General features: G+C 70.6%; 104 protein-coding genes, 1 pseudogene and 1 riboswitch (1 of these 106 cut by a window edge). Of the genes and pseudogenes, 65 read left to right on the plus strand and 40 right to left on the minus strand.

Features of this window, described 5'->3' with window-relative positions:
• Window positions 1-122: 122 nt before the first annotated feature.
• The 5 genes from ACH4S8_RS39185 to ACH4S8_RS39205 form a co-directional block, all read right to left on the minus strand.
• Window positions 123-1676 carry an ATP-binding protein gene (locus ACH4S8_RS39185; RefSeq protein WP_398403030.1) on the minus strand — a complete coding sequence of 518 codons (1554 nt, stop codon included), beginning with the start codon at window positions 1674-1676 and terminating at the stop codon, window positions 123-125.
• On the minus strand, window positions 1677-2402 hold the full coding sequence (locus ACH4S8_RS39190) for a response regulator transcription factor (RefSeq protein WP_398403032.1): 726 nt from the start codon (window positions 2400-2402) through the stop codon (window positions 1677-1679).
• 134 nt (window positions 2403-2536) lie between these two features.
• On the minus strand, window positions 2537-4495 hold the full coding sequence (locus ACH4S8_RS39195; RefSeq protein ID WP_398403034.1) for an amino acid transporter: 1959 nt from the start codon (window positions 4493-4495) through the stop codon (window positions 2537-2539).
• Window positions 4496-4752: 257 nt separating this feature from the next.
• Complete coding sequence (locus ACH4S8_RS39200; RefSeq protein WP_398403036.1) at window positions 4753-5451, minus strand: class F sortase; 699 nt, start codon at window positions 5449-5451, stop codon at window positions 4753-4755.
• Between the two features lie 311 nt (window positions 5452-5762).
• Window positions 5763-6527: a hypothetical protein gene (locus ACH4S8_RS39205; protein ID WP_398403038.1), complete on the minus strand. Its 765-nt coding sequence runs from the start codon at window positions 6525-6527 to the stop codon at window positions 5763-5765.
• A gap of 541 nt (window positions 6528-7068) precedes the next feature.
• Between ACH4S8_RS39205 and ACH4S8_RS39210 the strand changes: the two genes are divergently transcribed.
• Window positions 7069-7806 carry an SDR family NAD(P)-dependent oxidoreductase gene (locus ACH4S8_RS39210; RefSeq protein WP_398403040.1) on the plus strand — a complete coding sequence of 246 codons (738 nt, stop codon included), beginning with the start codon at window positions 7069-7071 and terminating at the stop codon, window positions 7804-7806.
• Between the two features lie 115 nt (window positions 7807-7921).
• On the opposite strand, the gene ACH4S8_RS39215 is transcribed toward ACH4S8_RS39210, so the two are convergent.
• On the minus strand, window positions 7922-8359 hold the full coding sequence (locus ACH4S8_RS39215; RefSeq protein ID WP_385401794.1) for a hypothetical protein: 438 nt from the start codon (window positions 8357-8359) through the stop codon (window positions 7922-7924).
• Window positions 8360-8940: 581 nt separating this feature from the next.
• Here ACH4S8_RS39215 and hemL point away from each other — a divergent pair.
• The 7 genes from hemL (at window position 8941) to ccsB (ending at window position 16789) form a co-directional block, all read left to right on the plus strand.
• Complete coding sequence (gene hemL, locus ACH4S8_RS39220; protein ID WP_398403043.1) at window positions 8941-10257, plus strand: glutamate-1-semialdehyde 2,1-aminomutase; 1317 nt, start codon at window positions 8941-8943, stop codon at window positions 10255-10257.
• Complete coding sequence (locus ACH4S8_RS39225) at window positions 10254-10955, plus strand: histidine phosphatase family protein (RefSeq protein WP_398403045.1); 702 nt, start codon at window positions 10254-10256, stop codon at window positions 10953-10955. The genes hemL and ACH4S8_RS39225 overlap by 4 nt, the downstream gene beginning before the upstream one ends.
• Window positions 10956-11106: 151 nt before the next feature.
• Window positions 11107-12369, plus strand: coding sequence for a hypothetical protein (locus tag ACH4S8_RS39230; protein WP_398403047.1), 1263 nt, complete (start codon window positions 11107-11109; stop codon window positions 12367-12369).
• Window positions 12370-12435: 66 nt separating this feature from the next.
• Window positions 12436-13053 carry a TlpA family protein disulfide reductase gene (locus tag ACH4S8_RS39235; protein WP_398403049.1) on the plus strand — a complete coding sequence of 206 codons (618 nt, stop codon included), beginning with the start codon at window positions 12436-12438 and terminating at the stop codon, window positions 13051-13053.
• 50 nt (window positions 13054-13103) lie between these two features.
• Window positions 13104-13841, plus strand: a complete 738-nt coding sequence (locus ACH4S8_RS39240) for a cytochrome c biogenesis CcdA family protein (RefSeq protein ID WP_398403218.1) — start codon at window positions 13104-13106, stop codon at window positions 13839-13841.
• A 3-nt stretch (window positions 13842-13844) separates the two neighbouring features.
• Window positions 13845-15671 carry a cytochrome c biogenesis protein ResB gene (locus ACH4S8_RS39245; protein WP_398403051.1) on the plus strand — a complete coding sequence of 609 codons (1827 nt, stop codon included), beginning with the start codon at window positions 13845-13847 and terminating at the stop codon, window positions 15669-15671.
• Window positions 15668-16789 carry a c-type cytochrome biogenesis protein CcsB gene (gene ccsB / locus ACH4S8_RS39250; RefSeq protein WP_398403053.1) on the plus strand — a complete coding sequence of 374 codons (1122 nt, stop codon included), beginning with the start codon at window positions 15668-15670 and terminating at the stop codon, window positions 16787-16789. The genes ACH4S8_RS39245 and ccsB overlap by 4 nt, the downstream gene beginning before the upstream one ends.
• Before the next feature lie 113 nt (window positions 16790-16902).
• Here ccsB and ACH4S8_RS39255 read toward each other — a convergent pair whose 3' ends face one another.
• From ACH4S8_RS39255 to ACH4S8_RS39270, 4 genes are all read right to left on the minus strand, one after another.
• Complete coding sequence (locus tag ACH4S8_RS39255; protein ID WP_398403220.1) at window positions 16903-17853, minus strand: isopenicillin N synthase family dioxygenase; 951 nt, start codon at window positions 17851-17853, stop codon at window positions 16903-16905.
• 160 nt (window positions 17854-18013) lie between these two features.
• The gene (locus ACH4S8_RS39260) at window positions 18014-18472 is read right to left on the minus strand and encodes a nucleoside deaminase (protein WP_398403055.1); all 459 of its coding nucleotides are present in this window, start codon (window positions 18470-18472) and stop codon (window positions 18014-18016) included.
• A 66-nt stretch (window positions 18473-18538) separates the two neighbouring features.
• Complete coding sequence (locus ACH4S8_RS39265) at window positions 18539-19207, minus strand: class I SAM-dependent DNA methyltransferase (RefSeq protein WP_398403057.1); 669 nt, start codon at window positions 19205-19207, stop codon at window positions 18539-18541.
• Window positions 19208-19248: 41 nt separating this feature from the next.
• Complete coding sequence (locus ACH4S8_RS39270; protein WP_398403059.1) at window positions 19249-20232, minus strand: zinc-binding alcohol dehydrogenase family protein; 984 nt, start codon at window positions 20230-20232, stop codon at window positions 19249-19251.
• A gap of 109 nt (window positions 20233-20341) precedes the next feature.
• Between ACH4S8_RS39270 and ACH4S8_RS39275 the strand changes: the two genes are divergently transcribed.
• The gene (locus ACH4S8_RS39275) at window positions 20342-20677 is read left to right on the plus strand and encodes an ArsR/SmtB family transcription factor (RefSeq protein ID WP_398403061.1); all 336 of its coding nucleotides are present in this window, start codon (window positions 20342-20344) and stop codon (window positions 20675-20677) included.
• 103 nt (window positions 20678-20780) lie between these two features.
• Here the strand turns inward: ACH4S8_RS39275 and ACH4S8_RS39280 are convergent, their stop codons facing one another.
• Window positions 20781-21179 (minus strand): PLD nuclease N-terminal domain-containing protein, encoded by a 399-nt coding sequence (locus tag ACH4S8_RS39280; RefSeq protein ID WP_398403063.1) that lies wholly within the window; start codon window positions 21177-21179, stop codon window positions 20781-20783.
• A gap of 89 nt (window positions 21180-21268) precedes the next feature.
• On the opposite strand from ACH4S8_RS39280, the gene ACH4S8_RS39285 reads away from it, so the two are divergent.
• The 8 genes from ACH4S8_RS39285 to ACH4S8_RS39320 all read left to right on the plus strand — a co-directional run bounded on the left by ACH4S8_RS39285 (window position 21269) and on the right by ACH4S8_RS39320 (window position 27777).
• Window positions 21269-22720, plus strand: a complete 1452-nt coding sequence (locus tag ACH4S8_RS39285) for a menaquinone biosynthesis decarboxylase (protein WP_398403065.1) — start codon at window positions 21269-21271, stop codon at window positions 22718-22720.
• The gene (mqnP, locus tag ACH4S8_RS39290; protein WP_398403067.1) at window positions 22717-23619 is read left to right on the plus strand and encodes a menaquinone biosynthesis prenyltransferase MqnP; all 903 of its coding nucleotides are present in this window, start codon (window positions 22717-22719) and stop codon (window positions 23617-23619) included. The genes ACH4S8_RS39285 and mqnP overlap by 4 nt, the downstream gene beginning before the upstream one ends.
• A 31-nt stretch (window positions 23620-23650) precedes the next feature.
• Window positions 23651-24340, plus strand: coding sequence for a UbiX family flavin prenyltransferase (locus ACH4S8_RS39295; protein ID WP_398403069.1), 690 nt, complete (start codon window positions 23651-23653; stop codon window positions 24338-24340).
• Window positions 24341-24394: 54 nt separating this feature from the next.
• The gene (locus ACH4S8_RS39300) at window positions 24395-24850 is read left to right on the plus strand and encodes an Lrp/AsnC family transcriptional regulator (RefSeq protein WP_266761447.1); all 456 of its coding nucleotides are present in this window, start codon (window positions 24395-24397) and stop codon (window positions 24848-24850) included.
• Between the two features lie 95 nt (window positions 24851-24945).
• Entirely contained in the window at window positions 24946-26109 is a 1164-nt protein-coding gene (gene mqnE, locus ACH4S8_RS39305) for an aminofutalosine synthase MqnE (protein ID WP_398403072.1), read from the plus strand.
• A 1-nt stretch (window position 26110) separates the two neighbouring features.
• The gene (locus ACH4S8_RS39310; protein ID WP_398403074.1) at window positions 26111-26644 is read left to right on the plus strand and encodes a GNAT family N-acetyltransferase; all 534 of its coding nucleotides are present in this window, start codon (window positions 26111-26113) and stop codon (window positions 26642-26644) included.
• 105 nt (window positions 26645-26749) lie between these two features.
• Window positions 26750-27055: a DUF4229 domain-containing protein gene (locus ACH4S8_RS39315; RefSeq protein ID WP_398403076.1), complete on the plus strand. Its 306-nt coding sequence runs from the start codon at window positions 26750-26752 to the stop codon at window positions 27053-27055.
• Window positions 27056-27102: 47 nt separating this feature from the next.
• A complete protein-coding gene (locus tag ACH4S8_RS39320) occupies window positions 27103-27777 on the plus strand; it encodes a TetR/AcrR family transcriptional regulator (protein WP_398403078.1) in 675 nt (224 codons plus the stop codon).
• A 126-nt stretch (window positions 27778-27903) separates the two neighbouring features.
• Here ACH4S8_RS39320 and ACH4S8_RS39325 read toward each other — a convergent pair whose 3' ends face one another.
• Together ACH4S8_RS39325 and ACH4S8_RS39330 are read right to left on the minus strand one after the other, a co-directional pair.
• Window positions 27904-29196, minus strand: a complete 1293-nt coding sequence (locus ACH4S8_RS39325; RefSeq protein ID WP_398403080.1) for a DUF6716 putative glycosyltransferase — start codon at window positions 29194-29196, stop codon at window positions 27904-27906.
• A 207-nt stretch (window positions 29197-29403) separates the two neighbouring features.
• Window positions 29404-30315, minus strand: a complete 912-nt coding sequence (locus tag ACH4S8_RS39330) for a MaoC family dehydratase (RefSeq protein ID WP_398403082.1) — start codon at window positions 30313-30315, stop codon at window positions 29404-29406.
• Window positions 30316-30830: 515 nt separating this feature from the next.
• On the opposite strand from ACH4S8_RS39330, the gene ACH4S8_RS39335 reads away from it, so the two are divergent.
• Window positions 30831-32738 (plus strand): AMP-dependent synthetase/ligase, encoded by a 1908-nt coding sequence (locus tag ACH4S8_RS39335; protein ID WP_398403084.1) that lies wholly within the window; start codon window positions 30831-30833, stop codon window positions 32736-32738.
• Here ACH4S8_RS39335 and ACH4S8_RS39340 read toward each other — a convergent pair.
• Window positions 32735-33058, minus strand: a complete 324-nt coding sequence (locus tag ACH4S8_RS39340) for an AzlD domain-containing protein (protein WP_398403086.1) — start codon at window positions 33056-33058, stop codon at window positions 32735-32737. The two genes, ACH4S8_RS39335 and ACH4S8_RS39340, sit on opposite strands and share 4 nt — an antisense overlap.
• Complete coding sequence (locus ACH4S8_RS39345; RefSeq protein WP_398403088.1) at window positions 33055-33819, minus strand: AzlC family ABC transporter permease; 765 nt, start codon at window positions 33817-33819, stop codon at window positions 33055-33057. Before ACH4S8_RS39345 ends, ACH4S8_RS39340 begins: the two co-directional genes overlap by 4 nt.
• A gap of 68 nt (window positions 33820-33887) precedes the next feature.
• Between ACH4S8_RS39345 and ACH4S8_RS39350 the strand changes: the two genes are divergently transcribed.
• Window positions 33888-34466, plus strand: coding sequence for a helix-turn-helix domain-containing protein (locus ACH4S8_RS39350; RefSeq protein WP_398403090.1), 579 nt, complete (start codon window positions 33888-33890; stop codon window positions 34464-34466).
• 157 nt (window positions 34467-34623) lie between these two features.
• Here ACH4S8_RS39350 and ACH4S8_RS39355 read toward each other — a convergent pair whose 3' ends face one another.
• The gene (locus ACH4S8_RS39355; protein WP_037627265.1) at window positions 34624-34827 is read right to left on the minus strand and encodes a cold-shock protein; all 204 of its coding nucleotides are present in this window, start codon (window positions 34825-34827) and stop codon (window positions 34624-34626) included.
• Between the two features lie 343 nt (window positions 34828-35170).
• On the opposite strand from ACH4S8_RS39355, the gene ACH4S8_RS39360 reads away from it, so the two are divergent.
• Entirely contained in the window at window positions 35171-36019 is an 849-nt protein-coding gene (locus tag ACH4S8_RS39360) for a menaquinone biosynthetic enzyme MqnA/MqnD family protein (protein ID WP_398403093.1), read from the plus strand.
• A 99-nt stretch (window positions 36020-36118) separates the two neighbouring features.
• Window positions 36119-38041, plus strand: coding sequence for a serine/threonine-protein kinase (locus ACH4S8_RS39365; protein WP_398403222.1), 1923 nt, complete (start codon window positions 36119-36121; stop codon window positions 38039-38041).
• A gap of 161 nt (window positions 38042-38202) precedes the next feature.
• Here the strand turns inward: ACH4S8_RS39365 and ACH4S8_RS39370 are convergent, their stop codons facing one another.
• The 4 genes from ACH4S8_RS39370 to ACH4S8_RS39385 all read right to left on the minus strand — a co-directional run bounded on the left by ACH4S8_RS39370 (window position 38203) and on the right by ACH4S8_RS39385 (window position 45374).
• Entirely contained in the window at window positions 38203-39300 is a 1098-nt protein-coding gene (locus tag ACH4S8_RS39370) for a CU044_5270 family protein (protein WP_398403095.1), read from the minus strand.
• On the minus strand, window positions 39297-40007 hold the full coding sequence (locus ACH4S8_RS39375) for an RNA polymerase sigma factor (RefSeq protein WP_398403097.1): 711 nt from the start codon (window positions 40005-40007) through the stop codon (window positions 39297-39299). The genes ACH4S8_RS39370 and ACH4S8_RS39375 overlap by 4 nt, the downstream gene beginning before the upstream one ends.
• 129 nt (window positions 40008-40136) lie before the next feature.
• Window positions 40137-40598: a hypothetical protein gene (locus ACH4S8_RS39380; protein WP_398403099.1), complete on the minus strand. Its 462-nt coding sequence runs from the start codon at window positions 40596-40598 to the stop codon at window positions 40137-40139.
• A 210-nt stretch (window positions 40599-40808) separates the two neighbouring features.
• A complete protein-coding gene (locus ACH4S8_RS39385) occupies window positions 40809-45374 on the minus strand; it encodes an FtsK/SpoIIIE domain-containing protein (RefSeq protein WP_398403101.1) in 4566 nt (1521 codons plus the stop codon).
• A gap of 277 nt (window positions 45375-45651) precedes the next feature.
• Here ACH4S8_RS39385 and ACH4S8_RS39390 point away from each other — a divergent pair, with 277 nt between their 5' ends.
• A complete protein-coding gene (locus tag ACH4S8_RS39390; RefSeq protein ID WP_398403103.1) occupies window positions 45652-45957 on the plus strand; it encodes a WXG100 family type VII secretion target in 306 nt (101 codons plus the stop codon).
• Between the two features lie 86 nt (window positions 45958-46043).
• On the opposite strand, the gene ACH4S8_RS39395 is transcribed toward ACH4S8_RS39390, so the two are convergent.
• Window positions 46044-46895 (minus strand): hypothetical protein, encoded by an 852-nt coding sequence (locus ACH4S8_RS39395; RefSeq protein WP_398403105.1) that lies wholly within the window; start codon window positions 46893-46895, stop codon window positions 46044-46046.
• Between the two features lie 229 nt (window positions 46896-47124).
• On the opposite strand from ACH4S8_RS39395, the gene ACH4S8_RS39400 reads away from it, so the two are divergent.
• From ACH4S8_RS39400 to ACH4S8_RS39420, 5 genes are all read left to right on the plus strand, one after another.
• Window positions 47125-47439: a hypothetical protein gene (locus ACH4S8_RS39400; protein ID WP_398403107.1), complete on the plus strand. Its 315-nt coding sequence runs from the start codon at window positions 47125-47127 to the stop codon at window positions 47437-47439.
• Entirely contained in the window at window positions 47436-48839 is a 1404-nt protein-coding gene (locus ACH4S8_RS39405; RefSeq protein WP_398403109.1) for a hypothetical protein, read from the plus strand. Before ACH4S8_RS39400 ends, ACH4S8_RS39405 begins: the two co-directional genes overlap by 4 nt.
• A 69-nt stretch (window positions 48840-48908) precedes the next feature.
• Complete coding sequence (locus tag ACH4S8_RS39410) at window positions 48909-49727, plus strand: hypothetical protein (protein ID WP_398403111.1); 819 nt, start codon at window positions 48909-48911, stop codon at window positions 49725-49727.
• Window positions 49724-50470: a hypothetical protein gene (locus ACH4S8_RS39415; RefSeq protein ID WP_398403113.1), complete on the plus strand. Its 747-nt coding sequence runs from the start codon at window positions 49724-49726 to the stop codon at window positions 50468-50470. Before ACH4S8_RS39410 ends, ACH4S8_RS39415 begins: the two co-directional genes overlap by 4 nt.
• A complete protein-coding gene (locus ACH4S8_RS39420) occupies window positions 50470-51069 on the plus strand; it encodes a hypothetical protein (RefSeq protein WP_398403115.1) in 600 nt (199 codons plus the stop codon). The genes ACH4S8_RS39415 and ACH4S8_RS39420 overlap by 1 nt, the downstream gene beginning before the upstream one ends.
• A 141-nt stretch (window positions 51070-51210) precedes the next feature.
• On the opposite strand, the gene ACH4S8_RS39425 is transcribed toward ACH4S8_RS39420, so the two are convergent.
• The 3 genes from ACH4S8_RS39425 to ACH4S8_RS39435 are packed head-to-tail and all read right to left on the minus strand — an operon-like array spanning window position 51211 to window position 53788.
• Window positions 51211-52107, minus strand: coding sequence for a hypothetical protein (locus ACH4S8_RS39425; RefSeq protein WP_398403117.1), 897 nt, complete (start codon window positions 52105-52107; stop codon window positions 51211-51213).
• Window positions 52104-53147, minus strand: coding sequence for a hypothetical protein (locus ACH4S8_RS39430; protein WP_398403119.1), 1044 nt, complete (start codon window positions 53145-53147; stop codon window positions 52104-52106). The genes ACH4S8_RS39425 and ACH4S8_RS39430 overlap by 4 nt, the downstream gene beginning before the upstream one ends.
• Window positions 53135-53788, minus strand: coding sequence for a hypothetical protein (locus tag ACH4S8_RS39435; RefSeq protein WP_398403121.1), 654 nt, complete (start codon window positions 53786-53788; stop codon window positions 53135-53137). Before ACH4S8_RS39435 ends, ACH4S8_RS39430 begins: the two co-directional genes overlap by 13 nt.
• Before the next feature lie 376 nt (window positions 53789-54164).
• Between ACH4S8_RS39435 and ACH4S8_RS39440 the strand changes: the two genes are divergently transcribed.
• From ACH4S8_RS39440 to ACH4S8_RS39485, 10 genes are all read left to right on the plus strand, one after another.
• Window positions 54165-54755 carry a hypothetical protein gene (locus ACH4S8_RS39440; protein WP_398403123.1) on the plus strand — a complete coding sequence of 197 codons (591 nt, stop codon included), beginning with the start codon at window positions 54165-54167 and terminating at the stop codon, window positions 54753-54755.
• A 437-nt stretch (window positions 54756-55192) separates the two neighbouring features.
• Entirely contained in the window at window positions 55193-55921 is a 729-nt protein-coding gene (locus tag ACH4S8_RS39445; RefSeq protein WP_398403125.1) for a hypothetical protein, read from the plus strand.
• Between the two features lie 20 nt (window positions 55922-55941).
• Window positions 55942-56802, plus strand: coding sequence for a hypothetical protein (locus tag ACH4S8_RS39450; RefSeq protein ID WP_398403127.1), 861 nt, complete (start codon window positions 55942-55944; stop codon window positions 56800-56802).
• Window positions 56799-58109, plus strand: a complete 1311-nt coding sequence (locus ACH4S8_RS39455; protein ID WP_398403129.1) for a CpaF family protein — start codon at window positions 56799-56801, stop codon at window positions 58107-58109. Before ACH4S8_RS39450 ends, ACH4S8_RS39455 begins: the two co-directional genes overlap by 4 nt.
• 140 nt (window positions 58110-58249) lie before the next feature.
• Window positions 58250-59179: a type II secretion system F family protein gene (locus ACH4S8_RS39460; RefSeq protein ID WP_398403224.1), complete on the plus strand. Its 930-nt coding sequence runs from the start codon at window positions 58250-58252 to the stop codon at window positions 59177-59179.
• Window positions 59176-60099 (plus strand): type II secretion system F family protein, encoded by a 924-nt coding sequence (locus ACH4S8_RS39465; RefSeq protein ID WP_398403131.1) that lies wholly within the window; start codon window positions 59176-59178, stop codon window positions 60097-60099. Before ACH4S8_RS39460 ends, ACH4S8_RS39465 begins: the two co-directional genes overlap by 4 nt.
• Window positions 60100-60162: 63 nt before the next feature.
• Window positions 60163-60414, plus strand: a complete 252-nt coding sequence (locus ACH4S8_RS39470; protein WP_266761505.1) for a hypothetical protein — start codon at window positions 60163-60165, stop codon at window positions 60412-60414.
• A 12-nt stretch (window positions 60415-60426) separates the two neighbouring features.
• Complete coding sequence (locus ACH4S8_RS39475; RefSeq protein ID WP_398403133.1) at window positions 60427-60888, plus strand: TadE family protein; 462 nt, start codon at window positions 60427-60429, stop codon at window positions 60886-60888.
• A complete protein-coding gene (locus tag ACH4S8_RS39480; RefSeq protein WP_398403135.1) occupies window positions 60885-61331 on the plus strand; it encodes a TadE/TadG family type IV pilus assembly protein in 447 nt (148 codons plus the stop codon). The genes ACH4S8_RS39475 and ACH4S8_RS39480 overlap by 4 nt, the downstream gene beginning before the upstream one ends.
• A complete protein-coding gene (locus tag ACH4S8_RS39485; protein ID WP_398403137.1) occupies window positions 61328-61855 on the plus strand; it encodes a pilus assembly protein TadG-related protein in 528 nt (175 codons plus the stop codon). The genes ACH4S8_RS39480 and ACH4S8_RS39485 overlap by 4 nt, the downstream gene beginning before the upstream one ends.
• Window positions 61856-61884: 29 nt before the next feature.
• Here the strand turns inward: ACH4S8_RS39485 and ACH4S8_RS39490 are convergent, their stop codons facing one another.
• From ACH4S8_RS39490 to ACH4S8_RS39525, 8 genes are all read right to left on the minus strand, one after another.
• The gene (locus ACH4S8_RS39490; RefSeq protein ID WP_398403139.1) at window positions 61885-62268 is read right to left on the minus strand and encodes a hypothetical protein; all 384 of its coding nucleotides are present in this window, start codon (window positions 62266-62268) and stop codon (window positions 61885-61887) included.
• Window positions 62269-62321: 53 nt separating this feature from the next.
• Window positions 62322-62681, minus strand: coding sequence for a toxin-antitoxin system YwqK family antitoxin (locus ACH4S8_RS39495; RefSeq protein ID WP_398403141.1), 360 nt, complete (start codon window positions 62679-62681; stop codon window positions 62322-62324).
• A 112-nt stretch (window positions 62682-62793) separates the two neighbouring features.
• Window positions 62794-63123 (minus strand): hypothetical protein, encoded by a 330-nt coding sequence (locus ACH4S8_RS39500; RefSeq protein ID WP_398403143.1) that lies wholly within the window; start codon window positions 63121-63123, stop codon window positions 62794-62796.
• A 34-nt stretch (window positions 63124-63157) separates the two neighbouring features.
• Complete coding sequence (locus tag ACH4S8_RS39505; RefSeq protein WP_398403145.1) at window positions 63158-63802, minus strand: hypothetical protein; 645 nt, start codon at window positions 63800-63802, stop codon at window positions 63158-63160.
• Between the two features lie 112 nt (window positions 63803-63914).
• Complete coding sequence (locus tag ACH4S8_RS39510; protein ID WP_398403147.1) at window positions 63915-64619, minus strand: hypothetical protein; 705 nt, start codon at window positions 64617-64619, stop codon at window positions 63915-63917.
• A 50-nt stretch (window positions 64620-64669) separates the two neighbouring features.
• A complete protein-coding gene (locus tag ACH4S8_RS39515) occupies window positions 64670-66256 on the minus strand; it encodes a WXG100 family type VII secretion target (protein ID WP_398403149.1) in 1587 nt (528 codons plus the stop codon).
• A gap of 105 nt (window positions 66257-66361) precedes the next feature.
• Window positions 66362-66565, minus strand: a complete 204-nt coding sequence (locus ACH4S8_RS39520) for a DUF397 domain-containing protein (protein ID WP_398403151.1) — start codon at window positions 66563-66565, stop codon at window positions 66362-66364.
• A gap of 9 nt (window positions 66566-66574) precedes the next feature.
• The gene (locus ACH4S8_RS39525; RefSeq protein WP_398403153.1) at window positions 66575-67426 is read right to left on the minus strand and encodes a helix-turn-helix domain-containing protein; all 852 of its coding nucleotides are present in this window, start codon (window positions 67424-67426) and stop codon (window positions 66575-66577) included.
• 367 nt (window positions 67427-67793) lie between these two features.
• Here ACH4S8_RS39525 and ACH4S8_RS39530 point away from each other — a divergent pair, with 367 nt between their 5' ends.
• The 4 genes from ACH4S8_RS39530 (at window position 67794) to ACH4S8_RS39545 (ending at window position 73660) form a co-directional block, all read left to right on the plus strand.
• Window positions 67794-70862 (plus strand): BTAD domain-containing putative transcriptional regulator, encoded by a 3069-nt coding sequence (locus ACH4S8_RS39530; RefSeq protein ID WP_398403155.1) that lies wholly within the window; start codon window positions 67794-67796, stop codon window positions 70860-70862.
• A gap of 113 nt (window positions 70863-70975) precedes the next feature.
• Entirely contained in the window at window positions 70976-71713 is a 738-nt protein-coding gene (locus ACH4S8_RS39535; protein WP_398403157.1) for a prepilin peptidase, read from the plus strand.
• 140 nt (window positions 71714-71853) lie between these two features.
• Window positions 71854-73053 carry a cyclic dehypoxanthinyl futalosine synthase gene (gene mqnC / locus ACH4S8_RS39540; RefSeq protein WP_398403159.1) on the plus strand — a complete coding sequence of 400 codons (1200 nt, stop codon included), beginning with the start codon at window positions 71854-71856 and terminating at the stop codon, window positions 73051-73053.
• Window positions 73054-73060: 7 nt separating this feature from the next.
• Complete coding sequence (locus ACH4S8_RS39545) at window positions 73061-73660, plus strand: hypothetical protein (protein WP_398403161.1); 600 nt, start codon at window positions 73061-73063, stop codon at window positions 73658-73660.
• Window positions 73661-73888: 228 nt separating this feature from the next.
• Here ACH4S8_RS39545 and ACH4S8_RS39550 read toward each other — a convergent pair whose 3' ends face one another.
• Window positions 73889-74929: a chitinase gene (locus ACH4S8_RS39550; RefSeq protein WP_398403163.1), complete on the minus strand. Its 1041-nt coding sequence runs from the start codon at window positions 74927-74929 to the stop codon at window positions 73889-73891.
• Window positions 74930-75305: 376 nt separating this feature from the next.
• Between ACH4S8_RS39550 and ACH4S8_RS39555 the strand changes: the two are divergent.
• The 3 genes and pseudogenes from ACH4S8_RS39555 to ACH4S8_RS39565 form a co-directional block, all read left to right on the plus strand.
• Window positions 75306-76040, plus strand: a pseudogene (locus tag ACH4S8_RS39555) (glycosyltransferase); the annotation flags it as partial.
• A gap of 533 nt (window positions 76041-76573) precedes the next feature.
• Window positions 76574-78145 carry a reprolysin-like metallopeptidase gene (locus ACH4S8_RS39560; protein WP_398403165.1) on the plus strand — a complete coding sequence of 524 codons (1572 nt, stop codon included), beginning with the start codon at window positions 76574-76576 and terminating at the stop codon, window positions 78143-78145.
• 151 nt (window positions 78146-78296) lie between these two features.
• Window positions 78297-78992 carry a demethylmenaquinone methyltransferase gene (locus ACH4S8_RS39565; protein ID WP_387193759.1) on the plus strand — a complete coding sequence of 232 codons (696 nt, stop codon included), beginning with the start codon at window positions 78297-78299 and terminating at the stop codon, window positions 78990-78992.
• A gap of 183 nt (window positions 78993-79175) precedes the next feature.
• On the opposite strand, the gene ACH4S8_RS39570 is transcribed toward ACH4S8_RS39565, so the two are convergent.
• Together ACH4S8_RS39570 and ACH4S8_RS39575 are read right to left on the minus strand one after the other, a co-directional pair.
• Window positions 79176-79508: a PASTA domain-containing protein gene (locus ACH4S8_RS39570; protein WP_398403167.1), complete on the minus strand. Its 333-nt coding sequence runs from the start codon at window positions 79506-79508 to the stop codon at window positions 79176-79178.
• Window positions 79509-79635: 127 nt separating this feature from the next.
• On the minus strand, window positions 79636-80142 hold the full coding sequence (locus tag ACH4S8_RS39575) for a GNAT family N-acetyltransferase (protein ID WP_398403169.1): 507 nt from the start codon (window positions 80140-80142) through the stop codon (window positions 79636-79638).
• Between the two features lie 98 nt (window positions 80143-80240).
• Here ACH4S8_RS39575 and ACH4S8_RS39580 point away from each other — a divergent pair, with 98 nt between their 5' ends.
• The gene (locus tag ACH4S8_RS39580; RefSeq protein ID WP_398403171.1) at window positions 80241-81542 is read left to right on the plus strand and encodes a geranylgeranyl reductase family protein; all 1302 of its coding nucleotides are present in this window, start codon (window positions 80241-80243) and stop codon (window positions 81540-81542) included.
• Window positions 81543-81646: 104 nt separating this feature from the next.
• Here ACH4S8_RS39580 and ACH4S8_RS39585 read toward each other — a convergent pair whose 3' ends face one another.
• Window positions 81647-82486, minus strand: coding sequence for a C40 family peptidase (locus tag ACH4S8_RS39585; RefSeq protein WP_398403173.1), 840 nt, complete (start codon window positions 82484-82486; stop codon window positions 81647-81649).
• A gap of 724 nt (window positions 82487-83210) precedes the next feature.
• Between ACH4S8_RS39585 and ACH4S8_RS39590 the strand changes: the two genes are divergently transcribed.
• Genes ACH4S8_RS39590 through nuoN form a run of 14 tightly spaced genes read left to right on the plus strand, consistent with a single transcriptional unit; the run spans window position 83211 to window position 99164 of the window.
• A complete protein-coding gene (locus ACH4S8_RS39590) occupies window positions 83211-83570 on the plus strand; it encodes an NADH-quinone oxidoreductase subunit A (protein WP_129307483.1) in 360 nt (119 codons plus the stop codon).
• Between the two features lie 13 nt (window positions 83571-83583).
• Window positions 83584-84138 carry an NADH-quinone oxidoreductase subunit B family protein gene (locus ACH4S8_RS39595; RefSeq protein WP_328554063.1) on the plus strand — a complete coding sequence of 185 codons (555 nt, stop codon included), beginning with the start codon at window positions 83584-83586 and terminating at the stop codon, window positions 84136-84138.
• Window positions 84135-84875 (plus strand): NADH-quinone oxidoreductase subunit C, encoded by a 741-nt coding sequence (locus ACH4S8_RS39600; RefSeq protein WP_398403176.1) that lies wholly within the window; start codon window positions 84135-84137, stop codon window positions 84873-84875. The genes ACH4S8_RS39595 and ACH4S8_RS39600 overlap by 4 nt, the downstream gene beginning before the upstream one ends.
• A complete protein-coding gene (locus tag ACH4S8_RS39605; protein ID WP_398403178.1) occupies window positions 84872-86212 on the plus strand; it encodes an NADH-quinone oxidoreductase subunit D in 1341 nt (446 codons plus the stop codon). The genes ACH4S8_RS39600 and ACH4S8_RS39605 overlap by 4 nt, the downstream gene beginning before the upstream one ends.
• Window positions 86209-87051, plus strand: coding sequence for an NADH-quinone oxidoreductase subunit NuoE (gene nuoE, locus ACH4S8_RS39610; protein WP_398403180.1), 843 nt, complete (start codon window positions 86209-86211; stop codon window positions 87049-87051). The genes ACH4S8_RS39605 and nuoE overlap by 4 nt, the downstream gene beginning before the upstream one ends.
• Window positions 87048-88400 (plus strand): NADH-quinone oxidoreductase subunit NuoF, encoded by a 1353-nt coding sequence (gene nuoF / locus ACH4S8_RS39615; RefSeq protein ID WP_326786160.1) that lies wholly within the window; start codon window positions 87048-87050, stop codon window positions 88398-88400. The genes nuoE and nuoF overlap by 4 nt, the downstream gene beginning before the upstream one ends.
• A complete protein-coding gene (locus ACH4S8_RS39620; RefSeq protein ID WP_398403183.1) occupies window positions 88397-90901 on the plus strand; it encodes an NADH-quinone oxidoreductase subunit G in 2505 nt (834 codons plus the stop codon). The genes nuoF and ACH4S8_RS39620 overlap by 4 nt, the downstream gene beginning before the upstream one ends.
• On the plus strand, window positions 90898-92271 hold the full coding sequence (gene nuoH / locus ACH4S8_RS39625) for an NADH-quinone oxidoreductase subunit NuoH (protein ID WP_398403185.1): 1374 nt from the start codon (window positions 90898-90900) through the stop codon (window positions 92269-92271). The genes ACH4S8_RS39620 and nuoH overlap by 4 nt, the downstream gene beginning before the upstream one ends.
• Window positions 92264-92893: an NADH-quinone oxidoreductase subunit NuoI gene (gene nuoI, locus ACH4S8_RS39630; RefSeq protein ID WP_398403187.1), complete on the plus strand. Its 630-nt coding sequence runs from the start codon at window positions 92264-92266 to the stop codon at window positions 92891-92893. Before nuoH ends, nuoI begins: the two co-directional genes overlap by 8 nt.
• Window positions 92890-93708, plus strand: coding sequence for an NADH-quinone oxidoreductase subunit J (locus ACH4S8_RS39635; protein ID WP_398403189.1), 819 nt, complete (start codon window positions 92890-92892; stop codon window positions 93706-93708). Before nuoI ends, ACH4S8_RS39635 begins: the two co-directional genes overlap by 4 nt.
• Window positions 93705-94004: an NADH-quinone oxidoreductase subunit NuoK gene (gene nuoK, locus ACH4S8_RS39640; RefSeq protein ID WP_009190046.1), complete on the plus strand. Its 300-nt coding sequence runs from the start codon at window positions 93705-93707 to the stop codon at window positions 94002-94004. The genes ACH4S8_RS39635 and nuoK overlap by 4 nt, the downstream gene beginning before the upstream one ends.
• Window positions 94005-94018: 14 nt before the next feature.
• Window positions 94019-95932 (plus strand): NADH-quinone oxidoreductase subunit L, encoded by a 1914-nt coding sequence (nuoL, locus tag ACH4S8_RS39645; RefSeq protein ID WP_398403192.1) that lies wholly within the window; start codon window positions 94019-94021, stop codon window positions 95930-95932.
• A gap of 5 nt (window positions 95933-95937) precedes the next feature.
• A complete protein-coding gene (locus ACH4S8_RS39650) occupies window positions 95938-97509 on the plus strand; it encodes an NADH-quinone oxidoreductase subunit M (protein WP_398403194.1) in 1572 nt (523 codons plus the stop codon).
• A complete protein-coding gene (nuoN, locus tag ACH4S8_RS39655; protein ID WP_398403196.1) occupies window positions 97506-99164 on the plus strand; it encodes an NADH-quinone oxidoreductase subunit NuoN in 1659 nt (552 codons plus the stop codon). Before ACH4S8_RS39650 ends, nuoN begins: the two co-directional genes overlap by 4 nt.
• Window positions 99165-99223: 59 nt before the next feature.
• Here nuoN and ACH4S8_RS39660 read toward each other — a convergent pair whose 3' ends face one another.
• Window positions 99224-99934, minus strand: a complete 711-nt coding sequence (locus ACH4S8_RS39660) for a hypothetical protein (protein WP_398403198.1) — start codon at window positions 99932-99934, stop codon at window positions 99224-99226.
• A gap of 290 nt (window positions 99935-100224) precedes the next feature.
• Here ACH4S8_RS39660 and recQ point away from each other — a divergent pair, with 290 nt between their 5' ends.
• Window positions 100225-102234 (plus strand): DNA helicase RecQ, encoded by a 2010-nt coding sequence (gene recQ, locus ACH4S8_RS39665; protein ID WP_398403226.1) that lies wholly within the window; start codon window positions 100225-100227, stop codon window positions 102232-102234.
• Window positions 102235-102453: 219 nt separating this feature from the next.
• Here recQ and fahA read toward each other — a convergent pair whose 3' ends face one another.
• A complete protein-coding gene (fahA, locus tag ACH4S8_RS39670; protein ID WP_398403200.1) occupies window positions 102454-103683 on the minus strand; it encodes a fumarylacetoacetase in 1230 nt (409 codons plus the stop codon).
• 812 nt (window positions 103684-104495) lie between these two features.
• Here fahA and ACH4S8_RS39675 point away from each other — a divergent pair.
• Window positions 104496-105305, plus strand: coding sequence for an HAD family hydrolase (locus ACH4S8_RS39675; RefSeq protein WP_398403202.1), 810 nt, complete (start codon window positions 104496-104498; stop codon window positions 105303-105305).
• A gap of 156 nt (window positions 105306-105461) precedes the next feature.
• On the opposite strand, the gene ACH4S8_RS39680 is transcribed toward ACH4S8_RS39675, so the two are convergent.
• Window positions 105462-106223 carry a transglycosylase SLT domain-containing protein gene (locus ACH4S8_RS39680; protein WP_398403204.1) on the minus strand — a complete coding sequence of 254 codons (762 nt, stop codon included), beginning with the start codon at window positions 106221-106223 and terminating at the stop codon, window positions 105462-105464.
• 3 nt (window positions 106224-106226) lie between these two features.
• Window positions 106227-106419, minus strand: a riboswitch (cyclic di-AMP (ydaO/yuaA leader).
• Window positions 106420-108017: 1598 nt separating this feature from the next.
• Between ACH4S8_RS39680 and ACH4S8_RS39685 the strand changes: the two genes are divergently transcribed.
• A complete protein-coding gene (locus ACH4S8_RS39685; protein WP_386592985.1) occupies window positions 108018-109028 on the plus strand; it encodes a polyprenyl synthetase family protein in 1011 nt (336 codons plus the stop codon).
• 330 nt (window positions 109029-109358) lie between these two features.
• Here the strand turns inward: ACH4S8_RS39685 and ACH4S8_RS39690 are convergent, their stop codons facing one another.
• The gene (locus ACH4S8_RS39690) at window positions 109359-109955 is read right to left on the minus strand and encodes a hypothetical protein (protein WP_398403207.1); all 597 of its coding nucleotides are present in this window, start codon (window positions 109953-109955) and stop codon (window positions 109359-109361) included.
• A 241-nt stretch (window positions 109956-110196) separates the two neighbouring features.
• On the opposite strand from ACH4S8_RS39690, the gene ACH4S8_RS39695 reads away from it, so the two are divergent.
• From ACH4S8_RS39695 to ACH4S8_RS39705, 3 genes are all read left to right on the plus strand, one after another.
• A complete protein-coding gene (locus tag ACH4S8_RS39695) occupies window positions 110197-111300 on the plus strand; it encodes a CHRD domain-containing protein (protein WP_398403208.1) in 1104 nt (367 codons plus the stop codon).
• 306 nt (window positions 111301-111606) lie between these two features.
• The gene (locus ACH4S8_RS39700; protein ID WP_398403210.1) at window positions 111607-112884 is read left to right on the plus strand and encodes an outer membrane lipoprotein carrier protein LolA; all 1278 of its coding nucleotides are present in this window, start codon (window positions 111607-111609) and stop codon (window positions 112882-112884) included.
• A gap of 32 nt (window positions 112885-112916) precedes the next feature.
• Window positions 112917-113518, plus strand: partial view of an ABC transporter ATP-binding protein gene (locus ACH4S8_RS39705; RefSeq protein WP_398403212.1) — the 5' portion only. 493 nt of this gene lie beyond the right edge of the window; only the first 602 of its 1095 coding nucleotides appear in the window; it begins with the start codon at window positions 112917-112919; its stop codon lies off the right edge, out of view.

Here is a 113518-nt window from a genome sequence, read left to right on the forward strand (position 1 = left end):
AGGGGCCGTGCCGGTACATCACATGCCCGTCGCCACCGACGGTCACCTCTCGTCCGACGGCGACGGGCGGATGTACCGGCACGGCCCCGACCCACCCACCGGACCCGAACCGCACCGGTACCTCAGTCCACGGGATGCGCGCCTTCCACCGTGAAGCCGATCACCGTGCCGCCGCCCTTTCGGGGGTGGGCGAACGGGGTGCCGCCGTGGGCCGTGGAGACCTCGCGGACGATCGACAGGCCGAGGCCCGAGCCGGGGAGACTGCGGGCGTCGGCGGCCCGGTAGAAGCGGTCGAAGACGCGTACGAGGTCTTCGTCGCCGATGCCGGGACCGCGGTCGAGCACCTCGACCCGGACCGATCCGGGTCCGTGACGCCCCGCGGAGCCACCGGAGCCGCCGAGGCCGCTGCCGAGGCCGGTGGAGCTGCCGGGAACGGTGGAGCCGGTGGGGAGGGCGGGGCCTGCGGGGGCGTCGGCGGGATGGTGGGTCGCGCCCGGGCGCGGCGGCGGGCCCGTCACCACGATCTCGATCGGCTCCGTTCCGCCCCGGTCGAACTTGGCCGCGTTCTCCACGAGGTTGGAGACCGCGCGCTGCAGGGCGCTCGGGCGGCCGTCGACCGCGGTGTCGCCGGTGGTCCGGACGGTGATGTCCCGTCCGGTGCGGCGGCGGGTGACGATCGCGACGTCCTCGGCGAGGTCGGCGAGGTCGAGCTGCCGTACGGGCTCGGTGTCCGACTGGCCAGCCGCGAGGGCGACGAGTTCGTTGACCAGGTCGGTCAGCTCCCGGGACTCCAGGGCCAGGTCGGCGACGAGTTCCTCACGGGCGTCCGGTGGCAGTTCGTCGATCCGGCGGAGCATGGAGATGTTCGTCCGCAGGGAGGTCAGCGGCGTACGCAGTTCGTGTCCCGCGTCCTGGACCAGGCGCCGCTGGTCCTCCTCGGACTGGGCGAGGCGGCCGAGCATCCGGTCGAAGGACCGGCCGAGCCGGGCCACCTCGTCGTGCCCGGTGACCGGCACCTGGATGCCGAGACGACCGGTGCGCGCCACGTCCTCCGCGGCCCCGGCGAGCCGCACCAGGCGCCGGGTGATGCGCCGGGCCAGCCACCAGCCGAACAGTCCCGCGGCGATCACGACGGCGCCGACGAGGACCACGGTCCGCCGCTGGAGCGTCCGGAGCAGGTCCTCCGTGTCGCTGAACTGCTGGGCGACCTGCACGGCACCTCGCCCGCCGCCCAGCGAGACGGTCGCCACCCGGTAGCGGTCGCCGGCGACGTCGACGTCCTTGTGCTGTTCCAGTCTGCCCGCCTTGCCGTCGTCGGCGACCGCCCGGTCGTGGCCGTCCACGGGCAGCGGCGGGACACCGTGGTCGACGATCGCGCCCTTGGGCCCGAGCACCTGCACGTCGGTGCGGCTGGGCCGGATGATGTCGTCGAGGGGCCCGTCGTGGTCGGGGTCGGAGGAGGCGAAGTCGCTCGGCTCCAGCGGGTGCTCGCGCACCTGGTCGCGCAGGTCCTGCACCACCTCGGCGAAGACGGTCTGCTGGTCGACCCGCACCAGTCGCGCGGCGGCGTCGTAGCTCAGGAATCCGACCAGGACCGTGACGACGGCGGCGACGGCCGCGAAGGACACGGTGAAGGTGGCCCGCAGGGAGGACACCTGCCGCAGCCGTCGTCGCACTCAGTCCTCCCTCAGGACGTATCCCACGCCCCGTACGGTGTGGATCAGTGCCGGAGCCCCCGGCTCGTCGAGCTTGCGCCGCAGATAGCCCACGTAGACGGCGAGGTTCTTGGAGCCGGGGCCGAAGTCGTAGCCCCAGATCCGGTCGTAGATGGTGGAGTGGTCCAGGACGATGCCCGCGTTGCGGACGAGCAGTTCGAGGAGCTCGAACTCGGTCCGGGTCAGTTCCAGCTCGCGCTGTCCGCGCCATGCCCGGCGGGCCTGGATGTCCATGCGCAGTCCGGCCGCGGAGATCTGGGAGCCGGACGTCTGGGGTTCGCGGGGCGCGGGCGGCGGCGCGTCCTCGTCGAAGGCGCCGTTGCCGGTGCGGCGCAGCAGGGCGCGCAGCCGGGCGAAGACCTCCTCGACGTCGAACGGCTTGACGACGTAGTCGTCGGCGCCGGCGTCGAGGCCGGCGATGCGGTCGGCGGTCTCGACGAGCGCGGTGAGCATCAGGATCGGGGTGCGGTCGCCCTCGGCGCGCAGGACGCGGCACACCTGGAGGCCGTCGATGCCGGGCATCATGACGTCGAGGACGAGGACGTCCGGCGGGGTGCGGTGGGCCTGGGCCAGCGCCTCCACCCCGTCGGCCACGGCCGTCACCTGGTAGCCCTCCAGTGTCAGTGCCCTTTCCAGGGCATGGCGGATGGCGCGGTCGTCCTCGGCGAGCAGTACGTTCTGGGGCACGCCACCAGTCTGCCAAGCCGCGGACGGCGTGCGACCTGGTGAGCGGGTCCGGGACGGGCCTTCTTACCGGCCTCTCACCCCTTCCCGGTGTGTCGGACGTGCCCGGATCGGTCCCGGTTCTCACCGGGCCGGGGTCAGCCGACGTGTACCCGGGGCCGTCGTGCGCGGTCGGGTTCGGCCTCGCGCAGGACTTCCCTGGTGACGGGGGCGACCTCGCCCTGGCCGAAGAGGAAGAAGCGCAGGAAGTTGGCGAACGGGCTGCCCTCGGTCCACTCGAAGTAGATGTGCGGGATGCCGCCGGTGGTGTCGCGGGCGTAGAGCAGCAGGGCGGCGAGGGCGTTGGGGATGGAGGCGGACTCCAGGGTGAGCACGCGGTAGCGGCCGTGCAGCACTTCGCCGCGTACGTTCATGACGGACTCGAACTCCGAGGGGTCGCCCACGGTGACCTCCAGGAAGACGAAGTCCTCCTGGGCGGGGAGGTCGTGGTCGGCGCGGATCTGCTCGATCTTCTCGCGGTACTCGGCGATGTCGCGCTTGTCGGGCTCGTTGGCGACGAAGCGCATCCGGCGGCTGGCGATGTCCCGTACGAACCGTTCGGCCATGTCGTCCATGGTCATGCTGGTCACCCGCAGTTCGAAGGCGCGGGCGAGCCGGGAGAGCAGGGAGACGAGCATGATGCCGGCGATGAAGCAGGCGCCGATCTTCACACCGTCGGGGCGTTCGATGATGTTGACGACGGTCGTGTAGAGGAAGACGGCCGAGATGGCGGCGAAGCCGATGGTCCAGTGCTTCTGGCGGGCCTTGCGGGCGGCGATGGTGACGGCGATGGCGGCGGAGCTGATCAGGACGAGGACACCGGTGGCGTACGCGCCGCCCTGCTTGTCCACGTTGGCGTCGAAGATCCAGGTGACCAGGAACGCGATCAGGGTGAAGACGATCACCATGGGGCGGACGGCGCGGGCCCAGTGGGGGGCCATGCCGTAGCGCGGGAGGTAGCGCGGCATGAGGTTGAGCAGTCCGGCCATGGCGGAGGCGCCGGCGAACCACAGGATGCAGATGGTGGAGATGTCGTAGACCGTGCCGAAGGCGTTGCCGAGGTACTCGTGGGCGAGGTAGGCGAGGGCGCGGCCGTTGGCCTGGCCGCCCGGCTGGAACTCCTTCTCCGGGATCAGCACCGTGGTGATGAAGCTGGTGACGATGAGGAAGACGCTCATGATCACGGCGGCGGTGGTGAGCAGCTTCTTGGCGCCGCGGATCCGGCCGGTGGGCTTTTCCTCGGTGTCGCCGGAATCGCCTTCGACGTGCGGCATGACCGCGACTCCGGTCTCGAAGCCGGACAGGCCGAGCGCGAGTTTCGGGAAGACGAGCAGGGACACGCCGATCATGGCGAAGACGTTGCCGTGTTCGGCGGTCAGCGCGGTGGTCCAGTCCGTGACGAGGTGCTCGTGGGTGATCACCTCCCAGACTCCCGAGATCGCGACCACGACGTTGAGCCCGAGGTAGATGCCCACGAGCACGACCGCGACGCCGATCGCCTCCAGGAAGCCCTTGAGGAAGACCGCGCCCAGCAGGGCCACCAGGAACAGGGTGATCACCATCTGCTTGTCGTGCAGGGCGCTGTTCAGATGGGGGTTCTCCACCAGGTGGGTGGAGGCGTCGGCCGCCGAGAGGGTGATGGTGATCAGGAAGTCGGTGGCGGCGAAGCCGAGGAGGGTGAGGACGAACAGCTTGCCCTTCCAGAAGGAGAGCAGGCGTTCCAGCATCGCGATGGAGCCCTCGCCGTGCGGGCTCTCCTCGGCGACGCGGCGGTAGACGGGCAGTGCGCCCGCGAGGGTGACGATGACGAGCACGACGGTCGCCACGGGGGACAGCAGTCCGGCGGCGAGGGCGGCGATGCCGGGCTGGTAGCCGAGGGTGGAGAAGTAGTCGACGCCGGTCAGGCACATGACGCGCCACCAGCGCTGGCCCTTGTGCACGGGCACGGGCTCGGCCGGCTTCGGCAGCTGGCGGCCCTTGCTCTTGCTGATGTCGGAGAGGCCTTCCAGCATCCACGCCCGCAAGCGGCTCGGTGGGGCGGGCTCGGTGCTGGCCATCGGTGACTCTCCTGACGTACGTCTCTTCGAACGATTCCGGCCATCGAAAAGACGGCGCCCATCAGCGTATGCAGAGAGTGATCCATGGGCCCGAGCGTCCAGGGGCCTCTGGCGTCAAGCTTGCGTTAAGACCTGCTGGTCGCGCATCACGAGAGCGCCGAGCGGCCCCCGCGAGGTCGGCCGGCCCCCGCCCGCCGGCGGGGGCACCTCGACCGGCTCCACGGGTCGCCGCGGAGCCGGTGGACGGTTCTTTCCCGTCAGACGAGATGGGCGAAGACCACCAGGTTGTCGGTGTAGTCCTTGACGGTGCGGTCGTAGGCGCCGGCGCAGGTGATGAGGCGGACCTCGGCGTCGGAGGTGTCGGCGTACACCTGGTCGTCGGGGAAGGCGTTCTTCGCGAAGGTCTCGGCGTTGTCGACGACGAAGGACGCCGTCCGGCCGTCGGACCGCTCGACGCTGAACGTGTCGCCCTTCTTCAGGTTGTCGAGCCTCGCGAACACGGCGGCGGAGGTCTTCGTGTCGACGTGCCCGGCGATGATCGCCGTCCCCACCTCGCCGGGGGAGACGCCCTTGGCGTACCAGCCGACCAGGTTCGTGTCGTTCGCGGGCGGGGGCTGGAGCTTGCCCGTGCCGTCGATGGACAGTTCGGTGAAGGGCGCGTCCACCGAGATCTTCGGGATGAGGAGCCGGGTCGGTTCGGCCCGGGGGAGATGTCTCCCGGCCGGGCGGTCGTTCGAGGGCGAGGCCGAGGACAGGGGCACGTGCGAGTGCGTGGGGGCCGCCGCGGCGGGGGAAGCGGGGGAGGGTCCGGACGGTTCGTCCTGGCGGTGGAGCACGTTCGTGGCCAGAAGGACCGCGACACCGGCACACCACACGACCCAGGTCACACGACGCCGGAAGGCCCGCTCGGGCGGCACGTGCGGGGTCTCGGCAGGAGAGGACAACCGGGCTGCCATCGGGTACCACCTCATCGGGTCGGGGCAGCGGAGCGGATCGGGCGGGGACAGCGGGGACGGCAGGGAACAACGCGAACAGCGCGAACAGAAGGAACAGAGGGAACAGAGGGAACAGCAAGAGCGGCACAGGGGCAGGGGCGGCAACAGCAGCGTCAGCAACAGCAGCGTCAGCAGGGACAGAACAAGGACCGACGGTGAGCGCGGAGCCGGCAGAACCGGCGGGACGAGCCGGGGAGCAGAGGGGGAGAGACCGGCCGGGCCGCCACGGGGTGAGAGGGCGGCGGCCCGGACCGCTATGTCGTCAGGCATGGTCAGGCCACACCACCCTCGGAGCGCCTACGGCGCAGCATGTACACGCCCGCGGCGGCGAGGCCCAGGACCCCGACTCCGCCTGCCGTGACGCCCGACGACGTGGCGAGACCGCCGCCACCGGTGTGCATGCCGCCGTGCGGCCTCTCCTCGGACCCCTTGCTGCTCGAGTCCCACGAGCCCTTGTCCGTCCCGGAGCCCCACGAGCCCTTGTCCGTCCCGGAGCTCTTGTCGCTCCCGGAGTCCCAGGAGCCGCTGCTCTGGCCGGAGCTGGAGGAGTCCTTGTCCTTGTAGGTCTCCGGGTCGTACTTCTTGTCGCCCTTCCAGGAGTCGTCCGTCTTGAGGGACGTCAGCGCACCGCCGCCGGTGTGCACGCCGCCTTCCGGCTTCTGGGGGTGCCAGCTGGGCTTGCCGTGGTCGCTGGGCTTGCCGTGGTCGCTGCCGTATCCGGAGTCGTCGTGCTCCTTGCCGTACCCGGAGTCCTCGTGCTCCTTGGTGGGCGAAGAGGAGGCCTCCTGCTCCTTGCCGTATCCGGAGTCCTCGTGCTCCTTGGTGGACGAGGAGGAAGAGGCGTCCTCGTGCTCCTTGGTGGACGAAGAGGAGGAGGAGTCCTCGTGCTCCTTGGCGGACGACGAGGAGGAGGAAGAGGAGGAAGAGGAGTCGCTGTGGTCCCAGTCGCCGGACGCGGCGGCGTACGCGCCCGGGGAGGCGATCGCGAGGGCGGCGGTGGCCGTCGCGGCGGCCAGGAGCATGCGGGCAGATCGCATTGTCGAAGTCCTTCCGTCAGAACCAGGCAGCTGACCTCTTGTCAGCAGGCGAAAACCCGGTGCGACGTGATTAACCGTCAATCCGATGAGCGAACCGCACCACCCGGGAAACTCACCCGGCTTAGGGCGAAGGCTCCGTCCGTCGGCCGCCCCGGAGATCGCCCGAGGACAGCCCAACTCTCTGACCTGGCGATTCGTCACATTTGCAGGAGGCGGGACCGTCCGGAGGGGCGTTGTGCGCATGACCCGATCGGCGGCGACACGTCTGCGTCGCCGGATGGGCCGTGCGAGGTGCTCACCGTCAGATCCCTTTGTCCCGGCGGCTCTTGTCCTGGGGAAGTCATGGACGAGTCATGGGCGAGTCATGTCCTGACGGCGACTCGGGAGCCCTGCTGCTCGGACGCCCGGCGACTCGGGACGTCCGGCCACGCGCGACGCCTCCGGGCGAGGGAGAGCGGGAGCGGCCTCCTTGTCGTCACACTGATGGTTCGCGTCGTGAAGGGGCGCGAAGAGGCGTGAAGAGACGCGAAGAGAGACAGCCATGCGCAGCGGGCGGAAGATCACGGTGGTGACCGGCGGCAGCCGCGGTATCGGTGCCGCCGTCTGCCGGCGGCTGGCCCTGGAGGGCCATGACGTCGTCATCGGCTACCGGTCCGACCGCGAGGCGGCCGAGAAGGTGGCGGACGCCGTCGCGGACGCGGGCCGGCGCGGTCTGCCGGTGGCCGTGGACACCTCCGACCCCGCGGCGGTCGACGTGCTCTTCGACAGGGCGGCCGCCGGTCTCGGCCCGGTCACCGGGCTGGTGAACAACGCGGGCGTCAGCGGTCCCAACGGACCGCTGGCCGACGCCGACCCCGACGGCATGCGGGACGCTCTCGCGGTCAACGTCCTCGGCTATCTGCTCTGCGCGCGCCGCGCCGTACGGGAGATGACCGCGGCCGGCGGGGGCGCGATCGTCAACGTCTCGTCCGCCGCGGCGACCCTCGGCAGTCCGGGGCAGTACGTCCATTACGCGGCCGCGAAGGCGGCCGTCGACGCCCTGACCGTCGGCCTGTCCAAGGAGGTGGCGGCCGACGGCATCCGCGTGAACGGTGTCGCCCCGGGTACGGTCTGGACCGACTTCCACGAGGACCCGCAGCGCCCGGCCAAGGTGGCCGCCGTCATCCCCATGGGCCGGGCGGGCCGGCCGGAGGAGATCTCCGGCGCGGTGGCCTGGCTCCTGTCGGACGACGCCTCGTACACGACGGGCGCGGTCCTGCGGGTCGCGGGCGGGCTCTGAGCGGTGTGTCCTCCCCCCGGTTCGCGTCACGGGGGCCGGGGAGCGGAGAGGAAGGGGCCCGGGAACGGAAAAAGCGGGGTCCGAGAACCCCGCCCGTTGCCGTCGAAGCCCTGGATCAGGGCCACACCAGGCAGTACGGCTGGTGTCCCGCCTCGTGCAGGCGGTGGGAGAAGTCCTGCCACTCGTGCAGCAGCTGGTACACGTTGAAGGCGTCGCGCGGGCCGCCCCGGTCCGGGACCGTGGACCAGATGAAGGCGGCGGCGCCGACGGCCTCCTCGCCTATGCCGCGGATCGGGTCGACGACGGTCATCGGGAGCTTGACCACGGCGTAGTCGGGGTGCAGGACGACGAGCTCGAGCGGCGGCACCTTGTTCAGGGGGACGCCTTCTATGCCGGTGAGGACCATCGCGGCCATCGTCTCCGGCTTGATCTTGGTGAACATGCCGTTCATGCCGAGCTCGTCGCCGCCGAGTTCTTCGGGGCGCATCGAGATCGGGACCCTGGCGGCCGTCGCGCCGTCCGGCGCGCCGAAATATTTGTACGTCACCCCCACTCGGCCACCATTCCCGCTCTCCGCCCGCAGTCGTTCGACCGCGCGATCGATCTGTTCGTCGGGGTCACCGTACGATCCCTGTACCTGGCCCGCTCTGCCGGCCGCTTCCTCCGCCTCACGTCGGTGCTTCCCCCGCCGGGCACGCCGAGGGTTGAGGTCATCGGTCCCCTCGCCCAGTCCGCCACCGCGATGCATATCTCCACCCGACTGCTTTTCTAAGTCGCGAGACCCCGGCCACGCAACCCGATCATCGTGACAGTGACCTCCCCCACGGTCGCACGCCGAAACGTACGCCGGAACACCTGCCCGCGGGATCTTCGCGGCCCCTGAACACCGTCGTTCATGTGAGCTGTCCGTTCGTGCCCCAGTTTCGCAGATGACCGGGGGAAGAGACCCGGATGTCGTACCGGGCTGCGTCACACCGGCCCGGCGATGGCCGGGATCATTCCTCTGTGCAGAGCCGTACGTCGGGCCGGGGCCGTTCGTTCACGGCGCCCCGCTCTTCCCCTCACGGCCCACCGGGCCCCCTGGCCTACCCTGAGGAGGTCACTAGCCCCCCGGAGTCGGAGACGTCGCAGGTCATGACCGAACTGCCTTATCCCTACGAAGCCCCAGCCTCGCAGTCGCTGTTCGACCGCGCGGCGGTCGTCACACCAGGTGGCGTGAATTCTCCGGTGCGCGCCTTCCGCGCCGTGGGCGGTACGCCCCGGTTCATGGTGTCCGGTACCGGTCCGTACCTGACCGACGCCGACGGCCGTGAGTACGTCGACCTCGTCTGCTCCTGGGGTCCGATGATCCTCGGACACTCCCACCCCGAGGTCATCGCCGCCGTCCAGGCGGCCGTCGCGCGCGGTACGTCCTTCGGTACGCCCGGTGAGGGAGAGGTCGTCCTCGCCGAGGAGATCGTCGCCCGCGTCGAGCCCGTCGAGCAGGTCCGGCTCGTCTCCAGCGGCACCGAGGCGACCATGTCGGCGATCCGGCTGGCCCGCGGGTTCACCCGGCGCACGAAGGTGATCAAGTTCGCCGGCTGCTACCACGGGCACGTCGACTCGCTGCTCGCCGCGGCGGGCAGCGGGGTCGCGACCTTCGCGCTGCCCGACACGCCCGGCGTGACCGGCGCCCAGGCCGCCGACACCATCGTCCTGCCGTACAACGACCTCGAGGCCGTGCAGGCCGCGTTCCACGCGCACCCCGGCGAGATCGCCTGTGTGATCACCGAGGCCTCGCCCGGCAACATGGGCGTGGTGCCGCCCGCGCCCGGTTTCAACCAGGGCCTCAAGGACGCGTGCGCGAAGAACGGCGCCCTGTACATCTCCGACGAGGTGATGACCGGCTTCCGCACCAGCAGGGCCGGCTGGTACGGGATCGACGGCGTGCGTCCCGACCTGATGACCTTCGGCAAGGTGATGGGCGGCGGCTTCCCGGCCGCCGCGTTCGGTGGCCGCGCGGACGTGATGGCGCACCTCGCACCGGCCGGGCCGGTGTACCAGGCGGGCACGCTCTCGGGCAATCCCGTCGCCACCGCCGCCGGGCTCGCTCAGCTGCGGCTGCTCGACCAGGCCGCGTACGACAAGGTCGACGCGGTGTCGGCGCGGATCCAGGCGTTGGTGACCGAGGCGCTCGCCAAGGAGGGTGTGACCCACCGGCTGCAGAGCGCCTCCAACATGTTCTCCGTCTTCTTCACGGGCCGTGAGGTGCGCGACTACGAGGGCGCGAAGGCGCAGGAGTCCTTCCGCTACACCGCGTTCTTCCACTCGATGCTGGCGCAGGGCGTCTACCTGCCGCCGTCTTCGTTCGAGTCGTGGTTCGTGTCGACGGCCCATGACGACCAGGCGGTTCAGAGGATCGCCGACGCCCTTCCGGCGGCGGCACGGGCAGCGGCGGAGGCCACGGCATGAGCGGGACCAGCGACAAGAACGGCGCGGGCGACATCACCGTCGTCCACCTGATGCGGCACGGCGAGGTCGCCAACCCGGACGGGGTGCTCTACGGGCGGCTGCCCGGGTACCACCTGTCCGAGCTGGGGCGGCGGATGGCCGACCGGGTGGCCGAGCACCTCTCCTCGCGCGATGTCACGCACGTCGTGGCCTCGCCGCTGGAGCGGGCGCAGGAGACGGCCACGCCGATCGCCAAGGCCCACGGGCTGGACCTGTCGACCGACGGGCGGCTCATCGAGGCCGACAACGTCTTCCAGGGCAAGACCTTCGGTGTCGGGGACGGCGCGCTGCGGCGGCCGGAGAACTGGAAGCACCTGGTCAACCCCTTCAAGCCGTCCTGGGGCGAGCCGTACGTGGACCAGGTCGTGCGCATGATGGGCGCCCTGGACGCGGCCAAGGATGCCGCGCGCGGCCACGAGGCGGTGCTGGTGAGTCATCAGCTGCCGATCTGGATCGTCCGCAGCTACGCGGAGAAGCGGCGGCTGTGGCACGACCCGCGCAAGCGGCAGTGCACGCTCGCCTCGCTGACCACCTTCACCTATCGCGGCGACAAGATCGTGTCCGTGGGTTACACCGAGCCCGCGCGGGATCTGGTGCCGGCTCATCTCCTCGCGGGCGCCAAGCCGGTGAAGGGCAAGGACAAGGCGTTCGGGGCCTGAGGGGCGGGACCGAAGAACCGGGCCAAATGGGCGCATCTTCGTAAAATCATATAAATCGGCGCGCGTTAAACGGAACCCGCGTCTTCATCGCGCCCTCTCATGGGATACAAGCTGAGAGTCAGCTGAGAGGGTGCGATGAAAAGAGGACCGTATGCGCGACGTCAGCCGAAGGGGAATGATCGGCCTCGGTGCGGGTGCGGCGACCGCGCTCGGACTCGCCGCGTGCGGCACCACCTCGGGCAAGGAAGCCAAGCGGCATCCTGAACCTTCCGCCACGGCCGGAACCGGCCGGCCCGGCGCCCCGAAGAAGCCGGCCGTGCGGCTCATCGGCGACGGCTCCACCGCCTACACCGGCAAGCAGCCGCGCCAGCCCCAGGCCCCCGTACCGCTCGAACCCGGCGAGACCCCGCCGCAGTTCGTGGTCTTCTCCTGGGACGGAGCCGGAGAGGTCGGCACCGGTCTCTTCGACCGCTTCCTCCGGCTCGCCGAGCAGCACGACGCGCACATGACGTTCTTCCTCTCCGGGCTGTATCTGCTGCCCGAGTCGAAGAAGCGCCTCTACGACCCGCCGAACAACCCCCGCGGCGCCTCGGACATCGGGTACCTCAGCGACGAGCACGTCCGCTCCACTCTGAAGCTGGTCCGTCAGGCCTGGCTCGAAGGCCACGAGATCGGCACCCACTTCAACGGCCACTTCTGCGGCGGCTCCGGCTCGGTCGGCAACTGGACGGCCCGCCAGTGGACCAGCGAGATCGAACAGGCCAAGTCCTTCGTCACCGAGTGGCGCACCAACACCGGCTGGACCGACCTGCCCCCGCTGCCCTTCGACTACGAGAAGGAGCTCATCGGCGCCCGCACCCCCTGCCTGCTCGGCCAGAACAACCTGCTGCCCGCCGCCAAGGAGCTCGGCTGGCGCTACGACGCCTCCTCGCCCGGCGGTGTCCAGCGCTGGCCGCAGAAGAAGCAAGGGCTGTGGGACCTGCCCCTGCAGGCGATGCCCTTCCCCGGGCACCGCTTCGAGGTCCTCTCGATGGACTACAACATCCTCGCCAACCAGTCGATCGCCACCACCCGGGCACCCTCGTACAACTACCCGGGCTGGCGCACCCAGGCGTCCGCGTCGTACGTGGCCGGATTCAAGCGGGCCTACGAGACGAACCGCGCGCCCTTCTTCATCGGCAACCACTTCGAGGAGTGGAACGGCGGCATCTACATGGACGCCGTCGAGCACGTCTTCACCCACATCGCCCAGCAGAAGGAGAAGGGCGCCGACGTGCGCATGGTCTCCTTCCGGCAGTTCGTGGACTGGCTCGACGTGCAGCGGCCCGAGGTGCTGGCGAAACTCCAGTCGATGGACGTGGCCGAGAAGCCCGACGGCGGCTGGCACCGCTACCTCCGGGGGCAGGCCGCCTGAAATGCGGGTTTCCGCCCGCAAGGGGGGTGCGGAAGATCCCCGAAACGGGCATGCGAAACTTTTCACATGAGTGCCGCCTGCCGCGCAGACCAGCGCCCGAACCGCCCCCGCGCCGCCCTTTACGCCGCGGGGGCCACCGTCGCCGCGCTCGCGCTGTCCGCCTGCACCTCCGGCGGCACCTCCGGCGGCGCGGGCAACAGCAACTACGTCTCCGGCAAGGACGGCATCTCCATCGTCGCCAAGGGGTCCAGGGACGCCGTCCCGGACCTCTCCGGCAAGACCGTCGACGGCAAGCACCTCGACATCGCGGACTACAAGGGCAAGGTCGTCGTCCTCAACATCTGGGGCTCCTGGTGCCCGCCGTGCCGCGCCGAGACGCCCAACCTCGTCAAGGTCGCCAAGGCGACCGCCGCGCAGGGCGTGCAGTTCGTCGGCATCAACACCCGTGACCCCAGCACCTCCCTGGCCACGGCCTTCGAGAAGCAGCAGGGCGTCCCGTACCCCAGCCTGTACGACCCGACGGGCAAGCTGATGCTGCGCTTCAAGAAGGGCACGCTCAACCCGCAGACGATCCCCTCCACGCTCATCATCGACCGGGACGGGAAGATCGCGGCCCGTACGCTGCAGGCGCTCAGCGAGGACACGCTGCACGAGATGCTCGACCCCGTCCTCGCGGAGAAGTGACCGCCGTGTCCCTTCTCCAGACGTCCGTGAACCTCGCCGCCCCGACCGGCATGAACACCACGGTCTACAGCGGCGCCCTGCTGCTCGCGCTGCCCGTCGCCGTGCTCGGCGGGCTCGTCTCCTTCTTCTCGCCGTGCGTCCTGCCGCTCGTACCCGGCTACCTGTCGTACGTCACCGGGGTCAGCGGCACGGACCTGGCCGAGGCCAGACGAGGGCGGATGGTCGCCGGGGCCAGTCTGTTCGTGCTCGGCTTCACCGCCGTGTTCGTCTCCGGCGGGGCGCTGTTCGGATACTTCGGCTCCACGCTGCACGAGTACAACGGCACGCTCAGCAAGGTCCTCGGCGCGCTGATGATCGCGATGGGTGTCTTCTTCATGGGGCTGATGCCCTGGCTGACCCAGCGCGAGTTCCGCTTCCACAAGCGCCCGGTGACCGGGCTCGCGGGGGCGCCGGTCCTGGGCGCGCTCTTCGGCATCGGCTGGACACCGTGCCTCGGCCCGACACTCACCTCCGTCAACATGCTCTCCATGGACCAGGCGAGCGCCGGGCGCGGGGCCATACTGACGGTCGCCTACTGTCTCGGCCTCGGCGTGCCCTTCGTCCTGGCCGCGGTGGCCTTCCGCAAGGCGCTCGGCGCGTTCGGCTGGGTGAAGCGTCACTACGCCTGGGTGATGCGGATCGGCGGCGGAATGATGATCGTGACCGGGCTGCTCCTGCTCACCGGTGCCTGGGACGGCATCGTGCAGCAGATGCAGACCTGGTCCGACGGCTTCACGGTAGGGATCTGATCCATGAGCAGCACTGACACCGGCAGGACGACCGGCCCGGCCGGTTCCGGGGAGCCGGACGGCGAGGACACGCCGGCCTCCCGGGAGACGCGGGACGCCCGCGAGATCGGCGAGGCCGGGGCACAGCTGTCCACCGCGCCCGTGGAGACGGCGATGCCCGGCTCCTTCGGTGGCGCCCGGACCCCGGGCGCCCGCGGATGGATCGCCTGGACCGCCCGCGAGATCACCGGCTGGGCCCGCTGGGTCTGGCGCCAGCTCACCTCCATGCGGGTCGCGCTGATCCTGCTCTTCCTGCTGTCGCTCGGCGCCATCCCCGGATCGCTGATCCCGCAGTCCGGCACCGACGCCCAGAAGGTGGCGGACTTCAAGGCCGCGCACAGCGTCCTCGGGCCCGTGTACGACAAGCTCGGCCTGTTCCACGTGTACAGCTCGGTGTGGTTCTCCGCGATCTACATCCTGCTGTTCGTCTCGCTCATCGGCTGCATCGTGCCCCGCACCTGGCAGTTCGTCGGACAGCTGCGCAGCCGTCCGCCGGGCGCCCCCAAGCGGCTGACCCGGCTGCCCGCGTACACGACCTGGCGCACCGCGGCGGAGCCCGAGCAGGTCCGCGAGATCGCGCTGAAGGTGCTCAAGCAGAAGCGGTTCCGGGCACACCTCGACAAGGACGCCGTCGCCGCGGAGAAGGGCTACCTGCGCGAGACCGGCAACCTGCTCTTCCACATCGCGCTGATCGTGATGCTCGTCGCCTTCGCCTGGGGCCAGCTCTTCAAGTCCGAGGGCGACAAGCTGATCGTCGAGGGCGACGGCTTCTCCAACACGCTCCTGTCCTACGACGACTTCAAGTCCGGCAACCTCTTCAGCACCGACGACCTGACACCGTTCAGCTTCGACCTGAAGAACTTCACCGGCACCTACGAGCGGACCGGCCCCAACAAGGGCACGCCCCGCACCTACCAGGCGGCTCTCACCTACAGCGAGGGTGCCTACGGCAAGAAGCGCAAGACGCTCGTCAAGGTCAACGAGCCGCTGGAGATCGGCGACACGAAGGTCTATCTGACCGCCCACGGCTACGCGCCCACCGTGACCGTCCGGGACGGCAGGGGCAAGGTCGTCTTCCACGACGCGGTGCCGCTGCTGCCGCTCGACTCCAACGTCACCTCGCAGGGCGCCATCAAGGTCATGGACGGCTACAAGAACGCGCAGGGGAAGACCGAACAGCTCGGCTTCTCCGCCTTCTTCGTGCCGACCTTCGCCGGGGCGGGCAAGGGCGACATGTTCTCCCAGTTCCCCGCGCTCGACTACCCGGTGCTCGCGCTGAGCGGTTTCCACGGCAGTCTCGGTGTCGACGCGGGCCTCCCGCAGAACGTGTACCAGCTCGAGACGTCCCACATGAAGCAGTTCAAGGACGCCAAGGGCCAGATCGTCAAGGCGCGGCTGCGGCCCGGCGAGACGATGACGCTGCCGGACGGCGCCGGTTCGATCACCTTCGACAAGGACATCAAGGAGTGGGCGAACTTCCAGGTCACCCAGCAGCCCGGCAGTGACTGGGCGCTGGCCGGGGCGGTCGCCGCGATCTTCGGACTCGCCGGTTCCCTGTTCATCCGCCGCCGCCGTGTCTGGGTGCGGGCGACCACCGGCGACGACGGCGTCACCGTCGTCGAGATGGCCGGGCTCGGCCGCAGCGAGTCCGCGAAGCTTCCCGAGGAGCTCGGCGACCTGGCCGCGCTCGTGCACGAACAGGCACCCACCAAGCCCGACGAAGACGCGGCACCCACCGACGCCGACGCCGAACCCCCCGTACCCGCCGCTGAAGGGTCCAAGAAGCAGTGACGCTCGCCGACGCACACGACCTGGGCGCCGTGACCGATCTGGCCACCGCGACCAACGAACACCTCGCCAACATCAGCAACACGCTGATCTACTCCGCGATGGCCGTCTACACCCTGGCCTTCTTCGCCTTCATCGCCGAGTGGCTCTTCGGCAGCCGCAGCAAGGTCGCCCGCACGGCCAACGCGCTCACAGCGAACGGCGCGGAGACGGCCGCGGCGGCCCCCGCCGTCACCGTGCGCGAGGCCGGCGGCACCACCGTGCTGGAGCGGCCGAAGGTCGTCACCCGCTCCGCGGCGGGCGCGCGGGACGTGCCCGACGGGCCCGGCGCCCACGGCGACGACGAGCAGGGCGACCTCTACGGCCGGATCGCCGTGTCCCTGAGCGTGCTGGCGTGGGGCGTCGAGGCGGCCGGTGTGCTCGCCCGCGCCATGTCGGTGCGGCGGGCCCCCTGGGGCAACATGTACGAGTTCAACATCACCTTCTCCACCGTCGCCGTCGGGGTCTTCCTCGTCCTGCTCGCGCTGAAGAAGAACGTCCGCTGGCTCGGCCTGCCCCTGATCACCACGGTCCTGCTCGACCTCGGTCTCGCCGTCACCGTCCTGTACACCGCGAGCGACCAGCTGGTCCCCGCGCTGCACTCGTACTGGCTGTACATCCACGTCTCGACCGCGATCCTGTGCGGCGCCGTCTTCTACGTGGGCGCCGTCGGCACGATCCTGTACCTCTTCAAGGACTCGTACGAGAACAAGCTCGTCAACGGCGGGACGCCCGGCAGCTTCGCCACCTCCGTCATGGAGCGGCTGCCCTCCGCGGCCTCGCTCGACAAGTTCTCCTACCGGGTGAACGCCGCCGTCTTCCCGCTGTGGACCTTCACGATCATCGCGGGCGCGATCTGGGCGGGCGACGCCTGGGGCCGCTACTGGGGCTGGGACCCCAAGGAGACCTGGGCGTTCATCACCTGGGTCGCCTACGCCTGCCACCTGCACGCGCGGGCCACGGCCGGCTGGAAGGGCCGCAAGGCCGCCTACATCGCCCTGGTCGCCTTCGGCTGCTGGCTGTTCAACTACTACGGCGTCAACATCTTCGTCGGCGGCAAGCACTCCTACGCGGGAGTCTGACCCTCCCCCACGAGCGAAGGCCGGCCCCCGTGACCCCTGTCGCGGAGGCCGGCCTTTTCCATGGGCGCGCGGTGCGTGGTGCGCGGTGCGTGGTGCGCGGTGCGTTCAGCCGGTCAGTCGAGCGTGATCGAGTCGAGCTTCTGGCGCAGATAGACGTGGGAGTCCACGGGTGCGTGGGCGACGCGGCCGACGGGGGCGGGTGCCGACTCGACCAGCGTTCCCGGTGTGCACTCGCCGAAGTACACGAGCGAGATCAGTTCCTCGGCGGGCGCGTCGGCCGGCGGCGGGAGCACCCGGTGCCGGCCCGAGCGCCAGCGGTCGCCGGTCCAGCGGGCCATGAGATCACCGATGTTGATGGTCAGCGCCGCAGGGTCGAACGGCGCGTCCTGCCAGCCGTCCGCGTCCGTGTACACCTGGAGCCCGCCCTTGCCCGCCTGCCGGTCGAGGATGGTGACGGTGCCGAAGTCGGTGTGCGGCCCGATGCGGAACTGGCCCGGCCGTGCCTCGCCGACGACCTCGGTGCCCGGATACCAGTTGATGTTGAAGCCGTACGTCGGGTGGTCCATGTGGCGGGTGAAGAAGTCCGGTGCGAGGCCCAGCGCCCGGCCGAGCAGTTCGAGCAGCAGGTTCTCCAGCCGAGCCATCTGCGCCAGATACTCCTCGCAGAGCGCCCGCAGCCGGGGGGCCTCGGCCGGCCAGACGTTCGGCGCGTACCACTGCGCGTTGGTCTCCGGGTCCTCGAACGGCTCGTGCGTCGCGAACGTCAGCGACTCCTTGAGGTCCGGCGGGGTCGCGGTGCCCTCCGCGTAGCCGTTGGCCTCGGCGCCGGGCCCGAGCCAGCCGCGCCCGCCGACCCGGGCGGCGTACGGCTGCTTGGCCGCGGCGGGCAGCACGAAGAAGGCGCGGGCCGCCTCCCGCAGGCCGCGGCGCAGCTCCGGGTCCACGCCGTGGCCGGTGACGAGCAGGAAGCCGGCCGTCCGCAGGGCTTCGTCGACGGTGCGGGCGAGCGCGGTACGGGCGTCACGGTCCCCGGAGAGCCAGGGGCCCAGGTCGACGGTGGGGATGCCGGAGGCCGCAGGGGCGGCGGAGGCCGCCGGTACAACGGGGGTCGCCGGTTCATCGGGGGTCACCGGTTCGCCGGGGGTCGCCGGTTCATCGGAGGTCGCCGGTTCGCTGGGGTTCGCCCGGGCGGTACCGGCCGCCGTCCTCGGGTCGTTCGCCGCGTCATGCACCGATGTCCTCGTTCCACAGGGCCGGGTTCTTCTCGATGAAGTCGCGCATCAGCGCGGTGCACTCGGGGTCGTCGAGCAGCACGATCTGCACGCCGTGCTCGGCGAGCCAGTCGTGGCCGCCGTGGAAGGTGGCCGCCTCGCCGACCACCACCCGGGAGATCCCGAACTGCCGGACCAGCCCGCTGCAGTACCAGCACGGCGACAGCGTGGTCACCATGGTCGTGCCGCGATACGTCCGCTGCCGTCCCGCGGCGCGGAAGGCGGCCGTCTCGCCGTGCGCCGAGGGGTCGCCGTCCTGGACGCGGCGGTTGTGGCCGCGGCCGAGCAGGGTGCCGTCCGCGCCGTACAGCGCCGCCCCGACGGGGACACCGCCCTCGGCGAGCCCCGCGCGTGCCTCCGCCAGGGCGGTCGCGAGCCACGCGCGGGCCCGTGCCTGATTGATGCGCTCCATGCCTCCACTGTCCCCCGGACTCCCCTCGCGCGCGGCCGGAACACGAGCGGTGGTGCGAGGAAGCGCTCACGGGGCCTGCGGCGGCGTCACGGGGTCGTCGGACCTGCGGGCCAGGACGAAGGCCTGCGGGGTCTTCTCCCGGCCGTCGGCCTCGCGGACGAGGCGGGCGACCTCGTCCAGGCCGGCCGCCCGCAGGAGTCCGGCGACCCGCTCGGGCGGGAAGCGGTGGACGTCGAGGTCCACGTCATGACCGTACGCGTGCTCCAGCCGGACCTGTTCGTCACCGACCTTGAAGGCGATGAGCAGATGGCCGCCGGGGGCGAGGACGCGGTGGAACTCGGCGAACATCACGGGCAGTTCACCGATCGGCGTGTGCACGGTGGAGTACCAGACGAGGGCTCCGGCGAGACTCTCGTCCGGGAGGTCGAGGTCGGTCATCGTGCCCGTCTCGAACCGCAGACGAGGATGCGCCCGGCGGGCCACCGCCACCATCCCGGGCGACAGGTCGATCCCGAACGCGTCGAGCCCCAGCTCCTCCAGATGGACCGTCACCCGCCCCGGCCCGCACCCGAGGTCCGCCACGGCCCCGCCCCCGCCGGCCCGCACCCGCTCGGCGAACGCCGCCAGCATCGCCAGGTCCAGCGGTTTCCCCGCCAGTTCGTCCTTGAGCAGTTCGGCGTAGTCGGCGGCGACGGTGTCGTAGGAGGTGCGGGTGGCGTGGAGGCGAGTGGTCATGGCGGTGCAGGCTAGGGCAGGGGTCCGACGGTCAGGGGCCCCTACCGTTCGGAACCGGCCACCCGCAGCAGCAGCTTGCCCGTGCTCGTCCGGGACCCCATCAGTGTGTGTGCCCCGGCAGCGTCCTCCAGGGCGAACTCCGCCGTCACCGGCAGGGTCACCGTGCCGTCGGCCACCGTCTCGAAGGCGCGCGAGGCGATGTCGCGGAGGGCGGCCGGGGCCGTCCGGGCCAGGCCGAGGATCGAGAACCCGGAGACCGACAGGCCGTTCGGGTAGAGCTCCGGCTGGCCCACCGTCCACGGCTCCGCCGAGCTCGCGTTGCCGAAGGAGACCAGCCGGCCGAAGGGAGCGAGGGAGGCGAGGCCGCCGCGGAGGGTCTCGCCGCCCACCGGGTCCAGGACCAGATCCACCCCGCGGCCGGCGGTCGCCGTACGCACCTCGTCCCGGAAGGCCCCCACGAACACCTCGTCGTAGCCGTTGCCGAGGGCGTACTCGGCCTTCGGCGCGCTGGACACCACGCCGTACACCGCACCGGCACCGGCCGCCTTCGCGAGCTGGCCGAGGACCGTGCCCACCCCGCCCGCCGCGCCCTGCACGAGCACCGTCTCACCGGGCTGGAGCCGGCCCACCGTGTGCAGCAGCGCGTACGCCGTGGGCAGGACGGTGGGGAGGGTGGCGCCGGTGCGCAGTCCGATGCCGTCGGGCAGCGGGAAGACCGTCACGGCGTCGGCCACGGTCACCTCCGCGTACGCCCCGCCCTCCGTGAGGGCCGCGACCTCCTGGCCGACGCGCAGTCCCGTGACGTCCGGGCCGACCGCCCGGATCCGGCCCGCGACCTCCAGTCCGGGCACGAAGGGGAGGCCGGGGACGCGGTAGCCCTCCGACCTGGCCTTGAGGTCGGCGAAGTTCACGCCCGCGTAGACCACGTCGATGCTCACCTGCCCCGGGCCCGGGTCGGGGACCTTCGCCTCGGCGACCCGCAGGACCTCGGGACCGCCGTACTCCTGGAATTCGACCGTACGCATGGCACACCCCTGATCGGCGCTCGACTGTTCAATGAAAAGCGAACACTCGGGAGTGTATGGTTTTCATCGAACACTCGGCAAGCGGATCAGGAGAGTCGGGGAGGCCGGCGTGGCGGAGCGCAGCAGTCACCGGGCGACGCCCGAGCACACCCACCCCGACGAGGTCCCGGTACCGGCCGCCCTCGCGGCGCTCGCCGATCCCGTGCGCGTCCAGCTCGTCAGAGAGCTGGCCGGGTCCCCGGAGTGGAGCCGCAGCTGCGGCAGTTTCGACGTGCCCGTCGGCAAGGCGGCGCTCAGCCACCACTTCGCCGTGCTGCGCGGCGCCGGTCTCGTGGAGCAGCGCGACGAGGGCCCGAGGCGGGTCAACCGGCTGCGCCGACGGGAGTTCGAGGCCCGCTTCCCGGGCCTCCTGGAACTCGTCCTGCGCGAGGAGCCGGCCCGCTAGCGGTCCCCGTGTCGGCGCCCGTCGCCCGGGCCGGTCCGGCCCGCGCCGCCCCGCGGGCGGGGCCGAACTCCCGCCCGTACACCTCGGGCAGGGGCGGTCGGCGTCAGGACTCCTCGTCGGTCCTGCTCTGCTCCTCGCGGCGGCGCAGTTCCTCCTCGCGGCGGCGCAGGTCGGCCTCCCAGTCCTTCAACAGGGCCTCGTCCTTGCGGTTCTCGGCCTTGAGGGACTGCAGGAACTCGGGGTTGTCGTCGGGCGCGACGAACGTCGTCCGGTGGCTGCGGTGCCACTCGGAGGGGGTGGAGCCGCCCGCGGGACCCCGGCGGCTCCGGCCCGCGACCAGCCAGGCGACGGGACCGACCAGCACCTCGCCGAAGAGCAGGATGATGATGACCCAGACCACCTTCGGCAGGCCTTTGACCTCCTCCTCCGGCGTGTTCAGACAGTCGATGAAGGCGTAGATCCACAGCGCCAGGACCAGCAGGAAGGGCAGATACCTGAGCATGGCCGAACGATCCCCCAGTGAGCGACGGCGGGGCGGCACAGGCCCCCCGGTGACGGGCACAGATTAGCGGGTGGCCGATACTTGGACACATGGCTTACGACGATCTTCGCTCCCTGCTCAGGGCGCTGGAGCGCGAGGGAGACCTCAAGCGCATCAAGGCCGAGGTGGATCCGTACCTGGAGGTCGGGGAGATCGTCGACCGGGTACAGAAGGCCGGCGGGCCCGCGCTCCTCTTCGAGAACGTGAAGGGCTCCGCCATGCCCCTCGCGATGAACGTCTTCGGCACCGACCGGCGCCTGCTGAAGGCCCTCGGGCTGAAGTCGTACGGCGAGATCTCCGAGAAGATCGGCGGGTTGCTGAAGCCCGAGCTGCCGCACGGCTTCGTCGGCGTGCGCGAGGCCTTCGGCAAGCTCGGCGCGATGACGCACGTACCGCCGAAGAAGGTCAAGGACGCGCCGGTGCAGGAGGTGGTGCTGCGGGGCGACGACGTCGACCTCGACGCCCTGCCCGCCCTGTTCACCTGGCCCGACGACGGCGGCTCCTTCTTCAACCTCGGGCTCACCCACACCAAGGACCCCGAGTCCGGCATCCGCAACCTCGGTCTCTACCGGCTGCAGCGCCACGACAAGCGCACGATCGGCATGCACTGGCAGATCCACAAGGACAGCCGCAACCACTACCAGGTCGCGGCCCGCAGGGGCGAGCGGCTGCCCGTGGCGATCGCCTTCGGCTGCCCGCCCGCCGTCACCTACGCCTCCACCGCCCCGCTGCCCGGTGACATCGACGAGTACCTCTTCGCGGGGTTCCTCCAGGGCAAGCGGATCGAGATGGTCGACTGCAAGACCGTCCCGCTCCAGGTGCCCGCCAACGCCGAGGTCGTCCTGGAGGGCTGGCTGGAGCCGGGCGAGATGCTGCCCGAGGGGCCGTTCGGCGACCACACCGGGTTCTACACCCCGCAGGAGCCGTTCCCGGCGCTGACCATCGACTGCGTGACGATGCGCAGGCGGCCGCTGCTCCAGTCCATCGTGGTGGGGCGGCCCCCGACGGAGGACGGCCCCCTCGGCCGGGCGACGGAGCGGTTCTTCCTCCCGCTGCTGAAGATCATCGTGCCGGACATCGTGGACTACCACCTGCCGGAGGCGGGCGGTTTCCACAACTGCGCGATCGTCGCGATCGACAAGAAGTACCCCAAGCACGCCCAGAAGGTGATGCACGCCGTCTGGGGCGCCCACATGATGTCCCTGACGAAGCTCATCGTGGTCGTCGACGCGGACTGCGACGTCCACGATCTGCACGAGGTCGCCTGGCGCGCCCTCGGCAACACGGACTACGCCCGTGACCTCACCGTCGTCGAAGGCCCGGTCGACCACCTCGACCACGCCTCCTACCAGCAGTTCTGGGGCGGCAAGGCGGGCATCGACGCGACGAGGAAGTGGCCCGAGGAGGGCTACACCCGGGACGGCGGCTGGCCCGAGATGGTGCTGTCCGACCCGCAGACGGCGGCGACGGTCGACCGCCGTTGGAAGGAGTACGGGCTGTGAGTTCAGCTTCCGCGGCGCTTCCGCAGCCGGGCCGCACCAAGGCGTTCCTGCGCCTCGTCATGATCGAGCACTCGGTGTTCGCGCTGCCCTTCGCCTACATCGCGGCGCTCACCGCGATGTACGAGGCCGACAAGAACATCCACTGGGGAAAGCTGCTCCTCGTGACCGTCGCGATGGTGGGCCTGCGCACCTTCGCCATGGCGGCGAACCGGATCATCGACCGCGAGATCGACGCCCGCAACCCCCGTACGGCCCAGCGTGAACTGGTCACCGGCGCGATGAGCGTGAAGCACGCCTGGACCGGCGCGCTGGTCGCCCTGGTGGTCTTCCTCGCCGCCGCGGCCCTGCTCAACCCGCTGTGCCTGGCGCTGGCGCCCATCGCGGTCATCCCGATGGTCGTCTACCCGTACGGCAAGCGGTTCACGAACTTCCCGCAGGCCATCCTGGGGCTCGCCCAGGCGATGGGCCCGGTCGGCGCCTGGATCGCCGTCACCGGCACCTGGTCCTGGGACGCGGTCGTCCTCGGTCTCGCGGTGGGCGTCTGGATCGGCGGCTTCGACCTGATCTACGCCTGCCAGGACGTCGAGACGGACCGCGAGATCGGTGTGATGTCCGTGCCGGCCCGCTTCGGCATCCCGGCCGCGGTCCGGGGTGCCCGGGTCTGCCACGCGGTGACGACGGCGCTCTTCGTCTGGTACGGGGTGGCCACCGGCGCCGGCGCCTTCTTCTGGCTGGGTCTGGTGATCGTGGCGGGTGCCTTCCTCTACGAGCACTCCATCGTGAAGCCGAACGACCTGAGCCGGCTGAACCGGGCGTTCTTCCAGGTCAACGGCTTCATCGGCATCGCCCTGTTCGTGTGTGCCCTGCTCGACCTGCTGGTGCGCGGGCTGACGGTCTGACCATGGCCGGTGGCCGGATAGGCTCGACATCATGAAGCCAGGACAGACGCAGCGCCGGCCTTGGATCGTGGGGGTGTCCGGCGCGTCCGGTACGCCGTACGCGGCCGCGGTGCTGCGTTCACTGCTGGATGCGGGGGAGAGCGTCGACCTGGTCGTCAGCAGGGCCTCACGGCTCACGCTGCTCGACGAGACCGGCCTCCCGTTCCGCGACGCCCACTGGCGGGGCGACCTGCGCGCGTGGCTGGAGCGGGGCGCCGACGGCAAGCCCGGCACCTTCGACGTCCCCGAGGAGCACCTCGACGGCGTACGGCACTGGAGCGCGGGCGACCTGGCGGCCGGTCCCTCGTCGGGCTCGTACCCGGCCGAGGGCATGCTGATCGTGCCCGCGTCCACCGCCTGCGTGGCCGGAGTCGCCCTCGGCCTCTCCAAGGATCTGCTGCAGCGGGCCGCGAGTGTCACCCTCAAGGAAGGACGGCGGCTGGTCGTCGCCGTACGGGAGACCCCGCTGAACGGGCAGACGCTGCGTCACCTGGTCTCCCTGGACGACGCGGGCGCGATCGTGGTGCCCGCCTCGCCGGCGTTCTACGCGGGTGCCACGCACATCCAGGACCTGGTGGACTTCGTCGCAGGGCGGGTCCTCGACGCGGCGGGCGTCGAACACGGCCTCTACCGCCGGTGGAAGGGCGAACTCGGGAGCGGTTCCCGGGACGTCACCCCCTAGACTCGCAAGATTCTCAAGACTTCTCAGACCTTTTCAGCGGAAGGCTTCGATCGCATGGACGCGGTGGACAGGCAGCTCATCCAGGCCCTGAGGGAGAACGGCCGGGCCTCCTACGCGGAGCTGGGGCGCCTCGTCGGTCTGTCGGGACCCAGTGTCACCGACCGCATCAACCGGCTGGAGGCGGCCGGTGTCATCACCGGGTACCGCGCGACGGTCGACTCGGCCTCGCTCGGTCTCGGTGTCACCGCCCTGATCGGCATCTCGCTGTCCGACGCGGCCGACCACGAGGACGTGGCCCGGCGGCTGCGCGACCTCAGCGAGATCGAGGACTGCTGGTTCATCGCGGGCGACGACTCGTTCATGCTCAAGGTGCGCTCCAGCGACGTCGACGGACTGGAGAAGACCATCCGGCGCCTGTCCGGGACCAAGGGAGTCTCCCGTACCCGTACGACGATCGTCCTCTCCACCAAGTGGGAGAACCGGGTCGGAGAGCTGCCCGAAGAGGAGTAGGCACACCCCGGGGGGCGAAAGGCCCAGGTGGGGGCCTTTCGTCGGCAGGGCGGGGAGTACGGTTGGCAGCGTTCGTCACAGGGAGAGGTAATCGCATGGATGTCGGGCTCAAGCGCGAGCTGGAGGACAAGGTCCGGGCCGGTGAGCGGCTGTCCCGCGAGGACGGCATCGCGCTGTACGAGTCGGACGACCTGGCCTGGCTCGGCGGGCTCGCGCACGAGGTGCGCACGCGGAAGAACGGCGACGTCGTCCACTTCAACGTCAACCGTCACCTCAACATGACGAACGTGTGCACCGCGTCCTGCGCGTACTGCTCGTTCCAGCGCAAGCCGGGCGAGAAGGACGCGTACACGATGCGCATCGAGGAGGCGGTCAAGCTCGCCAAGGCGATGGAGGGCGAGAACCTCACCGAGCTGCACATCGTCAACGGCCTGCACCCGAGCCTGCCCTGGCGGTACTACCCGCGCTCGCTGAGCGAGCTGAAGAAGGCCCTGCCGGACGTCTCGCTGAAGGCGTTCACCGCGACGGAGATCCACCACTTCGAGACCATCTCGGGGCTGTCGGCCTCGGAGATCCTCGACGAGCTGATCGAGGCCGGTCTGGAGTCGCTGACCGGCGGCGGCGCGGAGATCTTCGACTGGGAGGTCCGGCAGCACATCGTCGACCACCGCACCCACTGGGAGGACTGGTCGCGCATCCACCGCCTCGCGCACGAGAAGGGTCTCAAGACCCCGTGCACGATGCTGTACGGGCACATCGAGGAGCCCCGGCACCGGGTCGACCACGTGCTCAGGCTGCGTGAGCTCCAGGACGAGACCGGCGGCTTCCAGGTCTTCATCCCGCTGCGCTACCAGCACGACTTCGTGGACATGAAGGACGGCAAGGTCAGGAACCGCCTCCAGGCGCGCACCCAGATGGCGACGGGTGCCGAGGCGCTGAAGACCTTCGCGGTCTCCCGGCTGCTCTTCGACAACGTCCCGCACGTCAAGGTCTTCTGGGTCATGCACGGCGTCCAGACCGCCCAGCTCGCGCTCCAGCACGGCGCCGACGACATGGACGGCTCGGTCGTCGAGTACAAGATCACGCACGACGCCGACAACTACGGCACCCCGAACAAGCTGACCCGCGAGGACCTGCTGGACCTCATCCGGGACGCGGGCTTCCGCCCGGTGGAGCGCAACACGCGGTACGAGATCATCCGCGAGTACGACGGACCGGACCCGGAGCGCCGCGAGACCCCGCAGGCCATGCGGGTCTGACGTGGCGCTGGTCTTCGAGCTGGACCCGGCGGTCACCCCCGAACTGAGGGACGGTGTCGTCGACCTCTGGGTGGACGTCTCCAACGCGGGCGGTTCCGTCGGCTTCGTGCCGCCGGTGGCCGCCGGTGACGTACGCCCCGAGCTGGTGAAGCACTTCGCCGCCATGGCGGAGGGCCGCACCAGACTCCTGGTCGGCCGGGACGAGGAGGGCGCCGTCGCCGCGACCGCCTTCCTCACGCTCAACACCCACCGGCTGATGAGGCACTGGCTCTGGCTGTACACCGTGATGGTGCACCCCCGGCACCAGGGCAAGGGGTACGGCCGGGACCTGCTCGCCGCCGCCGAGGAGGCGGCGGGCCGCCTCGACGGCATCGACGCGATCCGGCTGACCTGCCGGGGCGGCGAGGGGCTCGAGCGCTTCTACGGCTCCTGCGGTTACAAGGAGGTCGGGCGGGTGCCCGGCGCGATCCGTGTCGCGCCCGGCGACGACCGGGACGACATCACCATGCTGCTGCCCCTCGCCCGTCGCGGCTGAGGGGCCCCGCGCTCCCCGACCGAGGACCCCCTGCAAGATCGACGTCCCGGCGTGCTTCACTGGACGGAGTCTTTGGGACCGTTCGAAACGGAAGAGTGGATTGAGATGCTCCGCTACACACTGATGCGCCTTGGGATCTTCGTGGGCTGCCTCGTGGTCGTCTGGGGCCTCGTCTACTCGGGCATCGCCCCGCGCGGCCTCGGCGACTCCAACTACATGTGGGTCGTCCTGCTGGCCATGGTGATCTCCGCGCCGATCAGCTTCGTCGTCCTGCGCGGCGCGCGCGACCGCGCCTCGGAGGAGGTCGTCGCCCGCGTGGACCGCGCCCGGGCGAACCTGGACCGCAACCGCAGCCAGGAGGACGCCGCCGTGGACGAGGCCGCACAGGGCGCCGCGAACCAGACTTCCTGATTCCGCTCCGCGCCCGGCCGCGCCGTGGCCCCTCGTAGGCTTGGCGCATGGGTGCTGTGAAGAACAAGCGGATGCCGCGTGCGGTGCGCGAACAGCAGATGCTGGACGCCGCCGTACGGACCTTCGGACAGCGTGGGTACCGGGCCGCGTCGATGGACGAGATCGCCGAACTGGCGGGCGTGTCCAAGCCGTTGGTGTATCTGTACCTGAACTCGAAGGAAGACCTGTTCACCGCGTGCATCCGGCGTGAGGCCGAGGCGCTCACCGCGGCGGTCCGCGCCGGGGTCCGCCCCGAACTGCCCGCGGACCGCCGACTCTGGGAAGGGCTGCGGGCGTTCTTCACCCACACCGCCGAGAACCCGGACGGCTGGTCGGTCCTGCACCTCCAGGCCCGTACACACGGTGAACCCTTCGCCGCCGAGGTCTTCGCGATGCGCGAGGAACTGGTCCGGTTCGTCACACAGTTGATCGTCGTCGCCGCGCGCGAGGCGCACCGCGACCCGTCCCTGCCCGCCCGGGAGGTCGCCGGGCTCGCGGAGGCGCTGGTCGGTGCCGCCGAGTCGATGGCCGCGTGGGCCAATGCCACCCCGGGCGTCTCGGCCCGGCAGGCCGCCGCCACCCTGATGAACTTCGCCTGGGCGGGCCTCGGCACCCTCATGCAGGGCCGCCCCTGGTCCCCGCCGCCCCCGGGCATCCCGTCCCAGACCACCGCGGAGCTCTGACACCTCCGACCGGCGGCGCCGACCCGTGCCGGCCGGGGTCACGTGGGCCTGCCCGTGCCGGCCGGGGCCGACCCGGACCTACCGGGTCGGCCGGGGCTCACTGGGGTCGGCCGGGATCGGCCGGGGTCAGTTCCGGCTCCAGCGGCGCAGCGTCGGGGCGACCCGCTCGCGGCCCACGCGGTAGAGGGACTTGGCGCCGCTGCGCGCCACCCGGCGGACCACCGTCCGCAGCGGGCCCGTGCCGCCCGCGCCCGGCGCGAGCGCCAGTGGCCTGCCCTTCTCGTCGAGGCCGTTGCGCTCCAGGATGCCGCCGAGGTACGCCCCCGCCCGCCGCGGGGAGTAGTACGGCCGCAGCGCCGGAAGCGGGCCCGCCGCCGACAGTGCGGTGAGCCGGGCGCGGGCGGCGGCGTACGGATCGCTCTTGCCGACGCCCTGCCGCGCCGCCCAGACCGGGTCGACGCGGGGCGCCGCGCCGGCGTCCAGGTCGTCCCAGGACGCGAGGCAGCCCGAGTGCACGAAGTAGTGGTTGCCGTGCGCCTCGCGGACCCCGAAGTCGGTGAGGATCGCGGTCGGGATGCCGCGGTGCATCGACTCCAGGGCGGCCGTCGAGCTGACGGTCACCAACAGGTCGGTGCGGTCCAGTACTTCGCCCATGTTGCCGTAGACGAGCCGCAGGTTGGGCGGGGCCGGCTCGGCCAGTTGCCCGACCAGCAGCTGGTACGGATCGGCCTCGACGTGTGTGGTGTGCTCCCCAGGGAGACTGCGCAGTTTCATCAGCACCAGCCGCTCGGGGTGCGCCCGCGCGTGGGCCGCCGCCCGCTCCAGCAGCCCGAGCCGGGACTCCCGGCCCCTGGGCACCGACGGCTGCACGGCGAAGGTGAGGGTGAACGGCCGCTGCGTGGACGGCGCGTACGGCTCCCCGCCGAGGAAGGGCAGCGCGCACTCCACCACCGAGTCCGGGTCGACGCCGACACTCGTGAACGCGGCACGGAAACGGTCCGCGTCGTACGCGCTGTTGGCGAGGACGAGGTCGGTGCCGGCCCGGGTCATCAGCCCGTCGACCATCTTCTCGTACACGACCCCGACATAGCCGGTGACCGTGACCGGCCGCCGCTCCCGGCCCTCCCACGCGATTCCCAGGCCGTGGGCGAGCGCGAGGGTCGTGCCGCCGACCGTGGCCAGGACCACCACGTCCGCGGCGGCGAGCTCCTCGTCGTCGACCAGTTCCGCCACCGTGACCTCGCGCCGGGTGTCCGGCACGATCCCGATCTCCGTCAGCTGGCGCTCCGTCGGGGTGGCCCGGGTGCGCAGGAAGAGCGCGTCGAGGGCGTGCCCGGGAGCGATCTGCCGGGCGACGGACGCGCCCCACTTCCAGCGGGTGTCGGAGTCGGCGATGACGGCGATACGTCTGGGCGGCATGGTTCGGGAGCCTTTCCTGGCCGGCCGGGGGGAGTGGACCGAGGCTAGGAACGGTGTCTGAGCGTGGGATGAGCGGCTGCTTGAAAGCACCTTGGTGCGCTGGGTGCGCACTATGAGAGCTTTCTCGACACAGCCTTACCAGCTGGGAGTTGACGGAGGCGGCGATGCGCGGCGAGGGGCTTTCGCCATGCGCTGTTCGCCCGGAATTCACGCGTCTCGCGCGAGCGGCCGTACGTCGCCCCTCAGATGGACCCGGTCGCCCGAGCGGAGCTCGAACGACGGCCCCCGCTCGGCGTAGGTGACCGTCCCCGGCAGCAGCACCGGCGCCCTGAACTCGGCCCGGACCCGGACCGCTTGCCGCGGCCCGTACTCGGCGAGGCAGCGGGCGACCGTCCACATGCCGTGCGCGACGGCACGCGGGAAGCCGAAGGGGCGGGCGGTGAGCGGGTGCAGATGGATGGGATTGCGGTCTCCCGAGACGGTGGCGTAGCGGCGCCCGACGTCCGGGGCGAGGTGCCACTCGGTGAGCGCGGGCAGCGGTTCGGGTCCTCCGGCGGAGGGCCGCGGGACGCTCGGCGGGGTCCCGGGGTCCGCGTCCTGGTTCCGGGGCCTGTGCCGGGCGAGGTAGGTGCTGCGCGACTCCCATACGAGCCCGTCGTCGACCCGTGCCCCGGTCAGCACCGTCGCCTCCGTGCCCCTTCGGTGCGGCGCCACCTTCTCGACCAGCACGTCGAGTTCGTACTCCGCCGTCGCGGTGGACTCCTGATGCCGGGTGATCTCGATCGAGGTGTGCACCAGTCCGAGCAGCGGGAGCGGGAACGCGCGCCCCGCCATGATCCGCATCGCCTGCGGGAAGGCGAGCACGTGCGGATACGTGACCGGGAGGGCGTCCGCGCCGGTCGGGAACCCGCACGCCCGCTCGTAGGCGGCGAGGTGCGCGAGGTCGATCCGCACCCCGGGGAGGACGAGCCGGGTGGCGGGGACGGGGGCGTCGGGGCGGGGCCGCTTGAAGGGGGAGAGCAGGGCGCCGCGGGCCAGCAGCGGGAGGAGGGAGGGAGGAGAGGCGAGGGTGCGGGTCCGTGACCCGGGCTCGGGGCGGACGGGCGGCTGAGTGCGCATCGGAGTCTCCAGGCGGACGGGAAGGTGCGGCTCTCGGCGGGCGGGACCTGTCGTACCGGGGGTGTGGCGCGGTCTTCCGGGAAGGGGATTGTCCGGACGTCCGGGCGGGCATTAATTTACTCTGGAGTAAGTTACCGAGGGTAAGGCTACGTCAGGGGGAGGGCGGGGTCGAGATGGAGTGCGGAGGTCTTCCGGGAGCGAGGTGTCCGGCGCCGGCTCGCGGGGGCCCGGGTACCGGTGTGCCGGGCATCCCCGTGCCGGGGTCGCCGGAGTCGCCGGTGTCGGGTCCGCCGGGGTGGAAAAGGGCACAGCTACCCCGGGTAACTCGCACCTAGCCTGCGGCAAAGCGTCACAAACCCCACACTTCGGCGCCGTAGGATCCCCGTCTCACCGGGTTGCGAAGACCCCTGAACCCCCCACTCCCCAGGGCCGTATGAGGAAGCGCACCGTGCGCCCCGCCGAGCCCGAACACGCCTTGCACCCGCCCCGGCCTCCGGCCGACAAGGAGCCGCCCCGTGTCCAGCCCGTACTCGTACGACTCCGCCCCCGTCCTCCCGGAGCCCGAGATCAAGCGGCTGGACGGTGTCGTGCGCGAGGTCGCGGTGCCGCCGATCGCGGGCCGGGTGACACACGGCTCCCTCGCGGACATCCCCTTCGACAACGCGGACGCCGCCCCGCTGGAGCCGGTCCTCAGCCGGAAGACGCCGGACGGCGAGGACTGGCGGGACGTGAGCGCCGCCGAGTTCGCGGACGAGGTCCTGGCGGTGGCCAAGGGGCTGATCGCGGAGGGGCTCGTGCCGGGCGACCGGATCGCCATCATGGCCCGGACGACGTACGAATGGACGCTCCTCGACTTCGCCGCCTGGGCCGCGGGCCTGGTCACCGTGCCCGTCTACCCGACCTCCTCGGTCTTCCAGACCCGCTGGATCCTCCAGGACTCGGGGGCCGTCGCGCTCGCCGTGGAGTCCGTGGGGCAGGCGGCGGCGCTCGGCCCCGAGCGGGACCACATCCCCGATCTGCGGCACGTGTGGGTCTTCGAGAAGGGGCACGTGGAGCGGCTCGCGGAACTCGGCCGCGACATCCCGGACCAGGAAGTGGCCGTACGGCGCGGGATGCTGGGCCCGGACACGCTCGCCACCCTCATCTACACCTCGGGCACCACCGGCCGCCCCAAAGGCTGCGTCCTGACCCACGGCAACTTCTTCGCCGAGGTCGACAACGCCGTCGAACTGCTCTATCCGATCTTCAAGTCCCGTGACCGGGAACCCGCTTCCACCCTGCTCTTCCTCCCCCTCTCGCACGTCTTCGGCCGCATGGTGGCCGTGGCCTGTCTGCGCGCGCGGGTGAAGCTCGGCCACGCGCCGAGCCTTCGGACCGAGGAACTCCTCGCAGATCTGGCCTCGTTCAGGCCGACCTTCCTGCTCGCCATCCCGTACGTCCTGGAGAAGGTCTTCAACACCGGCCGCGCCACGGCCGAACGGATGGGCCGCGGTTCGTCCTTCGACCGGGCGGCCCGGATCGCCCAGAAGTACGGCGAGGCCGTCGAGGCCAGGCAGCACGGCACCGGTCCCGGTCCGAGCCGCTCCCTGCGCATGGCCCGCGCCCTGTACGACCCCCTGGTCTACCGCCGCATCCGGGGTGCCCTCGGCGGCAGGGTCCGGCACGCCATCTGCGGCGGGTCCCCGCTCGGCCGCAGGCTCGCCGCCTTCTACGCGGGGGCCGGGATCGAGATCTTCGAGGGGTACGGGCTGACGGAGACCACGGCCGCCGCGACCGTCACGCCTCCGCAGAAGCCGCGCCTCGGCACGGTCGGCCGGCCCCTGCCGGGCACCCGGGTGCGGATCGCCGCCGACGGGGAGGTGCTGCTGTGCGGCGCGCAGGTCTTCCGCGGCTACTGGGACCCGCACGCGGGCGGGGTCGTCGACGCCGCCCCGGACGGCTGGTTCGCCACCGGCGACATCGGGGAACTGGACGACGGCGGCTATCTCGCCATCACCGGCCGCAAGAAGGAGATCCTGATCACCGCGGGCGGCAAGAACGTCGCCCCGGCGCCGCTGCAGGACTTTCTCCGCTCCCATCCACTGATCGCCCAGTGCATGGTCCTGGGCGACCGCCGCCCGTTCGTCTCCGCCCTCATCACCCTCGACCCCGAGGGCATCGCCCACTGGCGCCGGATGAACGGCAAGCACCCGGTACCGCCCGAACTCGTCATGGACGACCCCGAGTTGCTGGCCATCCTGCAGCGCGCGGTCGACGAGGCCAACCGGCTGGTCTCGCGCCCCGAATCCATCCGCCGCTTCACCGTCCTGCCCGTCGACTTCACCGAGGAGGCCGGTCACCTCACCCCCTCCATGAAGCTGCGGCGCGCGGCGATCGAGAAGGACTTCAGCAGGGAGATAGAGGGCCTGTACGACGTCGGTTAGCCGACTCCGGCCATCCGCAGTCCCGCCGTCGCGGCCGCGGCTCCCAGCACCACGACCGCGAACGGGGCTCTCCGCCAGGCCAGTACGCCTCCTGCCAGCACTCCGGCGGGCCGGGCCCATCCCGCGAAGGCGTGGGCCTCGGTGAGCGTGCCCGTCGCGAGCAGCGAGACGAGCAGGACCACCGCTCCCGCGGACAGCAACGTCCGTACCCGGGCGGAGAGTTCGACCCGCCCGTGCAGCAGCGGCCCGACCAGCCGGAACGCGTACGTCCCGGCGGCGAGGGCGAGCACGGCGGCGAGCGTCGCCGTCGTGCCGCTCATGCCGCCCTCCCGCGCAGGAGCAGCAGCCCGGTCAGGGCCGTCAGTACGGGCACCCCCACCGGGACGAACGGCGTCAGCGCGAGTGCCACCACGGCTCCGGCGAGCGCGGCCCGCCGCAGGGCCGCGTCCTCGCGCAGGGCCGGCAGGACCAGGGCCACGAGCACCGCGGGGAACGCGGCGTCCAGTCCGTAGCGCCCGGTGTCGCCCAGCGCGCCTCCGGCGAGGGCGCCGAGGAGGACGCACAGGTTCCAGGAGGCGTAGAGCCCGAGCCCCGAGATCCAGAAGGCGGTCCGGCGGCGGGCGGGATCCGGCTGGGCGAGGGTGAAGGCGACGGTCTCGTCGGTCACCAGATGGGCGCCGATCCAGCGGGTGACGCGGCCCGGCCCGATGACGTCGGCGACCGCGAGACCGAAGGCCACCGTACGGGTGTTGAGCAGGAGCCCGGTGGCCGCCGCGGCGAACGGTCCGCCTCCGGCGAGGAGTATTCCGACGGCGCTGAACTGGGCGGAGCCCGCGTACACCAGCAGCGACATCACCACCGGCACCCACACCGGCAGCCCGCCCGCGACGGCGATCGCCCCGAAGGAGACGCCGACGATCCCGCCGGCGAGGCAGACGAGCCCCACGTCCCGCAGCAGACGCGGGTCGCGGGAGGGGGAGGGGGAGGGAGTGCGAGGGCGCGAACCGTGCCGTGTGCCGAGCCGGGTGCCGTGTCGTGTGCCGAGCCGGAGGGTGCGTGGTGATCGGAGCAGCGAACGCATGTTCTCTACAATGAACAGGAAGCGTATCGTTCGTCAAGGAGAACGATCGGACCGATGGAGCGAACGACATGACCGATGACGGTTCCGGTGCCCCTCCGGCCCGCCTCCCGCTCGACTGGATCGCCGCGTCCCTGCGCCGCGAACGCGTCCGGGCCGGCCTCTCGCTGTCCGAGCTGGCCAAGCGTGCCGGGATCGCGAAGTCCACGCTGTCCCAGCTGGAGTCGGCGAGCGGCAATCCGAGCGTGGAGACGCTGTGGGCGCTGAGTGTCGCCCTCGGCGTACCGTTCAGCGCGCTGGTCGAGCCGCCGGCCCCGGCCGTCCAGGTGATCCGTGCCGGGCAGGGGCCGACCGTCCGCTCGGAGCGGGCCACGTACGCCGCGACCCTGCTCTCCGCGAGCCCGCCGGGGGCCCGGCGCGACATCTACCACCTGCGGGTGGAGCCGGGCGCGGCACGGGAGTCGGACCCGCACATCCCGGGAACCGTGGAGCATCTGATCGTGGCCACGGGGTGCCTGAAAGCGGGGCCGCGCGGCGAGGAGGCCGAACTCGGTCCCGGTGACTACATGGCCTACCGGGGCGATGTGCCGCACACGTACGAGGCGCTGGAACCCGGGACGACGTTCGTGCTCGTGATGCAGCACGTGTGAGCGGGGCGGCGGAACGCGACGGCGGGCGCGGGGGAGAAAACACGGGGGAGGAAACGCGGGGGAGGAAAGGCAGGAGCCCCGCTGCCGGCTGGCGCGGGGCTCCTTGGGTACTGCTATCCGTTCCGGATCAAAGCTTTGGGCTCATGGAGCCGCAGGCTTAGAGCGGAGTGACGTTCTCCGCCTGCGGGCCCTTCGGACCCTGCGTGACGTCGAAGGAAACCGACTGGTTCTCTTCGAGCGAACGGAAACCGTTCGCGTTGATCGCGGAGTAGTGGACGAAGACGTCCGGGCCGCCGCCTTCCTGGGCAATGAAACCAAAGCCCTTTTCGGCGTTGAACCACTTCACGGTTCCGGTAGCCATAAGCCCTCCTTGGGCCCAAAGGGTTGCCCTGCTCCAGAACCTGCGATTGTGTAAACAACTGCATACGTCTGAAAACGACGAGAGCCCGCGGTCACATGCTCCGCAGGCTCTGTACTGCAAGGGAAACCAAACTGCAACTTGCGGCGAGCCTAGCACGCAGGCAGCCGAAAGCAATAGAGGCGAAGATCACGTCATCCGGACGGGTGGTCCGCGCCGCTCAGCGGCCTGACGTGCGTTGACTGCAAGGTGTCACGACGGTTGACACGAGAGGTCGGGATGGTTTCCACCCGCACACGCCGACCCTGAAGCCTGCACGGTATCGCATGGGGTCTAGCCTCGCGATGTGGACAATTCTCGCACCCGGCCGCGCGTCGGCCACATCCAGTTCCTGAACTGCCTGCCCCTGTACTGGGGGCTCGCGAGAACGGGCACGCTCCTCGACTTCGAGCTCACCAAGGACACCCCCGAGAAGCTCAGCGAGCAGCTGGTGCGAGGGGATCTCGACATCGGGCCCATCACGCTCGTCGAGTTCCTCAAGCACGCCGACGACCTCGTCGCCTTTCCCGACATCGCGGTGGGCTGCGACGGTCCCGTGATGTCCTGCGTGATCGTCTCGCAGGTCCCCCTCGACCAGCTGGACGGCGCCCGCGTCGCCCTCGGTTCGACCTCGCGCACCTCCGTGCGGCTCGCCCAGCTGCTGCTGGCCGAGAAGGTCGGCGTGACGCCCTCGTACTACACGTGCCCGCCCGATCTGAGCCTGATGATGCAGGAGGCCGACGCCGCCGTCCTCATCGGCGACGCGGCGCTGCGTGCCAACCTGCTCGACGGGCCGAAGTACGGGCTCCAGGTGCACGACCTCGGCGCGCTGTGGAAGGAGTGGACGGGCCTGCCGTTCGTCTTCGCCGTGTGGGCCGCCCGGCGCGACTACCTGGAGCGCGAGCCGCTCGTCACCCGCAAGGTGCACCAGGCCTTCCTCGCCTCCCGGGACCTGTCCCTGGACGAGGTCTCCAAGGTCGCCGAGCAGGCGGCCCGGTGGGAGGAGTTCGACGAGACGGTCCTGGAGCAGTACTTCACGACGCTCGACTTCCGCTTCGGCGGCCCGCAGCTGGAGGCCGTACGGGAGTTCGCGCGCCGGGTCGGCTCCACGACCGGCTTCCCGGCGGACGTGAACGTACGGCTCCTGCAGCCCTGAGGCACCGGCCGGCCCGGTCCCGGTAGTTTCGGGGCCGGGGGCGCGCACGGCACTACGCTGCTGGGCAGTGTGTACGGGGGAGGGGGAACCGTGAGTGCCATGCAGCCGCTCGGAGCCGACGAACCCACGGCCGTGGGGCCCTACCGGCTGCTCGGCCGGCTGGGGTCCGGCGGCATGGGGCGCGTGTATCTGGGGCGCAGCGCCGGCGGACGTACGGTCGCGGTCAAGATCGTGCATCCGCACTTCGCGCTCGACGAGGAGTTCCGCGCCCGCTTCCGCCGCGAGGTGGAGGCCGCGCGGCGGGTGGGCGGCGCATGGACGGCGCCCGTCCTGGACGCGGACCCGGAGGCGCCGGTCCCCTGGGTCGCCACCGGCTACGCGGCCGGACCCTCCCTCACGTCGGCGATCGCCGACGGCGGACCGCTGCCGGTCCATTCCGCGCGCGTCCTCGGCGCGGGTCTGGCCGAGGCGCTCACGGCGGTCCACGCGCTCGGTCTCGTCCACCGGGACGTCAAACCCTCCAACGTGCTGCTCACCCTCGACGGCCCGCTCCTGATCGACTTCGGCATCGCGCGGGCCACGGACGGCACCGCCTCACTGACCTCGACGGGGGTCTCCGTCGGTTCTCCGGGCTACATGTCCCCGGAGCAGATCCTCGGCAAGGGCGTCACGGGAGCCGCGGACGTCTTCTCGCTCGGCGCGGTCCTCGCGTACGCGGCCACCGGCGAGCCGCCCTTCCCCGGCGACTCCTCCGCCTCCCTCCTCTACAAAGTGGTGCACGAGGAACCGCGACTCGGCTCTCTGGAAGGCGAGTTGCGCGAGCTGGTGGCGGCCTGCCTGGCCAAGGAGCCCGCGGCGCGGCCCACTCCGGGCGAGGTGGCCGTCCGGCTCGCTCCGCAGGGCGCCGCCCGGCTGGTGTCGGCGGGCTGGCTGCCGGGCTCCCTGGTCGAGCGGGTGAGCCGAAGTGCCGTACAGCTGCTGAACCTCGAGGCCACGGGAGCCGCGCAGGCGCCGCTCTCCGGGCCGTTGGGTTTCAGCAGTCCCTCGGTGGAGGCGGGCCGAGGGGGCCAGGGCGGTCAACCCGCCGGGACCGGCTCCGGCTCCGGCTTCGGGACCGGCTCCGGTTCCGGATTCGGCTCCGGCTCCGGCGCGTCGGCATCCGGGGCGGCGGTGTCCGGGGGGACGGCCGGGACGCCGGGACCGGGGGGAGGCTTCGGGCCGCCTCCGCCGGGCTTCGGGCCACCGCCCACGATGCCTGCGTACGTACCGGGGCAGGGCGACGGACGGGCGGCCGGGCCCCGGGACGCCGTGCACCACGAGGGGACGGCGGCCCCGCGGACGCCGGACCGGCCGGGCAAGGTCTCCGTCAGCGTGGCGGCGACCTCCGCGCCCGGGGCCGGCGGGCAGGGCCGCAGGATGAGCTGTACGGTCGCGCTGGCCGTCGCGGGAGCGCTGGCGGCGGTGACCGTGGGATCCGCGTTCCTCTTCGACCTGCTGCCGGGCGGTGACAAGGACGAGGGGAACGTGGCGGGCGGGCGTCCGTCGGCCACGGCGAGCCGGAGCGTCTCCGCCACGGGACCGGGCGCGGTCACGAAGGAACCGGGCTCCACGGGGAGCGCCCCGGCACCGGCTCCGACGAAGAGCGCCTCCGATCCGGGCGGGCAGCTGTCGACGGTCCCGGCCTCCTACCTCGGCACCTGGGAGGGCGACGGCCTCGGCCTCAACGGCACCCTTCCCATGGGCACGTTCCGCGTCACCGTCCACCGGGCGGCCGTGGGACAGGAGTTGGGCACCTTCCGGCAGACCGACCAGATCGGCGGCATCTGCGACGACGTCCTCGTGCTGAAGAAGGTCACGAAGAAGCAGATCGTCGCCACGAGCGTGGCCTCGGAGTCCAACCGCGACGTCTGCACCAAGGGCCGGCACGAGGTCCGGCTGACGCCGGTCGGCAGCGACCTCACCTACGAGACGGACAACCCCGAGGCGGGGGACCCGGTGGCCCGGATGAACAAGGTGGGCTAGGTCCTGCGCCGGAAATCCCCGGTGGTTGTCGTGCCCTGCCCTGCCGATGCCGATGCCGGGCCTCGCCCGCCGAGGCCTGCACAGCACAGTGGCCGCCGTCCTCGGACGGCGGCCACGGGGCCGGTGAGCAGCGGTGCGTCTCAGCCTGTGGCGGCGTGACCTCAGTCCTTCTGCCCGGGGGTCTGCTTCATGCCGTCGACGATCGCGCGCCCGGTGATGGCGCTGGTGTCGCGGACGGTGCCGGGCTTGATGGCGACCCCGTCCTGGGAGACCGACTTGACCTGCACGGTCCGCTCGCCGAGGAAGACGTGGGTCTTCTTGTCGAAGATCCACTCCTCGCGTTCGCCGCTGGTCTCGTCCAGCCGCGCCACCGCGACGCCCGAGCGGCCGAGCGCGTCCTTGGCGTCGTTCACCACGACCACGCCCGGGATCTTCGCGGCGGCCTTGAACAGGGCCGAGTAGAGCTCCGCGGGCGGGTAGCTCTCGCCGAGCAGGTCACCGATCGTGGTGAACGCCTCCTGGTCGGGGGTGTTGCCCTGTCCTGCGGTCTCCTTGTAGATCAGCTTCAGCAGCTCGTCGGGGTCGGTGGTCAGCCGGGCCAGGGAGTCGTACGACGGGTGGTTCAGGTTGGCCTCGGGGGTGTTGCCCTGCTCGTCGGGCAGGCTCAGCGTCTCGCCCTCGGAGCTGTCGTTGGAGGCCGCGTCGATCAGCCAGCCCTTGGTGCCGTCGGCGGACCGCCAGATCTGGCGCCGGTGCAGCGCGTAGCTGGCGAGGCTGCTCTCGTCGCCGACCGTCTTCACGAAGGTGTCGGACGTCTGGGACTCGATGTAGACGTACTGACCGGGCTTGACCGTGGGGTGGGTCTCCTCGGCCGCCGCCAGTGAGACCTGGTCGAGCAGTTGCGGCAGGCCCTTGGTGGTCGTGGCGCCGACGGGGACGATCATTGCGGGTCCGGTGGCGAGACCATCGCTGTGCGCGCCGTTGTCGATCAGCAGTGTCCCGGCGACGACCGCGCCGGCCAGCGCCATCGCGGGCAGCGCGAACGCCGGGCGCAGCAGGCGGAGCCCTCGGGGCTTCGGCAGGGCGGGGGCGGCCTTCGTGGTGCTCGCGTCCCGCTGGGTGTCCTGCTGGATGTGGGCCATCAAACGCTCCTTGTGGAACTGGTGACGGCCCGCCGGGAGATCGCGCGCAGTCTGCGGGAGGAGAGGCGCGCTCTCCTCCCACTCGGCCGGACTCTGCCGGGACTGGGTCGCTTTCATCGATTTCCTTCCGATACGGGCCGGATCGAGTGGATGTGTTCTCCTCTTGTCTGTCGATCCGGCCGGCCGAGTTCCCGATTTCCCCGTACGGGTTTTCCCGCGCGTCCTTCGGCGCGGTCGTCCGTGTACGGGACCGGCGCCGCCCGGGCGGCGGGTCGGCCGCCGAGCTCGGCCTCGGTGAGTTTGCGCAGCTTGGCGCGTGCCCGGGAGAGACGTGAGCGCACCGTTCCGACGGCGATGCCGAGCGCCTCGGCGGCGGCCGTGTACTCCAGTCCCTCCCAGAGGCACAGCGTCAGGACCTCGCGCTCGGGTCTGCGCAGTGCGGCGAGCGCACGCAGGGCGGCGGCGATACGCCGTCGGTCGTCGAGCCGGCCCGCCACCTCGTCGGCGTGGTCGGGCAGCGTCGTCTCGGCCTCCGCGGCGGCGTTCGCCGCCGCCCGGTAGCGCCGGTTGCTGCGATGGTGGCCACGGGCGATGTTGATCGCCACGCCCAGCAGCCACGGCCGCAGGCTGCCGCCCTCGGCGTTGACCCGGTCGCGCAGCCGCCACGCTTCCATGAAGGTCTCGGCCATCACGTCCTCCGCCGCGGACCAGTCGGCGGTGAGGCGGAAGGCGTGGTTGTACACGGCGCGTGCGTAGCTGTCGTACAGCTCGGCGAACGCGCTCGGATCCCCGGCCCGTATCCGGGTACGCATGTCAGTGCTCACCTCCGTTGACTGTCGATCCGCGCACCCCGGGTTCCCGTGACCCGCGTCACACGGAATGGCGCGGGTGTCGGCCGGCCACCGGACGCCGGGCAAGGGACGGGCTCGGAGCGGGGACGGGAGGCGCGGGGCTCAGGCGGACGGGGTCTTCTCGCGGGCGTTCGCGATCCTGATGAGCACGGTGATCAGCGCGGCGGCGACGAGCACCGTCGAGAGCAGGCCGACGGCCCAGACGTACGGGTACTCGACGTGGACCCAGCAGGGGTTGCCCCGGGCGTGGCAGTGGCCGTCCCAGTCGCGCCGGTACCTGGGGCGGAAGACTGCGAAGACGACCACTGCCCACACGAAGGCGGCCGCGAAGCCGGTCAGGGAGGCGATCGTCCAGCCGAGCGAGCGGAGCGGGCTCGCCTTCCACTCCGTACGGGCCAGTGACACGATCGCCACGGTCAGCCCGACCGGCAGCAGGGCGCCGACGAAGGCTGCGAAGCCGTATCCGCCGCCGGGTGCGGCGGGCGCCACCCGGCCCCAGAGGTCGACACCCCAGGTCGCCACGGTGAGCGCGAACCCGACGAGCACCGCTGTGATGATCACCATGACCAGGCAGCCGAACCACGCATTCCCTCGGGAGGCATTCTCCCTCGTCTGCAGCCACGCGGACGGCCGCTGTCGCACGTGCTCGTGGCCCAGCGCCGCCCCCGCGGCCCTGCGCCGCCTCGGCTTCGCCGATCCGCCCACCGGACCCACCCCCTTCTTCTCTCGTTCCCCCTGCCGATCACCCCGCGCCGGCCCGCACGGGCCCTCGGCTCACATCGGTGTCGTCACCGTCATCGGCTCGCCGTCGCCGAGGTGCAGCAGGCCCTTGCCGGGGGCGACCGGCCCGCCGACCATGCTGCGGTTCGTGCGGATGCCGATCAGCTCGCCCGCGGAGGAGTCCTGCGGACACAGCAGGATGCCGCGGCGGCCCTTCTTCATCTCGACCTGCCAGCCGGAGAACCCGCTGCACACGTCCTCCTCGTCACCGGCGATGACCAGGGCGAGGCCGCGCTCGGCGCCGCGCTGCACGATCCGCTTGAAGACCGTCTCGGCGTCGCAGTCCTCCAGGACCTCACCGTCGTCGACCAGCACCACGATCGGCTCCTCGGGCGTCGCCGTGTCGATGGCCTCGCGCAGGTCGTCGCTCTCGATGTCGTCCTCGTCGAAGACCTTCAACACGCCGTCCCGGCCTTCCAGTTCGCGCAGCGGTGACGGGCGGGGCGCCGCGACGACCAGGCGTACGCCCTGGGCCAGGTACGACCGGGCCATGTTCATCAGCGTCGTACTGCGGCCGGACTTGGCGGGGCCCGCGACGACGAACGTCGGCACGCCCCGGGAGAGGTCCGGGCCGAAGCCCTGGACGTCGTCGCCGCCGATGCCCACCAGGCTCCACAGCGGGGAGCGGGAGGCGTCCGGGTCGCGCATCTCCCACGCGTCGGCGAAGCCGATCCGGGTGGGCAGCACGTCCACCCGGAACGGGCGCCGGGCACGCGGCAGTCCGGCGTCCCGTACCGCGGCGGCCTCGCCGATCGCGGTGAGTGCCGCGGCCTGGCCCTGGCCGGTGGAGTCCTCCGTCAGCAGGGCGAACTGCGTCTCGGTGCCGTGCTCGTTGCGGTAGCCGCGGCCGGGCGGGATCTCCTCGGGGACCTTGCGCGCGTTGACGCCGATCAGTGAGAAGTCGGAGCGGTCGGCGAGCCGCAGGGCGTACTTGTCCTCGGTGAGCGAGCCGATCCGGGTGGAGAGGATCTGCCGGTCGCCCGTCATCACCAGGTGCAGGCCGACGCTCGCGCCCTCGCGCATCATCGCGGTGAGCTGGTCGGTCAGATCGCCGTGGTCGTACTCGCCGAGCGTCGGCAGCCAGCCCTCCCACCGGTCGAGCAGCACCACGATGTGCGGCAGCCGCTCCTCCTCGCCCGACGCGGCCCGCTGCTCGCCGATGTCCGCGAAGCCCTTGTCGGCCAACAGGTCCTGCCTGCGGGTGAGTTCACCCTTGAGACGGGTGATGAGGCGGACCGCGCGCTCGGTCTGGTTGCGGCCGACGACGGCGCCGCAGTGCGGCAGCCGGGTCAGCGCGTTCAGGGCGCCGTTGCCGCAGTCGATGCCGTACAGATGGACGTCGGCCGCCGAGTGGGTACGGGCCAGCGAACCCGCGATCGTCCGCAGGATCTGCGACCGTCCGCTGCGCGGGGCGCCGCCGACGAGCAGATGCCCGAAGGAGGCGAAGTCCACCACGACCGGGCGGCGGGCCTGGTCGGCGGGCAGGTCCTCGACGCCGTACGGGGCGGGCGGCAGCTTGCCCGGACCGCCCCGGTACGCGGGCACGGTGATCTCGTCGAGCAGCAGCGTCCCGGCGAGGGCGGGCAGCCAGGGGCTGTGCTGGGGCGGGATGCCGAGGGCCCGGTTGGCCTCGCGCACGGCGTCGACCAGCACCTTCAGGTCGGTGATCTCCTCCTCCTCGCGCTGCTCCGCCTTCGGCTTGACCAGCGCGGCCCGCCCGAGGTCCGCCCAGGCCAGCGGTCCCGCCCAGGGCGCGAGCGCCGCCGGATCGGCGGCACCGGGACGGCGGCCGCCGACACGTCCCGACTGGAACGGCACGAGCGAGGCGTGCCCGAGCCGGACGTACGCGCGGCCCGGTGTGCTCTTGGAGATGTGCCCGGCCTCGGGCGAGTCGATGACGTCGCTCGACTCGCCGCCGTCGGTCACGCGCAGCGCTATGCGGAGGTTGGTGTTGGCGCGGATCTCGGGCGAGACGACACCGCTGGGCCGCTGGGTGGCCAGCAGCAGGTGGATGCCGAGCGAACGGCCCCGCTGGGCGATGTTGACCAGACCCGTCACGAAGTCGGGCAGGTCGCGCACCATGGAGGCGAACTCGTCGATGACGATGAGGAGCCGGGGCACGGGCGCGTGCGAGGGGTCACGGCGTACGAGATCCTGGTAGTCCTCGATGTCCTTGGCGTCGGCGGCGGCGAGGATGTGCTCGCGCCGCTTCAGCTCGGCGCCGAGCGATTCCAGTGCCCGCTCGACGAGATGGGCGTCGAGGTCGGTCACCATGCCCACGGTGTGGGGGAGTTGGACGCAGTCCTTGAACGCCGAGCCGCCCTTGTAGTCGACGAGGACGAACGTCATGTTCTCGGGGGTGTTGGCGACGGCCAGTGAGGCCACGATCGTCTGGAGCAGCTCCGACTTTCCGGAACCCGTCGTACCGGCGATCAGACCGTGCGGGCCGTCGCGCCGCATGTCGATGCCGAACGGACCGTCGTACGACTCGCCGATGACCGCCGTCGTCGACTGCCCGCCCAGCCGCCAGCGCGCGCTGATCGCGTCGCCGGTCGGCGGCTCCAGCTGGAGCACGTCGAGCAGTCGGCTGGCCCCCGGCAGGGCCGAGTCCTCGGTCTCGCCGCTGATGTCGCGCAGCGCGGAGAGGGAGCGCGCGAGCCGCGAGCACCAGGCGGCCGACACGAGGTCGGGCCGTACGTCCCGTACCCGGGCGATGCCCGTCTGCTGGACGCGCAGCCGCAGTTCGAGCGCCTTGTGCGACCCGGTGGCGGAGTCGTCGGTCTCGGTGGCGTGCCAGGCGTGGAAGGAGGGGAAGCCGCCGGGGGTGGCCGGCGCGACCGGGGCGGGCGCCCGCCCGCTCGCGTGCTCCTCGGGCTTCGGCTCCGCGATGACGATCGCCTGGCACTCGCCGGGCAGGAACCGCTCCTCGGCGTCCAGGCAGATCGCGTACATCGACATGGCCGGGCCCTCGCGCAGCAGCCGCACCACACCCGGCATGGACCGCAGCCGCCTGGATCCGTCCCAGACGACGACGATGTCCGGATCGCCGAACGAGGCCTTGTTGCCGTTCTGCCGGGCGGCCTTCTGGCGGGCGTCGAGGAGTTGGGTCAGCTCACCGATGCGGGCGCCGACGGTCTCGGCGTCCGTGCCGATGAGGACGTTGGCGTCCTGGGCGCCGGCGGGCCTGCTGTGCGGGAGCCAGCGCACCCAGTCCCAGCCGTCCTGGCCGCTGTTGTCCGTCAGGACGTAGAACTGGACGTTCAGCGGGCTGTGCAGCACCGCGGTCTGCGCGACGGCCCAACGGCCCATCGCCCGGGCCGAGTCGCCGGGCCCCGCGATGCCGACGACACCGCGCTCGGCCAGCGGAAGGGCGACCGGGGCGTCCTCGATGGTCCAGGTGACCTGGCGCTTGTGGTCGTCCTGCTTCGGGTCGTCGAGCACGACCTCGGACGGCAGCCGGCCCGTGCCGACGCGCAGCAGCAGATGGTCGGCGTCCGTGCGCCGCCGTTCCCACAGCCGGGTGCGCGGCCCGGTGCCCAGCGACAGCACGGTCGCCGGATCGGGGACCGCGCGGCGCCGGTCGAGCCGTTCGGCGACCAGTGCCTCCTGGGCGTCCTTCTCGATCCGCGCCTTGTGCTCGTCGTACTCCTTGACCTGCTTGGCGTGGGACTTGCGGCCCTGCTTCTTGTCCATGAGGTAGTTGCCGAGCATGATCAGCGGGCTCAGCAGCGCCATGATCATGTAGTACCAGCGTCCGAACACCAGCGCCATGACGACGGCGCTGACGAGCGGCGTCAGCGCCATCAGCCAGGGCAGCGGCCGTGCTTCGTAGTCCCGTACGGGATTCGGCAGCCGGAACTTCGTCTCGCGCTCCGGCGGACGCAGCCGCGGCGGCCGGTTGTAGTCGAGGCCGGCCCCGTCGTCCGACCAGGTGAGCGCGGCGTCGGGCGGGGAGTAACGGTCCAGCTGGAAAAGGGTGTTGCCGACCGCGACCTGACTGCCGAGGGGCCACTCGTCGTCCTCGCGCTCCTCGAGCGGAGCGCCGTCGAGGGCGACACCCTCCTTCTCGCCGTGCACGGCGAGAAGGCACGTTCCGTCCGTTGCAACTGACAACGTCAGTGCCCTTTGCGGAAGTTCGGGATCGTCGACGCGGACGTACGACGCCGCCCCGCTGCCGATGTCGTACCGGCCGATCCCGAGCCGGTGCACGGCACCGGCCGCCGGGCCGCCCGCCACCCGCAGTTCGACCAGTCCGGTCGGCTCGCCGGGCAGACATCCGGCGGGGTCGTGCAGACTCACGACGGCGCCTTCGCGCAGCGGCGAGGTGGCGATGGTCGCGGCGGGATCGACGGGACGCCCGTCGACGTACGCGACCGGCGCGCCCCCGCCGACCGCTCCCTGCTGCTGCCCGATGGGGATGATCTGCGCACCACCGCCGTAACCGACGTGCTCCGCAAGCTCCTTGGCGATGTCCCCCACCGAGGACTCGGGATCCGCCTCGAGAACCACGTCGGCGGTGACGCCGCCGAGCGGGTCGACGACGGTCAGGGTCAACCGCACGCTCGTCCTCCCCCAGACACCGAAGGCCGCTTCCGGAACGCGGGCCACAGTGCTTCCGACCTTAGCCGCTCACCACTTCCCGCAGGCAACGGCCCGGGTGAGGGAACGGCGAAGGCCCCGGCCGGGAACCGCCCTTGGTGCGCGCTCGTGACACAACCGGGGTGTGCTGCTGCAAGCGCCGTAAGTAAGCTGCTGGCTCGACGCGGACGGTCGCACCATCCGTATCAGGAGCCACGGGGGTTGGCCCTGCGGCGAGTTGAAGCATGGAGGACGCCACATGGCCGGCGGCAAAGACGCGGACATCACTTACGAGAAGATGCGGCACGCTGCGAAGCGACTCGGCCACGAGAAGGAGAAGATGGAGGACAAGCTCCACGGCCTCGACAGCTACATCGACGGCCTCGTCGCCGACGGCTACACGACGTCCAAGGGCTCCCAGGCCTTCGACGACGCCTTCAAGGAGTTCACCAAGGGCATGAAGGACACCCTCGAGGGCCTCAAGGGCATGGCCAAGTTCCTGGAGGACGCGGCGAAGGCGTACGAGGATCTGGATGATCAGCTGGCGAAGGGTGTGAAGGGCTAGTCCCCGAGGCGCCGCCGGCGTCGTGCCCGGCCCGTGTGCGGCTTGAGTGCGATGGGGCACATGCCGTGTCCCATCGCACCGTCGTTTCAGACCTCGGAGACGCCGGAGCGATCGGTCCGCGGTTGCCGCATAAGGTGCATGTGGAGTTCACTGCGCTGCTCTTCCGTGGTCAGCATCAGCCAGGAGTCGTCCGTGAATCGGATGCGCAACTTCCGGTTGCCGTGTGCGGGCAGGGGATCCTCGATGACCGCCGTATCCGTGGGGATCTCGGCGACGACACGCATGCGGTCCTCTCTGCGGATGGACACGCGCTTGGGCGGGGCGGCCAGCACGATACGGCCCTCCGTCAGCACGACGAAACGTTGGTGGTGAGAGGAATGGCCGTACCAGCGCAGCAGGAACTGGCCGGCGGCCTTGCTCCAGTCGCCGTCGAACGTCGCGTCGAGGCCCTGCTCGGCGATGGCCTTGTCCCGCCTGTCGATGTCCAGGTCCTCGGCGCGGGCACGGTCGCGCTCCTCCTTCGTCGACAGGAGGCGTTTGAGAGCTTCCTCGCCGGAGGCGAGAAGGGCGAACAGCATGGCGATGGGCATGAACGGCGCGACAAGTACCGCGCCGAGCAACCCGAGCGGCCGCGGGAACGCGGGCCGCAGGGGGCCACCACCGGCGGCCCGGTGCACGTCCTGGGGAGGTTCCGGAATCCGCCCTATCGCACACCACGCACCGGCGTCCGGTGCCACGCCGAGGCGGTTGCGTGCTGAACGGTCGCTGTTCCTGGACAACGCGTCCCACCTTCCTCGCTGCCTGCGGGGCGAAGTATCGCAGCAGTGTCCGGGAGCAACGGGATATCCGGTCCTCGGGTTCATCGTGCCTCTGACCGGCGTGATCGGTCCCATGGAGCGGCTGTGCACCTCGATCGCGGGATCGCTGCGCTGGATCATGCGACCCACGTCTCCGGTGGTCTCCAGGGACGGGGCAGGGAACTGCGGGTGTCCGAGAACCGCAGGGGAAGTTCCGATGATCCGTTACCCGATGCGGATTCCGCCTTTGCTCTCCATTGGTTGTTGGTTCGAAAACCTGTGCAAGAGGGTGGGGAACGGCCGCTGCGAGGAGAGTGTGCCGTACAGGGCGGCCGCGCGGCCGCCGGGCAGCGGGCGCACGGGGGTGGCAGTGGCGGATCACATCGCGGTTTCCACGACGGAACTGCGGGACATAGGCCGCTCCGTCGCGAAGCTGAAGACGCACTTCGAACACGCCAAGGATCTGGTCGACTCCTATGACGCCGAGATCGGCTCGGGCGAGGTGGCCGAAGCGCTCGACGCCTTCGCGGACGACTGGAAGAAGAAGCGCAAGCAGCTCTGTGACGGTCTGGAGTTCCTCGGCCGGACCGCGGAGGAGGCCGCCAAGGCCTACGACGGCCTGGACCAGCATCTCGCCGACGCGCTGCTCAAGTCCCAGTCGGGCAAGGGCGGTAACGGCAAGTGAGCGACGATTTCTCCGGCGTCGACTGGCAGATCGCCCGCTACGACGACAAGGAATTCACCCCGGGTGACCCCTACGAGGTCGCCCGGCTCGGCAAGCGCATCGCCGACACCGCCGCACTCATCCAGGAACAGGCCGCCAAACTGCACAACCTGGTCGACGGCAACGGATGGGACTCCGACGCGGGCCGTGAGTTCCAGAAGAAGACCGGGGACACGGTCGGACTCCTCACCAAGTCGCACCAGCGGTACGCGGCCGCCGCCGAAGCCCTGGGCTCCACGGTGGGCGCGGCCCCGGCCGACGAACACCAGCACACCGACTGGGCCACCGCGCTCGACCACGCCCAGAACCTCGTACGGGCCGCCCTGGCCAGGGCCAAGGTCGCCGACGCGGACCGCAGTCACTGCCAGAAGCAGCTCGATCAGCACCCGGGCCCCGACGATCACCCGGACAAGCACAAGCTGGACAAGCAGAAGGACTGCGCCGACGCGGACCTGGAGACGGCGAGGACGGACCTCCGGCGGGCGCTCGCGTACCGCGACACCCAGGCCGGGTACGCCAAGGCGGCCATCCACGACGCCGTCGAGCACGACGGGCTGAAGGATCCCCGACACCACTGGTGGGACAACTGGAAGGACTGGGTCGCGGACATCGGGCACTGGGCGGGAGTCGCGGCGGCCGTCCTCGGCGTGCTGGCCCTGGTCCTGAGCTGGGTGCCGGTGCTCGGCGAGGTGCTCGCCGCGCTGGCCCTGATCGCCTCGGTCGTGGCGCTGGTCTGCGACACCGTTTCCGCTCTCGACGGCAAGGGCACGTGGCTGGACGTCGCCATCGACGCGATCGGCGTACTGTCCTTCGGCGCCGGACGCCTGCTCGGCACCACGGCCAAGGAGGCATCCGTGGCCGCCCGCGGAGCCTCCGCCCTCAAGGACGTAGGCCTGGCGAGAGAGGCGGGGCTGAACCCCGCGGCGGCCCGCGGTCTCGCCGAAGCCCTCAACGGGGTCAAGCCGGGCCAGATCGGCAAGGCGCTGGCCGAGGGACCGGCCGAACTCCTCCCTCGCATGCGGTCGGTGGTCAAGGAGTCGCTGGACGCCAAGGCGTACGTGGACGACATCCGGGTGGCAGCCGGCCGACTGCCCCGGGAGGCGAGCCTTCTCACCGAGGGCGCTCCCGGGCTGGCGCAGATCTCGGGGTCGTCGTTCAAGACCATGGCGGGGCTCGGCAAGGCCCTCTACATCGGCAGCCAGACCCTGCCTCTCGCGCTCGGCTGGTCCAATCTCGCACCGGTCGGCGAGGGCGAGTCGAAGGCCACGGGTCCGAACCTCCTGAGCGGGCTGAAGGAGATTCCGGGGATCGGTGCCGGTGGCATCCCGTTCTACAACTGGACGTGGCACGCGAGTGGTTGAGTCGGAGGAAGGAAGCGGGCCCGGGAACGGGGCCGACGGGGGCCGCTTGGCGGAACAGAGGACCGAGTGGTGAACGAGGAAGAGGAGTCCGTCGACGAGTTGTTCGCGCGGCTGCCGGAGGACGGGCGCCGCACGCTGGAGCAGATCCGCATGGGCCTGCCGGAACTGCGCCGTATGGCCGCCGGCGACGGCGGGATGCGGAAGGTGCGCGCCGTTCTCTCCGAGTTCACCAGCGAGGTACGGCCACGGCGTCCCGGTGACGACGAGGGCCCGGCGCAGCGGACCGCCGTACGGCCGTGGGTGCTGCTGTTCGTGGCGGCCCTCGCCGGGGTGGTCCTCACCGAGGTCTCCACGCTCGTCCTGCACGAGACGGCGCTGCTGGTGGGAGCCGTCTGCGCACTGGGCGTCCTCTTCGCGGCCTTCAGGACCCGCGAGTCGCGCGGAGGGCTCGCCCTGCGGTGGATCACGGTGGCGGCGTACGCCGTCCTGGTCGTCGCCGGCTCCTTCGGCACCCAGCAGTGGTACCTGCGGCTGCGCGGGGTCGAGCAGCCGGTGACGATCGTCCGGCCGCTCCATCAGTGGACCCACGGGACCCGGGAGACGTACTGCCGGGTCCGGCTGGAGGACGGTTCGGTCCACCAGGTGCTCGGCAACAGGGAGAACTGTGCCGACCGGGTCGGCCTCGGGGAGACCGCCGTCGTCGATCCGACGGGCCACTACCGGCCCTTCCTCGGCACGACGTCCGAGATCGGCGGCACGGCGGAGGCGATCGCCGCGCTGGGCGCCGCCGTTGTTCTGATCCTGGCCCCGGCGAGCGCCGTGGCCCTGGGACGGGCACCGCGGACCGGACAGCCCAGCGGGGAACGGACAGGAGGAAGAACGGCATGACCGGACCGTCGGACAACGGAACAGCCCCTGGGCGGGGGCCGGGGGAAGCCTTCGGGACGGGGTCGGGGCCGGGTACAGGTGTCGGGCCGGAGCCGGAGTCAGGGTGGGGCGCGATCTCACCACCGGAGCCGGAGCCGGAGCCGGAGCCGGGCACGGCATCTGCGGTCGCGCCCCCTTCCGACTACCGCCTGGCCGTTCCCGAGGGCTGGGAGCGCGTCGTCCTCGACCCGGACCGCTGGCCCCACCGCATCGACAAGCTCGTCCAACGCGGTCTGCGCAGGACGCAGGCGACACCGCAGCTCAAGGCGGCACTGGCGGAACGGATCCGGGACCAGGCCGAGGCCGCGCACGCGAACGGCGGGGTGGAGATGTACCTCGTCAACCAGGTCATCGGGCAGGTCCCCGTGTCCGCCGGACTGGTCGTGACCCTCCTGCGGCCACCGCCCGGAACCGCCCCCGGCGGCCTGGCCGACACAGCCGTGTCGCTGGCCGCCCGCGGCGCCGACGTCACCACGATCGACCTGCCCGCCGGCCCGGCCGTACGGCACCTCTACCGCCGTCGGCCGGCACCCGACGACCCGGACGGCAACAAGCTCACCGTCACCCACCTGGACGTCCATCTCGCCGTACCGAACAGCGACCTGCGTCTGCTGCTCTCCTTCTCCACCCCCATGGAGCCGCTGGCGGACGCGCTGGTGACGCTCTTCGGCTCGATCGCCCGCACACTCCAGTGGATGGCCTGATGCCCGCGTACTCCGACTCCACCGTCCACCTGCAGGCGCCCGACGTCGCCGTCTCCCTCCCCGTGCGCGGTCAGGCCGACCTGGACACCTGGGCGCTGGACGCGGCCCGGCTCCGCGCGGGCAGGGGCGCCGAGGCGAGGCTGGTCGAAGCGCTCGCCGTCGAACTGGGCGAAGCGGCGGCCGACGCGCGCAGCCGTGGCCCGATCGTGGCGCTCTCGTACGTTCCCGAGCCGACGCTCGGGGAACTGGCCCGCGTCGAACTGTCCCCGCTCGTCGCCGACGAGACGTACCCGGCCGTCACCGTCGATCTGCTCCACCGCTATCTGGCCATGCCGACGGACCGCTCGTTCCGTCCGCCCGAGGCCGAGCGGCGCGTACTGCCGGCCGGTCCCGCGGTCCGCGTCCGGCACGCGTACGTCCAGGAACCGGACCGCGACGGGACGGGCACCATCATGGAGACCTGCGCCTACGGCATCTGCCCCGACGAGACATGGGGCCTGGTCCTGCTCACTTCCTGGCGCGCCCTCGCCCACACCGACGCCCTGTGCGCGCTGACGGACAGCCTGGCGAAGACGATCACGGTGACGGCCGCCCGCTGATCCCTCGGAGCGAGCCGACGACGGCATCGGTATCGGTATCGGTATCGGTATCGACTGCGGTGATCTCCGGTGGGGGTACGTCATCGAGCACCGACCGGACCGGGCCGGCGGTCGGTGTCACAGGATCCGGCTTCCTTCTCGTCAGATGTCACCGTCGTGGAAGGTGGCGTTCTCCCCGTCGTGATCCATCAGCTTGAAGGCCACGCTGTCGATTCCGTAGAGGGGATCGACGCGGTCGTCGAGCCGGTAGGTGACGTAGACGTTGCCGCTCGGGCGTCGGTGGATCAGCAGGCTTCCTCCGGGCTCCTCGCCTTCGACGAGCTTCCGCACGGCTTGCTGCTGGCCCGGTGTGAGGTCGTCCGGGTCCAGCAGGGGGAGCGGGTCCTCCAGGGCGCGGGTGGCGTCGTCGCGGCAGGTGCCGTTCCACCCGGCCAGCCGGCACCAGGATCCGTCGGTGAAGGCGATGGTGAAGTCCGTGTCGTTCCGGCTGAACTTCTTGCGGGTGGCTGCTGCGATGTTCGACCGTCCGGTCTCCCAGAGGACCTCGTCGAAGGGGTCGTCCTCGTCGTTCAGCAACCCCAGAACGAGGACGCGCCGATCGGTGACGACCAGGTGCGTACGATCCGTTTCGGGACGGCGAGCCGGGTCGAGCTGCCAGGGGAGCGTACGTGCCAGGGTGCCGGGCGCCGCCCACATGACCGGGAAGTCCTCGACCTCGTTCTCCGGTTCCTCCGGCCTGCCGAGAGTCGCGACGTTGCCCGTGCTGCCCGAGCCGGCCAGGGATTCGAGGACGCCGACCGCAGCCACGAACAGCACGCTCGCTCCGAACTTTGCCGCGCTGCGCACCCGGCGTTCGCTCTTGCCTCGGGCGGTGAAGCGGGGTCCCTCGGGCCAGCCGGGCAGGTCGTCCTGGATGTCGGTCCGATCGGAGTCCCGGAACCAGCGCATGTTCTGCACAGGCGTGGCGGCACCCGTGGCGAAACTCACCGCGGACCGCGCGATCAGGAGCTCGCCCGCTTCGGGTCGCCAGATCGTCATCGGTTGACCGCCTGGATCTCCTGCACGGTGATGTCCTGGGTCGTTCCGAAGGTCCCGTCGGGCAGGTCGCCGCCCGCTCCTCCGGTACCGGTCCAGGTGACGTTCCAGGTGATGGTGGCCCGGAGTTTGTAGGTGCCGTCGCCCGACGAGCGCAGGTACTTGATTCCGCAGGGCGGGGTCTGTGCGGCCTTCCCCTTGGCGTAGGGGGTGCCGATCGAGTGGTCGTCGTTCAGCCGGCATTCTCCGGAAGCCGGATAGGTCTCGGCGTCGCTGGTGCCGGGCTCCAGCTTGAGGGAGACGGGCTTCGCGGTGGTGGTCGCCGAGATGTCGAGCCCGGCGACATCGAGCGCCGCCGTCACGGACACGTCCTTGAACGTCGCCTCGTCGAGCCAGGCCCAGGTGGGGAGGTTGACCTTGGTGATGTCCCGGGGGGCGAGGGTGACTTTGGTTTCCGGGAGCTGAATGGCGTTGTAGGCGGCTTCGGCGAGAATCTTGGGCGTGACGGCTTGGGGGACGCCGGGATCGTCGTTGTTCGCCACCCAGAAGGGGAGTTCGCCGCACTCCATGCTCGCGGGGTCGTCGAGACGGTCGGGATTCTGGACGGCGACCCACCAGTTCCCCTCGTCGGCCTTGTCTCCGTTGTAGTCCTTGTACTTGCCGTCCTTGTAGATGTCCCGGAACTGACCGACCGCGGTCTTCGCGTAGTTGGCCTGGCCGGGTGTGTTGACCGTCTCGTCGTACATGGTCTCGACGTACTTCTTGAACTCGGCGACAGAACGCGGTTCGTACCAACACGCCGGCGGGGTCCAGTCACCCACCGGCTGGACCGTGCCGCTGTTGCTGCCCCGGGGTCGGACGGAGCCGGAATAGGTCACCTGCGAGACAAGAGTTCCGGCGTCGGAGTGGGCGCTCTGCCTGGTGTTGCCCTGGGTGCCTGCGCTGGGAGGCCAGTCGGCGAAGGCCGTCCCGGGAATCAGCGCGAGCGTCCCCGCCGCTGCTCCAACGACAAGGATCCGACCGGGAGTGGCTACGGAGTGCACGACTTGTGACCCCTCTGCGACGTGAGCTTCGTCGTCTGCCAGACGCCCTTCTTGTTCTTCTCGAGGCGGGTCGTGTAGAGCACGTAGGACTTGGCGGTCACAGCTGTCTTGATGACTTTGCTCGACTTCCGGTCCTTCGCGAAAGCCTTGGACTGGTCCTCGCAGTACACGACGCCCGCCGAGGCGGAGTCGAAGAGGTCGATCTTGGCGTTGTAGTAGCGGTTGACGCCGGTGATCGAGTAGCCGTCCTTCACGATGGACGTGACCCAGTCCCCTGCATCGGCCAGCGCAGTACCGCTGTAGTAGAAGCCGAGGGCGGGCAGTTCGGCGTCTCCCTCGGCGATGGCGTAGTTGGTCGCATCGACCCTCCGCTCCACATCCGCGAGGACCGCGTCCTTGGCGGCGTCACCGGTCTTCCAGTTCTCGAACGAGTCGCTGAGGTCCTTCGGAAGGGTGATGTCCGGCCGGTCCGTGTTGCCCGAAGCGCTCACGCTCGGCGAAGCCGAACCCGCTCCTCCCTGGTCCGCGCCCGCGATCTTGTCGTTCGCCTCCGGCGTGTCACCCCCGCCGCCACAAGCCGTCAGCAGCAGGGCTGTTGTCGCGGCGAACGCGGTAGCAACGGGCAAAGAGCGGCGCTTCACAAAGGACTCCCCGTGGGACATCGGTCGAGCGAAGTCGGGCAAGGGCAATGACGGTATCCGTGGGGTTCTTGGTTTCGCCAGGCCGAACCCGCCTTCCGGCCAGGGGCATAGGGGAGTGTTCCGGTGCGAACCGGGGCTCCGCTGTCGCCCGATCGTGTTCCTGGCCACATCGGTCCGCGCGACGGCGGGCCCGCTTCCACACCGTGCCCCCACTTTGCGTTCGGCACCTTCACGGGCTCCCGCGAGCGGGGGCGCGGCCCGGCTCGCGGGCGGTGTCGAGGCCATGCCGCATCCACCTCGTGGGCCGACTCGAACCGGTCGGCGTCACCACCGCGGTGCCGGGCACCGCCTGCCGGACGGCGTGATGATGTCCTTCATGAACTCGAGCCCCCTGGCCGTGTACCGGCTGATGCCGAGCGCCCGGAACCTGCGCACGCTCCGCCTGGACGACTCGCTCATCGGCCTCAAGCGCTGGCAGTTCCAGGGCGACCGGGCGCCGCGGCCCACCGCCTTCGCCGCGGAGTGGACGGGGGATCCGAAGGCCCGCAAGGCCGAGTTCGCGTCCGACTACCCCGGCGCCCCGATCCTCGGCGGCCGGCTCGCGGACCGGTTGCGGGGCGACCTGGAGGCGTCGGGTCCGCTGCTGCCGGTCCGTGTCGCGGAGTCGCCCGCGGACACGTACCTCCTCCACCTCGTGGACCGGATCGTCGACTGTGTGGACACCCGCGCGTCCTCCCGGCCGAAGAAGGTCACCGGCGAGATGCAGAAGACCGTCTTCCGCCCGGACGCGCTCCCGCTCGCCCTGCCCTCCTTCCGCGTGCCGCAGTTCCCCGTCGGGGTCCAGTGGAACGGCTGGGCCGTCGAGCGTCTGACCGAACTTCTCGGCGCCGACCTGGAGAGCCGCCTGGTCTGGTCCGAGGACCCGGACGCCACGCCCCATCCCGCCCCCTGGGGGCTCTTGGTCTGACCGCCGTTCCGGGAGCCTCGGCGTCATCGGCGGGGCGTGACCGCTCCCTCGTGTGGCTGAAAGCGCACACCCCCGCCGCACCCGTCCGTAAGCACCTCGTGCAGGCATCGTGCACGCCGGGTGACGGAGCGTCGGGAATGGGCACGTCAGAGATTCGCTGGCGCACAGGCGGCGAACCGGTCGATTGTCGGTCCCAACACGGAACCGGACGGCTGTCGTTGCGCGTCGATAACGTCGAGTCGGGTGCGCTTCAGGGGTCTTGAGGCGCCTTGAGGGGCCTATGTGCGGCTGATACGGTGCCATGGCTTGACACTCGCTCCAGTGCTGGCTATTCGGCCAGGTCGCACGGTACGTCCCGTAACGGGGCGCGGGGGTGAAGTGTCCTGCTTGGCGTGTGAATCGGCAGACATTTTCTTGGGTGTACGGGGAGCGGTTGCGTGAGGATCCAAGAGCGTACGGGGGCGGGCAACAGCCGTTCCGCCGCGTCGGCCCATCCGGTGACGGGTGAGCGTCTCCCCACCTCGCCTCGCGAGCGCAAACCCGCGCTGGCCGCCCTCGCGGTGCTCCTCATCCTCGTCGGCGCGCTCGGCGCCACCATGCTGGTGCTGCGCGCCGGCGACCGGGTCGAGGTCGTGAGGGTGACGAGCGACATCCAGGCCGGCGAGTCCGTGGGCGATCACGTGACCTCCGTGCTGGTCGCGGACGACGCCTCCATCCACTACGTCGAGTGGAACCAGCTCGCGGAACTCAGGAAGCTGAAGGCCAAGTCCCCGATCTACAAGGGGACCGTGGTCATCGGCGACATGTTCACCAAGGACACCGCGCTCCCGGCCGGCAAGGTTTCCGTGGGTGTCTCCCTCAAGGAGGGCCAGTACCCCGCGGGCATCAAGCCCGGTGACACGGTGGCCGTCTACCGCGTCGGCGACACCGGAGCCGACGGCAGCCGCGGCTCGTCGGGTTCGCCGAACGCCTCGGGCTCGTCCGGCGCGGACGGCAACCCCATCGTCGAGCGCGCACAGGTCAGTCACGTCCAGGACCAGAAGGACAGCACCATCAGCAGCACCAACCTGCCGGTCACGCTGATCCTGGACAGCGGTCAGGCGGCGTCCGTCGCCTCCGCGGCCTCCGCGGGCCAGGTCGCCCTCGTCATCGTTCCCGGCAACTAGAGGCGAGTGAGTAGACGGACATGGCGCTCATCGCCCTCGCCGCAGACAAGGGTTCCCCCGGAGTCACCACCGCCGCCGTGGCGCTCGCGGCGGTCTGGCCCCGCAGGGTCCTGCTCGCCGAGACCGACCCGGCCGGCGGCGACCTCGTGTACCGCAGCGCGGCGGCCCACGGCGGCCCGCTGAACCCGAACACCGGCCTGCTGTCGATCGCGGCGACCGCCCGGCGCGGACTCGTCCCCGACCAGCTCTGGGATCACGTACAGCCGTTGAGCGGCGGCCTGGAAGTCCTCGTCGGCCTCGGGATCTCCGAGCAGGCCGCCGGTCTCGCCGGACTCTGGCCCACCCTGGGCCGGGCGTTCGCGCAGCTCGCCGACTCCCCGGACGCGCCCGCCGACGTCATCGCCGACTGCGGCCGGATCAGCGGGGACACCCCGGCGGCCGAACTCCTCCCGCACGCCGCCCTGGTGCTCCTGCTCTCCCGCACCGAGCCCGAGGCCATCGCCCGCGTCCGCGACCGCGCCGCCGCCCTCTCCGCCAGGCTGCACGGCGGCCCGCGCGGTGCCGGCGGACTCGCGACACCGTTCATCGGCGTCGTCCTCGTGGCCGACCCGGGCGACTCCGCCAAGCTCGTCCACCAGGTCAACGACATGCTCGTGGCGGCCCGGACCGGAGCCAGCGTCGTGGGCACCATCGCCGACGACCCCGCGGGCGCAGCCCAGCTGGCGGGACGCCGCCGCGGCCGCCTCGACAAGTCGCTGCTCATCCGCTCGGCCCGCAAGGTCACCGCGGATCTGTACCAGCAGTACGGCGCCGCCTGGTCCGTACCCGCGGAGGGACCGCACGCCGGGCACAGTCGGCCCGCCGCCGGAGCCGGCCGATGACCGCCGTCGACCACCAGCTGGTCAAGCGGTTCCGGCAGGACGCCGGTGACCGCATCTCCGAGCAGCGCCGCGAGGACCAGGTCCGCGGTGTCACCCCGATGTCCGGCGAGGACGAGCGGCACTACGCCCGCGCCGTCATCGCCCAGATACTCGAGGACCACGCCCGCACCGAGATCAACCTCGGCCGGACCCCGCTCGACGCGGAGACCGAGGAGCAGTACGCGGCCGCCGTCCACGCCGCGCTCTTCGGCGTCGGCCGGCTCCAGCCGCTCCTCGACGACCCGGAAGTCGAGAACATCGACATCAACGGGTACGACGAGGTCTTCATCGGCTACGCCGACGGCCGGGAGACGAAGGGCGATCCCGTCGCCGAGACCGACGAGGAGCTCATCGAGCTGATCCAGGTCCTCGGCGCCTACTCGGGTCTGTCGTCCCGGCCCTTCGACTCCGCGAACCCGCAGCTCGACCTGCGGCTGCCGGACGGCTCCCGGCTCTCCGCCGTCATGGACGTGACCCGCAGGCCGGCCCTGTCGATCCGCCGCGCGCGCCTCGGCAAGGTCTTCATGTCCGACCTCGTGGGCAACGGCACCCTGACCCCGGAGGTCGCGCACTTCCTCGCCTGCGCCGTCCGGGCCCGCAAGAACATCATGATCGCGGGAGCCACCAACGCGGGCAAGACGACCCTGCTGCGCGCCCTCGCCAACGAGATCCCGCCGCACGAGCGGCTCGTCACCGTCGAGCGCGCGCTGGAACTCGGCCTCGACACCTTCGCCGAACTGCACCCGAACGTGGTGGCGTTCGAGGAGCGGCTGCCCAACTCCGAGGGCCAGGGCGCCATCACGATGGCCGATCTGGTGCGCCGCTCGCTGCGCATGAACCCCTCGCGCGTCATCGTCGGCGAGGTCCTCGGCGACGAGATCGTGACGATGCTCAACGCGATGTCGCAGGGCAACGACGGCTCGCTCTCCACGATCCACGCGAACAGCTCCAGCGAGGTCTTCAACCGCATCTCCACGTACGCGCTGCAGGCGACCGAGCGGCTGCCCATCGAGGCCAGCCAGATGCTCATCGCGGGCGCGGTGAACTTCGTGGTCTTCATCCAGCGGCGCAACGACTACGAGTCCGGCGGCCGCCTCCAGCGCATGGTGACCTCGGTGCGCGAGGTCAACGGTGTCGACGGACGGGTGCTGTCCAGCGAGGTGTTCGCCGAGGCCCCGGACGGCCGGATCGTCCCGCACGCGCCCATCGCCTGCCTCGACGAACTCGTCGCGCAGGGCTACCGGCTGCCCGGCAGCGGGAATTGGTGACGACGATGACGACGACCCAGGACATGACGGCGGCCGTGGCCGCGGCCGTGCCGCACATGACGACGGCCGTGACGCCGGGCAGGGCCTCGGGCAGGCCCCCGGGCACGACATCGCTCGCGGCGCTCGACTCGCTCGACTCCATGGGCGGGCTGTTCTCCCTGCCCGTGCTGTACGCGCTCGGGTGCGGGATCGCCGTCGGCGGCGGCCTCGCGCTGTTCGCCGTCGCCGTGCGCGGACTGCCCGCCAAGCCCGAACACGAGAAGCAGAAGGCGAGCGAGCGCGCGAGCGAGCTGATCCGCTTCGCCGGGCGGCGCGGATCGATCGCCGCGATCGCCGGTCTCGTCGTCCTCCTCCTCACCCGCTGGGCCGTCGCCGGCCTCGCGGCCGGCATCCTCGTCTTCTTCTGGGACAAGCTGTTCGGCGGCGCCTCCGAGGAGCGGGCCGCGATGCGACGGGTCGAGGCGCTGGCTTCCTGGACCGAGTCGCTGCGCGACACCATCGCCGGCGCGGTCGGTCTGGAGCAGGCCATCCCGGCGTCGGCGCGCGCCTCCGCCCCCGTACTGCGGCCGCATCTCGACGCGCTGGTCGACCGGCTGCGTTCCCGGACACCGCTGCCCGACGCCCTGCAGCAGCTGGCCGACGAGATCGACGACGCGTCCGCGGACATCATCGTGGCGGCCCTCATCCTCAACGCGCGGCTGCGCGGCCCCGGTCTGCGCCAGGTGCTGGGCGCGCTGGCCAAGTCGGCGCGCGAGGAGGTCGACATGCGGCAGCGCGTGATGGCCCAGCGCGCCTCGACCCGCCGCTCGGTGCAGATCGTCGTCGCGGTGTCGATCGCCTTCGTCCTCGGACTGTCGGTCTTCAACCGTCAGTTCGTCGAGCCGTACGGCACGGCGGTCGGCCAGCTCGTGCTCGCCTGTGTCTGCGGCCTGTTCGGCCTCGGCTTCTGGTGGCTGCGCAAGCTGTCCACGATCGACACACCGGAACGGTTCCTGGTGCGGGACGAGTCGTCCGTGCGGTTCGTGCGGCCCCGTACACCGGATTCCGGGGATGAGGCGGTACGCCGATGAACCTGACCACGCCGATCCTGATCGGCGCCGTCCTGGGCCTGGGCGTCTACGCCCTCGTCCGCGCGCTCATGCCGTCCAGGCGCGGCGCGGTCGCGCAGGTCGCCCGGATCGACGCGATGCGGGCCCGTGGGGCGGCGTACGAATCCACGCACCAGGGACAGCAGGGCAGCGGCCGTTTCGGCGGCCTGCGCGCCCAGGTCGGTGCGCGCGTCGCCGAGCTCTACCTCCAGCAGGGCTGGGAACAGCGCTCGCTGCGCGCCGATCTCGCCGTCCTGGACCGGAGCTGGGAGAGTTTCCTCGCGACGAAGGTGCTGCTGGCCGCCGCCGGTGTCTTCTTCGGCCCGTTCCTCTTCGCCGTCGTCTGGACCCTCGGCGTCGGACACAGCCCGATCGTCCCGGTCTGGCTCGCGCTGCTCTTCGCGGTCGTCTTCTTCTTCCTCCCCGATCTGGAGGTGCGGCGGGACGCGGTGGACAGGCGGCGCGATCTGCGGCGCGTGATCGGCGCCTATCTGGACCTGGTGTCGATGAGCCTGGCCGGCGGACGCGGTCTGCCCGAGGCGCTGATGGCCGCCGCCGAGATCTCCGACGGCTGGGCGACGCGGCGCATCCGCAACGCGCTCGCCGACGCCCGGATCACCGGCATCAGCCAGTGGCAGGCGCTCGGTTCGCTCGGTGAGGAACTCGGCGTCGAGGAGCTCAAGGACCTGTCCGCCTCCCTGGCGCTCGTCGCGGACGACGGCGCCAAGGTGCGCGAGTCGCTCGCCTCGCGCGCCGAGACCATGCGCCACCGCGAGCTCTCGGAGATCGAGGGCAGCGCCGGCGAGAAGTCGCAGTCGATGCTGGTCGCCCAACTGCTGCTGTGCGCGGGCTTCCTGGTCTTCCTGATCTTCCCGGCGGCGATGCGGGTGTTCCAGGTCTGACCGTCCGCCGTGCCCGAACGGCCCCCGGCCGGCCACCACTATCCTTCGAGAGGACAACTCACCATGAACGGACGGAACTTCAGCACCGGGATCCCGGGGGTGGACTTCCTGATCACCTTCCTCCAGGGGCGGGTGCAGCGTGCCCGCTCCGGCGAACTCGACCGGGGTGCTTCCGCGGTCGAGTGGGTCATCATCTCCGCCGTCGTCGTCGCCATCGTCGGCGTGGTCGCCGCGATCATCAACGCCGCGCTGAGCGACGGCGCCAACAAGGTCGGCGACTGCATCAGGGGCACCGACGCGGGCAAGACCTGCTGAGTCCGTACGGGGATGCGTGTGCGCGAGGACCGAGGGGTACGCCGCTGGGCGCGCCGCAGGGTGGAGGCAGCCTCCGCCCGCGGTGACTCCGGCATGACCGCGATCGAGTTCGTGCTGCTCACGCCGGTGCTCTTCTTCATGATCTTCGCGACGGTGCAGTTCGCGCTGTACTTCTTCGCGGACCACGTGGCCCAGGCGGCGGCCCAGGCGGGCGCCCGCAAGGCCCGCGCCACCGCGGACGCCGAGCCCGGCGGGTGGCGCGGCGAGGCGGGGGACGTCGTCGACAGCTACATCCGCCAGCTCGGCCCGCAGCTGGTGCTGTCGCCGGACGTGACGATGCTCCAGCCGGAGCCGGACACCGTGGGCGTCGAGATCACGGCGAGGGTGCCGGCGGTGTTCCCCGGCCTGGACCTGACGGTGCACGCCCGGTCGGCGGGCCCGGTGGAGCGGTTCGTGAAGGAGGAGAGGCCGTGACGCGGCCGCGGGCTCTGTTCGCCGCTCTCCTGGACCGCGGGTCCGGGCACCGGCGCGACCGGGGACTGTCCACGATCGAGGTGGTCATCCTCGCGCCGGTGATGATCCTCTTCATCCTGGTGCTGGTGGCGTTCGGGCAACTGGTCGACGGGCGCGGCGCGCTGGACGGCGCGGCCCGGGACGCCGCGCGGGCCGGCTCGATCCAGAAGGACCACGCGACCGCGATGGCCGAGGCGAGGAAGGCGGCCGAGGCCGACCTCGGGGACGTCTGTTCGGGGCCGGTGGACGTGCGGCAGACCAGCGCGGGCTTCGAGCCGGACACACTGTTCACCGTCGAGGTGAGCTGCGAGGTGCGGGGCCTCGCGATGATCGGCCTCGACGTGCCCACCACCCTGGAGTCGTCCTTCAGTTCCCCCCTCGACCCGTTCCGGAGGACGGCATGAAGCTGAGCTCCGCCGTACGGGGCCGGGCCGTGGGTGGCCGGTCCGTCCGCGACTGGGCCGTGGGCGGCCGGGCCGTCCGCGACTGGGCCGTCGCGCGCCGGGAGCGGTTCGACGATCGCGGCTCGGGTGCCGGCGCGGTCATCATCTTCGCGCTCGTCTTCCTGTCGCTCTCGGCCTTCGTCATCGACGGCGGCATGTCCATCTCCAAGCGGGAGCGGGCCGCCGACATCGCCGAGCAGGCGGCCCGGTACGCCGCCCAGGACATCGACCTCGAATCCCTCTACGAGAACCGGAACGGCCCGGCGCCCATCAACTTCGAGAACTGCGGCGCCCGGGTGAAGGCGTTCGCCCGCGAGATGGGCATGTCCGGCGCGGACATCGCCGCGACCCACTGCGTGAGCGCCGACGCCGAACAGGTCGAGGTCGAGGTCCAGTTGACCTACTCGCCGGTCTTCACGGGGATGTTCTACGGCGGAGACGTGACCGTCCACGGTCGGGCGGTGGCGGAGAACGAGGTGGGCTGAGGCCCGGGCCCTGCCTCGGCCGGGGTCGCTCAGTCCACGCCGATTCCGAGATCCCGCGTGAGGATCCCCGTCAGCCGTGCCTCGGGAACCTCAGGAACCCGGTACCGGGCCCTCCTGACGTGCGCGAGGAAGTCCCGGGGCAGCGAGACGTGGTACGTGCCGAGGTAGTACGGCAGATCCTGCCGCCACAGCCAGGTCCCGTCGGTGGAGAGCGAACCGATGCCGGACAGTACGGGGCCCTCCGGGTCCAGCACGTCGGTCCCGGCACTCGTCTCGCTCCAGATCGCGACCCCCTGTCCGAGATAGGCGACGATCTCGGCCTCGTCCGGCTCGCCCACCGGACGCGCGGCGTCCCGCAGAAGCCCGTCCCCGGGGAACGCCCAGCCGGGATCGAGCTCGTGGAAGAACCCCACGGGCCGGATCATCTCCGTACCCCGGTCGTGTTCTGGTCCCTCGGAGGCCGACATCACGCGTCGAACGTCCGGTCGTCGATCGGCTCGCCGCTCTCCGACCACGCCTTGACCGACCTCACCCGGCCGTGTGTGCCGTATTCCTTCTCGACGGCGAGCCGGCCGTTCGGGTGCCGTTCCCGCCACCTGCCGTACGGAATACCCTTTCGGCACTGGCCTTCCGCTCTTTCTGTTCCGTCCGCATACCACTCGCGCAGGGGGCCGTCCTCCAAGCCCTCGACATAGGTGGTCATGGCTACCACCTGACCCGTCCGGGCGTTCTTCTCGACCGTCTCGCCGGTGAACAGCCGGCCCTGGTAGGTCAGCGACAGGTCGAGTCCCGTGCCCAGTCCGGGGTCGTCGAGGTCGATGCGCATGGGTGGGCGACTCCGGATGTGAGTGGTCGGCCGGACGGGGCGGCCGACCCGTCGGCCTGCCCGGCGGGAAGGGGGCGCGGAGAGGCGTGGCCGAGTCACCTTTGCCGTGACCCTACTTCGCACTGTCCCGCTGTTTCGTCCGCACTCCCTCGGAGACGTTCTTGGCCAGGTCGTCGTCGAGTTTCTTGAACTCGCGGACCACGGCGTCGGACATCTTCGCGAGGGCGTCGAGGGACTGGCCGATGTCCTCGCGGCCGTCCTCCCAGCCGGACTCGAAGTCGTCCAGGGCGTCGTGGACGGTGTGGTCGCCGAGGTCGTCCTTGTACGACTCGAAGAGCTTCTTCGTCTGGTTCAGCCGGGTCTTGATGTCCCGCAGCCGGTCGCCGTAGTCCTCCAGCTCGCTCAGCGGGAGCGCGAGGTCGCTCTTGCCGCCACCACCCATGCCGGTTCCCCTCTCTGGAGTCCTGAAGTCCCGGTCAGACGAACCGGAACGTGCCGGTCACCGCGTCGAAGATGTCGTGGAACGCCTCGGCCAGGTCCAGTACCGGGCTGGCTCCGGAGACGAGAACGACCTGGTCGGCGGTTCCCGGGACCGGGATGTACGTCTGGGTCAGCACCATACGAAGGGTGCGGCTGTCGCCCTGCGCGACGGGCACGTCCTCCACGCCGAACGTCCGGGCCGCTATTCCGACTTGGGGGATGTCGACGGTCGTGACCGTGCGCCAGGCGTCGCCCTCGCGGCGGGCCGTGACGGTCCGCAGGCTCTCGGCGATCACGCGCGGATCGGTCGACAGCGCCACGCCCTGCTTGTTCCTGGCACCCAGCACCGACACGGTGAGGGTCGCGGTCAGCGGAACGCCGTCGAAGTTCTCGGCCATGCAGCCCATGTACACGGCCCCGGAGTCGTACGCGTCCTTGGCCATTCTGCGCAGCACGGCCGCCAGGTCGCCGCGGTACTCGGCGAGTTCGGGAACCTCACGGATCCGCTCGTCGACGAGGCCACGGACGGTCGCGTCCCGGCCCTCCGGACGGATGTCGAACTCCCACCAGGAGTCCGGCACGGACAGCGAGAACCCCGAGGACAGGCCGGGGGCCTCCGGTGAGGCGGAACGTGCGGTCAAGGTCGGATGCCTTCCTTCGGTGAGCCCGGCGCGTAAGGGGGAGAGGAGGGCTCACGGACGACCGGTGTCACCGCGGTCTCGGCCCAAGAGCCCTCTCCGTGGACGTACTCGATCACACGTCCTCTTCATCTTCGTCGAACGTGACGGGGGTGTACGTCTTCGCGTGGGCGGCGAGGAAGGTGCGGGCCTCCTCGGGCAGCGGCAGGGGCACCATGGCCACGTAGTCGATGAGCTGCTTCGGCGCGTAGTAGTCGCGGAAGCCGTATTCCACGCGGGCCAGTTCGGCCGCGTCGGCGTACCGGTGCGCCACTCCGAGGGATTCCAGGAGTTCGGAGAGTCCGTACGTGCCGACCTCGTCCCCGAGGTCGACGGGAAGCCGGTATCGATTCACCTCGGCATCCGAGAACGGAATCCCGCCCGAGCCGATGACCCGGAGCTGGGGAAGGCCGAAGCCGAACCACGGACCGGTCTTCCTCACGAGCAACCAGCGATCGGCCCGTTGGCTCTGGAAAATGTCGCACTCGTCTCCCGAGAAGACAGGAACCATGCTCAGGCCCATCCTCGTCAAGGGCGGATGCGACGGCTCCAGACCGGGGATCTCCTCGTGCCCGACCTGAGCGAGGTGCACGAACTCCGCGTGGAACTGCTCCCGTTCACCCGATTCCTCAAGGCAGGAGAAGTGCAGATTGCCGTCGAGGAAGGACGGGGAGTCGGACCAGGGGTCCCGAAGCAGGCGGTATCCGATGATCTCTCCGCACTGGCCTTCGATCGGGGGAGCCGCTTCGCCGCAGATCTGGCAACGGTTGATGTCGGGCATGGTTCTCCTGCTGGTCAGGTCTCGGGAGCCTGCTTCACCGAGTGCTTGGACTATAGGCCGGGCACGGGAACGAGCCCGCCCCGGTCACTGACGGGTCCGCCAGGGGGATAGGTTCCTTGAGGCAGCTCCAACACCCCGTTGTTGTCGAAGAACCTCAGATTTCCGTCCCGGCTGATCACGACTTCCATGTGGGGACTCATCTTGTTGTCCAGGTCGCGGCTCATGCTGTTCCTGGTGTTGCGTGCGGCTTCCAGCTCGTCCGGAGGTCCGGGTATCCGGTCCTCGGGATGCGTGTGGGCGATGAACTTGTAGCCGTCGTCGGTCAGTTCATCGGGAATCTTGGTGGTGTATTCCGTCCCCTGGAACAGGCGTAGTTCTCCCGCCGGATTCTGCACCACGGCGTGCTCGACAGCGTGGAATTTCTGGAGTTCCGCCATGTGCGAGACGTTCACTTCGTTCGGACGGATGCGCACGGGGCCGCGTGTCAGTGCTTTGGCGAGCTGGCGCGCCTTCGGGGACAGCGCGCGGTAGGGGATCGTTCCCCCGAAGAGGCGCGTGGACCCCTTGAAGGGCCGGTAGATGCCCCGGAGCGCCTCCCCGGACCGGAGATTCCGGGCCGTCTTCAGCAGCCCCCCGCCGATCCCCTTCATGAAGGCGCCGCCCAGGGCCCGCAGGCCGCCCAGTTTCCAGAGCTTGCCCATCTTGGCGAGGCTCGTGAAACCCTTGGTGGCGGGAATGCAGTCGAGGACCGCGAAGATCAGATCGCCCCAGCCGGCCTGGCCGTCGAGCATCTTTCTCACCGTGTCCGCGAGCACGACGAGAGCCGCCGCGAAGACCAGCCAGCCCAGGGGGCCGCCCACGATCATCACGATGACGCCGACGATCGTCACGACCCACTTGCAGACCGTGACGATCTCGTCCCAGTGGTCGGAGACCCAGTCGACGGGCTCCTCCCACCAGTGGCGGTTGTGGATGCCGGCGTCGGACGCCTCGTGCAGCTTCTTCACCGTGCGGCGGGCGGCCTCCTCGCGGAGCCCCTTCGCGTGGGCGGCCAGTTTCTTCGCCGCGTCCAGCAGCCCCTGGGCGTCGTCCACGTCCTTCCGGGCGGCGCTCTGCCGCTCCTCGGCGTGCTGGGCGTCACGCGTCGCACGCCGGACGTCGGCCTCGTCCGGCGGGGGCACGTCCTTGCCGCGGTTCTTGTCCGGATCGTAGGAGTCGGCCTTCGCGGTGGCCGTGTGCACCCAGTCGTCGGCGCCCGAGAGCGCGGTCTTCGCCGTGGACAGGTCCTGGCGGGCCTTGCGGCCGTCGCGCAGCGCCTTGTCCGCCTTCTGCTGGGCGTCGTCCAGATCCGGCCAGTACGAGGCGAGCGCGTCGCCCGCGATGTCGTAGGACTTCTTGAGCTTCTTCAGCTGGCCGGGGACGTCCTCGAACTCCGACGCGAAGGAGTCCGCCGTCTTGCCCGCCCATTTCAGGACGGCGTCGTCGTCGGCCAGTCCCTTGACGTCCCGCAGGATGCCCGCGACGTCGTCGGCGAAGTCGTGGAGCGAGCCGGCGAGTTTGCGCACCCGCTGCGGGTCGCCCGGCGTCGGGTCCTGGTCCAGGTCGAGTATGTGCCAGTCCGTCGGCCTGTTCGACACGTGTTCCCCCGTAACACCCGCAACCCCTGCATCAGAACGTACGTGTGAACGTAGCGCGTCGATCGTTGCGAGTGGAACGCCGAACAGGGCTTCGTCGAGGGGTTGTTACGTGTGGGGCGCGATGACGGTCCCGGTGCGTATCGCCCGGAGGAGGTGACCGACGGGGGCCGGGGTGGTGGTGAGGACCGTTTCGGGGGCGTCGGATTCGCGGAGGTGGAGGACGGCGGGGGTGGAGGCGAGCTCGACGCAGGAGTCGCCGTCGCCGGGCCCCGAGTAGGACGACTTCTGCCAGTTGTCAGGGGTGGTCATGGGTGCTTCTCACAGCTCCTTCGTCAACCTGTGGATGAAGTCGCGAGACCGGTCGGCGTCCAGCGACACGGCCTCGACTTTATGGAAGAGCGTGCGGTACGCGTTGAGTTGGGCCTCGGAGTCGATGAACGCCGCGCCCTGGGGCGCGTCGCGCACGACGGTGTCCAGCTTGGGCACGGGGCCTTCCGCGTAGGTCATGGCACTCGTCGCGCCACCGAACCCCTCCAGGTCGAAGGGGATGACGCGCACGGTGACGTGGTCGGCTTCGGAGAGGCCGAGCACGTGGGCGAGCTGGGCCCTCGAAGTGGCGCGGTCGCCGACCATGATGCGCAGCGCGGCCTCGTGCACGACGCCGGCGTACCGCTTGGGAGCGGGGCCTTCGAGCAGCGCCTGGCGCCGCATCCGGTGCTGTACGCGCAACTCCACCTCGTCGGAGGGAAGTTCCGGTACGCGGTAGGAGAAGACCGCGCGGGCGTACCGCTCCGTCTGGAGGAGGCCGGGGATGTGGAGGAACTGGACGTCCCGCAGGAGCGTCGCGTGGTGCTCCAGCTCGGCGAGGTCGAGGAACGGTGTCGGCAGCGAACCGCGGTACGGCTCCCACCAGCCGCGTGTCCGGTCGGCGGCCATGGCGACCAGGGCCTCCACGAACGCCTCGTCCGTGCAGACGTACTGTGCCGCGAGCCGGCGCAGCCGCTTCTCGCTCACACCCGCGAGGCCGGCTTCGATCTGGCTGATCTGCGCCGGGCTCACTCCGAGGAGCGTGGCCGCTTCTCGCGATGCGAGCCCGGCCGCTTGGCGGAGTCGGCGTAATTCCGCCGCCAGGCGCAGCTGACGCGCCGTCGCGTCACGCCTCAATGCCATCGGGTTCCCCTTTCGGAGTGCCGGTGAACATGACTCGTTCGGGGCAGATTATGCGACTGCCTCGTGGTGCCTGGGCGACCAGGTCCGACGGTCGGTGGCGCGGACATCACTCTCCGGCATCCCGGGGGCGGTTGTGCGGGGTTCGTGAGAACCGTCCGGCGGGTGTCGTGAAGAGGCGTGGTGGCTCAGGACGCCGGACGGGGCCCGGGCAGGGGGGCAACCCGGTCGTCCCGGGCGGTCGGTGACGAAGGCGACCGGACCGGCGTCAACGCCGCCCGCCCGGTCTTCGACACCCTCCCTAGACTCTCAGTAGGCTCGGTTCACCCCCGAACTCACGCCGTCCCCAAACGACCCCAGGACGTCCGCCATGGCCCGACGCACCAACTCCAGTCCGACGGGCGGCTCGCCGGATCCGAGGAATCGGATGCCGCAGCCCCTGCCCCGGCGTCGCCGGACGTTCGGGGACTTCGCGAAGGCCTTCGGGGCGTTCGTCGCCCTGCTGGTGCTGCTCGTCGGTGTGCCCGGCGCGCTGGTGGTCGCCGTGGGCTGGCCGCTGCCGCACGGGGCGCCCTCGCTGGACTGGCTCCAGAAGGAGATCACCGTCGGCACGTTCATCCGCGTGCTGACGGTCATCGTGTGGTTCGCCTGGGCGCAGTTCGCCGCGTGCGTCCTCGTCGAGATGAAGGCCGCGCTGTCGGGCGTCGGGCTGCCGAACCGTGTACCGGGCGCCGGGGCGAGCCAGTTGCTGGCCCGTCAGCTCGTCGCGGCCCTCCTGCTCGTCGGCGCGGCCGCCGCGAGCTTCACCCCGGGCCTCTCCCAGCTCGGCCAGAGCCCGGAGGCCGGCCGGCACGGCTCCGTCGCCGCCGCCCAGCAGACCCCCGGCGTGCTGTTCGCGCAGCAGGAGCGGGTCGCCGGCGGTGCCGCCGCCGCGGTCGCCGAACAGGCCGCCGACGCCGAGGCGCAGGCGGCGACCCGGGCGGACGGCGGCGCCTCCGCCCGGCACGGCGACACGAAGTACTACCGGATCCAGCCCCCCGAAGGCCGTCACCACGACTCCCTCTGGGAGATCGCGCAGCGCCACCTCGGTGACGGGCGCCGGTACAAGGAGATCTACGAGCTCAACAAGGACCGTACGCAGCCCGACGGGTCCAAGCTGTCCGAGGCCAGCCTGATCCGGCCCGGCTGGATCATGGAGATGCCCGGCGACGCCCACGGCGGCGAGCTGGTCGAGATGCCCGACGCGAAACCCGGGATCCCGGAACAGGTCCAGCAGCAGATCCACGACTACTCCAGGACCGGCGACCACCAGCAGGGCGATCAGCGGCACGGCGACCACCGGCAGACGGGCGGCGAGCAGGCCGGCGACGCCGGACGGCAGGGCGATCGGAGCGGCCGGAGCGACCAGGACACCGCGCAGTTCCGTGTGCCCCAGCAGCGCGTCGGCGGCGCCCCCGGCCAGGAGCGTGAGCACGCCTCCTCCGGCGGGGCCTCCGTCGACTCGCGCGACGGACAGGGCTCGCAGTCGGCCTCCGGGGGGAGCGGATCCTCCTTCGGGCTGCCCGAGGCACTCGTCGGCGCGCCCCTCCTCGCCGCGGGCCTCCTCGGCGCGCTGGGCCGGCGCCGCCGCCAGGCCCTGTGGCAGTCGGCGCTCGGCGCCGTCGGCGGGCGGCGCGGCACGGAGCCGCCGGTTCCGACCGGATCCGCCGCGGACGCCCAGGACGCGCTGCTCGTCGGCGCCGACCCCGAGGGCGTACGCCTCCTCGATCTGTCGCTGCGCGGACTCGCCGCCGCTCTCGCCGCCGAATCCCGCCCGCTGCCGACCGTCTACGCGGCCTGGCTCGGCGGCGACGGCGATCTGCACCTCCAGCTCGCCCAGCCGGCCGGGAAGCCGCCCGCGCCGTGGCGGCTCGGCCAGGACCAGACGTTCTGGATGCTGGCACGGGCGGACGCCGAACGGTCCGAGGAGGTCGACACCGCCGCCCCCTACCCGGGCCTCGTCAGCCTCGGCACCATGGACGACTCGCGGCTGCTGCTCAACCTGGAGGCCGTGCCCGGCATCGTCTCCCTCAGCGGAAGCGCCACCGACCGCGCGGGCGTCTTCGCCTCCGTCGCCGCCGAACTGGCCACCAACGGCTGGTCGGACCGGATGACGATCACCCTCGTCGGCTTCGGCGAGGACCTGACCCCGCTCGCCCCCAACCGGCTGCGCCACCTGGACGGCGTCGAGGCGCTCGTCGAGACCATGGAGGCCGAGACGCGGCAGCGGCGCGGCGCGCTGGGTGCCGCCGGACACGACTCCGTGCTCACCGGCCGTACCGGACCCGCCCAGCACACCCGTTGGGCCCCGCACCTCGTCCTCCTGGCCGTCGAGCCGTCCCCCGCCGACGCCCTCCGGCTCGCCGAACTGGCCGCCGACGCGGGGAGGCTGGGGATCGGCTATCTCGTCGGCACCGAGTCGGGCGAACTGCCGGGTGCCGCCTGGGAGATGGAGATCACCCGCGAGGGCAAGCTGCTCGCACCGCTCCTCGGCCTCGAACTCGACGCCCAGCTGCTGCCGGTCGCCCAGCAGCAGGCGGTGGTGGAACTCTTCGTGGAAGCGGACCCGGAGGGCGGGCCCGACGACCCGACCGACTCGCCGCCCTTCCTCGTCGACATCAGCGAACAGGGGCGGCCCGCCGTGTACGCGCGGCTCGTGGGACCGTACGAGATCATCGGCCTGGAGACGCCCGAGGGCGAACGCAGTCCGCTGCTGCACGAGGCGCTGGCGCTGCTCCTGCTGCACCGCGAAGGGGTGCACCCGCGCGTGCTGTCCTCCGCGCTGTGGCCGCGCGGGGTCACGGACGACGTGCGGGACGCGCTCGTCGAGCGGCTGCGCGGCTGGCTCGGCGACGACCCCGACGGCACCGCCCGCCTCGGCACCGACGCCACCGGACGGCTCACGCTCGCCCGGTCCGTCGTCTCCGACCTCGACGTACTGCGCTCCCTCTACCACGAGGCGACACAGGGCAAGGGCACCGACAGCCGGGTCGTCCGCGGGCGGTTGCTCACCGACGCGCTCGTCCTGGTCCGCGGTCCGTTGCTCGCCGACCGTCCCGAAGGGCGCTACGGCTGGCTCACCCACGAGATCATCGACGCCCGGCTGCCGCTGCTCGTCGCGGACATCGGGCTCGCGCTCTCCGCGTTCCATCTGGAGAAGGACCGGGCGGAGAAGGCGATCGAGGCGCTGAACGCGGCGATGAACTCGGCGCCGGCGGACGAGCGGCTGTGGAACGAGCTGCTGCGCGCGACGCACGCGACGGGGGACGGGGACGAGGTGAAGCGGCTCGCCGCGGACCTGGTGGCCCGCAGCGGGGCGCGGGGGCTGCCGCCCCGGACGGAGGCGCTGCTCGACGAACTGCTGCCGACGTGGCGCAGCGGTGCGGCGGCGGTCGGCTGACACCACCGGCTCCGGCCGCCGCGCCCCGGGGTCCGTCATCGACGGCACGGGTCCGGCGGCCGTCGTGGCCGTCGCTCACGACCGTCGTACCGGACTCTTCCTGGGGGGAACGCGTGGATCTCGACCGCTGGCTCGTCGTCGCCGCCGCGCTCTGGGGCGCGGCGGCCGGGCTCCTGGTGCCCCGGCCCGCGTACCGCTTCGCCGTCGACCCGGACGAACCGTGGCGGGACCGCTGTCCCGAAGGGCAGCCGATCACCGGGGCCGCCCGCGGGTGGCTCGGGCTCGCCCGTTCGCCGGGCGGAACCCCGTACGGCCCCGGTGTCCTGCTCGTCTCGCCGGTCACCGCCCTGCTCTGCGCCGGGCTCGCCCTCGCGACCGGCACGCGTCCGGAGCTGGGCGTCTGGCTGCTGCTGGCGCCGCTCGGCGTCCTGCTCGCCGTGGTGGACTTCCGGGTGCAGCGGCTGCCGGACGCGCTGACCCTGTCGCTCGCGGCGGCGGCGCTCGCGCTGCTCGGGGTGGCCGCCGCGCTGCCCGAGCACGCGGGGGAGTGGCCGACGGCGCTGTTCGGCGCGCTCGCGCTCGGGGGCGCGTACTTCGTGCTCTTCCTCATCAACCCGAACGGCATGGGCTTCGGCGATGTGAAACTCGCTCTCGGCCTCGGCGCGGTGCTCGGCTGGTACGGGTGGAGCGTGGTCGTCCTGGGGACCTTCGCCGGGTTCCTGTTCGGCGCCCTGTACGGGCTGGTCCTGGTGGTCGCGCGGCGCGCGGGGCGCAAGACGTCGATCCCGTTCGGCCCGTTCCTGATCGCGGGCGCGTACGTGGGGCTGCTCATCGGGGCTTTCGCGGCCTGACGCCGGCCGGTGCGGCGGGTCCGGGGCCGGCTCCGGCCACGCGGTCCGACCTCGGCCGGTGGGCCTGGCGTCGGCCGGTGCGGCGGGCTGGCGTAGGGTGGTTGAGTCTGTCCACAACCCTTACGAAAGGGACGCTCCCGGTGACCGAGAAGGCCGACCTTCAGTCCGTGCTGGACCGTGCTGCCGAGGGTGGGCGGATCACCCCGGAAGAGGCGCTCGTCCTCTACCGCGACGCCCCGCTGCACGCGCTCGGCGCCGCCGCCGACGCCGTACGCCGCCGCAGGTACGCGGGTACGGAGCACATCGCGACGTACATCATCGAGCGCAACATCAACTACACGAACGTGTGCGTCACGGCGTGCAAGTTCTGCGCCTTCTACGCGGCCCCCAAGGACACCGCCAAGGGCTGGACGCGCGACCTCGACGACATCCTGCGCCGCTGCGCGGAGACCGTCGAGCTCGGCGGCACGCAGATCATGTTCCAGGGCGGACACCACCCGGACTACGGCGTCGAGTACTACGAGAAGCACTTCGCCGCGATCAAGGGCGCGTACCCCGAGCTGGTCATCCACTCCCTCGGCGCGTCCGAGGTCGAGCACATGGCCCGGATCTCCGGGGTGAGCGTCGAGGAGGCCATCCAGCGGATCCACGCGGCCGGTCTCGACTCGTTCGCCGGGGCCGGCGCCGAGCTGCTCCCGGCCCGCCCGCGCAAGGCGATCGCCCCGCTCAAGGAGAGCGGCGAGCGGTGGCTGGAGATCATGGAGATCGCGCACGGGCTGGGCGTCGAGTCGACGTCCACGATGCTGATGGGCACCGGCGAGACCAACGCCGAGCGCATCGAGCACCTGCGGATGATCCGCGACGTACAGGACCGGACGGGTGGCTTCCGCGCCTTCATCCCGTACACCTACCAGCCCGAGAACAACCACCTGAAGGGCCGCACGCAGGCGACGCTCTTCGAGTACCTGCGGATGATCGCGATCGCCCGCCTCTTCCTCGACAACGTGGCCCACATCCAGGGCTCCTGGCTGACCACCGGCAAGGAGGTCGGCCAGCTCTCCCTGCACTACGGCGCGGACGACCTCGGCTCCATCATGCTGGAGGAGAACGTCGTCTCCTCCGCCGGCGCCAAGCACCGCTCCAACCGCCTGGAGATCATCGACCTGATCCGCAAGGCGGGCCGCGTCCCCGCCCAGCGGACCACGACGTACGAGCACATCGTCGTCCACGACGACCCGGCGAACGACCCGGTCGACGAGCGCGTCATGTCCCACATCTCCTCGACGGCGATCGAGGGCGGCACGGCACACCCCGAGCTGAAGCTCCTCGCCTCCAACTGACGCGCCCATGCTGACGATTCACGTCGCCGAGGAGTCGACCGGGACAGCGGTCCTGGTCGACGGGGCGGCCATCGCCGCCATCGGCCCGTACGAGGAGCTGGCCGCCGTCCGTCCGAATGCGAAGGTGCGGCGCTGGCCGGGCATCCTGACGCCGGGACTGCTGAACCCGTACGGCCCGGAGCTCCTGGAAGCCACGTACCACCCGGACCCGCGCGAGGCCGAGGGCTTCGGTACCGAGCCCATCGGCGGGGAACGGGCCAAGCGGATCTTCCGCGCGGACCCCACACGCCTCGGCGCGAGCGCGCGGCGCGGCATCCAGCGGATGCTGGCGCACGGCACGGTCGCGGTGGCCGGGGAACTGCGGTCGCGATCCGTGGCCGACGCGGTGCGCAGGGCCGGACTCGCGGTGGGAAGGCGGCCGGACCGGCTCCCGGGGCCGCCGGCGCTGTCCCCCGCCCCGCTGATCATGCTGCCGCAGCTGGTGCCGGGCGGTCCCGCCCGGTTCGCCGTGTTCGACGTCGCGGACCGGGCCGAACTGGTCCGGCGCGGTGCGGGGACCTGCGTGGCGACCGTGATCGGCGGGCGGCTGGTGTACCGGGGCCGCTGATCACGGCCCTCTCGGCACTGCGTCACGCCGCTGATCACGGCACGGTCGCCGCCCCGGCCCGCGAACGTCTTCGCGAACACCTCCGGGCCCCGCTCCACGGCACGGGTCGCCGCCTCGGCCCGCGAGCGCCGCGCTCGTGGGCTCTGCCTCGCAGCAGGCGGCGCCGGTTCAGCCCGTGAACGCCTTCGCGAACGCCCCGGCCTCTGTTTCCCGGCAGGCGGCGCCGGTTCAGCGCGCGAACGCCTTCGCGAACGCTCCCGCGCTCTGCTTCACGCCGCTGCAGTCGGTCGCCGCGTCGCCCGCCGTGGTGCTGCCCTTCTCGCACTGCCGGTCGCGGAACGTCGACCACATCGACACCCAGGCCACCCCTTTCTTCTCGGCGAACTCCCTCACCTGCGCCGCGTCCGCGAGCCCGAACGTCTCGTCGTCCACGTCGTTGACGCCGATCATCGAGGTGAGCGCGAGTCCCTGCCAGGCGCGGGCGTCCGACAGTCCGAACACCTTCTTCAGCTGGGTGTGGGCCGCCTCGGCGGAGGTGATCGCGTAGTCGCCCATGTCACCGGCGTACGAACTGCCGTAGTTCATGGTCATGATGTTGACCGTGGAGACGTCCACGGAGTGGTCGTTCGCGGACTCCAGGAGGGCCAGGCCGTCGGCGTCGAGTCCGGACGGCATCACGGGCAGGGTGAAGGACACCGTCAGTCCGGGGCGCCTCTTCTGGAGCAGCGCGATGGCCTCGGAGCGCAGCGCGACCGAGGCGGAGTCGCCCAACCGGGCGCCCTCGATGTCGAAGTCGGCCCGGGTGGAGCCGACGGCGTCCAGCGCCGCCCCGTAGGCCGCGGCGAGGTCGCTCGCGCTGTCGCACGTCGACGCCAACTCCTTGCCGGACGCGCCGCCGAACGACACCCGCAGTCGCGCGCCGGACTTCTCGAGCGCCGCCGTCCGGGACTTCACGGCCGTGTCGTCGATCGCGTACGTGCCGTCCCACTCGGGCGTGCAGCCGCTGCCGTCCGAGATCACGAAGGCCAGGTTGTACGCGGCCGGGGACCCCGCCGAGTCGGTGCCCGCGGCGGTCGTGGCGCTCACGTAGGGGGCGTACGAGGTGGCCGACGACGTCGACGTGCCCCGGTTCGGGGACGCCGCCGCGGCTGTCGTCCGGCCGGCCCGCGCGGACGCGGCGCCCGAGGCGTCGCCGCCCGAGGAACACCCCGAACAGGCCAGGGCCACCAGGCACAGGACCCCCGCGGCCGGCTTCAGGAAACGCCGCATCGTGCACGCACCCACTTTCGTGATTCTCGTGGTGTCTGTCTCAGGACGGAAACAAACGGTCGCTTCCCGAGGGGAAATGTGTCACATCCGGAACGGATTACCGAATGGAGATCACGCAGGGAAATCACGGGAAAGTCTGCCGACAAACAGGGCCATACGGGCTCCGAAACGGTGCATATCTCTCATAGTCATCGGACCCGGGCCGCGTGATCATTCCTTGATTCTCGCAGTGAAACTACAGGCCGGGGCGCCCCTCATGGGCCGCTCACACGGAATCCGGAGTTTCTGACACATAAACGCGCCCTACCGTCCGGGGAATGCAATCCGAGCCCGCCATCCGAAACCATGTCCAGGCGCGGGGCCGCCGCAGCAGACGCGGCAGCGCGGACGGGGCCGGGGCCGGGGCCGGGGTGGGAAGCCCGGCTGGGAACCGACGGTCACCCGGCCGGTGACCGTGGTCGTGCCCGCGTACAACGAGAAGGAACGCATCGCCAACACCCTGAGGTCGCCGGCGAGGAGCACGCATCCGATCGAGATCGTCGTGGTCGACGACGGGGCCGAGGACGGCACGGCCGAGATCGCCGAGTCGTTCGGCATGCCGAACGTCCGGGTCGTCCACCAGGAGCACGCCAAGGCCTGGACGGAGGCGCCCGGTTCGTTCAGGCAGTTCCGGTCGCAGCGCCACCGCTGGAGCTACGGCACCGTGCAGGGGCTGTGGAAGCATCGCAAGTCGCCGACGGACAAGGGGTCTTCGGGCCGCTTCGGGCGCGTGTGTATGCCGCTGGTGGTGCTCTTCCGGATCGTCACACCGGTGTTTGCGCCGCTCATCGACGTGTTCACCGTCCACTCGATGATCTTCGTGGACTTCGGGGCCGCGCTGCTCGCCCGGTCGGCCGCCCTCGCGGTCCAACTGAGCTGCGCCGCCTACGCGTTCCGGCTCGACCGGAAGAAGTACCGGTACCTCGCGATGTTGTCGCTGCAGCAACTCGCCTACCGCCGGATGATGTACCTGGTTCTGATCCACTCCTGCGTCACAGCCCTGACCGGCGGCCGCCCGCGCGGGCAGAAGCTCAAGCGCACGGGCGAGGTCGGAACCCCGGCAGGGGTGAGCCGGGTGACCTGGGGCGCGGAGCAGCATGACCAGGGGTACGACGGCGGGTACGGCCCCGGCTACGGGTACGTCGTCGGCTACGGGTACGGCCCCGCGCACGGGCTTCCGTACGGCCAGACCCTGGCGTACGGGCAGCCGATGCCGTACGCCGTCGTCCTCGCCTCGCCCGCCGCCCTCGCGTACGGCGGCTGGTACGCCCTCGCGCACCGGTCGGCGGGCTTCGTGACGCCGCTGATGTACTTCAAGGCGTACTACGGCGTCGACTTCGCCTGGCCGGCTCGCTTCGGGACGCTCGACCGCACGGTGACGGTCTTCAACGGACGCGCGGTGACGATCTACCTCTGGCACGAGATCGCGCTGATCCTGGCCGGCCCGCTGATCCGGATCGCGATCCCGCTGTTCGGCCGGGTCGAGGACACGGCCGCCCGGAAGAGACCCCGGCTGCTGCCGTGGCGGCTCGAAGGGTGAACCTCACCTCGATTGGCCGTGTACGGACGCATACGACGAGCCGGACGCGATCTTGGCTACGGAGCATGGGGGAAACCCCCACAGAGAGGCTGACGTCCCTCATGCGCCGTTCCCTGCTCGCCGCGTCCACCGCGGCGACCGCCCTCACCGCCGCCCTGTCGCTGGCACTGAACACACCCGCAGCCGCCGGAGCCGGCCCTGGGCACGAACCCGAACCCTGGGTGAAGCGCAGTGCCGTGATGCGCGCGCATCCCAAGGACTTCCGTTCGCTGTGCAGGAGACAGAAGGACGGGGTGCCCGAGACCCGCACCTTCCCGCTCTTCGGGCACAGCAGGGGCTTCACGGCGATGGAGGACTTCAAGCGGCAGGACGCGGACGGCACGGTGTTCTGGTCCGGCCACGACCCGAAGCATCCGGACAACACGATCTCCGTGTCCGTCATCGGCGCGTGCGCGGCCGGTCCGGTCACCCTGTCCGGCGAGATCGAGGCGGGCGACACCCAGTACGTGTACAAGCCGCTGGCCAAGCGGCCGGGCCGGTATCTGCTGCAGGAGATCGACGCCCTGAAACTGCCTCCGAGCGGACAGGGCACCGACACCGTGACCGTGCCTCCGACCAGGTCGGTCGGGCCGCACAGGCCGGGTCTGCGGGTCGCCACTCCCGACAACCCCGCGGCCATCGACATCGTCGTCGCCTACACCCCGGCCACCGTCACCGAACTCGGTTCGGTCTCCGCGGTCCAGAGCCGTATCCGGTACGGCGTGAACCAGCTCAACAGGGCGCTCGCGACCAGCCATGTGCCGGCCAGCGTGCATGCCGTGAGCACCTACGAGACCCAGGCGACCGGCGTCGCCCGTGAGAACGCCGGAACCCTGCTGAGCATGATCAGCAACCCCGCGAACCCGACCCTCGGCGTCACGGCCGCCGCCCAGCGGACCGCCTTCGGCGCCGACCTGGTGGCGCTCATCGCCGCCATCCCCCCGGAGGACAGTTCCGGGCAGGCCAACCTGCCCAACCCGGCGGGCACGGGGACCAGCAACAACGCGTTCTCGGTCACCAGCGCTTTCTCCATCACGGCGTGGGAGAACCTCGCGCACGAGATCGGCCACAACTTCGGTCTCATGCACGACCGCAAGACGGTGCTGGCCCAGGGCGGCACGACTCCCGCAAACACCTACAACTACGGCTGGGTCACCGCCGACCAGCGGCACCACACGATCATGGCCTACTCCAGCGCCTGCACCCAGCCGTGCACGGTCGTGAACCAGTACTCCAACACCGTCAACCTGCTGAACGGCCAGGCCCTCGGCGACGAGAACAACAACAACGCGGCCGTCGCCACGACGGCCGCCGAGTTCCTGGCCGGCTACCGGACCTCCCTGGCCACCAACCGGGTCTCCCTCACCATGGCCTCCAGCCCCGTCGCCGGAGGCATGCTCCAGCCGAGCGAGTACGGCCCGTACGACCCCGGCACGCAGGTCACCGTCACCGCCGAGGCGAACCCCGGCTTCCAGTTCAGCGGCTGGCAGGTCGACGGTGTGCTCCAGACGGACACCACGCCCAACTACACGATCACGATGAACGCCAACCACACCATCACCGCACTGTTCACCGAGATCCCGGAGCCCGCGCGGTAGGACCCGCCGGGCGGCGAGCCCGCAGGGCCGTCGGGCAGCGCCGCACCTTCCCCGGTTCACGCGGGGCGGGTGCGGCGGCTTTCCCGTAAACGGACCATGTTCACGGCCGGGCGCCGGAGAGCCGTCCGGTCCCTACTGCCACAATGGGACGGTGACCCGCGCATCCCTGGACAAGCAGCCGCACGAAGTCGCCTCGATGTTCGACGACGTGGCGGAACGGTACGACCTGACGAACGACCTGCTGTCGCTCGGCCAGGACCGGGCGTGGCGCAAGGAGGTCGCGAAGGCGGTCGACGCGCGCCCCGCGCAGAAGATCCTGGACCTCGCGGCCGGCACCGCGACCTCGTCCCTCCCCTTCGCCCGCACCGGCGCGTACGTCGTCCCCTGCGACTTCTCCCTCGGCATGCTCCGTGTCGGCAAGCGGAACCACCCCTGGCTGCCGCTGACCGCCGGCGACGCGACGAAGCTGCCCTTCAAGGACGACACGTTCGACGCCGTCACGATCTCCTTCGGGCTGCGCAACGTGCAGGACACCGACACCGCGCTCCGCGAGCTGTACCGCGTGACCAAGCCGGGCGGGCGTGTCGTGATCTGCGAGTTCTCGCACCCCACCTGGGCGCCGTTCCGCACGGTCTACACCGAGTACCTGATGCGCGCGCTGCCCCCGGTCGCCCGCGCCGCCTCCTCCAACCCCGACGCGTACGTCTATCTCGCCGAGTCCATCCGCGCCTGGCCGACCCAGCCGGAACTGGCCGAGCGGCTGATCAAGGCCGGCTGGTCGAAGGTGGCCTGGCGCAACCTGACGGGCGGCATCGTGGCCCTCCACCGGGGCTACAAGCAGGCCTGAACCACGCACGTCCGACCTGTCGGGTCCGATCCACATGGGTTCAGCCCGCATGGGTTCAGCCCACATGGGGCCGACCCACAGGGTGCGGCACACACGGGGCCGACCCACAGGGTCCGGTCTGCCGGGTCCGACGCACCCGGGCCCGGTCCTGCACCGGGTCCCGCCGGGAGGCTCCCGGACGGGCTACCTGAGGACCATGAACGGGTCGCCGGGCAGGTCGAGTTCGCGGCGCAGTCCGCCCGACGGCGGACGGGGCGGACGGGGTTCGCGCACCCCGGCACCGCCCTCCGCGTCCCCCAGGTCGAACCACACCGTGACGACGGCTCCGCGCGGAACCTCGGCCCCGGGCTGCGGAAATTGCCGTACGACGTAGTCGACGACCGTCCGATGGAAATCGGGCCGGTCGGGCGCGGCGAGCAGCACACCGCGAGCCTCAGCCGTCTCACGCGCGTCCACGGCCATCAGACCGACGAGCCGCGGCACGCGCACTTCGGGTGTCTTGGGTGTTATGCGCACAGACGTCACCCCCAGCGGTACCGGAAGGGTAAGCCTCGCCCGTGCCCTTCCGGAAGCCGTCAGGAGACCCGCCGGGCTCCGGCCCGGGACCGGCCCCGGCAGCGGCCACGGGGCCGGCCGACGGCGCTCACAGGGCCAGCCGGTAGCGGTGCCCCTCCTGCTGCGACGAGGGCAGCGTGAACCGCTCCGCGAGCTCCATGCCGAGCCGTCTCGTCACCGCGATGGAACGGGCGTTGCCCGCGTTGACCATGGCGACGACGTCCGTGACGCCCGCCGCGCGGACCCGCTCCAGGGTGGTGCGCGCCGCCGCCGTGACATACCCCTTGCCCCAGTGCTCCCGCCCCAGCCGCCAGCCGATCTCGATCTTCCCGGCCGGACCCCAGGCGTGCGGCCACGGCTGCGCGCCCGTGAAGCCGAGAACCTCGTCCCCGGGGCCGAGCATCGTCCACAGGCAGAACCCGAACTCCGCGTCGTGCCGCCGCTGGCGCGCGGTGAGTTCCTCGTAGACGGACCGCTCGGCCGCGCGGCCCCCGTGGAACTCCATGACCTCGGGGTCGTCGAAGACCCGGTGCCACGCGAGAGCGTCCTCGTCGGTGGGGACGCGCAGTCGTACATCGGGGAGAGCTCGGTTCACGGGGCAGCCCTTCAGCCGGGTGATCGGTACCGCTGCATAGACTGCCCATGTCCAGTGCCCGTCGGCACGTTGATTTCGAATCTTGGGGAGAACCCGCCGTGACCGAGCCCCAGCCCCTCTCCGAAAACACCGCCGACGTCATCGTCGTCGGGGCAGGGCCAGCCGGTTCCACCACCGCCTACTACCTGGCGAAGGCGGGGCTCGACGTCCTGCTCCTGGAGAAGACGGCCTTCCCGCGCGAGAAGGTCTGCGGTGACGGACTGACCCCGCGCGCCACCAAGCAGCTGGTGTCGATGGGCATCGACATCTCCGAGGAGGCCGGCTGGCTCCGCAACAAGGGGCTGCGCATCATCGGCGGCGGTGTGCGCCTCCAGCTCGACTGGCCGGATCTCGCCTCCTTCCCCGACTACGGACTCGTGCGCAAGCGGGACGACTTCGACGAGCAGCTGGCGCGGCAGGCGCAGAAGGCGGGCGCGCGGCTGTACGAGCGCTGCAACGTCGGCTCCCCGATCCTCGACGAGCGCACCGGCCGGATCATCGGCGTGCACGCGAAGCTGGGCGACGCCGACTCCAAGGAGAAGCGGGAGGTGACCTTCCACGCCCCGCTGGTGGTGGCGGCGGACGGCAACTCCAGCCGCCTCTCGCTCGCGATGGGCCTGCACCGCCGCGAGGACCGCCCGATGGGCGTCGCCGTCCGTACGTACTTCACCTCGCCACGCCACGACGACGACTACCTGGAGTCGTGGCTGGAGCTGTGGGACCGCCGGGGCGCGGAGGACCGTCTGCTGCCCGGATACGGGTGGATCTTCGGCATGGGCGACGGCACCTCGAACGTGGGCCTCGGCGTCCTCAACACCTCCGACTCCTTCAAGGAGCTCGACTGGCGCGAGGTCCTGAAGGCCTGGTGCGCCTCGATGCCGGAGGACTGGGGCTACACCCCTGAGAACATGACCGGCCCGATCCGCGGCGCGGCCCTGCCGATGGCCTTCAACCGTCAGCCGCACTACACCAAGGGCCTGCTGCTGGTGGGTGACGCCGGCGGCCTGGTGAACCCCTTCAACGGCGAGGGCATCGCCTACGCCATGGAGTCCGGCCAGATCGTGGCCGACGTCATCGTCCAGGCCCACGCGCGCGCCACTCCCGGCCAGCGCGAACTGGCCCTCCACCGCTACCCGCGCGTCCTGAAGGACACCTACGGCGGCTACTACACGCTCGGCCGTGCCTTCGTGAAGCTCATCGGCAACCCGAAGGTCATGAAGATCGCCACCCAGCGCGGCCTGACCCACCCGATGCTGATGAAGTTCACCCTGAAGATGCTCGCGAACCTCACCGACCCGACGGGCGGCGACGCGATGGACCGCATCATCAACGGCCTCTCGAAGGTGGCCCCGAAGGCCTGACCGTCCGGAACCCTGCCCCGGAAAGCCCGGAAAGCCCGGAAAGCCCGGAAAGCCCGGAGGACCGCTCCCCGCACAGGAAGCGGTCTTCCGGAGTCTCCCGCGGGTCAGAGCACGCGCACCGCGCCCGTGGCCGGGTAGCCCGAGAGGTCCTGGATCACGACGCCCTTGGAGGGGTTGGCCGCGTCGAGGTACTGCCCGTTACCGATGTACACACCGACGTGGTACGCCGAACCCGCCGCACCCCAGTACAGAATGTCGCCGACCTGGACATTGGACAGGGAAACCGGCGTACCGGACACCGACTGGTCCTGCGAGACACGCGGCAGGTCGACGCCGACCTGCTTGAACGCCGCCTGCACCAGACCGGAGCAGTCCCACGCGTTGGGTCCGGTGCCGCCCATGACGTACGCGTCGCCGACCTGCGCCTTGAGGAAGGCGATGACGGTCGCGACGCTGCCGCTGGCCGGGGCGGCGACGTTCGTGGACGTGGTGGAGGCGCTCGCCGACAGGACGGACCGCGCCGAGGAGCGCGAGACGGCGTCGGCGGCCGCGGCCTTGCGCGCGGCCTCGGCCTTCTTCTTCTTGGCCTCGGCCTTCGTCTTCGCGTCGGCCAGGTCGGCCTTGGCCTGCTTGGCGGCCTTGGCGGCCGCCGCGTCGCGCTCCGCCTGGAGCTGGTAGTTGGCCGCGGCCTGCTGGGTGGCGTCCGCGGACTCGGCGACCTGAGTGGCCAGGTCGGCCGTCAGGGTCGGCAGCTCCATGGTCTGCGTGACGGGCTCGGCGGCGCTCGCCGAACCCGCGGCCGCGGCCACGGCCAGGGTGCTGAGGACGCCACCGGCAACTCCGGCGCGCATCGCGAGCGACGGAGCGTTGCGACGGGGCTTCCGGTGGCTTCGTATGTGTGCGGTGTGGGACATGGGTACTAGCGGTACCAGGGGCTCCTCCATACCTTCAAGAAACGTGTGGTGCGCCACAGTTGTTCAATCGGCCGCCGAATTCATGGGCCGTCACTCTTTATTGACGCCGTAACGGGCATTGCGGACACTGTCCATCAGGCCCGTGATCATTGCCTTTCAGCATTACGTCCGAATTGCCCCTCACCTACCACCGGTTGAAACGGATGGCCAAGCCCGGCTTATCTGACCCATAGGTAGATGTGGCGCAGGTCACGGAACGGTCACCCCTGGCGGTCGCATCCCGCGCGTGAACCCCGGCCGCCCTCGCGCCGCCGCCGCTCGTGAACGCGTGCACGTGTCCACATCGGTCCCTTCGGTCCCCCCGAAGTGTGAACGCGCTCCTCTATCAAGGGGGCACGTCCAACGCCAATTTGCATGCGGCGGAAGTCTCTTGATATTGAGACGACCCCCTGGGCCTGCGGCGATGAGCGAAAATGTCACGTCTGGTGATCGACCTGACGCTTCGCGTGTGAAGATCACTGCTCATCCGACTTCATGATCGTTCGTCAGGTGGTGGAGATCACAAAGCCAAGGCAATACCCCGTGTCGCAGATCACAGACCGCCGGGCATAAGATGCGAGGCAGTTGGGCTTGTGACCTGCTTCACATGTCCGCGATCTTCGCCGGGACGGGCGGGGTTCGCGGTGCTGGCGAGGCAGGGGTGCAGGCTCGCCGAACCGCCACCAGTCAGTGCCGACTGAGAGGAGCGAGGAGCGTGAACGCGTATGCGCCGATCCTCGTACTGGGAGCCCTCGGGGCAGGCTTTGCGATCTTCTCCGTGGTCATGGCCACGCTGATCGGTCCGAAGCGGTACAACCGCGCCAAACTCGACGCGTACGAGTGCGGCATCGAGCCGACCCCCACGCCGGCCGGCGGTGGGCGTTTTCCCATCAAGTACTACCTGACGGCGATGCTCTTCATCGTCTTCGACATCGAGATCGTCTTCCTCTACCCCTGGGCCGTCACCTTCGACGCCCTGGGTGTTTTCGGGCTCGTGGAGATGCTGCTCTTCGTGCTCACCGTCTTCGTCGCCTACGCGTACGTATGGCGGCGCGGCGGCCTGGAATGGGACTGAGGGGCCTTTAAGCATGGGACTCGAAGAAAAGCTGCCGAGCGGATTCCTGCTGACGACCGTCGAGCAGGCCGCGGGCTGGGTGCGCAAGGCGTCCGTCTTCCCCGCGACATTCGGACTCGCCTGCTGCGCCATCGAGATGATGACGACCGGCGCCGGTCGCTACGACCTGGCGCGCTTCGGTATGGAGGTCTTCCGCGGGTCGCCCCGCCAGGCCGACCTGATGATCGTGGCCGGCCGGGTGAGCCAGAAGATGGCGCCGGTGCTGCGGCAGGTCTACGACCAGATGCCCAACCCCAAGTGGGTCATTTCCATGGGGGTTTGTGCATCATCAGGCGGAATGTTCAACAACTACGCCATTGTGCAGGGAGTCGACCACATCGTCCCGGTCGACATCTATTTGCCCGGATGTCCGCCGCGGCCCGAGATGCTGATGGACGCGATCCTCAAGCTCCACCAGAAGATCCAGACCTCCAAGCTCGGCGTCAACGCCGAGGAGGCGGCCCGCGAGGCGGAGGAAGCGGCGCTCAAGGCGCTTCCCATCATCGAGATGAAGGGCCTGCTGCGGTGAGCGACGCGAACGGCAACGGGGTCAACCCCGAGAAGGACCTGGGCGCCTCCAACCTTCCCGGCCAGCGAGGCGACAAGGGCGAGGAGATCCGCGTCCAGCGCGGCATGTTCGGCGCCAACAACGGCGGCGACACCTCCGGCTACGGCGGCCTGGTCCGCTCGATCCGGCTGCCCGGCGCGGCCACCCGCCCCTACGGCGGCTGGTTCGACGAGGTGGCCGACGAGCTGGAGGGCGCTCTGGAGGAACAGGGACTCGTCCCCGAGAACGTCATCGACAAGACGGTCGTCGACCGCGACGAGATCACGTTCCACATCGAACGCGAGTACCTGCTCCCCGTCGCCCAGACCCTGCGCGACGACCCGGCCCTCCGGTTCGAACTGTGCACGGGCGTCTCCGGCGTCCACCACCCGCACGACAAGGGCCGCGAGCTGCACGCCGTCTACCACCTGCGCTCGATCACCCACAACCGGCTGATCCGGCTGGAGGTCAGCGCCCCGGACGCGGACCCGCACGTCCCCTCGCTCGTCACCGTCTATCCGACGAACGACTGGCACGAGCGCGAGACGTACGACTTCTTCGGCCTGATCTTCGACGGCCACCCCGCGCTGACGCGGATCATGATGCCGGACGACTGGCAGGGCTTCCCGCAGCGCAAGGACTATCCCCTCGGCGGCATCCCCGTCGAGTACAAGGGCGCCCAGATCCCGGCTCCGGACCAGCGGAGGTCGTACTCATGAGCACGCAGACCCCTTCCGGGGCACCGGCCGCCTCGCCCCGCGAGACGACCGAGGGCACCGTATATACGGTCACCGGCGGCGACTGGGACGAGATCGCCCAGTCGGCGGCCAAGTCCGACGACGAGCGCATCATCGTCAACATGGGCCCGCAGCACCCGTCCACCCACGGCGTGCTCCGGCTCATCCTGGAGATCGACGGCGAGACGGTCACCGAGGCCCGCTGCGGCATCGGCTACCTCCACACGGGCATCGAGAAGAACCTCGAGTTCCGTACGTGGACCCAGGGCACCACGTTCGTGACGCGCATGGACTACCTGACGCCGTTCTTCAACGAGACGGCCTACTGTCTCGGCGTCGAGAAGCTCCTCGGGATCACCGACCAGATCCCCGACCGCGCCTCGATCATCCGGGTGCTCCTCATGGAGCTGAACCGACTCTCCTCCCATTTGGTGTGCATCGCCACCGGAGGCATGGAGCTGGGCGCCACCACGATCATGATCTACGGCTTCCGTGACCGTGAGCTCATCCTCGACATCTACGAGCTGATCACGGGCCTGCGCATGAACCACGCGTTCATCCGCCCCGGCGGACTCGCCCAGGACCTGCCCCCCGGCGCGGTGGACCAGATCCGCGAGTTCGTGAAGAAGATGACGAAGAACCTTCCCGAGTACGACAAGCTCGCCACCGGGAACCCCATCTTCAAGGCCCGCATGCAGGACGTCGGCTATCTCGACCTGGCCGGCTGCATGGCCCTCGGCGCCACCGGCCCGATCCTGCGCTCGGCCGGCCTGCCGCACGACCTGCGCAAGTCCCAGCCGTACTGCGGATACGAGACCTATGACTTCGAGGTCCCGACCGCCGACACCTGCGACTCCTACGGGCGCTTCCTGATCCGCCTGGAGGAGATGCGCCAGTCGCTGCGGATCATCGAGCAGTGCCTGGACCGGCTCCAGCCCGGCCCGGTCATGGTCGCCGACAAGAAGATCGCCTGGCCCGCCCAGCTCGCGCTCGGCCCCGACGGTCTCGGCAACTCCCTCGACCACATCAAGAAGATCATGGGCACCTCCATGGAGGCCCTGATCCACCACTTCAAGCTGGTGACCGAGGGCTTCCGCGTACCGCCGGGACAGGCGTACGTGGCGGTCGAGTCGCCCAAGGGCGAGCTCGGGGTGCACGTCGTCTCCGACGGAGGCACCCGCCCCTACCGGGTCCACTTCCGTGACCCGTCCTTCACCAACCTGCAGGCCATGGCGGCGATGTGCGAAGGCGGCCAGGTCGCCGACGTCATCGTCGCCGTCGCGTCCATCGACCCCGTGATGGGAGGCGTCGACCGGTGACCACCACCCCCGAGGGCGTCAGCCTGGGCATGCCCCGACTGCCCGCGCCCGACTACCCGGCCGACGTCCGGGCCCGGCTGGAGGAGGACGCGCGCGAGATCATCGCCCGCTACCCCGACTCCCGCTCGGCGCTCCTTCCGTTGCTGCATCTCGTGCAGTCGCAGGAGGGCCATGTCACCCGCACGGGACAGCGGTTCTGCGCGGAGGTACTGGGCCTGACCACGGCCGAGGTCGCCGCGGTCGCGACCTTCTACTCGATGTACCGGCGCAAGCCGAGCGGTGACTACCAGGTGGGTGTCTGCACCAACACCCTGTGTGCCGTCATGGGCGGCGACGCCATCTTCGAGGCCCTCCAGGACCACCTCGGCGTCGGCAACGGGGAGACCACCGGTGACGGCAAGGTCACCCTGGAGCACATCGAGTGCAACGCGGCCTGCGACTTCGCGCCGGTCGTGATGGTCAACTGGGAGTTCTTCGACAACCAGACCGTGGACTCGGCCAAGCGTCTCGTCGACGACCTGCGCGCGGGCGTGGACGTCGACCCGACCCGCGGCGCCCGGCTGTGCACCTTCAAGGACACCGCCCGGATCCTGGCGGGCTTCCCCGACGAGCGCGAGGGCGCGGTGGAGGCCGGCGGCAGCGCGGGCCACGCGTCCCTGGTGGGGCTGCGTCTGGCCAAGGGGGAGAGCGGTCCCGCGCGCGTGGTGCATCCGCGGGGCGGAGGAGCACCTCAGAACCAGCGGCCCGCAGAGCGCCCCGGCTCGCACGACGCGCCGCAGGACACGTCGGCCTCCGACCCGTCCCACCCGGCGGGTCCCGTGGCAGAGGAGGGGGAGTGATGACCTTGGCAGCCGAGATCAACGAGACGAGTCCCGAAAAGCTGCTCGCACCCGTGCTGTCGGCCTTCTGGGACGAGGACAGGTCCTGGTCGCTGGACGTCTACCGAAGGCACGAGGGGTACGAGGGCCTGCGCAAGGCACTCGCCATGTCACCGGACGACCTGATCGCGTACGTCAAGGACTCCGGACTGCGCGGCCGCGGCGGGGCCGGCTTCCCGACCGGAATGAAATGGCAGTTCATTCCCCAGGGAGACGGCAAACCTCACTATCTAGTTGTCAACGCCGACGAATCGGAGCCGGGAACCTGTAAAGACATCCCGCTCCTCTTCGCGAACCCGCACAGCCTCATCGAGGGCATTGTGATCGCGTGCTATGCCATCCGGTCTTCGCATGCCTTCATCTATCTCCGCGGTGAAGTGGTCCCTGTGCTGCGGCGGTTGCACGAGGCCGTACGTGAGGCCTACGCGGCGGGCTACCTCGGCGAGAACATCCTGGGCAGCGGACTCGACCTCCAGCTCACCGTGCACGCGGGCGCGGGCGCGTACATCTGCGGTGAGGAGACCGCACTGCTCGACTCGCTCGAAGGCCGCCGTGGTCAACCGCGGCTCCGTCCCCCTTTCCCCGCTGTCGCGGGCCTCTATGCGTGTCCGACTGTGGTGAATAACGTCGAGTCGATCGCGTCAGTTCCCGCAATTCTTCAAAACGGCAAGGAATGGTTCAGGTCGATGGGAAGCGAGAAGTCTCCGGGCTTCACGCTCTACTCGCTCAGCGGCCATGTCGCCAGCCCCGGCCAGTACGAGGCACCCCTCGGCATCACCCTGCGTCAACTCCTCGACATGAGCGGCGGGATGCGCCCCGGCCACCGGCTGAAGTTCTGGACGCCGGGCGGCTCCTCGACCCCGATGTTCACCGACGAGCACCTCGACGTCCCTCTTGATTACGAAGGAGTGGGCGCCGCGGGTTCCATGCTCGGCACGAAAGCACTCCAGTGCTTCGACGAGACGACCTGCGTCGTCCGCGCCGTCACCCGCTGGACCGAGTTCTACGCCCACGAGTCCTGCGGCAAGTGCACGCCCTGCCGTGAAGGAACGTACTGGCTCGTGCAGTTGCTGCGCGACATCGAGGCCGGCAAGGGCGTCATGTCCGACCTCGACAAGCTGAACGACATCGCCGACAACATCAACGGCAAGTCCTTCTGCGCCCTCGGCGACGGTGCCGCCTCGCCGATCTTCTCCTCGCTCAAGTACTTCCGCGAGGAGTACGAGCAGCACATCACGGGCCGCGGCTGCCCCTTCGACCCCGCCAGGTCCACGGCCTGGGCGGACAAGCACACGGAGGTGAACGCATGACAGTGACCACCAGCGCTCCCTCCGGAGGCGGGGAAGCGGCGGTCCCGCCGGAGGACCTCGTCTCGCTGACGATCGACGGCATCGAGATGAGCGTGCCCAAGGGCACCCTGGTCATCCGGGCCGCCGAACAACTCGGCATCGAGATCCCCCGGTTCTGCGACCACCCGCTCCTCGATCCGGCCGGCGCCTGCCGCCAGTGCATCGTCGAGGTCGAGGGCCAGCGCAAGCCCATGGCATCCTGCACGATCACCTGTACGGACGGGATGGTCGTCAGGACTCAACTCACCTCCCAGGTCGCCGAGAAGGCGCAGCACGGTGTGATGGAGCTGCTGCTCATCAACCACCCGCTGGACTGCCCGGTCTGCGACAAGGGCGGCGAGTGCCCCCTGCAGAACCAGGCGATGTCGCACGGCAACGCCGAGTCCCGCTTCGAGGGCAAGAAGCGGACGTACGAGAAGCCGGTCCCGATCTCCACCCAGGTGCTGCTCGACCGCGAGCGGTGCGTGCTGTGCGCCCGCTGCACCCGCTTCTCGAACCAGATCGCCGGCGACCCCATGATCGAGCTGGTCGAGCGGGGCGCCCTCCAGCAGGTCGGCACCGGTGACGGCGACCCGTTCGAGTCGTACTTCTCCGGCAACACGATCCAGATCTGCCCGGTGGGCGCGCTCACGTCGGCGGCATACCGCTTCCGCTCGCGCCCCTTCGACCTCATCTCCTCGCACTCCGTGTGCGAGCACTGCTCCGGCGGCTGCGCGACGCGCACCGACCACCGGCGCGGCAAGGTGATGCGGCGGCTCGCGGCTCCCGACCCCGAGGTCAACGAGGAGTGGGTCTGCGACAAGGGCCGGTTCGGGTTCCGGTACGCGCAGCAGCGCGACCGCCTCGACACCCCCCTGGTGCGCAACGCCGAGGGCGTCCTCGAACCCGCCTCCTGGCCGGAGGCCCTTCAGGCCGCCGCGCAGGGACTGACGGCGGCCCGCGGCCGCGCCGGTGTCCTCACCGGCGGCCGGCTCACCGTCGAGGACGCCTACGCGTACAGCAAGTTCGCGCGCGTGGCCCTCGACACGAACGACATCGACTTCCGCGCGCGCGTGCACAGCTCCGAGGAGGCCGACTTCCTGGCCGCCCGGATCGCCGGACGCGGCCGGGACCTCGACGGTACGGGTGTCACCTACACCTCGCTGGAGAAGGCGCCGGCCGTCCTGCTGGTGGGCCTGGAGTCGGAGGAGGAGGCACCCGGCGTCTTCCTGCGGCTGCGCAAGGCCTGGCGCGGACACGGACAGAAGACCTTCTCCCTGGCCACGCACGCCACCCGCGGCCTGGAGAAGGCGGGCGGCACGCTGCTGCCGGCCGCGCCCGGCACCGAGACCGAGTGGCTGGACGCGCTCGCGAGCGGCGTCGGCCTGGACGAGGACGGAGCCAGGGCCGCCGAGGCGCTGCGCACCGAGGGCGCCGTGATCGCCGTCGGTGAGCGGCTGGCCGCCGTGGCGGGCGCCCTGACCGCCGCCGTGCGGACCGCCACCGCCACCGGTGCCCGCCTGGTGTGGATCCCGCGCCGGGCCGGGGAACGCGGTGCGATCGAGGCCGGTGCGCTTCCGTCGCTGCTGCCGGGCGGACGCCCGGCCACCGACCCGCGCGCGCGGGACGAGGTCGCGGCCGCCTGGGGCGTCTCCGAACTCCCTCACCGCTACGGCCGTGACACCGGCCAGATCGTGGAGGCCGCCGCCGGCGGCGAACTGCGGGCCCTGGTCGTCGCGGGTGTGGAGGTCGCCGACCTCCCCGACCCCGCACGCGCGCGTGCGGCCCTGTCCGAAGTGGGCTTCCTGGTGTCGCTCGAACTGCGGCCCAGTGAGGTCACCGAGCACGCCGACGTCGTCCTGCCGGTCGCCGCGGTCGCCGAGAAGGCCGGAAGCTTCCTCAACTGGGAAGGCAGGGTCCGCTCCTTCGAAGCCGCTCTCAAGCCCGACCAGATGACCCGGCGTCTCGCGCCCGCCGACGCGCGGGTCCTGCAGATGCTGGCCGACGCCATGGACGTGCACCTCGGCCTGCCGGACCTGCGCACCACGCGCGGGGAACTCGACCGGCTCGGCGCCTGGGACGGACCGCGGGCCGGCGAACCCCGGGAGACCGGGGTGCAGATGCCCCGTCCGGCCGCCGGGGAGGCCGTACTGGCCGGGCACCGGCTGCTGCTCGACCAGGGGCGTCTCCAGGAGGGCGACGACGCGCTCGCCGGGACCCGGCACGCGGCACGCGCGCGTGTCTCGGCCGCCACCGCCGCCGAGGCCGGGGTCAAGGACGGCGACGCCATCGCCGTGACCGGTCCCGGCGGATCGGTCGAACTCCCGCTGCAGATCACCGAGATGCCCGACCGCGTGGTCTGGCTCCCGCTGAACTCGACCGGAGGGGGCGTCGCCTCCGACACCGGGGCGCTGCCCGGCGCACTCGTCCGCATCGGCCCGGCGACGATCGCCGCCGAGGCCCCCAAGGAGGTGGAGGCATGACGCCGTACCTCGCCGCTGAAGACCTGTCGATGTTCGGCCACGACCCCTGGTGGCTGGTCGTCGTCAAGGCGGTGTTCTGCTTCGCCTTCCTGATGGTGACCGTGCTCTTCTCCATCGTGTGGGAGCGCAAGGTCGTCGCCTGGATGCAGCTGCGCATCGGCCCCAACCGGCACGGCCCCTGGGGCATGCTCCAGTCGCTCGCCGACGGCGTGAAGCTGATGCTCAAGGAAGACCTCATCGTCAAGCGCGCGGACAAGGTCGTCTACGTCCTCGCGCCGATCGTCGCGGCCATCCCGGCCTTCATGGCGATCGCGGTGATCCCCTTCGGGCCCGCGGACAACGAGGTCTCGATCTTCGGCCAGCGCACCACGATGCAGCTCACCGACCTGCCGATCGCGATGCTCTACATCCTCGCGGTGGCCTCGGTGGGAATCTACGGGATCGTGCTCGCGGGCTGGAGTTCCGGATCCACCTATCCGCTGCTCGGCGGTCTGCGGTCCTGCGCCCAGATGATCTCGTACGAGATCGCCATGGGCGCCGCGTTCGCCTCGGTGTTCCTCTACTCCGGTTCGATGTCGACCTCGACGATCGTCGAGCAGCAGCAGGACCGCTGGTACATCGTCCTGCTGCCGGTCTCGTTCCTGATCTACGTCGTGACGATGATCGGGGAGACCAACCGGGCTCCCTTCGACATGCCGGAGTCCGAGGGCGACCTGGTCGGCGGCTTCAACACCGAGTACTCGTCCATCAAGTTCGCGCTGTTCATGCTCGCCGAGTACGTGAACATGGTGACGGTCTCGGCCGTGTCCACGACGCTCTTCCTCGGCGGCTGGCGGGCGCCCTGGCCGATCAGCAGTTTCTGGGAGGGCGCCAACCACGGCTGGTGGCCGATGCTCTGGTTCGTGGTGAAGGTGCAGCTGCTGCTGTTCTTCTTCATCTGGCTGCGCGGCACGCTGCCGCGTGTCCGCTACGACCAGCTGATGAAGCTCGGCTGGAAGGTGCTCATCCCGGTCTCCGTGGTCTGGCTGATGCTCGTCGCGACGGTGCGGACACTGCGCAACGAGCACTACGACTTCGCGGACATCGCCCTGTACGTGGGCGGGGGCGTCCTCGTCCTGTTGCTGTTGTCGTTCGTGGCGGACATCTTCCGCGACAAGCAGGGCCAGGAGGCGCAGCCCGCCGAGCCCGCCGCCTTCGACCCGATGGCCGGTGGATTCCCCGTGCCCCCGCTGCCCGGCCAGGAGCTGCCGCCGGTGCCGCGGCGCCGTCCGCGCCGCGAGCGGGAGCTGATTGTCAGTGGCGGGTCCGATACTGCGAGTGATGGACCGGTTACCGGATCTCGTGACGGAAAGGAGGGGTCCGATGACTGAGGAGCCGAAGGAGACCAAAACGGGTTTCCAGAACCCCGTCGCCGGTTTCGGCGTGACCTTCAAGGCCATGTTCAAGAAGCGGCTGACCGAGCAGTACCCGGAACAGCAGAAGACCACCGCGCCGCGGTTCCACGGCCGGCACCAGCTCAACCGCCATCCGGACGGCCTGGAGAAGTGCATCGGCTGTGAGCTGTGCGCCTGGGCCTGTCCCGCGGACGCCATCTATGTGGAGGGCGCGGACAACACCGAGGAGGAGCGCTACTCCCCGGGCGAGCGCTACGGCCGCGTCTACCAGATCAACTACGCCCGCTGCATCCTGTGCGGCCTGTGCATCGAGGCGTGCCCCACGCGCGCGCTGACGATGACGAACGAGTTCGAGCTCGCGGACAGCAGCCGCGCCAACCTCATCTACACCAAGGAGCAGCTGCTCGCCGGACTCCAGGAAGGCATGGTCGACACACCGCACTCGATCTTCCCGGGCACGGACGAGCAGGACTACTACCGGGGTCTGGTGACCGAGGCGGCGCCCGGCACCGAGCGCCAGGTGGCCGTCTCCAAGGGTGAGTTGCACCCCTCGGCGAGCCCGTCGGGCGCGCCCTCCGGAGAGGGGGCGGAGGCATGACCGCCGACCTGGCCGCGTACTCCACCTCCACCGGGGAGGCCTTCCAGTTCTGGGTCCTCGGCACCGTCGCGGTGATCGGCGCCCTGTCCACCGTCTTCATGAGGAAGGCCGTGCACAGCGCGCTGTGCCTCGCCGGGACCATGATCATCCTGGCGGTGTTCTACCTCGCCAACGGCGCCTACTTCCTGGGCATCGTCCAGATCGTCGTCTACACCGGCGCGATCATGATGCTGTTCCTCTTCGTCGTCATGCTCGTCGGTGTCACCGCGGCGGACTCGCTGAAGGAGACCATCAAGGGGCAGCGCTGGCTGGCCCTGCTCTGCGGACTCGGCTTCGGCATCCTGCTGTTCGCCGGCATCGGCAACGCGTCCATCCAGGACTTCGACGGCCTGGCGAAGGCGAACGCGAACGGCAACGTGGAGGGCCTCGCCGCCCTCATCTTCACGAAGTACGTCTTCGCCTTCGAGATCACCGGCGCCCTGCTCATCACGGCCACCATCGGCGCCATGGTGCTCACCCACCGCGAGCGCACCGAGCGCGCCAGGACCCAGCGCGAGCTGTCCGAGCAGCGGGTGCGCGAGGGCAAGCACGTCCCGCCGCTGCCGGCACCGGGTGTCTACGCCCGGCACAACGCGGTGGACATCGCGGGCCTGCTCCCCGACGGCACCCCGTCCGAGCTGACCGTCAGCAAGACGCTGCGCGACCGCGGGCAGATCCGTGACGTGTCGGCCGACGCGCTGAAGGACCTGAAGGCGCTGGAGCAGCGTGCAGAGGAGCGCCTGGAGCGCACGAAGCCGGAGGAGGCGTCCAAGTGAATCCGGTCAACTACCTCTATCTCGCCGCTCTGTTGTTCACGATCGGCGCCACCGGTGTCCTGATCAGACGGAACGCGATCGTGGTGTTCATGTGCATCGAGCTCATGCTCAACGCCTGCAACCTCGCCTTCGTCGTCTTCTCCCGGATGCACGGCAATCTCGACGGCCAGATCATCGCCTTCTTCACGATGGTCGTCGCCGCCGCGGAGGTCGTGGTCGGGCTCGCGATCATCGTGTCGCTGTTCCGTTCCCGCCACTCGGCCTCGGTCGACGACGCCAGCCTGATGAAGCTGTAAGGGGTCGCTGAATCGTGGAGAACCTGATTGCGCTGCTCATCGCGGCGCCTCTGCTCGGAGCGGCCGTCCTGCTGTGCGGCGGACGGCGGCTGGACGCCGTCGGCCAGTGGATCGGCACGGTCCTCGCGGCTGCCTCTTTCGTGATCGCCGTCGTGCTCTTCGCCGACATGCTGGGGAAGAGCCCGGACGACCGGACCTTCACCCAGCATCTGTACAGCTGGATCGCCGTCGGAAACTTCCGGGCGGACGTCGGCTTCCAGCTCGACCAGCTGTCGATGACGTTCGTCCTGCTGATCACCGGCGTCGGCTCGCTGATCCACCTGTACTCGATCGGGTACATGGAGCACGACGAGCGCCGCCGCCGTTTCTTCGGCTATCTGAACCTGTTCCTGGCGGCGATGCTGCTGCTCGTCCTCGCCGACAACTACCTTCTGCTGTACGTCGGCTGGGAAGGCGTCGGTCTCGCCTCGTACCTGCTGATCGGCTTCTGGCAGCACAAGCCCAGCGCCGCCACCGCCGCCAAGAAGGCCTTCCTGGTCAACCGCGTCGGCGACATGGGTCTGTCCATCGCCATCATGCTGATGTTCACGACCTTCGGGACCTTCGCCTTCGGGCCGCTGCTCGGCACCGAGGGGCACCAAGGGATCGCCGGGGACGCCACCCAGGGCAAGCTCACCGCCATCGGGCTGATGCTGCTGCTCGCCGCCTGCGGCAAGTCGGCCCAGGTGCCGCTGCAGTCCTGGCTCGGCGACGCGATGGAGGGCCCGACCCCGGTCTCGGCCCTCATCCACGCCGCCACCATGGTGACCGCGGGCGTGTACCTGATCGTCCGCTCGGCGGCCGTCTTCAACGCGGCACCCGACGCCCAGCTCGTCGTCACCGTCGTCGGCGGGGTCACCCTCCTGTTCGGTGCGATCGTCGGTTGCGCGAAGGACGACATCAAGAAGGCGCTCGCCGGCTCGACCATGTCGCAGATCGGCTACATGGTGCTGGCCGCGGGCCTCGGCCCCATCGGCTACGTCTGGGCGATCATGCACCTGGTGACGCACGGCTTCTTCAAGGCCGGGCTCTTCCTCGGTGCCGGTTCGGTCATGCACGGCATGAACGACGAGGTCGACATGAGGAAGTTCGGCGGCCTCAGGAAGTACATGCCGATCACGTTCGTGACCTTCGGTCTCGGCTATCTCGCGATCATCGGCTTCCCCTTCCTGTCCGGCTTCTTCTCCAAGGACAAGATCATCGAGGCGGCCTTCGCCAAGGGCGGCACCGAGGGCTGGATCCTCGGCGGCGTGGCCCTGTTGGGCGCGGCGATCACCGCGTACTACATGACGCGCGTGATGATCATGACCTTCTTCGGGGAGAAGCGCTGGCAGCCCGACGCCGAGGGCCACGAGCCGCACCCGCACGAGTCGCCCAGCTCCATGACGATCCCGATGATCGTGCTGGCCTTCGGCTCGGTCTTCGCGGGTGGCTTCTTCAGCATCGGCGACCGCTTCCTGCACTGGCTGGAGCCGGTCACCGGGCACTCGGAGGGCGACTCGCCCGTGAGCGCCCTCACCGTCACCCTGGCCACCATGGTGCTGCTCGTCGTCGGCGCCGGCATCGCCTACCTCCAGTACGGACGCAGCTCCGTCCCGGTGGTCGCCCCGCGCGGCTCCCTGCTCACCCGCGCCGCCCGGCGCGACCTGTACCAGGACGACTTCAACCACGTCGTGCTGGTACGCGGCGGTGAGCACCTCACCCGCTCCCTGGTGTACGTCGACCACACCCTGGTCGACGGAGTCGTCAACGGGACGGCGGCCTCGGTGGGTGGCCTCTCCGGACGGCTGCGCAAGCTGCAGAACGGCTATGCGCGCAGTTACGCGGTCTCGATGTTCGGCGGCGCGGCGATCCTCGTCGCCGCGACCCTGCTGATGAGGGCGGTCTGATACCGATGTCCTTTCCTCTGCTGACAGCGACGGCGGCGCTCCCGGCCCTCGGGGCGATCGCCACGGCCGCCGTGCCGGCCGCGCAGCGCGTCGCCGCCAAATGGCTGGCGCTGCTCGTCTCCCTCGGCACGCTGGCGTTCGCCGCGGTCACCCTGGTGCGTTTCGACCCCGGCGGCGCCCGCTACCAGCTCACCGAGTCCCACGCCTGGATCCCGGACTTCGGGGTGCGCTACCAACTGGGCGTGGACGGCATCGGGGTGGCGCTCGTCGCGCTCACCGCGCTGTTGATGCCGTTCGTGATCCTGGCGGGCTGGCACGACGCCGACCCGCACGAGACCGGAAGCAGGCGCTGGCGCCCGACCCAGGGCTTCTTCGCCCTGATCCTGGCCGTCGAGGCGATGGTGATCATCTCCTTCGAGGCCACCGACGTCTTCCTCTTCTACATCTTCTTCGAAGCCATGCTGATCCCGATGTACTTCCTCATCGGCGGCTTCGGGGACCGTGCCCACGAACACGGCGACGAGGCGGCGGCGACGCAGCGCTCGTACGCCGCGGTGAAGTTCCTCCTCTACAACCTGGTCGGCGGCCTGATCATGCTGGCCGCCGTGATCGGCCTCTACGTGGTGGCCGGGAGCTTCTCGCTCCAGGAGATCGTCCACGCGCGGGCCGACGGCTCCCTGCACATGGCGACCAGCACCGAACGGTGGCTGTTCCTCGGCTTCTTCTTCGCCTTCGCGGTGAAGGCGCCCCTGTGGCCGCTGCACACCTGGCTGCCCAACGCCATGGGCGAGGCCACCGCGCCGGTCGCCGTGCTGATCACGGCGGTCGTCGACAAGGTCGGCACCTTCGCGATGCTCCGCTTCTGCCTCCAGCTCTTCCCGGAGGCCAGCAAGTGGGCGACGCCCGCGATCCTCGTACTGGCGCTGATCAGCATCGTCTACGGGGCACTGCTCGCGGTCGGACAGCGGGACATCAAGCGGCTGGTCGCCTACGCGTCGATCTCGCACTTCGGGTTCATCATCCTGGGCATCTTCGCGATGACCAGTCAGGGCCAGTCGGGCGCGACGCTCTACATGGTCAACCACGGGATCTCGACCGCCGCACTCATGCTCGTGGCCGGCTTCCTGATCTCGCGGCGCGGTTCGCGTCTCATCGCCGACTACGGAGGGGTGCAGAAAGTCGCCCCGGTACTCGCCGGCACCTTCCTGATCGGCGGCCTCGCGACACTGTCGCTCCCCGGTCTCGCGCCCTTCGTGAGTGAATTCCTGGTCCTGGTGGGCACGTTCACGCGCTACCCGGTGGCCGGCATCATCGCCACCTTCGGCATCGTCCTGGCCGCGCTCTACACCCTCGTCCTCTACCAGCGGACGATGACCGGCCCGGTCAAGGCCGAGGTGGCCGAGATGCCGGACCTCAGGGTGCGCGAGCTCCTGGTGGTCGCCCCGCTGATCGCTCTGCTGATCTTCCTGGGCGTCTTCCCGAAGCCGCTCACCGACATCGTCAACCCGGCGGTCAAGCAGACCATGTCAGACGTACAGAAGACGGACCCCCAGCCCGAGGTGGAGGCGGCCAAGTGAGCGCATCAGCCGTCCACAGCCTGTGGACAACAGCGGCAACCGCGGCCGAGCCGATCTCCAAGATCGAGGCACCGAAGATCGAGTACGCGCAGTTGTCGCCCACTCTGATCGTCATCGGCGCGGCGGTCGTCGGGGTTCTGATCGAGGCCTTCGTGCCCCGCAAGTCCCGTTACTACGCGCAGGTGTTCGTCGCCGTCGTCGCGCTGGCCGCCGCCTTCTCGGCGGTCGTCGCGCTCGCGGCGGGCGGATACGGCACCACGAAGGCGCACATCGCGGCGATGGGCGCGATCGCGGTCGACGGACCGGCCCTGTTCCTCCAGGGCACGATCCTGCTCGCCGGAATCCTCGGCGTCTTCACCTTCGCCGAGCGGCGCCTGGACCCCCAGGCGCACGGAAACCGGGTCGACGCGTTCGCCGCGCAGGCCTCGTCGGTGCCCGGCAGCGACAGCGAGAAGGCCGCCGTGAAGGCCGGGTTCACCACCACCGAGGTGTTCCCGCTGCTGCTCTTCGCGATCAGCGGCATGCTGGTCTTCCCCTCGGCCAACGACCTGCTGACCCTGTTCGTCGCGCTGGAGGTCTTCTCCCTGCCGCTCTACCTCCTGTGCGCCGTGGCCCGCCGCAAGCGGCTCATGTCGCAGGAGGCGGCGGTCAAGTACTTCCTGCTCGGCGCCTTCGCCTCCGCGTTCACGCTCTTCGGCATCGCCCTGCTGTACGGCTACGCGGGCTCGGTGTCGTACGCGACGATCGCGCACGTCGTCGACGGCACGGTCACGAACGTCGACCCGGCCCTCGCCGGCACCATGGGCAACGACGTGCTCCTGCTCATCGGCACGGCCCTGGTCGTCATGGGCCTGCTCTTCAAGGTCGGCGCGGTGCCCTTCCACATGTGGACACCCGACGTCTACCAGGGCGCACCGACCCCGGTCACCGGCTTCATGGCGGCGGCGACGAAGGTGGCGGCGTTCGGCGCGCTGCTGCGCCTGCTGTACGTCGTCCTGCCGGGTCTGCGCTGGGACTGGCGGCCGGTCATGTGGGCCGTGGCGATCGTCACCATGCTGGGCGGTGCGATCGTCGCGATCACCCAGACCGACATCAAGCGGCTCCTGGCGTACTCGTCGATCGCGCACGCCGGGTTCATCCTCGCGGGCGTCATCGCGACCTCGCCGGACGGTGTCTCGTCGGTCCTCTTCTACCTCGGCGCGTACTCCTTCGTCACGATCGGCGCCTTCGCCGTCGTCACGCTCGTACGGGACGCGGGCGGAGAGGCCACGCACCTGTCCAAGTGGGCGGGGCTCGGACGCAGGTCCCCGCTGGTGGCCGCGGTGTTCGCGGTCTTCCTGCTGGCCTTCGCCGGCATCCCGCTCACTTCGGGATTCGCCGGAAAGTTCGCCGTGTTCAAGGCGGCGGCCGAGGGCGGCGCGGGCGCGCTGGTCGTGGTCGGTGTCATCTCGTCGGCGATCGCCGCGTTCTTCTACATCCGCGTGATCGTGCTGATGTTCTTCAGCGAGCCGAAGCCCGAGGGGCCGACGGTCGCCGTGCCGTCGCCGCTGACCACCACGGCGATCGCGGTGGGTGTGGCGGTCACACTGGTGCTCGGTGTGGCGCCGCAGTACTTCCTGAACCTGGCGAGCCAGGCGGGAGTCTTCGTGCGCTGAGCAGGCCTTCCGCGGCTCGGGCCCCGCCCCCTTCCGGGGGAGCGGGGCCCGAGCCGTTCTCAGTGGCCGGTGTGTGCCGTGCCCGCGGAGCCGGTGTGCGTCGTGGCCGTGGAACCCGTGTGCGCTGTGCCGGACGAGCCGGTGTGGGCTGTCGCGGACGGGCCGGTGTGGGTCATGCCGGACGAGCCGGTGTGGGCCGTGTCCGACTTGCCGGGGTGGGCCGGAGCGGCCGGGCACTTCACCCGGGGGTTCCAGCGGTCGAACAGCCCGTTGGGGTTCTGCTTCCAGAGCCAGACGTGCAGGTCGTAGTGGATCGGCATGCCCGGGTAGTGACCCGGCATCGGACCGTCGAACTTCTGACCGCCGAACATCGACGGCCGGTCCTTGCTGGTCTTCATGTTCTGGTCGGAGTCCAGCACGATCCACTCGACCCCGGCGAGCCGGCGCTTGCCGTTCTTGCCGTCCTCGAAGAGAAGAGCCGAGGGCTTCGCCGGATCGAGTGAGCCGTAGCGGGACTCGTTGAAGTAGTGGTAGCCCATGCTGCCGTGCCCCGCGGGATCCGAGGAGCACTGGTGAGGGACGTATCCGTCGGCGAGAGCGGCCTTCTCGTCGAGGTACTTGACGCTGGCCAGATACGCCTTGACCAGATCCCGCACGGCTTTCGGATCGGCCGGACGGGCCGCGGCCGGGGCCGGAGCGGCGGACAGGGCGAGCGACGCGGCGGCGGCTGTCACGAGGGTGATGGCGGTCCTGAGTGGACGCTGGGACATGCGATGGCTCCTAGAGACACGAGAGAGGCGTACGGACTGCACGGGTCCGTCGGCTGCGGGCCCCCTCCTCCCGCCCGAGCAGCATGGCCCCCGGCCCTGAAGCGCCGCCATGCAGACGGGGCCAACGGGTTGAACCCGGCCGGAGTGCGCCGTGCAGGGGAGTGAGACGGGACGGGCGCCGGTACGTAGGGAAGCCGGTCCCTCGCAGCCTGTGGACAACTCTCGGACTGTCGGCGCGGCCCCCTATCGTGGACGCAGTGGTCGAGGCGCGACGTACGGGGGACAGGACGATGGGCGGGACGGGTGTGATGACCGAAGCTGACGCGACGGAGACGCTGGGCGAGAGTGAGGCACTGGCCACTCTCCACCGGGTCTTCGGGTACGGCGCCTTCCGTGGCGAGCAGGAAGCGATCATCGAGCACGTGGTGACGGGCGGTGACGCCGTCGTCCTGATGCCGACCGGTGGCGGAAAGTCCCTCTGCTACCAGATCCCTTCCCTGGTCAGACCGGGTACGGGTGTGGTGGTCTCCCCGCTCATTGCGCTCATGCAGGACCAGGTGGACGCGCTGCGGGCGCTGGGTGTGCGCGCCGGGTTCATGAACTCCACGCAGGACTTCGACGAGCGGCGCGTGGTCGAGGCGGAGTTCCTGTCCGGAGAACTCGACCTGCTCTATCTGGCCCCCGAGCGGTTGCGTCTCGACAGCACGCTGGACCTGCTGTCCCGCGGGAAGATCTCCGTCTTCGCGATCGACGAGGCGCACTGTGTGGCCCAGTGGGGCCACGACTTCCGTCCCGACTATCTGGCGCTCTCGCTGCTCGGCGAACGCTGGCCCGACGTCCCGCGCATCGCGTTGACGGCCACCGCCACGCGCGCCACGCACAAGGAGATCACCCAGCGCCTGGGCATGCCCGCGGCCCGCCACTTCGAGGCGAGTTTCGACCGGCCCAACATCCAGTACCGGATCGTCCCCAAGGCCGACCCGAAGAAGCAGCTGCTGTCCTTCCTGCGTGAGGAGCACGTGGGCGACGCGGGCATCGTGTACTGCCTCTCGCGCAACTCCGTGGAGAAGACAGCCGAGTTCCTCTCCCGCAACGGCGTCGAGGCCGTGCCGTACCACGCGGGTCTGGATGCGGGGACCCGTGCCGCGCACCAGTCCCGCTTCCTGCGGGAGGAGGGCCTCGTGGTCGTCGCCACGATCGCCTTCGGCATGGGCATCGACAAGCCGGATGTCCGGTTCGTCGCCCACCTCGACCTCCCGAAGTCGGTCGAGGGCTACTACCAGGAGACGGGACGCGCCGGCCGTGACGGACTCCCCTCCACCGCGTGGATGGCCTACGGCCTTCAGGACGTGGTCCAGCAGCGCAAGCTGATCCAGGGCTCGGAGGGCGACGAGGCGTTCAGACGCCGGGCCGCCTCCCATCTGGACTCGATGCTCGCCCTGTGCGAGACGGCCCGGTGCCGGCGCTCACAGCTCCTGGCCTACTTCGGCCAGGACCCCGACACCCCGGCCTGCGGCAACTGCGACACCTGTCTGACGCCTCCGGAGACCTGGGACGGCACCGTCGCGGCGCAGAAACTGCTGTCCACGGTGGTGCGTCTGAAGCGCGAGCGGGGACAGAAGTTCGGCGCGGGCCAGATCGTCGACATCCTGCTCGGGCGCAAGACCGCCAAGGTGATCCAGTTCGACCATGACCAGCTGTCCGTCTTCGGTATCGGCGAGGAGCTGGCGGAGTCCGAATGGCGCGGTGTCGTCAGGCAGTTGCTGGCCCAGGGACTGATCGCGGTCGAGGGTGAGTACGGCACGCTGGTGCTGACCGACGCGAGCGGGACCGTGCTGCGGCGCGAACGCGACGTGCCGCTGCGCAAGGAGGCGCCGAAGCCGGCCTCCTCCCGGTCGTCGGCGCCCAAGGGTGAGCGCAAGACCAAGGCGGTGGCGGCCGAGCTGCCCGCCGAGCTGGTTCCCGCGTTCGAGGCGCTGCGTGCCTGGCGCGCGGAGCAGGCACGGGAGCAGGGCGTCCCGGCGTACGTCATCTTCCACGACGCCACGCTGCGGGAGATCGCCACCGTGTGGCCCGCCTCCGTGAAGGACCTGGGTGGCATCAGCGGGGTGGGCGAGAAGAAGCTGGCGACGTACGGAGAAGGGGTCATCGGGGTGCTCGCCTCGCTGGGCGGCGGCACGCCCGCGGCACAGCCGACCGGAGGCGGACCCGGGGCCGAGCCGGGTCCGGCGGCCGCTGCGGGACCGGACCCGGACTGGCCCGAGCTGGACCAGGAGCCGGAGCCGGAGGACTGGATGTAGTGGGTCCGGCGCGGGGACCGGGGCGCCGCCCGTCCGGGCTGGGGCGTCGGCCCGTCCGGGCTCCGGCGGTGCCGTCGGGCTCCGCGGGGCGCGGTGGCCAGGGTCCTGGCCACCGTGACACGGACCTCGTTCTCGCGAAGACTCCGCGGAGACCCTTCGCCGGTTCCCCCCGCCGGGGCTCTCCCGGAGCCCCCGGCCGAGCCCTCTCCCGGGGACCTTCTACGGGGAGACGGCCTGCGTGATGCGGCCCCGGACCTCGCCGAGGCCCACCCGGGTCCCGCCCGGGCCGGGTGCCCAGGCCGTCAGGGTGACCTCGTCGCCGTCCTCGAGGAACGTGCGTTTGCCGTCGGGGAGTTCCAGGGCGTCGCGCCCGTTCCAGGTGAGTTCGAGAAGCGAGCCGCGCTCGCCCTCGGAGGAGCCGCTGACGGTCCCGGAACCGTAGAGGTCACCGGTGCGCAGGGAGGCGCCGTTGACCGTCATGTGGGCGAGCTGCTGGGCGGCCGTCCAGTACATGGTGGAGAAGGGGGGTTCGGAGACGACGTGGCCGTTGATGGCCACGGAGATCCGGAGGTCGTAGCCGCCCGGTTCCTCGGAGGCGTCGTCGAGGTAGGGGAGAAGGGGGTGCGTGCGGACGGGTGGGGCCACCAGTGCGTCGTCCAGGGCGTCGAGCGGGGTGATCCACGCCGACACGGACGTGGCGAAGGACTTGCCGAGGAAGGGGCCGAGCGGGACGTACTCCCAGGCCTGGATGTCGCGCGCCGACCAGTCGTTGAGCAGGCAGAGGCCGAAGACGTGGTCGCGGTAGTCGCCGAGCGCCACCGGCCGGCCCTGTTCCGAGGGGGTGCCGACCACGAAGCCCACCTCCGCCTCGATGTCCAGACGGATCGAGGGGCCGAAGACCGGGGCGGCGTCCGCGGGGGCCTTGCGCTGGCCCGAGGGGCGGACGACATCCGTGCCGGAGACGACGACCGTGCCGGAACGGCCGTGATAACCGATCGGCAGGTGCTTCCAGTTGGGCGTGAGGGAGTCGGCGGCGTCGGGGCGGAAGATCTGCCCGACGTTCCGGGCGTGGTTCTCGGAGGCGTAGAAGTCGACGTAGTCCGCGACGGTGAACGGGAGGTGCAGCGTCACGCCGGAAAGCGGGTGGAAGTGGGGGGCGAGAGTCTCCCGGTGGGCGGGGACGGTCACCCAGGCCGTCAGCGCGCGCCGGACGTCGGACCAGGCGGTGCGGCCCGCGGCGAGCAGCGGGTCGAGGGTCGGCTGGGCGAGCAGCCCGGCGTAGGGGGAGCCGAGCGCGCGGGCCGCGGCGCCCGCGTCGAGCACGTGGTCGCCGAGCCGTACGCCGACGCGTCGCTCGGGGGCGCCGGCCGGGTCGGTCAGGGAGAACACGCCGTACGGCAGGTTGTGCGGGCCGAAGGGATCGCCCTCGGGGACATCGAAGGGGGGCATCGGTTGGTGCCTCGCTTTCGGGTTCGTACTCGCCATGTGGTGCATGCGTTCCACGCTTTTTATGTGGTCGGGGCCCACGTTACGGGGGAGCGCCCCTGCTGTGGCAGGGCCTAAAGAGTTTGTGATGTCCGTATTGTTCTTGTCGGGAACGGTAATTCCGGCTTGGTGCCAGATGGGGCGCGGGTGGGGTGGGGCCGGTCCGGCGGGGGCGTGAGGGGGGTGGGGCTGGGGGAGGGGGGGAGGGGGCCCCTAGTCACGCGTTCCAGAGAATGTGTCAGTCGACGCCGGTCGACGCCGGTCGGCGCTGGTCGGCAAGTTCCGGGTCGCCGGGATCGCCTCACACGCGCCCCGGTCTTGCCCCGGGCACGCTCCCGGCCATGCCCCGGCCGCGCCCCTGGCCATGCCCCAGTCACGCACTTGTCCATCCCGTCCACCATGCCCGTCCCCTCGGACGCGTCACCGGATCGCCGAGCCGGGCTCGGACCGGCCTCTGTCGGTGCCGAGTTGGGGGGCCAGCGGCCCAACGAACCCTTTGTGTGACGGACTTGGCGGTGCCTGTCGCGTCATGGGTGTCCTGGCGTGTACCCGTGCCGGAATGGCCTGTTGGCGAGTTGCCCTTGTTCCAGGGGGTGTTGGGGTGTTGTGGTCGGTCGTGTGCGGGAAAGTCGGTGTGGGCGGAAGCGGAGCTTGAGTGATCCGAAGCGGTCGCAACGCGCTTACCACCGTGCGGTGAACGGCGTTGCTGACGGGATACCGGACGTCGTCCGGTTCACGCCGGGCCGATGAGTCGTTCGATCCGTATTCTTCGGATCATGGCCGCTCCGACTGCATATTCACTCATCGCCACTGACCTGGACGGAACGCTGCTGCGCGGCGACGACACACTCTCCGACCGGACACGTGCCGCGTTGGCGAAGGTGACCCGGGCGGGTGCCCGGCATCTCGTGGTCACGGGCCGTCCCGCACCGCGTGTGCGACCGCTCCTGGACGAACTCGGCGGCGAGGGACTGGCGGTGTGCGGGCAGGGAGCGCAGCTCTACGACGCCGGCGCGGACCGCATGCTGTGGTCGGTGACCCTGGACAGGGAACTGGCGGAGACGGCGCTCGGCAAGATCGAGGCGGAGGTCGGGCTGTTGTACGCGGCGGTCGACCAGGACGGAGTGGACGGGCTGACGCTGATCGAACCGGGTTATGTGATGCCGCATCCGACGCTGCCGGCGGTGCGGGTGCCGCGCCGGGACGACCTCTGGGCGGAGCCGATCAGCAAGGTGCTGCTCCGCCATCCGTCCCTGTCCGACGACGAGTTGGCGTCCGCGGCACGGGGAGTGGTCGGTTCGCTGGCGACGGTCACCATGTCGGGGCCCGGAACCGTCGAACTCCAGCCATGCGGGGTGACCAAGGCGACGGGCCTGGCTCTCGCCGCGGCGCACCTCGGACTCACGCCGTGCGCGACGCTCGCCTTCGGTGACATGCCCAATGACATCCCGATGTTCGACTGGGCGGCCCGGGGTGTGGCGATGGCCAACGCCCATCCGGAGCTGAAGGCGGTGGCCGACGAGATCACCCTGTCGAACGAGAACGACGGGATCGCCGTGGTCCTGGAGCGCCTCTTCGGCTTCTAGGGGCGTCGGCGCATCCGTGACGCACCTCCTGCACACCTCGACACATCCCAGCGCTCCGATGCACCCCTACACACCCCTGTACACCCAACGCACCCGCCGACGGGCCGGGGAGGCGCCGTCGGCGGGTGCGGGTGAAGAAGGGGGTGCGGGGCGGGATCAGTAGGCGCCGTTGACGTTGTCGATGGAGCCGTAGGTCTTGGCCGCGTAGTTGCAGGCCGCGGTGATGTTCGCGACCGGGTCGTAGATGTTCATCGACGTGCCGGCGACGTGGTACGCCTGGAAGGTGGGGTCGATGACCTGGAGCAGACCCTTGGAGGGGATGCCCGCGGCGGCGTTGGAGTCCCAGTTGTTGATGGCATTGGGGTTGCCGGAGGACTCGCGCATCACGTTGCGGTGGATGCCGTCGTAGCTGCCCGGGATGCCCGCCTTGGCCATGACGTCGAGGGATTCCTTGATCCAGCCGTCGAGGTTGTTGGCGTACGTCTTGACGGAGGCCTGGGTGACGGTGGTCGTCTTGGACTTGGCGACGGCGGAGGTCGCGTTCGCCGTGGTGCGGACGGTCGTCGTCCCCAGCGACTTCGTGCCGACGGTCAGCTTCAGGCCCGGACGGATCAGGGCCGGGTTGTCGCCGATGACGGCGCGGTTCGCCGTGTACAGCTTCTTCCAGCCGCCGCTCTTGGGGTACTTCTTCGCCACCTTGGAGAGGGTGTCGCCCGCGACCACCTTGTAGGTGATGAGGTGCACGTTGGGGACCACCGCGGTGTGGGCGGCCTGGGGGGCCTGGGCCGGGGTGGCGGCGCTGGCGCCGGTGGCGCTCACGAGCGGGAGGGCGAGGGCGATGCCGCCCGTTCCGGCGGCGATCATGCCCCGGGTGATGACGTTGGTCTTCGTGCGGCGGTGCTTGCCTCGTATGGGCATGACGAATTTCCTCTCCGACGCCTGCGAGGTGAGCTGTCGGGTTCGGGCGGGAGATGCCCGGCCGCGCTGTGAGCGCGGCTTCACCCCTAGCCGGTCCGTTATGTCCGGATCGGCGGCTTACCTGTGGTTCCCCCGCTCCTGCCGTGCGTGGGTCGATGGGTTTCCGGGCGGCGGCAGGATTCGGCGATCCGCCCGGGGTCGACCAGAACGTATGCGAGAGCACATGTCCGAAACAAGGCGAGATTTGACTGCGAAGATCGCTTTCTCCTGGTTGGGGCGGTGGTGAAAAGTCCGATTGTGCCGGAATTGGATCCTCAACTTGCCTTTAGCGAAGGGGTTGGTCGGGAGCGGGTCCATGGCGGCGGCCGGACTCGCCGGTGACCCAACTCACGAGACCAAAGAGCATCAAGGAGGCATGCGGGGTAAATCGGGCATTGCGCTTGTGGTGGCGGCCGCTGCGGGGCCCTCCGGAGGGTGCCGAGCGGCCCTTCGTGCGGCGGGAATTGTGGCGCGGGACACGTCGGGGAGCGCGGCTCGTCGGGGACGGAAGCGCCGACCGCGCGGGAGCCGGACCCGACTCGGTGCGAGGTGAACTGCAGCCCGCGTCAAGGGAGTTCGCTGTAAGTGCGAGGTGCATGGGGTGAACTCCCGCACTCCGTAAGCCCCGTAAACCCCATAAGCCCCGTAAGCCCTGCAAGGTCCGTCGGCTGTGTCGGCTGTGTCGGCTGCGTGGCTCCGCCGGCCGGCCGTGCGCGGGATTCGCTTCTGGGCCCGGTGGAAGGCGACCCCGTCGCAGCCCTTGCAGGGGACGAGGCGCCCCGTGTCGACCCCCGTGTGCCGCGAGGAGCGCACCGGCGCCGGGGTGTCCCGGAGCGCGTACGCGGCCGGGGTCACCGAGAGGGAGGGCCGGGCGAGGTCGCCCACCTGGAGGTCCGGGGGTCCACGCGTACACGGTCGCCGGAGGGTGCGCGTCCATCACGTACGGGCGCAGGAGGGGGACGGAGGGCGCGTCCGTCTCCTCGTCCCCGCGCCGGTGGCCCCACCGGCGCGGCGTCTCCCGCGGGAGACCGATCGCCGGTCCGGGCGGCAGGTCCCGGTCCGGGTGCTGGCGGGACCAGGAGCCGATGAGGCCGCGCACGTCCACGTGGACGGGGGTGTGGCCGTGCCCGGCGTACCAGGGGTGGCGTTGCCGGTCGCGGCGCCGTTCCGCCGGTCAGGTGGTGAGGGGGGTGCTCCGGAAGTGTCGGTACGGGCTCCTCGGTCGGCGGCCTTCAGATCCGGGCGTGCAGACGGGTGCCGTCCGAGAGGGGGACGAGGGCGTCCTCATGAGTGATCTCGTAGGAGAAGGGCGTACGGATGCGCATGAGCGTCACCCCGATGGACGGAATGTGTCGTGCGGCACGGCTGGAGGACGGGAACCGTCCCGTCCCGGCCGCATGCGGTTCGGGCATGGCGGTGACACGGTCACCCCTTCCGGGTACTTCGCCGCATGTCGTCGTACGTCGCTTCGCATCATCCGATCATGGTCATACCGTCGGTGATTCGGATGGCGCCCGCGAGCCGGGGTACCCGCCGTTGGGGCACGCAGGTGCTTCCCGTCTGCCTTCCGGGTGTACTCCCGCACACCTCCTGGCGGAGCGAAGTGGGCCGGGGGACGGTGGGCGCTCGCGGTGATCGAAACCTGACCGGATACGCTGACTTGAGTGATGGCAGCGACACATCGACAAACCGTGTCATCGACCGAATGATCGACCGAGTTCGCCATGTGATCGTCAGCAGACAGGAGAACCTCTCGTGACCGTCGTCGGGCCGTTCGGGCTGAGCGTGCGGGACCAGGCTCTCGAAGCCGATGTCCAGGCCGGATTGGCGGCTGTCGAGGAGGGTTTGCTCGAAGCCACCAAGAGCGAGGTCCCGTTCATCACGGAAGCCGCCCAGCACCTCGTGCGGGCCGGCGGGAAGCGGTTCAGGCCGCTGCTCGTGATGCTCGCCGCGCAGTTCGGAGACCCCTACGCGCCGGGTGTCGTGCCCTCGGCCGTGGTCGTCGAGCTGACCCATCTCGCCACGCTCTACCACGACGACGTGATGGACGAGGCCGAGGTCCGGCGCGGGGTGGCCAGCGCCAACGCCCGCTGGGGCAACTCGCTGGCCGTCCTCACCGGCGACTTCCTCTTCGCCCGCGCCTCCTACATCCTGGCCGACCTCGGGCCCGAGGCCGTCCGGATCCAGGCCGAGGCGTTCGAGCGGCTGGTGACCGGGCAGATCCTGGAGACCGCGGGACCGCGCGACGGCCGCGACCCGGTCGATCACTACCTCGACGTGCTCGGCGGCAAGACCGGATCGCTGGTCGCGGTCGCGTGCCGGTTCGGCGCGATGATGTCGGGCGCCGACGAGACGGTCGTGGACGTGCTCACGCAGTACGGCGAGCGGCTGGGCGTCGCCTTCCAGCTCGCCGACGACGTCCTCGACATCGCGTCCGACTCGCACGAGTCCGGCAAGACGCCGGGGACGGATCTGCGCGAGGGCATCGCCACGCTGCCGGTGCTGCGGCTGCGTGAGCGCGCCGAGCGGCTGGGGCTCGCCGAGGACATCGCGCTGTGCGAGCTGCTCGCCTCCGACCTGACGGACGACGCGCGGCACGCGGAGGCGCTGGCCCGGCTGCGGGAGCATCCCGCGCTGGAGCAGGCGCGCCGGGACACCGTGCGCTACGCGGAGGAGGCGCGCGCCGCGCTGGCCCCGCTGCGCGAGTGCGACGCGAAGGCCGCGCTGGTCGAGCTGGTGGACGCGGTGGTGCACCGGGCCGGCTGAGACGCCGTCTCTTGTGCACCGGCCCCGGGTACGTATCTGTCCCGGGTGCGTACCTGTCCCGGGCGGGTACCTGCCCCGCGTGTGCACAGGTCCCGGGCCGGTGGAGGCCGGCCCTTGGGTGTCGTCGGGCCGGCGGAGGCCGGTTTCTTTCGCTGTCACCGAGCCGGTGGAACCGGGCTCCTGGAGGGCGGCGCCTAGGTGCCGCCGGGCCCCTGGAGGCCGGTTCCGTGTTTTCGCCGGGCCGGTGAGGGCGGGTGTCCGGTGTTCACCGGGCCGGCCGGAGCGACTGTCGGTGGCCTCCGCCGGCTCTTTCCCCCGCGGTGGCTGCCGTCAGTACCCGCTGCCGCTTCCCGTGCCGGTGGTGGCCGGACTCGAGGACGACGACGCCGAGGCGGGTGTGGTGATCTTCGCTCCGCTGGGGGTGACGGCCCACCATGTTCCGTCCACTCCCTGGCCGTACGGCTCCTTCGGCTCGTCGTCCTTGGCGTACCGGTAGAGGGGCCAGCCGGCGAGGGTGATCTGGGTGCTGCCGTCGTTGCGCTTCACCGTGGAGACCAGGCTCTTGTCGATGCCCTTCGTGGTCACCGAGCCCGGTGAAGTGGTCGTGGCCGCCGGCCAGAGCGCGGCGCAGGTGCTGTAACAGGTGACCTTGGTCGGGTTGGCCGAGTCCGCGTCGAAGCGGTACAGGACGTATCCCTTTCCGTCGGTCACGACCGTGCCCAGTTTCGCGACGTTGGCGGTGGTCAGCATCGACGTGGCCGATCCCGTGGTGGCTTTCTGTGTCGAGCCGCTGTTCTGGGGGGTGCTGGTCCCGCTGCTGCTACTGCTGCCGCTGCCACCGCCGCCCCCTCCGCAACCGGCGAGCGTGAGCGCCAGGACGGCGGCGCCCGTGGCGGCGTATCCCGTGACGTGCCTGATGGCGACCATGGCGATGCCTCGATCCTTTGAACCCTGGAATGCTGGACGATCTGATCGCTGCCACCCGTAAGTACGGATTCGAGTCGTTTTCTACTCGAATGCCTGCCACATTTGATGGTTTCCGGGCGGTACGAGGCGATGTGACCGGCGCCACATGATTGCGGTGAGTGTGGGCTCGGACCGGCTCCGTAATCATGCGCGGAAGCCGACGCAGGGGGCGTCGGCCGGGTTACGGGGAGGAATCGGAATCATGGGATCGAACGCCACGTGCACGACGCGCCGCAAGAGCCTGATCCTGACCGGCGCCGCGGTGGCTGCCGCTGCCACGGTCGCCGCCGTCGTCGTCCCGGCGGTCGCTGTCGACCAGGGCGCACACGGCGCCAGGGACGCGCAGAGCACTCAGGGCACTCATGGCAGGCGCAGCGCTCACGGCACTGCCGACAGGAGCAGGGGCAGGAGCGAGAGCGACGCCGCGCGCCGCTCCGGGCGCGAGGGGCGAACGGTCGTGACGAGCCACGACCTCATGGGCGGCAGTGGCGGCACCGTCCTCGCCGCGAGCCTGCGCGGCACCGCCGAAGTGCCCGTCCAGGGCGGCCCGGCCGTCGGTGACGCGGACGGCACGGTGCTGGAATTCGTCAAGGTCGAGGGGGACAAGGTGTCCGTCGCCGTGACCTGGCGCGGTACCGGAAGGCCCACCCTGCTCCACCTCCACCAGGGTGCCAAGGGCGCCGACGGCGACGTCAGGATCGACTTCAGCGGGCTGCTCCACCGGGTCAAGGGGGGTCACAGCGCCGTCGGGACGGTCGAGGTCGAGGACGGGAACCTGCTCGACACGCTCAAGGCCGACCCCGGTTCCTTCTACTCGGACCTGCACACCACGAAATTCCCGGGCGGGACCGTCCGCGGACAGCTCCACAAGGTGACGGGCGCCTTCGACTTCCGCAACGCCCTGCGCAACTTCCAGGAGTCCGTGGTCGAGGGCGAGCAGATCTACGAGTGCAAGCCGGCCCCGTCGGGCGGCTACGGCTTCGCCCAGCGCGACGTCGCCGCACGGCTCGGCGGTCATATCGCTCACTCGTTCGTGAAGCCCAACTCCGGTACCCCGCAGTGGATCGCACCCGACCGCAGCGCCGTCACCGGGACGCTGATCGCGAAGACCCCGAACGGCGCGACGAACATCCCCGAGCTCGACCTCGCCGCCACGCGGTCCGGCAGGGATCACGGCCTGCTGGCCGGGACGCAGGAGATCCTGCGCCTGAACACCGTGGGCGGCGTCGCCCCGGCCGGCTCCTGCACGCCGGGCGCGATCGTGGGCGTCCCGTACCGGGCCGACTACGTGTTCGTGCAGCGCTGAGACGGGCGGCCGGTCCGCCGGTGATCCGGCCGGGGCGGTGTTTCCCCATGGGCCCCTGGACGTTCCCTCGTGAGCGTTTCCCCATGAGCGACCCCTACGGGTCCCCTACGGGTCCGGTGGAGGCACCGCCCCCTCACGTCATACCGCAGGACTACGCGGAGTTGAGCCCGCGGGTTGACGCTTTCATCCGGCGTATTTGGTCAGATGGAGAACACCACTCCTCACCGGACCGGGTGAGAATGGCGGCTTAGGAGTGGAGCAGGGAACGAGGGCAGGGCCGCCGCCGACGACGGAGGTAAGGCACACATGGCACCGTACGAATCCGACGACAGCGCGAGGGCCGCAGAGGCCGACGACAGGCTCGCCGGGCGACGCAAGGCCGCTCGGTACGTCGTTCCGGTCGCGGTGGTGGGGGTGGCGGCGGCGACGATCGGACTCGTCCCGGCGCTCGCCGACTCCGGGGACCCCGATCTGCCGAAGGTCACCGCGCAGCAACTCATCGAGAAGATCGCCAAGTCGGACGTCCAGCAGCTGTCCGGCACGGTCAAGATCAGCACCGATCTGGGGCTGCCCGACCTGGGCGGCCTGGAGAGCGGCCTGCTGTCCGGCGTGGCCAAGGGCCACGGCGATTCCTCCGCCGACCCGCAGTCCAAGCTCCTCGAACTGGCCTCGGGCACGCACACGCTGCGCGTCGCGGCCGACGGACCGGACCGGGGCAAGGTCTCCCTGCTCGACAACGCCGCCGAGTACAGCGTCATCCACAACGGCAAGGACGTGTGGGGGTATGACAGCAAGTCGAACGAGGTCTTCCACTCGACGTCCGCCGAGTCCGGGCACGCCGACGGGGGCAAGGACGAGGGCAAGGCGCCGCGGGACGTCCCGGCCACACCCAAGGACTTCGCCGACGAGGTCCTCAAGTCCGTGGACGACACGACCTCCGTGACCGTGGACGGCACCGCGCACGTCGCGGGCCGTGACGCCTACAAGCTGGTCGTCAAGCCCCGCCAGTCCGGCACCACGGTCGGCGCGATCAGCATCGCGGTGGACGCGAAGACGGGGCTCCCGCTGAAGTTCACGCTGACCCCGGCCGCCGGTGGCGCGGCCGTCGTGGACGCGGGCTTCACCCAGGTCGACTTCTCCCGGCCGGCCGCGTCGACGTTCTCCTTCACCCCGCCGAAGGGCGCGAAGGTCACCGAGGGCGACGACCTGAAGGCCGCGAAGGGCGACGAGCCGAAGGGCCCGCGGGGCGCCGAGCCGAAGCGCGTGGAGAAGGGCGGGCCGAAGGGCCACGAGGAGACGGCCGACGGCCTCGGCGGTCCGAAGACGATCGGCAAGGGCTGGAACTCGATCATCGTGCTCGACACCGGTGGCAAGGGCGTGCCGTCCGGCGCGTCCGGTTCGACCGGCAACAGCGATGTCGACGGGTTCCTGAACTCCCTCGGCGACCACGTCAAGGGCACGTTCGGCTCGGGCACGGTCTACTCGACCCGCCTGGTCAACGCGCTGATCACGGACGACGGCAAGGTGTACGCCGGTGCCGTCACCAAGGCCGCGCTGGTGAAGGCCGCGAACGCGGACCGGTAGGCACGGCCGGCAGAAGCGAACCGAGGGAGCCCATGGAGGAGCTGTCCGCCGACGAGCCCGATCCGGCGCGGGCCGCGGGCGCCCCCGTCCCCGCAGGGCGGACGGGAAGCGCCCGCACGGAGCCCGCCCGGGAGCAGGGAGGCACGGCCGCCGTGCCCGCGCGGGGCGCGGGAGGTGCCGGTGCCGTGTCCACCGAGGACGCGGTGATCGCCACCCGTGCGCTGAGCAAGCGGTACCGCGGCGGACAGCTCGCCGTCGACGGCCTGGACCTCACCGTCCCGGCGGGCAGCGTCTTCGGCTTCCTCGGGCCGAACGGCTCGGGCAAGACCACCACCATCCGCATGCTGATGGGGCTGATCGAGCCGACCTCGGGCACGGCGAGCGTGCTGGGGCGGCCCATGCCCCGGTCCGCGCGCACCGTGCTCCCGCACGTCGGGGCACTGATCGAGGGCCCCGCCCTGTACGGCTTCCTCTCCGGGCGGGACAACCTCCTGCGGTACGACGCCGCGGACCCGACCGCCGATCCCCGCACCCGCAGGACACGCGTCGAGAGCACGCTGGAGCGGGTCGGGCTGTCCGCCGCCGCGGGAAAGAAGGCGAAGGCGTACTCCCTGGGCATGAAGCAGCGGCTCGG

Source organism: Streptomyces sp. NPDC021080 (genome assembly GCF_044333225.1).
In the GTDB taxonomy this organism is placed as follows: Bacteria; Actinomycetota; Actinomycetes; order Streptomycetales; family Streptomycetaceae; genus Streptomyces.

Excerpts from the sequence above, each read along its gene's own strand:
- ACH4S8_RS39635 (WP_398403189.1), top strand. The coding sequence starts at position 92,890 with ATGACCGCCGACCTGGCCGCGTACTCCACCTCCACCGGGGAGGCCTTC.
- ACH4S8_RS39285 (WP_398403065.1), top strand. The coding sequence starts at position 21,269 with ATGGCTTACGACGATCTTCGCTCCCTGCTCAGGGCGCTGGAGCGCGAG.
- ACH4S8_RS39605 (WP_398403178.1), top strand. The coding sequence starts at position 84,872 with ATGAGCACGCAGACCCCTTCCGGGGCACCGGCCGCCTCGCCCCGCGAG.
- ACH4S8_RS39235 (WP_398403049.1), top strand. The coding sequence starts at position 12,436 with ATGAGTGCCGCCTGCCGCGCAGACCAGCGCCCGAACCGCCCCCGCGCC.
- ACH4S8_RS39320 (WP_398403078.1), top strand. The coding sequence starts at position 27,103 with ATGGGTGCTGTGAAGAACAAGCGGATGCCGCGTGCGGTGCGCGAACAG.
- ACH4S8_RS39500 (WP_398403143.1), bottom strand. The coding sequence starts at position 63,123 with ATGGGTGGTGGCGGCAAGAGCGACCTCGCGCTCCCGCTGAGCGAGCTG.
- ACH4S8_RS39560 (WP_398403165.1), top strand. The coding sequence starts at position 76,574 with ATGGGGGAAACCCCCACAGAGAGGCTGACGTCCCTCATGCGCCGTTCC.
- ACH4S8_RS39620 (WP_398403183.1), top strand. The coding sequence starts at position 88,397 with ATGACAGTGACCACCAGCGCTCCCTCCGGAGGCGGGGAAGCGGCGGTC.
- ACH4S8_RS39520 (WP_398403151.1), bottom strand. The coding sequence starts at position 66,565 with ATGACCACCCCTGACAACTGGCAGAAGTCGTCCTACTCGGGGCCCGGC.
- ACH4S8_RS39365 (WP_398403222.1), top strand. The coding sequence starts at position 36,119 with ATGCAGCCGCTCGGAGCCGACGAACCCACGGCCGTGGGGCCCTACCGG.
- ACH4S8_RS39585 (WP_398403173.1), bottom strand. The coding sequence starts at position 82,486 with ATGGAGGAGCCCCTGGTACCGCTAGTACCCATGTCCCACACCGCACAC.
- ACH4S8_RS39545 (WP_398403161.1), top strand. The coding sequence starts at position 73,061 with ATGCTGACGATTCACGTCGCCGAGGAGTCGACCGGGACAGCGGTCCTG.
- ACH4S8_RS39380 (WP_398403099.1), bottom strand. The coding sequence starts at position 40,598 with ATGGTGATCATCACAGCGGTGCTCGTCGGGTTCGCGCTCACCGTGGCG.
- ACH4S8_RS39205 (WP_398403038.1), bottom strand. The coding sequence starts at position 6,527 with ATGCGATCTGCCCGCATGCTCCTGGCCGCCGCGACGGCCACCGCCGCC.
- ACH4S8_RS39525 (WP_398403153.1), bottom strand. The coding sequence starts at position 67,426 with ATGGCATTGAGGCGTGACGCGACGGCGCGTCAGCTGCGCCTGGCGGCG.
- ACH4S8_RS39440 (WP_398403123.1), top strand. The coding sequence starts at position 54,165 with ATGAACTCGAGCCCCCTGGCCGTGTACCGGCTGATGCCGAGCGCCCGG.
- ACH4S8_RS39330 (WP_398403082.1), bottom strand. The coding sequence starts at position 30,315 with ATGCGCACTCAGCCGCCCGTCCGCCCCGAGCCCGGGTCACGGACCCGC.
- ACH4S8_RS39295 (WP_398403069.1), top strand. The coding sequence starts at position 23,651 with ATGAAGCCAGGACAGACGCAGCGCCGGCCTTGGATCGTGGGGGTGTCC.
- ACH4S8_RS39270 (WP_398403059.1), bottom strand. The coding sequence starts at position 20,232 with ATGCGTACGGTCGAATTCCAGGAGTACGGCGGTCCCGAGGTCCTGCGG.
- fahA (WP_398403200.1), bottom strand. The coding sequence starts at position 103,683 with ATGCCCCCCTTCGATGTCCCCGAGGGCGATCCCTTCGGCCCGCACAAC.
- ACH4S8_RS39475 (WP_398403133.1), top strand. The coding sequence starts at position 60,427 with ATGCGTGTGCGCGAGGACCGAGGGGTACGCCGCTGGGCGCGCCGCAGG.
- ACH4S8_RS39450 (WP_398403127.1), top strand. The coding sequence starts at position 55,942 with ATGGCGCTCATCGCCCTCGCCGCAGACAAGGGTTCCCCCGGAGTCACC.
- ACH4S8_RS39595 (WP_328554063.1), top strand. The coding sequence starts at position 83,584 with ATGGGACTCGAAGAAAAGCTGCCGAGCGGATTCCTGCTGACGACCGTC.
- ACH4S8_RS39695 (WP_398403208.1), top strand. The coding sequence starts at position 110,197 with ATGGGATCGAACGCCACGTGCACGACGCGCCGCAAGAGCCTGATCCTG.
- ACH4S8_RS39350 (WP_398403090.1), top strand. The coding sequence starts at position 33,888 with ATGACCGATGACGGTTCCGGTGCCCCTCCGGCCCGCCTCCCGCTCGAC.
- ACH4S8_RS39530 (WP_398403155.1), top strand. The coding sequence starts at position 67,794 with ATGGCCCGACGCACCAACTCCAGTCCGACGGGCGGCTCGCCGGATCCG.
- ACH4S8_RS39300 (WP_266761447.1), top strand. The coding sequence starts at position 24,395 with ATGGACGCGGTGGACAGGCAGCTCATCCAGGCCCTGAGGGAGAACGGC.
- ACH4S8_RS39340 (WP_398403086.1), bottom strand. The coding sequence starts at position 33,058 with ATGAGCGGCACGACGGCGACGCTCGCCGCCGTGCTCGCCCTCGCCGCC.
- ACH4S8_RS39460 (WP_398403224.1), top strand. The coding sequence starts at position 58,250 with ATGGGCGGGCTGTTCTCCCTGCCCGTGCTGTACGCGCTCGGGTGCGGG.
- ACH4S8_RS39230 (WP_398403047.1), top strand. The coding sequence starts at position 11,107 with ATGCGCGACGTCAGCCGAAGGGGAATGATCGGCCTCGGTGCGGGTGCG.
- ACH4S8_RS39470 (WP_266761505.1), top strand. The coding sequence starts at position 60,163 with ATGAACGGACGGAACTTCAGCACCGGGATCCCGGGGGTGGACTTCCTG.
- ACH4S8_RS39395 (WP_398403105.1), bottom strand. The coding sequence starts at position 46,895 with ATGATCCAGCGCAGCGATCCCGCGATCGAGGTGCACAGCCGCTCCATG.
- ACH4S8_RS39415 (WP_398403113.1), top strand. The coding sequence starts at position 49,724 with ATGACCGGACCGTCGGACAACGGAACAGCCCCTGGGCGGGGGCCGGGG.
- ACH4S8_RS39325 (WP_398403080.1), bottom strand. The coding sequence starts at position 29,196 with ATGCCGCCCAGACGTATCGCCGTCATCGCCGACTCCGACACCCGCTGG.
- ACH4S8_RS39345 (WP_398403088.1), bottom strand. The coding sequence starts at position 33,819 with ATGCGTTCGCTGCTCCGATCACCACGCACCCTCCGGCTCGGCACACGA.
- ACH4S8_RS39690 (WP_398403207.1), bottom strand. The coding sequence starts at position 109,955 with ATGGTCGCCATCAGGCACGTCACGGGATACGCCGCCACGGGCGCCGCC.
- ACH4S8_RS39510 (WP_398403147.1), bottom strand. The coding sequence starts at position 64,619 with ATGCCCGACATCAACCGTTGCCAGATCTGCGGCGAAGCGGCTCCCCCG.
- ACH4S8_RS39355 (WP_037627265.1), bottom strand. The coding sequence starts at position 34,827 with ATGGCTACCGGAACCGTGAAGTGGTTCAACGCCGAAAAGGGCTTTGGT.
- ACH4S8_RS39420 (WP_398403115.1), top strand. The coding sequence starts at position 50,470 with ATGCCCGCGTACTCCGACTCCACCGTCCACCTGCAGGCGCCCGACGTC.
- ACH4S8_RS39315 (WP_398403076.1), top strand. The coding sequence starts at position 26,750 with ATGCTCCGCTACACACTGATGCGCCTTGGGATCTTCGTGGGCTGCCTC.
- ACH4S8_RS39370 (WP_398403095.1), bottom strand. The coding sequence starts at position 39,300 with ATGAAAGCGACCCAGTCCCGGCAGAGTCCGGCCGAGTGGGAGGAGAGC.
- ACH4S8_RS39650 (WP_398403194.1), top strand. The coding sequence starts at position 95,938 with ATGTCCTTTCCTCTGCTGACAGCGACGGCGGCGCTCCCGGCCCTCGGG.
- nuoH (WP_398403185.1), top strand. The coding sequence starts at position 90,898 with ATGACGCCGTACCTCGCCGCTGAAGACCTGTCGATGTTCGGCCACGAC.
- ACH4S8_RS39265 (WP_398403057.1), bottom strand. The coding sequence starts at position 19,207 with ATGACCACTCGCCTCCACGCCACCCGCACCTCCTACGACACCGTCGCC.
- ACH4S8_RS39390 (WP_398403103.1), top strand. The coding sequence starts at position 45,652 with ATGGCCGGCGGCAAAGACGCGGACATCACTTACGAGAAGATGCGGCAC.
- ACH4S8_RS39700 (WP_398403210.1), top strand. The coding sequence starts at position 111,607 with ATGGCACCGTACGAATCCGACGACAGCGCGAGGGCCGCAGAGGCCGAC.
- mqnE (WP_398403072.1), top strand. The coding sequence starts at position 24,946 with ATGGATGTCGGGCTCAAGCGCGAGCTGGAGGACAAGGTCCGGGCCGGT.
- ACH4S8_RS39550 (WP_398403163.1), bottom strand. The coding sequence starts at position 74,929 with ATGCGGCGTTTCCTGAAGCCGGCCGCGGGGGTCCTGTGCCTGGTGGCC.
- ACH4S8_RS39200 (WP_398403036.1), bottom strand. The coding sequence starts at position 5,451 with ATGGCAGCCCGGTTGTCCTCTCCTGCCGAGACCCCGCACGTGCCGCCC.
- ACH4S8_RS39675 (WP_398403202.1), top strand. The coding sequence starts at position 104,496 with ATGGCCGCTCCGACTGCATATTCACTCATCGCCACTGACCTGGACGGA.
- nuoI (WP_398403187.1), top strand. The coding sequence starts at position 92,264 with ATGACTGAGGAGCCGAAGGAGACCAAAACGGGTTTCCAGAACCCCGTC.
- ACH4S8_RS39260 (WP_398403055.1), bottom strand. The coding sequence starts at position 18,472 with ATGGAGCGCATCAATCAGGCACGGGCCCGCGCGTGGCTCGCGACCGCC.
- ACH4S8_RS39225 (WP_398403045.1), top strand. The coding sequence starts at position 10,254 with ATGAGCGGGACCAGCGACAAGAACGGCGCGGGCGACATCACCGTCGTC.
- ACH4S8_RS39280 (WP_398403063.1), bottom strand. The coding sequence starts at position 21,179 with ATGCTCAGGTATCTGCCCTTCCTGCTGGTCCTGGCGCTGTGGATCTAC.
- ACH4S8_RS39245 (WP_398403051.1), top strand. The coding sequence starts at position 13,845 with ATGAGCAGCACTGACACCGGCAGGACGACCGGCCCGGCCGGTTCCGGG.
- ACH4S8_RS39240 (WP_398403218.1), top strand. The coding sequence starts at position 13,104 with ATGAACACCACGGTCTACAGCGGCGCCCTGCTGCTCGCGCTGCCCGTC.
- ACH4S8_RS39660 (WP_398403198.1), bottom strand. The coding sequence starts at position 99,934 with ATGTCCCAGCGTCCACTCAGGACCGCCATCACCCTCGTGACAGCCGCC.
- ACH4S8_RS39195 (WP_398403034.1), bottom strand. The coding sequence starts at position 4,495 with ATGGCCAGCACCGAGCCCGCCCCACCGAGCCGCTTGCGGGCGTGGATG.
- hemL (WP_398403043.1), top strand. The coding sequence starts at position 8,941 with ATGACCGAACTGCCTTATCCCTACGAAGCCCCAGCCTCGCAGTCGCTG.
- ACH4S8_RS39680 (WP_398403204.1), bottom strand. The coding sequence starts at position 106,223 with ATGCCCATACGAGGCAAGCACCGCCGCACGAAGACCAACGTCATCACC.
- ACH4S8_RS39495 (WP_398403141.1), bottom strand. The coding sequence starts at position 62,681 with ATGCGCATCGACCTCGACGACCCCGGACTGGGCACGGGACTCGACCTG.
- ACH4S8_RS39485 (WP_398403137.1), top strand. The coding sequence starts at position 61,328 with ATGAAGCTGAGCTCCGCCGTACGGGGCCGGGCCGTGGGTGGCCGGTCC.
- ACH4S8_RS39425 (WP_398403117.1), bottom strand. The coding sequence starts at position 52,107 with ATGACGATCTGGCGACCCGAAGCGGGCGAGCTCCTGATCGCGCGGTCC.
- ACH4S8_RS39465 (WP_398403131.1), top strand. The coding sequence starts at position 59,176 with ATGAACCTGACCACGCCGATCCTGATCGGCGCCGTCCTGGGCCTGGGC.
- recQ (WP_398403226.1), top strand. The coding sequence starts at position 100,225 with ATGGGCGGGACGGGTGTGATGACCGAAGCTGACGCGACGGAGACGCTG.
- ACH4S8_RS39210 (WP_398403040.1), top strand. The coding sequence starts at position 7,069 with ATGCGCAGCGGGCGGAAGATCACGGTGGTGACCGGCGGCAGCCGCGGT.
- ACH4S8_RS39455 (WP_398403129.1), top strand. The coding sequence starts at position 56,799 with ATGACCGCCGTCGACCACCAGCTGGTCAAGCGGTTCCGGCAGGACGCC.